Raw genomic sequence first — 112,815 nt, 5'->3', positions numbered from 1 at the left:
CGGCGAATCCGTCTGCGGCACGGCGCTGGCCGCGCTGCCCTGCGGGAGGCCCTGCCCCGCGAGCTTCAAGCGGACACCCGCGACGTCGGCCGCGGGCACGAAGATGGAACTGCCGTCGGTGCTCAGGGTGTACGGGGTATTGCCCGCCTGGAGCGCCTGCGTGACGGCGGCGGCGTCCTTCTGCTCGAGGCCGCCGTAGAGAAGACCGTAGTTCGGAGCGCGGGACCACATCACCGCGGCGATGCCGATCGCGACGGCGCCGGCGATGCCGGCCAGCATGAAGAGCTGGCGGGCCGCCGGCGTCTGCGCCAGCGACTTCAGCGAATCCATGCGTGACGCCGTGTTGCTATCCGTGGTGGCTACGCCGTTGTCTGCCATGGTTCGGGTCGAATCCTGTCGGTGGGATCAACGTCGATCAGATCGACATGTTCATGATTTCTTTGTACGCATCGACCATCTTGTTGCGCACCTCGGTGAGGGCGCGGAACGAGAGGTCGGCTTTCTGGCCCTGGATCATCACCTGCGCGAGATCGATGCCGGGATCGCCGCGCTCGAACGCCATCGCCATGTCCTTCGCCTTGCCCTGCTGTTGCGAGACGCCTTCGATCGACTGCTTCAGGAGGTCGCCGAAGGCACCCTTCTCGGCCGCCACCGTTTCGCCGACGCCCCGGATCGCGGGCATCTCGGTCTGCGCGCTGATGCGACGCATCTGGAGCAGGAGGCTGTTGACGTCGATCGTGGTCATGACGGTTTTCCAACGCTTGCATCGGGTTTACGACACACGATGCACGACCTGTGCCAACCGACGCGCCATTAGCCCGCCTGGACGGTCTCGGACAGGCCGTACTTGCGCAGCTTCTCGACCAGCGTCGTGCGCTGGACGCGCAGCAGCTTCGCCGCGTGGGCCACGACGCCATTGGCGGAGTTGAGCGCCTGACGAATGAGACCGATCTCGATGCCGGCGAGGTGATCCTTCAGATCGAGACCGCCCTGGGGAAGGACCGAGGGATCGCCCTCGCCGATGAAGGCGAAGGACTCCGTGACTTCCGGCTCGGCCTCCATCATGGCGATCAGTGCGGCGCCGGAGACCTCTTCCACCGGCAGCGCGCCGCGGTATTTTTCCGGCAGGTCGGCGGCACGCACTTCGCCGTGCGGCATAAGGATCGCCATGCGCTCCACGAGGTTGGACAGCTCGCGGACGTTGCCCGGCCACGAATAACGGCACAGCGCGCCCACGGCGCTCGGCGAGAAGCGCACCGAGGACAGGCCGCGCTGGACGAGGCGGTGGTTGAATTCGGACACGAGGGCGGGAAGGTCTTCAAGGCGCTGGCGCAGCGGCGGCATCTCGAGCGGGAAGACGCTCAGGCGGTAGAAGAGATCCTCGCGGAAGCTGCCGCGCTCGATGGCGCCTTCGAGATCGCGGTGCGTGGCGGCGATGATGCGCACGTCGCAGCGCTGCGGACGGTTGCCACCCACGCGCTCGAAGACACGTTCCTGCAGCACACGCAGCAGCTTCACCTGCATCGGCAGGCTCATGTCGCCGATCTCGTCGAGGAACAGCGTGCCGCCCTCGGCCATCTCGAAGCGTCCCTTGCGGGTGCTGATGGCGCCGGTGAACGCACCCTTCTCATGGCCGAACAGTTCGCTCTCGAGCAGTTCGGCCGGAATCGCGCCGCAGTTGATCGCGACGAACGGCTTGTCGCGACGCGGCGAGCAATCGTGGATGGTGCGCGCGACGAGTTCCTTGCCGCTACCCGATTCGCCCAGCACGAGCACACTGGAATCGAACGGCGCGACCTGGCGGATCAGCGCGTTCACGCGCTGCATCGGACCCGACTGGCCAACGAAGCGGCGGCTGGACGCCGGCGGCTCGATCCGCGACTGCAGGCTGCGCAGCGCTTCCGACAGGCGCTCGTAGCGCAGCGGCATGTCGATCAGTTCGACGTTGCTGCTGCGGGTGTCGTCCGCGATCAGCGAGGTGGCCAGCGGTGAATCCGCCGCGACCAGCATGGGAACGTTGCGGCCGCCGCGACCGAGCGACGCGAGGTGCGCTTCCAGCTCGTTCTCGTCTTCGACCGTGCCGACATAGACCCCCCGCCAGCTCTCGGCGACTTCACCGACCGGCATGCGGCCGGCGACGACGGGACGGTAGCCCAGGAAGGCCAGCGCCGAGACGATGGTTTCGGCGCGCGTGGCGTCGGATTCGACGACAAGAAAGTGGGAAGACTTCACCTGGGATACCTCGCTTCATGCGTGTGATCGAAGTGCCTGGCGGGTTCCGCGATGGAATCCCGTCGGCTTCGTTGCAAGGTATCAATCAAGGAGCGTGCCAACGGCGGAATTCCGCCGCGCGAAGGCGGAAATTTACGTCGCGGCGCGGCGGAAAGGCGTCGCGGCCGGTCCCTACCGGCCGTGAGTGGAGCCCGCCGTGAAGGTACGAAGCGTCAAGCGTGACGACAGGCGTCACGAATGTGACGCGGGGCGCCACGCGACGTTTCTACGTCACGTGACGTAAAAGGTCACATGCCTTCGGAAGAGCTTTCGACTGGCCGGGAATGTGCACGCGCTTCGGCCACCTGGCGCCGGTGCTGGCGGAAAACCAGGCGCTCGATGCCGTCGCGGACGGCCTCCGTCAGCCCTTCGAAGACGATGAACCCCTTCCCGTCCGTGGGGCCGGGGGTGCGCACGCCCGGCAGTTCGAGCGGCAGCGCCCGGCAGACGTCGAAATGGATCTTGAGCAATACCGGCTGACCGACTGGCGGAAGGCCGGCCCAGGGCAGGACCGCGCCGATGGCGTTGAAGCGCAGGTTCAGACGCGAAGGCAGGCCCGCCTGCGGGAGCAGCAGCCGGTTCACGATCTCCATCAGAACGTTGAGCTTGGCGTCGAGCCGGGCCACTTCCTGGGTCAGCGGGCTGTCGTCCTCGGCGGTGTCGCTGCGCCGGTCCATCAGCGCCGACACCGCGACCAGCACGCTGGCGTTCCGGTCGTTGATCAGGGCGAGGACCGCTCCGTCGGGTCTCGCGACGCTTTCGACGGTCGCGTGGAAGGCGGCATCCCAAGCCACCCGATCAGAAAATGCCTTCCAGCCGTCGTCACTCATGCGCCCTGCCCCCTGCCGAGAGATTGCGGTCAGAACGAACTATACGCGGCCACGGCGCGACGGACGCGACGCGACGCTTCCCAGGCGATCGCCGCTTCGTCGCGGGCCACGGCGACGAGGTCCTTGATCAGGCCGTCGAGGAGCATGATCGACTTGAGCGACTCCAGCGTTTCGGGCGCCGGCCGCATGGTTCCGGTGCGGAGCACGGGGTCGCGCTCGGCCTCGAGCTCGACCAGGTCGTCCCAGCGCGAATCGCTGGCCGCGGCGTGCATCGACTCGGTCAGAGCCAGGGCCCGCGGCAGGTCGCACCAGACGTCGGTCATGCGCCGGCTCCGGCCACCTGGCGCGCATCGACGGGAATCGCGACCCAGCTGTCACGTACCTGCCCAAGCAGGCGGGTGACCTCGTCGAGGGCCTCGGTGTCGTTGTGCAGGTTGGCGTGCAGGAGACGGCGGCTCAGGTAGTCGTACAGGCCATCCAGCTGACCGACCAGCGGCGTCTCCACCTCGTGGTTCAGGCCCGCCTGGAGTGCGCCGACGATCTCGATCGCCTTGGATATCGCCTCGCCCTTGGAGGCGACGTTGCCCGTGGCGATGCACGCCTGCGCGAGGCGAATGCGCTCGAGCGCACCGTCCATGAGCATGGTGACGAGACCGTGCGGATCGGCGGTTTCGAGGCCGCCCTGGGTGCGGATCTGCTGGTAGGCGCCTGCGCCCTGGGAATATCCGAGTGCCATGTCTGCGTGTCCTGGAGTCGTGCGTTACTTGCTGGCCGTCAGCGCGTCGAACTGCTGCTGGAGGTAGCTGCTGGTCCCGGCCAGCTTGGTCATCATCGCGTCGAGCGCGCTGTACTGTTTGGTCAGGCGCTTCGAGTAGTCGTCCATCTGCACGTCGAAGGCCTCCATCGCCTCCTTGATGTCCTTGGCCTTGTTCTGCAGATTGGCCGTGCGCTGGGTGAGGATGCCGTTCGAAGCCGTCCATCCCGCGATCAGCTTGTCCAGCTTCGGTGCGATGCCGTTGTCGCCGCTCAGAAGGTTCTGCGCCTCCTTGGGGTTGTTCGCCATCACCTTCGTGAGCTTGTTGGTGTCGAGTTTGAGCGTGCCGTCGGTCTGGAAAGCCACGCCCAGGTCGCTCAGCGAACGCGGCCCCGACGAATTGCCCGCGAACTGCGAGCCCAGCAGCGTCGCGACCTGGCTCTTGATCGAGTTGACCGTGGCGTCGCCGATCAGGGCGCCGACCTGCTGGTTGGTCTGGTCGTACTTCGTGAGCTGCTTGTAGGTCGCGATGAACGAGTTATAGGCTGTGACGAGCGAATTCAGACCAGTCGTCACGGCGCCGGGATCATTGGTAATGACGAGCGTGGTCGGGGCATCCGCGGTGGTCGTGCCCGTCAGCGTCAATGTGACGCCGTCGATCGCGGACGTCGCCGTGTTGGATGCACTCGTGGCCTTGACGTCGTCGACGTAGAAAACGGCATCCTGGGCGGCCGTTTGCGGCGTTCCCGTGGCGGGGTCGAAATCCAGCTGCGCCAGATTGCCGTCACCCCCGCTGGTGGTGACCGTAAAGGCGTTGGCGGCACCCGTCGAGACGGACGTCAGCACCAGATGGGCGCCATCCGCACCAGTGACGATGCTCGCGGTGACGCCAGGATTATCCTTCGCCTTGTTGATGGCGTCGCGCACGTTCTCGAGGGTGTTGGCGCCGGAAGCGACATCGAGACTCATCGACTTGTCGCCGATCGCGATCGTGATGTTGCCCGTGCCGATCGCGGCCTTGCTGCCCCCGAACGCCGGCGACATGATCTTCTGCGAGGTCGCCAGCTGGTCGACCTTGATCTTGTAGGTATTGGGCTGCGCGGTCGAGTCGACCGTAGCGGTGAGCGCCTTGCTGTCGCCCACGCTGACTTTCTGCGTCTTGAACGCCGTGCCGTCGGTCAGCGCCTTGATGGCGCTCTGCAGGCTCGTCAGCGACGAGGAGAAATTCCCGACGGCCGAAATCTGGGTGGTGTTCGCCTGCGAGTCCGCGGCGTATTTCGCGTCCTGCGCCTTGCGCTTGTTCGCGACGAGGTTCGTGACGATCGACGCGACGTCGATCGAGCTGGAACCGATGTTGACGGGACTGGTGGCCATGAAGCTCTCCTGGAAGACGCCTCACTGCCCTGGGCGCCAATTTGTCGACGGCTGGCCCCCTTTCGAGAGCCAGCCGTGACAACTAAGCAATTACCCTGCCAAACCTCGGGAAATCTCCTCGGGGTCCGGTGAGCCCTTCCCTGTTACTGGAGGAGCTTCTGGACGATCTGCTGGCTCTGGTTCGCCTGGGCGAGGACCGAGACGCCGGCCTGCTGCAGGATCTGAGCCGAGGACATGTTCGCCGTTTCCTGGGCGAAGTCGGCGTCGGTGATGGCCGACTTCGAAGCCGTCAGGTTCTGCGAGATGTTCTGCAGGTTCGAGATCGTGGACTCGAAGCGGTTCTGCACCGCGCCGAGGTCCGAGCGGAGGCTCGAGATCGACTGGAGGGCGGCATCGATGCGGTTGATCGTGTCGTTGGCGCCGTCGACCGTCTTGATGCTGGAGTCGGCAAGGGTCTTCGTGGTGCCAACCGCGCTGGTGGCGGCGAAGCCCAGGTTGGCTTGCTCGGTGCCCGAAACGGCGATCGACTTGGCCGAGGCGACGTTCAGCTTGCCGTCCGTGCCCACGTATGCCGTTACGCCCTCGCTGGAGTGGCTATTGATGGCGTCGGCTACGTCCTGCGCGTTCTTGAACGTACCGGTGATGTCGAACGACGTACCGCCACCGATCGAGAAGGTCAGGTCGCCCGCGTCGAGCGTCTTGCCCACGGAGTTATCCGTAACGTCGATCGACGTCGCCGTCGTGGCGTTGGCGGCGACGGTGAAGTCGCTGCCCAGCTGACTCTTCAAGAAGGTGATGGCGTCGGCCTGCGTCGCGCCCGTGTAGTCACCCCAGTCGACCGACTTGCTGCCGTACGTGACGACGCCCTTGGTGCTTGCGTTCGCGGTGGTCCAGTCGGTGGTCTGGGCGGTCGTCACGGTCGTGCCGAGCTTGCCACTCAGGTCGATGGAATCGGTGGCCAGCTGGCCGACCTGGTTCGCCTTCATGCCCTTGTCGAGGCCGACGGTGATGACTTCACCGACGTTGGCACCGACCTGGAAGCTGAGTTCCTTGGCGGAACCGTCCAGCACCTTCATGCCGTTGAAGTTCGTCTGCGTGGCGATACGCGTCACTTCCGACAGACGCTGCTGCACTTCGGCGTCCAGCGCTTCGCGGTCGCTCGGCGAGTTGGAGGCGTTGGTCGACTGCACGGCCAGCTCGCGGATGCGCTGCAGGTTGTTCGTGACTTCGTCGAGGGCCGACTCGGTCGTCTGCGACAGCGAGATACCGTCGTTGGCGTTCTGGACGGCGCGGTTCAGACCGTTGATCTGCGTGGTGAAGCGGGTCGAGATCGCGAGGCCGGCGGCGTCGTCCTTCGCGCTGTTGATGCGGTTGCCCGACGACAGGCGCGCGATCGCGGAGGACAGCTTCGTCTGCGAGGTGCTCAGGTTACGCTGAGCATTCAGCGACATGATGTTGGTGTTGATGGTCAGAGCCATGGGATTGATCCTTGGTAAGCGGAACCGAAATGCCGGATTGATGTGCGGCGTAGTCCGGCGGGGTTCCGTTAGGAAAGCCTTCCGCCTCAGAGAGGTTTACGGCACGCCGGGGAGAAACTTGAGGACTTTTTCTACCTGTCAACCACTTTTCGATCAGCGCCCGCCCCGAGAGCCCGTGCCGGCCGCTGTCAGGGTTATTTATCGGCACACCCGGCGAGGGGTTTAGGCCTTTTTTCAAGGAATGCAATGCCGCAATACGGCAAGGTCGAGGCCTGTCCGGCGCCCATAAAAAAAGGCGGCCCCAAGGCCGCCTCAAGCACGTCGCCGCGCGTCTCGACGTTCTTATTTGAGGTAATTGAACAGCGTGAGGCCCTGCATCTTCACGAAGGCCTGCTGCGCGGCGTTGAGTGCCGTCTGCTGCTGCGCGAACTTGCTCGACGCACTGGCGTAATCGAGCTCGGTGAGGTTCGACAGCGTGCTGGCGTACTGCAGGCCGACGTCCGCGCCGATCTGCGTCTGCTGATCGAGCGTGTTCATGCGCGCGCCGATCTTCGTGCGCGTGTCGAGAAAACTCGTCGCGGCCTGATCCAGGTTCTGCAGCTGCGCGTTGATCTGGTTGTTCATCGGGGCGCCACCACCCGGCGTCTCGAACGCGGCGATGATGCCGGCCACCGTCGAAAAGACGTCCTGCGACGACGACGGCGCGACGGCGAACGTATCGCCCGTCGCGGGCGTGCCCGTGAGGTTGAGCTGCGTACCCTTGAAGTTGATGGTGCCGGTTTCACCGGTATAAGTGCCGGTGGAGACGGGCGGCAGCGTCGGATCGGTCGCATCGCGCACTTCGTACGTGGTCGGCGACGTGAACGTGATCGAATACTTGCCGCCATCCCATGCGGAAGCGTCAGTCACCGATGTCGCGCCCACCACCGCGGTACCGGTATTGGCCGCGCCCGCCGACGTGATGAAGGTGCCGTTGCCGCCACGGATCTGCATGAAGACGTCCGAACCGCTGTCGCCCGTCGCCACCTGCATGCCGGCCGCTGCGGCGACCATGCGCTGGTTCTGGTCGCCGCCATAGCTGACGCTGAGGTCGTCGATCGTGAAGGGCTGCGTGCTGGTCCGGCTGCCGGCGAAAATGTACTCGCCCTGCCCGTCGCGGGTGTTGGCGAGGGCCACGAGTTGCTTGAGCGTCTGGCGCAGCTCGGTGGCGATGGACTGACGCGACTCGTTGGTCTGCGTGCCGTTCATGCCCTCGAGCGTGATGGAGCGGATGCGATCGAGGATGTCGCCCGCGGAGTTCAGTGCCTGCTCCTCGGTCGACAGGCGCGACGTCGCGGACTGGATGTTGCGCGTGTACTGGTCGTTCTGCGCGGCGGCGGAACTGGTATCCACCGCGCGCGCGGCGGCGGCGGGGTTGTCGGAGGGCGACTGGATGGCCTTGCCGTTGCCGAGGGCCAGCTGCGTCTGCGACAGCTGGTACTGGCGATCGAGCATCGTGTTGACCGCCTGCTGCTGGCCCCAGGACGTGGAAATGCGCATCGTCAGCCTCGTACCGCGCTCAGGAGGGAATCGAAAATGGTGTTGGCCGCGTTGATCACCTGCGCCGACGCCGCGTACGCCTGCTGGAAACGAAGCAGGTTGGAGGCCTCTTCGTCCAGGTTGACGCCGGAAAGGCTCTGCTGCGATGCCATGGCCTGGTCGAGGATGCTCTGTTGCGCGTCGAGCGCGGTGTTGGCCTGCGCGCCTGCCGTGCCCACCTGGGCGATCAGCTGGCTGTAGGACTTGCCCACCGTCGTGACGCCGTTGTCCAGCACGCCCTTGTTGGCGACGTCCGCCAGCGCGAGCGCGTTCCCGTTGTCGCCGCTGGCCGAACCCGCCGGCTTCACGGAGAACGTGTCGTTAGCGGCAGGAACACCCGACAGCTTTAGCGTCCAGCCGTTTCCGGTGATCGTGTCGCCGTCCGTGTAGTTCTGTAGCGGTCCGCCGTTGACCCGATAGGTGGTGGGCGATTCGAAGACGATATCGACGGGCGTCCTGAAGTTCGGATCCGCGACGTCCGTCACCGTCAGCTTGCCTGGGACGCCCTTGCCCGTATTGGTCGATGCCTTGGTGGCCGCCAGGGGACCGGAGGCCGCGATCTTGTTGGTATCGGACACGACCACGCTGATCGTGGAGGCCGCGTTGCGCGTGGGCTGGATCTGCACGCTGTCGCCGGCCTGCGGGGTACCGGAGGGCACGGTGATCGCGAGGCCGTCGATGAGGATCGGGTCGCCGGCCGCGCCGGTACCCGTGGAAGGCACCGTGACGCCCGCGGTGGTCGACACCACCCACTTGGCACCGTCGTAGCGCACGATGTAATCGGAGGCGCCGAGCTTGCCCACGTCGGTGACGGTGGCCGTGACCTGCGCATTGCCCTTGTTGTTGCTGTTGTTGAGCACCGCCGGATCGGCGATGTCGAAGAACTTGCCGCCGGCGTCGCCATTGAGGTCGATGCCCTGCGCGTGCTGCTTGTTGAACGCGTCCGTCATCGCGATCGCCGCGCGTCCGAGCTGGTTCCGTGCCGGATCGAGCACGTTCGTGCGGAAATCGAACGTTGCGCCCAGCGAGCCCGAACCGAGCTGGCTGCTGATGATCGAACCGCTCGGGCCGACCACTTCGAGGCGGGACGAATCGTACGGATTATTGGCGGTGGAGAGCTGGGTGGACGCCGTGCCGTTCACGAGCGGCAGGCCGTTTCCTACCGAGACGGTGACCATGTTGTTGCCGGCATCGCTGACGTTGACGCCGACGATCTGCGAGAGCTGCGAAATCGCCTGATCGCGCGCGTCGAGAAGGTCGTTCGGCGCCGCACCGCCGACGGACGCGCGCTGGATCTGGCCGTTGAGGTCCGCGATGCTCTTGGCGAGGCTGTTGATGGAGTCGACGGACGTGCTGATCTGCTGGTTGGTCTGCTTGTCGATCTGCTGGAACTGCGACGACAGCGAGCGGAACGTGGCCACCAGCGTGTTCGCCTTGCCGATCAGGGCCTGGCGGCTCGCCGTGTCGATGGGCGCATTCGCGACGTCGCTGACCGCGCCGAAGAAGCCATCGAGCGCCGTCTGCAGGTTGGCCGAACCGCTGACGGCATTGTTCGCCGCGGCCGTGAAACCGGCGTACTGGACCGCCCTGCTCTGCCCGGAACTGGCCGACCAGACGGCTTGCGTCAGGAACTGGCTGTAAGCGCGCTGGACGCTGGTCGCGTCGGCGCCTTGTCCGATGTAGTAGCCGCCGCTGAACTGCGGCGCCCGGGCGTTGAAGGTCGTCGTCTGCCGCGTGTATCCCGCGGTGTTGACGTTGCTGATGTTGTGCCCGACGGTCGACAGGCCGACTTGCGAGGCAAGCAGGCCCGAAATTCCGGTGGAGAGCAGATCGGCCATCGTCGTTATCCTTTACCTTGCGTTCCGTCAGAGGTCTTCGGCGAAGCGTTCCAGCGCCGCGAGCGCCTGCTTCATGACGGGACCGTTGGCGATATCGGTGAGCTTCTTGGCGTAGCTGGGATCGGTCGCGTAGCCGCCCTTGACGAGCGCGTGCGCGAAACCGGCCACATCGTCGCCGCGCCCCACGGCCGCCGCGTAGCGGGGACTGCTCGAAACCATGTCGGCGTAATCCTGGAAGGATTCGGACGGCGAGTCGTACGCGCGGAAGCTGTCCTTCCTGCGCACCGCCACGCCGTCTTCGTACTCCAGCGTCGGCACGTTGACGCGCTTGCCGTCCCAGCTGCTGCCCGCCTTGATGCCGAACATGTTGAAGCTGGTGGTGCCGCCCTGGGCGGGCATGTGCTTACCCCAGCCGGTCTCGAGCGCCGCCTGCGCGAGGAGCGCGCGCACGGAGACGCCGAGCTTCTTCGCCGCCTCGATCGCGTGCGGCGCGAGCTTCTGGACGAAATCGTCGGGGCTGGTCATCTTGCCCACCGCGTTGGCGACCGCGTTGGCGCCCTCGCCGACGGCGCGCCCGGCGCGACCGATCATGCGCTCGAGCGAGTTCATCAGGCCGCTTTCCTGGTCCGACGGCGACGACACCGCGGCCGCCGTGCTGGCGTCGCCGGTGACGCCGGCAAAGAGGTCGGCGGACCCGCCGGTCGACGGCGCGGCGCCGCCGAGCTGGCGGATGAGCATGTCGGCGATACCGATGCCCTTGCCCTGCGACAACGTCAGCGAGAGCTGGTGGTCGAACATGTCGCGGTAGGCCGTGCCGGCCTGCGAGCCCATGATGTCGTCGCCCATGGCCGCGCTCGCGTCGCGCATGGACTTCAGCATCATCTGGGTGAAGATCGATTCGAATTGCTTCGCGACGACCGGGAGGGCCGTCTTCGAATCCGTCTGCGCGGCCGAGCGCAGGCCGGCGAACGCGGACATGTCCGTGTAGGTACCGAGCCTCTGGTTGTCGACCGTGATCGCCATGTCAGATCACCACGAGTTCGGCGTGCAGGGCACCGGATTCCTTGAGCGCCTGCAGGATGGAGATGAGGTCGCTCGGCGACGCCCCGACCTGGTTGACCGCGCGCACGATGGCGTCGAGGCTGGTGCCCGGGCCGAACTTGAACATGTGGCCGCCCTCTTCGCTCACGGCGACCTGGCTGCTCGGGACCACCGCCGTCTGGCCGCGACTGAACGGCGCCGGCTGGCTGACCTGCGGCTGCTCGCTGATCGTGACCTGGATCGCGCCGTGGGCGACCGCGGCCGCGCCGACCTTGACGTCGGAACCGATGACCACCGTGCCCGTGCGCGAGTTGACGATGATGCGCGCCGGCGCGTCGCCGGGCGTGACCTCCAGGGCCTGGATGGTCGACAGCCAGGACACGCGCTGCGACGGGTCCATCGGTGCGCGCACAGCGACCGAGCCGGAGTCCAGGGCGTTCGCCGTTCCGGCGCCGAAGTTCTGGTTCACGGCCTGCGCGATGCGCGCCGCGGTGGTGAAATCGGCCGTGTTGAGGTTCAGCATCAGGTCGCCGCCCTTGTCGAAGGACGTGGCGACGCTGCGCTCGATGCTCGCGCCACCGGGAATGCGGCCGCTGGCGGAGATGTTCACCTGGACGCTGGAGCCGCTCTTGCCCTGCGCGCTGACGCCGCCGACGACGACGCTGCCCTGGGCGATGGCGTAGACCTGTCCATCGGCGCCCTTGAGGGGCGACATGAGCAGTTCGCCACCGCGGATGCTCTTGGCGTTGCCGATCGAGGCCACGGTGACGTCGATGCGCTGACCGGGCTTGGCGAACGGCGGAAGCTCGGCCGTGATGGTCACGGCCGCGGCGTTCTTCAGCTGCGGGCGGACGTTGGCCGGCACGTTGACGCCGAACTGCTGGAGCATGTTCTCCAGGCTCTGCGTCGTGAAGGGTGCCTGGCTGGTCTGGTCGCCGCTGCCGTCGAGGCCGACCACGAGGCCGTAGCCGATCAGCTGGTTGCTGCGGACGCCGCCAACCTGCACGAGATCGCGGATGCGGTCGGCGTGCGCCGGTACGATGGCGCCGAGCGCGAGCACGGCCGCGGCGGTGCGCACGATGGCGCGGAAGCGATGCATGGCGCTCATCAGAACGGCATCCACTTGGAGTCGAAGAAGCGCGACAGCCAGCCGCGCGTGTTCGAATCGGCGAGCGTGCCCTTGCCCACGTATTCGATGCGGGCGTCGGCGACGCGGCTCGACGCGACGATGTTGTCGTTGCCGATGTCCTGCGGACGGACGATGCCCGAGATGCGCACGAGCTCCTCGCCCTGGTTGATCGTGAGCCACTTCTCGCCGCGCACCACGAGCGCGCCGTTGGACAGGCGCTGCGCCACCGTCACGGTGATCTCGCCGGTCAGCTGGTTGCTCTGGCTCGACGCGCCGTCGCCGTCGAACGCGTTGTTGCTGGACAGCGCGCTGTCGGCGCTCTTGCCGCCGATGCGCAGACCCTGCCCGAGAATCGTGGGCGATGCGATGTTGTTGCCGTTCTTCTTGCTGGTGCTGGTCGCGGCCTTCTTGCTGGCCTGCGTCGATTCGACCAGCGCGATCGTCAGGATGTCGCCGATGCGGTGCGCGCGCGGGTCGGCGAACAGCTCCATCGACTGCTGGTCGGCATAGATGGACCCGGTGGCACGCGGCTGCGCGGCGGGTTCCTCGGGAAGCGTCGCCGTGTACATCGGCTTCGGCGTGGGCGGCACGATCGCACAGCCCGCGAGCGTGGCGAGCGGCAGCGCGGCGGCGAGAAGGCGGACGAAGAAGCGGTTCATGACGTGTCTCAGGTCTTGTTGGAGATGAACTGGAGCATCTGGTCCGCAGCGGAGATCGCTTTCGAATTCATCTCGTAGGCGCGCTGCGTCTCGATCATGTTCACCATCTCCTCGACCACGTTGACGTTCGACGTTTCGAGGGAGTTCTGCTGGATCGTGCCCAGGCCATTGAGCCCGGCCGTACCCGTCTGCGGGGCGCCGCTGGCGGCGGTTTCGAGATAGAGGTTGTCGCCGCGCGGCTCGAGACCCGCGGGGTTGACGAAGTCGGCCAGCTGGATGGTGCCGATCTGCTGCGAGGCCGCGCTGCCGGCCGTCGTCACGCTGACGGTGCCATCCTTGCCGATGCTGATCGTCGACGCGTTGGCGGGAATCGTGATCGCCGGCTCGATCGGATAGCCGTCGTTGGTCACGATCTGGCCGTCCTGGTCGCGCTTGAGGCCGCCGTCGCGCGTGTAGCCGACGGTACCGTCCGGCATCGTCACCTGCAAGAAGCCACGGCCGTCGATGCGGACGTCGAGGGGGTTGTCCGACTGCTGCACGCCGCCCTGCTCGAACATCTTCTGCGTGCCGACCACGCGCACGCCGGTGCCGATCATGAGGCCCGTCGGCGATTGCGTCTGTTCCGTCGTCTGCGCGCCAGCCTGGCCGCGGTTCTGGTAGGCGAGGTCTTCGAACTCCGCGCGCGAGCGCTTGAACGCGGTGGTGTTCGTGTTGGCCAGGTTGTTCGACACGACGTCCATGCGCGTCTGCTGCGCATCGAGGCCGGTCTTGGCGATCCAGAGGGACGTGAACATCGTTGACTCCTGCGCGTGCGCGCTTGACGTGCCGGCGACGGGTTTCCGTCGCGGCGGCGGTGGTTACCCCACCTGTAGCAATTTCGATGCCGACTGGGCGTTTTCGTCGGCCGTCTTGATCGAGCGAACCTGCATTTCGAATTCGCGGGAGAGCGAAATCATCTTCACGAGCACGTCGGAAGGGTTCACGTTGCTGGCTTCGATGGCGCCGGAGACCACTTTCACGTCGGCGTCGGCCTGGGCCTGGCTGCCGTCCTTCATGTGCATCAGCCCGTCCGATCCGAGGCTCAGCTGATCGTTGCCCGGGTTGACGAGCTTGATCCGGTCGGTCGTGGCGACCGTCGCGGGCGATTCGCCCAGCGGCACGATAGAGATCGTTCCATCCGAGCCGATCTTCACGCTGGAGGCCTGCGGGATGGTGATGGGACCGCCGCCGCCGAGCACCGCGTTGCCGCGCGCGTCGGTCAGGAGTCCCTGGTCGTCGATCCGCAGGTTGCCGGCGCGCGTGTAGCCTTCGGTGCCGTTCGCCGTCTGCACGGCGATCCAGCCGTTGCCCTGCACGGATACGTCGAGGTCGTTGCCGGTCTGCGTCTGAGTACCCTGCGTGGTGTCCCAGCCCGTGCCCTGCGCCACGCCGTTGATGCGCGTCTGCAGGCCATCGCCCTGCACCGGCACGCTCTGGAACGCGGACAGCTCCGCCTTGAATCCGGTGGTGTTGGCGTTGGCGAGATTGTGCGCCACTTCGGCCTGCGCCCGCATGATCTGCGTGGCGCCGGTCATCGCGACATATACGGAGCGGTCCATGGCGGGATCCCTGTCTGATGGGCGGTACGCGGCCTGTGCCGCGTACCGCCGTCACGCTTAGTTGCGGATGTTGATGATCGTCTGGGTCAGCTTGTCGTCGGTCGAGATCACCTGCGCGTTCGCCTGGTAGTTGCGCTGCGCCTTGATCATGTTGACCAGCTGGGCCGTGAGGTCCGCCGTGTTGGACGACTCCAGCGAGCCTGCGACCACCGTGCCGACGTCGCCCGAGTTCGCCACGCCACGGATCGGCTGGCCCGACTCCGAGGACGGCACCCAGTTGGTGTCGTTGAGCTGGCGCAGGCCCTGGTTGTTGGCGAACGTCGCGATGGCGACCTGGCCCAGCGGCGTGGTCACGCCGTTCGAATAGATGGCCGAGACGGTGCCGTCCTTCGCCACGTCGATCTTCGAGAACTTGCCGGCGGCGTAACCGTCGGTCGGGGCGGCGGTCGTGGCGAAGGTGTCGCCGAACTGCGTGACCTTGTTCACGTCGATCGTCAGGTCGATCGGGGCCGCGCCCGGATTCGGGGACGCCGCGCCGAAGTTGAGCTTGCCGCCGACCGGCGTGGTGATCGCGCCGCCGCTGGTGAACGCGATGGGCTGCGCGCCGCCGACCTGCGTGCCGTCGACGGTCATGTACGCGTTCCACGTGTTCGGGTTGGTCGCGTCCTTCACGTAGTACACGTTGGTGGTGTGCGACGCGCCCAGCGAATCGTAGGCCTGGAACGTGGATAGGTAGTTGTAGGTCTTGTCGTTCGTCGGATCGAACGCGCCGCCGGTCGGCGCCGTGGCGCTCGACGACAGGTTCGCGATCAGCGAGACGGTCGAGCTGGCCTTCGCGGGGCTCGTGCCGGTGGTGATCTTCAGGTCGGTGAGCGAGCTCATGTCGAAGCCGCCGGATGCGGTCGGCGGATACGCCTGCACGTACTGGCCCGTGGCCGTGACGATGTTGCCCTTGTCGTCCGGATGGAAGTTGCCCGCTCGCGTGTACGAGTAGCCGGAACCGTCGCGGATCGTGAAGAAGCCCGCGCCGCTGAGCGCGAAATCGTACGAGTTGCCGGTCTGGGTGTTGTTGCCGTCGCTGAACTGCTGGGCGATGTTCGTCAGGCGGACACCGCTACCGGCCGCGTTGGCCGACAGGTTCTGTCCCGCCACCGAGTAGACCTGCGAGAACTCGGCGCGCGAGCCCTTGAAGCCGACGGTGTTGACGTTGGCGATGTTGTTCGCGGTGACCTCGAGGTCGGCGGACGCCGCGTTGATGCCGCTGAGGGCGATATCGAAAGGCATGGTGGATTCCTCGCTGTACTTACAGGATTTGCGCGATCTGACTGAGCAGGGCGCCGCCGTAGCCGGCCACCTGCAGGTACGTGCCGTCGGTGCCCGAAGCACCGACGCCTTCCACCTTGCCGCGAACGAACGTGTCGATCGCGGTTCCGCCGGAAGTCGCGGAAAGCTGGTAGACGCCGTCGGCGAGCTGCGTGCCGTCGTCGGACTTGCCGTCCCAGGTGAACTTGACCAGGCCGGCGTCCGGCTGGCCGAGCGACATCGTGCGGACGACGTTGCCCGCCTGGTCCTTGATCTGCACGTTGACGTACGTGCCGGAGTTGCCGACGTTCACGGCGCCGCCGAGCGTGCCGTCCGTCAGCTTCGCCGCCTTCGACGGCACCAGCACCTCGGTGCCGACGAGCGACGCCGCGCGCACGAACTGGTCGCCGCTGAGGTTGCTCGCCAGCGAGTCGAACGACTGCTGGAGCTGCTGCGTCGCGGCCACCTGCGAGAACTGCGCCAGCTGGGCGACCGTCTGGGTGGCGTCCATCGGCTTGGTGGGATCCTGGTTGGTCATCTGAGTGACGATGAGCTTGAGGAAATCCGACTGGCTTAGGGTCTGCTGCTGGAGCTGGCTGGACGACGAGGCCGCCGCGCTGCCACTGCCGATGGAATCGACTGCCATGGGTTGGTCCTTACTTGCCGAGGTCGAGCGTCTTCTGCATGAGCTGCTTGGCGCTGTTCATGACTTCGACGTTGTTCTGGTAGGAGCGCGACGCGGAGATCATGTTGACCAGCTCGTCGACCGGGTTGACGTTGCTTGAATAGACGTAGCCGCTTTCGTCCGCGAGCGGATTGGAGGGCTCGAAGCGCGACTGGATGGGCGCCTGGCTTTCCGTCACCCCCATCGTGCGCACGCCCGCGTTCTCCATCTGGCCGTTGACCTGCTGCTGCACCGCGGAGAACAGCGGCTGCTTCGCGTGGTAGGCGGCCGCCTCGCTGCTGGCGACGCTGTCGGCGTTGGCCATGTTGCTGGCGGTGGTGTTCAGGCGCGCGGACTGCGCGGCCATGCCGGAGCCGGCGACGTCGAAGATCTTGATCAGGCTCATGAGCTGCTCCCCGTGATCGCAAGACGCATGGTGTGGATCTGGCCGTTGATGAAGCCGAGCGAGGCCTGGTAGTGGATCGCGTTGGCCGCGAACTGCGCCTGCTCGACCTGCGTGTCGACGGTGTTGCCGTCCATGGTGGGCTGGGTCTCGACCCGGTAGGCCATGCGGTCGGCGTCGGCGAGGGCCACCGCGGGATTGCCGCCGATGTGCCCCGACGAGGTCGCGGTCATGGGCAAGGCATTGCCTTCCACGGCGCCGGTCGCGGCGGCCATCACCTTGCGGAAGTCGAGGTCGCGGGCCAGGAAGCCCGGCGTATCGGCGTTGGCGAGGTTCGAGGAGATCACCTCGGCACGGCGCTGCCACAGGCCCAGGGCCTGCGCGTGGACGCCGAACAGCGAATCGGGTTTGTCGAGCATGGGTCCTGCCCCCTCGTGACCTTGGCGAAGAGGCAGGAGCAAGTCGCGTGCCATGCATGCGACGGCCACGAAAAACGGCGCCGTGGCGCCGTTCTCGGGGATCAGGGAGCGGGGTCGAACCGTCTGGCGCCGGAATTCCGACGCGCCGTACGCGCTGTGACGACGGTGATCCGTCGCCCGGCGATCAGGCCGGGAGCAGTTCGAGGACGGTCGTCGCCAGGATGTCCGGCTGGAACTTGGCGATGAAGCGGTCGGCGCCGACGCGGTCGACCATCGCCTCGTTGAACACCCCGCTCAGAGAGCTGTGCAGCAGGACCTTCAGATGACGCAGCTGCGCGTCGTCGCGGATGGCGCGCGTGAGGGCGTAGCCGTCCATCAGGGGCATTTCGATGTCGGACACGACCAGCGCCACGCGCTCGTCGACCGGACCCATGGCCAGGGTGCCGAGCACGTCCAGGCCTTCACGGCCGTCCTTCGCCACCACGCACTCGAGGTCCATCTTGCGGAACAGGTCGACCAGCTGCGTGCGTGCCACGAGGGAATCGTCGACCACCAGCACCCGACGATTGCGCGCGTGTTGGACCACGGCGGCCTGCTGGATGCGGTCCGAGAGCTCGACCGCCTGGGGATCGACGCTCGCCAGCACCTGCTCCACGTCGACCACGGCGAGGAGGTCGCCATCGAGTCGCGTGACGGCATTGACGCGGGCGCCGTAACCCAGCGCGGCGGGCGGCGCCGTCATGTTGGCGCCGTCGACGTGCACGATGCGGTCCACGTCGGACACCAAAAAGCCCTGCACCGAGCGATTGAACTCGGTCACGATCAGGTGCGCCGTGTCCACCGCGGCGAGCGGGGGGTAGCCCATGGCGGCCGCGAGGTCGATCACGGGAATGGTGTTGCCGCGGTAGTCGAAGCTGCCCGCGACCAGCGCGTGCATGCTCGGCATGCGCTCCAGCCGCGGCCGGCGCAGCACTTCGCGCACCTTGAAGACGTTGATGCCGAAGGCCTGGCCGTCGCCCAGGCGGAACAGCAGCATCGCCACGCGGTTGTGCCCGGCCAGGCGGGTGAAGGTTTCGACGGTGTCGAGGAGCGGTCGGGCCATGGCTGCGCGGCGTCTGCGGATGGTGTCGCGAACCGTATCGGCCAGCCGGCGCGTTTCTGTAGCCGGGCCGTGGCATGTGGATTGCATGGCTCAAGATGTCACGCCCCCTGACGATCTATTGGGGCGACCACTAAAACAAGCGAAAGCGAAGCCATGACCCTCCTCTGGAGCCAGCACGTCCGTCTCATCGCCCACGCGGCCGCCAGCGGCGACGCCGCGCGCGTTCGTGCGCTGTCCGCCCAGTACCCGGCGGCCGCCAGCGCGCTCGGCGCGCTGCTCAAGCCCGCGGAACCGCGCACCGTCGCCGCGACCACCATCCAGGCGATCGAGCAGCAGGGGATGGTCCTGACGAACGCGCAGGCGCTCGGCGCGACGCTGCAGGAACTCGGCACGGCCGTCGAGGGCGCCCGCGATACCGCCGGTCGTTTGACGGAAGCCGGCGCCAGGATTTCGACGGCCATCGACCAGGCCCACGCGGGCGTGGCCGGCATGGCCGACGCCGGCGGCCAGGGTCAGGCGACCTCGGCCGAACTCGACGGCCAGCTGCGTCTTCTGCGGAGCGCCCTGTCGGGCATGAGCCGCAACCACGCGCAGTTCTCCGAATACTTCACGGCCATCCGCAAGCTGACGGCCACGGTGCAGGACATCGCGCACCAGACCAACCTCGTCGCGCTGAACGCCGCGATCGAGGCGGCCCGCGCCGGCGAGGCCGGCCGTGGGTTCGCGGTCGTGGCCGACGAGGTCAAGCAGCTGGCCGAGAAGACCACGCAGGCCACCGCGGAGATCGACCAGGTCACGCAGGCGGTCGGCGAATTCGCCGGTCACCTGGACGACGCGGTCCAGACCAGCCTTCGCCGCCTCGACCAGTCCCAGGCGGGCATCGCGGGCATGCAGGCCTCACTGGGGCGCGTCGACGACGCGGTCCGCGGCGCCCGTGGCAGCCTCGACGCCGCCCGCGAAGGCATGTCCGCCCTCACGGGCCGTGTCGCCACCATCCAGTCGACGCAGGCCTCGCTGGGCCGTGTCACCAACGAGGCACGCCGTCAGGCCGACGCCGCCGCGCGCGCCGCGGTGCTCGCGCACCGGCTCGGCCTCGCCCGCCTGGAAACGGAAGGCAATCTCGACGCCGCAAGCCTCAGCCAGATGATCCGCGAAGCGAGCCAGGGCCTGCGCTACGCGCTCGAGCTCGCCTCGCGCGATCCGTCGGGCCTCGATCGTCGCTGGCTCGATACCACGCCGCTGATGCGCTGCATCGACCAGCTGCGCGCGTTGCGCCCGGACGGCACGGCCGATGGCGTCCGGGCCGCCGGCGAGCGCTTCTCGGTACTTGCCTCGCAGTACGCGATCACGCTCGGCGAAGGGCGTCACGTCGACGCCAGCCACATGCTCCCGGGCCTGACGCGCGAACTCGACGCCATCGCCCAGGGCCTCTCCGCCTCGCTCGCGGAGCGCGCGGCGTGATCCACCGTCTCCTCGCCGCCGGCGTCGTGCTTCCCGCGCTGCTCGCCTGCCCGCTTCCCGCGGCGGCCACGCAGTCGCTGGACGCCGTGCGCGCGCTGGCGGTGGACTGGCTGCAGGCGAACCGCAATCTTCCCGGTGCCCGCATGACCGCGGAAGCCGGTCCGCTCGACAGCCGCCTGCGCCTGACGGATTGCGCCGCCCCCTTGCAGGCGTCGCTGCCGGGCAACCGCCCGCTGGGCGCGCGTGCCAGTGTCGTCGTGCGCTGCCCGGTGCCCGGCGGCTGGACCGTCCGCGTGCCGGTCAAGGTGCAGATGTTCGCGAGCGTGCTGGTCACCAGCCGCCCGCTGGCGCGGGGCGACGGTCCGGGCGCGGCCGACGTGCATAGCGAGGAGCGCGACGTCGCCAGCCTCGCCTATGGCTACATCGCCAGCCTCGACCAGGTCGGCGGCCGCGCACTTGCCCGGCCGCTGAACGCGGGCACCGTCCTGACCCCCGGCATGCTGGCCGGACGCCAGGCCGTGCGTATCGGCGACGCGGTGAGCATGGAAGCCACCGTCGACGGCGTCACCATCCGTGCCGAGGGCGTCGCGATGGGCGCCGGCGACGCGGGCGCACGACTCAAGGTCCGCAACGCGTCGTCGGGCAAGGTGCTCGACGCCGTGGTCAGCGGACCCGGGGTGGTCGCGGTACTGCCCTGAACGAAACAGCGACACGGTCACATTCCCCGGCCCCGGGCCGGTTAAAGTTCGCCGACAGGCTGCCGTTAAAGGGTCTGACGGAACACAAGCTCCGAGGGAAACACCCATGACGACGACGATCAAACCCGGCATCCAGGCTCCCCAGCCGCAGGTGCAGCTGCGCACCCAGAATCCCGCGACCGGTTCCGCCGGTTCGGCGCAGGGCGCCGCCACGGTTCGTCCGACCGACGACAGCGTCAGCATCACCGATTCGGCCAAGGCGCTAGACGCCGCCAGCCGCGGCGAAGGCATCGACACGAAGCGCGTGGACGAAATCCGCGCCCGCCTCGCCGACGGCACGTACAAGCCCGACGCCCAGGCCATCGCCAGCAAGTTTCTCGCGCTGGAAGGCCAGATGGGTAGCGGCAAGGCATGAGCGCAGCGCACGGCGCCGATTTCGATGCCGCGCTGGTCGCCGTGATGGGCGACCTGGCGCGTGACATCGACGCCCTGCACGCCTGCCTCATCGAAGAACGCCTCGCGCTCGACGCCACGGATCCGCAGGCGCTCGACGCCGCGACCCGCGCGAAGGGCGAGCTGCTCGACCGCATCGAATCGCTCGACGTCGAGCGCCGCCAGCTCAGCGAGGCGGCCAGTCTCGACAGCCTCGCCGACGCGCGCTGGGTCGTCGTGTTCGAGCGCCTTCGCGAATGCAGGCAGCTCAACGAAACCAACGGCCGCATCGTCGGCCAGCGAATCGGTCACGTGCGCCAGGCACTGGCCCTGATATCGGGCGATTCGCCCGGTGGATCGACTTACGGCCGCAACGGAGAGGCGAAGATAAACCTCCGTTCCGCGACGCTTGCACAGGTCTGATCCCGACAGAACAGCGACAATCAAGCTCACCCAAGACGGCGCAAGAAGGAAGCAATGGCAGCAACTCCCCAGCCGACAGCGGTGAACGACGACGGCATCCTTCCGATCGTCCGCATTCCCATCCTCGACAAGAAGCAGTCGCTGTTCGCCTACGAACTGCTCTTTCCGCGCCCGGTCGGCAGCGACATCGACGCCGCCTCGCTCGCGCATACCCAGGCCACGCTGAGCGCCATCGCCGACGGCAGCCTCAAGCGCCTGGTCCGAGACAACCGCGCGTTCCTGCACATGTCCCGCGACCTGCTCATGGAGCACGCGGACATCCTCCGCCACAACGCGCGTCTCGGCGCCAGCATCAGCGCCGACGTCGGTCTCGACGAACAGCTGCTGGCGAAGCTGCGCGAGCTGAAGGGGCACGGCTGCCTGTTCATGCTCGAGGACTTCAACCTCCCCGCCGATCCCGAACACCGCGCCGGCGTCGACGCGCTGCTGCGCATCGTCCAGTTCGCCAAGATCGCGGTGGATCACCGCCATCCCGTCGCGGCCCGCGCGCACATGGATTACGTCCACGCGTTCGGCGTGAAGGTGATCGTGACCGGCATCGACACGCACGAGACCTTCGTCGACTACGCCGACCAGGACGTCGACGGATTCCAGGGCAAGTACCTGCTGCGTCCGGAACGCGTGGACATGCCGCGCCTCACGCCGAGCAAGCTGGGCGTGCTGCGTCTCATGGGTGCGCTGCAGGATCCCGACAACGGTCCCGTCGAGCTGGGCAAGATCATCCGCGACGACGCGATCCTCAGCTACAAGCTGCTCGGCTGCGTCAACTCCGCGTATTTCGCCCTGCCCCGCCAGCTCAAGTCCGTGGAACAGGCGGCCGTGTTCTTCGGCGTCAACCGCATGCGCAACTGGATCTTCACCATGGCCGTCTCGGGCATGGACGAACGTCCGCCCGAACTGCTCCGCCTCGCCCTCATCCGCGCGCACATGTGCGAGAAACTCGCGCGTGCGATCAAGCCCGAGCTCCAGGAAATGGCGTTCACCGCCGGCCTGTTCTCGCTGCTCGACACGCTGATGAACGCCTCGATGTCCTACGTGCTCGAACACCTGCCGCTGGCGATCGAGATCCGCGAAGCGCTCCTGGACGGCACCGGGCCCTTCGCCGCGATCCTCGACCAGATCCGCCATTGGGAGCAGGGCGAACTGGAGAACGGCTCCACGCTCGACGAGGAACACGTGGCCAAGATGGCCACCGTGTACGTCGAGGCGGCCAGCTGGGCCGACCACGTCTACGCGTTCGCGGACGGCACGCAGACGGCGGAAGCCTGAGCGGTCAGACCCCGGACGCGGTGATCACGTGGATCACCAGGTATTGCCAGACGAGCAGCAATGCCATCGCCACCATGGTCAACAGGGTCAGTGCCGCGCCGATGGCGCGGCCCGCCGAGATCCCGGGTAAGCGCGACAGACCGAACGCGTGCAGCAGTCGCGCGACGATGAGCGCGATACCGAAGACATGCAGCAGCAGCGGCACGGTCTGGTTGAGTTCGAGGATCAGCAGCAGGATCAGCGCCAGCGGGATGTACTCGATGGCATTGCCATGACTGCGGACCGCGCATGCCACCGTCCGGTCGCCGCCGTCGCCAAGGCCGATGCTGGTTCGTTTGCGCAGGAGCATGACGCGAACCGCCAGGCCCAGCGTGATGAGCACCAGCAATGCCGCATACAATCCGGTGATACGCATGGACGACTCCCTCAGTGAACCTGCGCGGTGCGTTGTTGCACCCGCCAGATGGCGAGGCCTGCGCCGAGTACCGCGAAAAGAAGCCAGACACTGGCGGCCATGGCGTCGCCGGCGAGCCACATCACGCCTGCGACCGCCGACACGACGACCGCGCCGATACCCAGGGCGAACAACGGGTCGCGTCGCATCCGGCCGGTGAGCGCGAGCAGCAGCGCGCCTGCGCTCGAAAGCACGAAGGCGATGATGCGCAGCGGAAGCACGGCCTGCGGCGGCTCGGGAAGCGCCGGCACCACCTCCAGGAGGCTGCGTTCGCCGACCTGCACGTCGAATCCGGCGTCGCCCTCCTTCGCGGGCGCGGGGATCAGCGTGTCGCCGTCGATCCGGGCAAGCACGGTCATCGACTGCAGGGGAACAGCCTCCCAGCTGACGCGCAGGTCGCCCAGTCGCGGATGCGTGGGTTTGGCGCTGGTGACCAGCGCATCGTCCACGCGCTGGAACGTCGCGGCCAGATTGGCCGGCAACTTCTTTTCGTCGGGCGCCACGGTGGTACGGCCAGGGAATGCGCGGAGAATCTTCTCCGACAGTCTGAAATTGCCGAGCTTCACTTCGCCTGCCTCGAACTGCCTGCCCTGGATGGGGAAAGCGCCCGGGTTCACGTGGCCGGCCGGCCGGGCGAACGTCGAGGCATCGATCGGACGATCGACCCAGTCCAGCTCGTAATGCGTGGCACCGCCGACGGTGATCTCGCGCCACTGGAACATTTCGACGTGGCGGATCAGGATCGGGGAATCCGCGCGCACGTTGAATTCCGGATCCCGCGGCGCATCGACGATCTGCGGCATGCCGCTGACGCGCGTCTGCGAGCCGTACTGTCCGGCGGCCGGTCGGCCGGCGGCACCGAGATCGAGCACCGGCGCACCATGCCGCTGGATCGCGGCGGCGTAATCCATCACCCGGCGCTCGTTCCACGCGATGAGGCCCAGCCCCGCGAGCAACAGCACGGCGCCCGCGAGGCGCGTGCCCCAGGCCATGCCGCCATGCTTCACCTTGTACGTCGACGTCATCCTGCCCCCGTCATGCGCCGGTGCGGGCCTCTAGCCCGTCCAGCCTATCCAGCGTATCGACCGCCGAGTAGCGGCCTTTAGCATCCTTTTCCACCGCCGCGAGCGCGCAGCCATGATCGTGCGTGAAAAACAGCCTCACGCCCCGGGCCATCTTGTCGTCAAGGAATGTCTTTTTCTCGTCGATGAGTTTTTCCGGCCAGCGGTCGTACCCCATCGTCACCGGCAGGTGCACCCACGCACGCCCCGGAATGAGGTCGGCGCAGAAGACCACGCCACCCACCTCGGCGAGCATCAGTCCGGGCGTATGCCCTTCCGAGAATTCGAAGCGCACGGCATCGCCCAGCGACGACGGGACGCCGGCCTCGACCCGTTCCAGCCGGCCGCTCTCCTCGAGCAGGCGGATGATGTCCGGGATGAACGAGGCCCGGTCGCGCGGGTGCGGATCGCGCGCTCGCGCCCAGTGTTCCGCGCCCACCAGGAAGCGCGCATTGGGAAACAGCAGCCGCGGTGCCTCGCCCTCCGCCCATGGCGCGAGCAGTCCGCCGGCGTGATCGAAGTGCAGGTGCGAGAGCACCACGGCGTCGATGTCCTCGTGCGACAGGCCTGCCCCGGCGAGCGAATCGAGCAACACATGCCGATCCTCCACCACGCCGTAGCGCTCGCGCATCGCGGGTTCGAAGAAGGCGCCGATGCCGGTTTCGAACAGCACGTTGCGCCCGTCGAGACCGGTCACCAGCAGACAGCGGCAGGCCAGCGGGATGCGATTGTGTTCGTCCGGCGCGATCCAGCGGGACCACATCGCGCGCGGCGCGTTGCCGAACATCGCGCCGCCGTCCAGCTGCTGGGAATTGCCGATCAAGGACCAGAGTTTCATCGCGACGACCTTATTGCACCTTGCCCAGACCGGACGGACGGCGCGGATCGCTCGCGGCGTCCAGCGTGTTCGTCCGGTGATCCCAGGTGACTACGTTCATGAAGCCCCAGGGCGAGCGGTTGCGCAGCACGTGCCCCATGTCGAGCAGCGTCTTCGTCGTCGCGGCGTCGAACACGCCGTCTTCCACATCGACGCGGTCCGGGAGGTACTGGTGGTGGTAGCGCTTCTGCGCCGTGATCTCGGAGGCGCTCTTGCCGTCCACGAAAGCGAGGATGCCTTCGAGCACCTGCGTGATGATCGTCGAACCGCCGGGCGAGCCGATGACGGCGGTGCGGTTCGCGCCCAGCACGAAACTCGGGGACATCGACGACAGCATCCGCTTGCCCGGCTCGGGCGCGTTCGCGAGCGCGCCACGCAGACCGAACGCGTTCGGCTGGCCCGGCACGAGCGCGAAGTCGTCCATCTCGTCGTTCAGCACCACGCCCGTGCCCTTCGCGACGAACGCCGAACCGAACTCGAGGTTCACGGTCAGCGTCGACGCGACCATGTTGCCGTCGGCATCGATCACCGAGAAGTGGGTCGTGTGCATGCCCGGCTCCGGCGCCATGGACGTCGGCAGCAGGTCGGACGGCGTGGCCTTGTCCGGCGAGATGGTGGCGCGCAGCCCGTCGGCGTAATGACGCGACAGCAGCATGTCGAGCGGCATCTTCACGAAGTCCGGGTCGCCCAGGTATTCGTTGTGATCGCGGAACGCGCGCCGCATCGCTTCGATGGTGAGGTGCGTCGAATGCGCGAGGTCCATCTTCGTGAGGTCGAAACCCGAGAGGATGTTGAGGATTTCCGCGATGGCGACGCCACCCGACGACGGCGGCGGCGCGGTGACGATGCGGTAGCCCTTGTAGTCGACCGTGAGCGGCTCGCGCTCCTTCACCTTGTAGGCTTCCAGGTCCGCGGCCGTCCAGTTGCCACCGGCCTCGCGCGAGGCGGAGACCAGCAGCTTCGCGGTCTCGCCCTTGTAGAAGCCGTCCGCGCCCTTCGCGGCGATGCGCTCGAGCGTCTTCGCCAGATCCGGCTGACGCAGCGTCCAGCCCTGCGCCGGCACCTTGCCATCCGGCAGATAAAGGGCGGCAGAGGCGGGATAACGCGCCAGCGTCTCCTTGCGGTCGTCGATCGCACCGAGGAAACGCTTGTCGGGCTGAAAGCCCTCCTTCGCGATGCGGATCGCGGGCGCGAGCGACACCGACAGCGGCAGCTTGCCGTAGTGCTCCGCCATCCACGCGAGGCCGGCGGGTTCGCCAGGAATGCCGGCCGACAGCGGCCCGTTGGTCGACACGTCGCGGTTCGGCTTGCCGTCCTTGCCGACGTACACCTTCATGTCGACGGCTTTCGGCGCCGTCTCCCGCGCGTCGATGAAGACGTCGCGCTTGTCGGACGCCCGGTGCAGCAGCGCCATGAAGCCACCGCCGATGCCGGAACTCTGCTGTTCGACGACCGCGAGGGTCGACGAGACCGCGATCGCGGCATCGAACGCGTTGCCGCCCTTGGCCAGCACTTCGAATCCGGCGTTGGTCGCGAGGAAATTCGCGCTGGCGATGGCGGCATGGCCGGGACCGCGCGCCGCGGAAGGCGCATCCTGGGCGGCGGCATGTCCGGCGCCGGCGACGAGGAACAGGCTCGCGGCGACGACGCGCCACGACGGGGCATGAACCATGGGGATGGATCTCCGGGAAATATCTTCAACCCCCGAGATTAACCCATGCCGCCTCAGGACGCCGCGCGGGCCATCAGGTGCTCGTACTTGAGCATGAGCTGCTCGTTCGTCTCGACGTGATCGGGATCGTGCGGAATGCACTCGACCGGGCAGACTTCCACGCACTGAGGGTTGTCGAAGTGGCCGACGCACTCGGTGCAGAGGTTCGGATCGATCACGTAATACTGCTCGCCCAGCGAGATGGCCTTGTTCGGGCACACGGGCTCGCAGACGTCGCAGTTGACGCAGGTGTCGAGGATCATCAGGGACATGGCCGGCATTTTAGCGCGGTACGGCCTTCCCTGCTGGCAGGCATGAAAAAGGGCGCCGCGAGCGGCGCCCTCCTTCGCGGCCGTGAATCCGGCCCGATTACATCGCGACGAAACGGAACGTCGCGCCGCTCGGTGCCAGCGCATCGGCCACGCGCTGCTGGTCGGCCTGGTCGCCGATGAACAGCACGATCACGTTCTTGAACGAGCCGGCGTTGGCGCCCTTGAACGCCTCGACGATCAGATCGGCCGTCTTGGCCGACTCCGGGCCACCGAACACGAGCATGTTGCCCGGGGTGACGCCGCGGGCGACGGTGCCCTGCACGTTCTCGAGCTGACGGGCGCGGCCGTCCTGACCGGCCTGGTCGTCGCCGGCCGGCACGAAGTACGGGAACGGACGGTCGGCCGTCATGCCCTGCATGTTCTTGCGCACGATCTGGCCGAAGTACTGGCTCCAGGCCTTCGTATCGGTCGGGTTGGTCGGCTTCGCGACGGCGGCTTCCTGCTGCGTGGCAGCCTGATCGGCGTCTTCCGACTTGTTGCAGGCCGTGAGGGCCAGGGCGGCGGTCAGGGCCACGGACGCGGCGAGGACGAACTTACGCATGATGATCACCTTTGTTTTCAAGAGTTGCGCCAACGCTGACGCATGGCCTGCTGCACCGCCGGATGCACGAAGCCGGAGATATCGCCACCCAGGCGACCGATTTCACGCACGAGCGAGGAGGAGATGAAGCTGTATTGCTCGGCCGGGGTCAGGAACAGCGTCTCGGCCTGGGGAATCAGGTGACGGTTCATGCTGGCGAGCTGGAATTCGTATTCGAAATCCGACACGGCGCGCAGGCCGCGAAGGATCACGCCCGCGCCGATCTCCGTGACGAAGTCGGCGAGCAGGCAGTCGAAACCGCGCACTTCCACGTTCGGCAGGTCGGCCAGCGCCAGCCTCGCCAGCGCGATGCGCTCGCCGAGGCTGAAGCCCGGACCCTTGCTGCGGCTCTCGGCCACGGCGACCACGATCCGGTCGAACAGCGGCGCCGCGCGCGACACGAGGTCGGCGTGCCCGTTCGTGATGGGATCGAACGTGCCGGGATAGACGGCAAGTCGCGGATTGGCCGGCGAGAGGGTCATGAAGGGACGGGTCAGGGAAAACGCGGGCTAGCTTAACGGATCGGCCGGTGTGCGGCGATAGAGGGTGTAGGCCACCTCCCCTGCCGTTCCCTGCCGGTGTGGCAGCCAGGTATCGGGCAGGGCGAAGGACGTGCCGCGCGGGGCTTCGACGTAGATCCACGCACGCGGCGACAGCCAGCCGCCGTCCTCCAGCGCCCGGGCCGCATCGGCCCACAGATCGAGCGCGAACGGGGGATCGAGGAAGACGAGATCGAACGGCCGCGCGGCGCCGCGTAGCCAGCGGGCCGCATCGTCGCCGGCGACCTCGCCGCCCGTCGCCTTCAGGCGGACGAGGTTGGCCTTCAGCGCCGCCACGAGGCGCGGCTCGCGCTCCACGAACGTGACGCCGGCCGCGCCGCGCGACAGCGCCTCGATGCCGAGCGCACCCGTCCCCGCGAAGAGATCGAGGCAACGTGCTCCTTCCACCACGGGCAGCAGCCAGTTGAACAGGGTCTCGCGGACGCGATCCGTCGTGGGCCGCAGACCCGGCAGGTCGGGCACCTCGATGCGCGAGTTGCGAAGGGATCCGCCGATGACGCGGATGCGGCCGGGAGCGCTCATCGCTCAGCGGCCAGTGAGGGCGGGGGTGATAGCATTCGCCCATTGTCTTTGAATCCCTCGCGCAATGCTCAAGTTCTGGAAGAAGAAGCCCGCGGAACCCACGCCGACCGAATCGCCGGCGCCCGAGGCGCTCGTCGATCGATCCGCCGACCCCGCCTCGGCCGAACCCGGCGCGGCAACCTCCGAATCGCTGATCGAGACCGCCGCGCCGGAGCCGCAGGCGCCCGAGGTCGAGGCCGAGGCCGAGGAATCCGCCGTCGTGGACGCGGCCCGCGAGGCCGTCGCCGCACCGGAACAGCCGGTCAAGCGCAGCTGGCGCGAGCGTCTCTCCGGCAGCGGGTTCGCGAAGAGCCTCACGTCGCTGTTCGTCCGTCATCCGAAGCTCGACGACGACCTGCTCGACGAACTGGAAACCGCGCTGATCACGGCCGACGTCGGCGTCGATGCCAGCACGCGCCTCGTCGAGGACCTGCGCAAGCGCATGCACAAGCGCGAGTTCGCCGATGCGGGCGCGCTGCTGAAGGCCCTGCGCGAGGCCCTGGTGGCCTTGCTCAAGCCCGTCGAGCGCCCGCTCGACGTCAGTTCGCCCTCGCCTTTCGTGATCCTCACGGTGGGCATCAACGGCGTCGGCAAGACCACGACCATCGGCAAGCTCGCGCGGCGCTACTCCGACGAGGGGCGCAGCGTGATGCTCGCCGCCGGCGACACGTTCCGCGCCGCCGCCGTCGAGCAGCTGAAGACCTGGGGCGAGCGCAACAAGGTGCCCGTGGTTTCGCAGGGCCAGGACGCCGACTCGGCGAGCGTGATCTTCGACGCCCTGCAGGCGGCGCGCTCGCGCGGCGCGCAGGTGCTGATCGCGGACACCGCCGGCCGCCTGCACACGCAGGGCGGCCTCATGGACGAGCTGGGCAAGATCGGCCGGGTGATGAAAAAACTCGACGCCAGCGCGCCGCACGAGGTGCTGATGGTCATCGACGGCACCACGGGCCAGAACGCGATCAGCCAGCTGCGTCAGTTCCGCGACACGGCGGGCGTGACCGGCCTCGTCGTCACCAAGCTCGACGGCACCGCGAAGGGCGGCGTCATGTTCGCGCTGGCGCGCGAGTTCGGCCTGCCCATCCGCTACGTCGGCCTTGGCGAAACCGCCACCGACCTGCGCGTCTTCGACGCGGAAGCCTTCGTCGACGGCCTGCTCCCGGCCACGCTTGGCGGCTGACCCGGCGTGCCGATGAACAGGCGGCTGCGGATCGGCCTGATCGCCGCGGGCGGCCTCGTGCTCGCGCTGGTGCTCGCCGCCTTCATCGCCACCTATGTCGTGCTGCAGCCGGACCGCTTCACGGCGATGCTGCAGTCGCGGGCGCGTGCCGCCGGCCTCGAGCTGACGCTGGCCAGCCCGGCCAGCCCCACGCTGTGGCCGAAGCCCGCGCTGGAACTCGACGGCATGATCGTGCGCGCGAATGGCGCCGGCGCGCCGCTCATCGTCGCGTCGCGCGGCAAGCTGGTCCTGCCGTGGCATACGCTGCTCGGCGGCGACGCCCGCATTTCCCGTCTGGAGATCGAGGGCGCCCGCATCGATGTCGACGCCATTTCGGATTACCTGGACACCCTGCCCCCGCGCCCGTCGACCTCCGGCGCCATCCTGCCGACGATCGACGCCGGCTTCCGCGTATCGCGCGGTACGCTCACGCGCGGTAACCAGCTGCTGCTGTCCGATGTCGACATCGACGCCGGGCGCCTCGCGAACGGCCGGCCATTCACCCTCGCCTTCGCCGCCCATACGGCCGATACCACGCCGTACTCGCTGGACCTCGAAACCACGCCGACGCTGAGCCGCGGCGTGCTGACGCTCGGCGATGCCAAGATCAACGTCGCCAGCGCATCGCGCTTCGACGCGACGCTGCACGGAGAAGCCACCTGGCGCGGAGCGGCCGATGTCGGCGCATCGCTCGCCGGACGTGTCACGCGCGAAGCGGGTGCGCCCTACGACATCGTGCTCAACGTGACACCGGCCAACCAGCGCGACCCCCTCTACATCGCGCTGAAGCTCGACGGTGAAAACGACCACACCGACCTGCGCATTCCTCCGCTCGCGCTCGGCGAATGGTGGGGCGGCATCCGTGCCGGTGGCCGGCCGACGCTCCCGCCGTTGCTCGGCACCGTCGAAGCGAAGACGCTCGACGTTGGCGGCGTGCAGGCGACGGGCCTGCGCATCCGCGCTACCCCGAACGTGCCCGTGCCGGCCGCCACCGCGCCGGCGCCGGCCAGCACCGCCGCCACGCCATGAAGCCCTTCGCGCGCGAACTCCTGCGCTGGTACGACCACCACGGGCGCAAGGATCTTCCGTGGCAGCATCCGCGCGACGCCTATCGCGTGTGGCTGTCGGAGATCATGCTGCAGCAGACGCAGGTGGTCACCGTGATCGGCTACTTCCAGCGCTTCGTCGATCGGCTGCCGACGCTGGCCTCGCTCGCGAACGCCGACGAAGACACCGTGCTCGCGCTGTGGTCGGGCCTCGGCTATTACCGCCGCGCACGCTTCCTGCATCGGGCGGCGCAGTTGTGCGTCGAACGCCACGGCGGCGAACTGCCGCGCGACCTCGACGCCCTGATGGCGCTGCCGGGGATCGGCCGCTCGACCGCCGGCGCGATCCTCGCGCAGGCATACGGACTGCGTTTCCCGATCCTCGACGGCAACGTCAAGCGCGTGCTCGCGCGCTACCACGGCATCGTCGGCTTTCCCGGCGAAAGCGCCATCGAGAAGCAGCTCTGGAAGCACGCGGACGAACACACGCCGTCCGAGCGCACCGCCGACTACACGCAGGCGATCATGGACCTCGGTGCCACCGTCTGCGTGCGCAGCAAGCCGCTCTGCCCGCTCTGTCCGCAGGCGGCGACGTGCGTGGCGCATCGCGACGGCCTGACCGCCGTGCTGCCTACCGCGAAGCCGGGCAAGAAGGTGCCGACGCGCGCGCTCGCGATGCTCCTGCTGCGCGATCGCAGCGGACGCGTCCTGCTCGAAAAGCGCGGCCCCCAGGGCGTCTGGTCCGGCCTGTGGAGCCTGCCCGAAGCCGCGGACGCGGAAGCCGCTTCGCACGTGGCGGCGGGCTTGGCCACGGTCGGCGCCGCGAATCCCCTCCCCGCCTTCACCCACGTGTTCAGCCACTACCGGCTGGACGTATCGCCCATCCTGTTCGACCATGCGGCCCCGCTCGCCGCTGTGGCCGGACGCGACGACCGCCGCTGGTGCGACCGCGACGACATCGCCTCGCTCGGCCTCCCGGCGCCCGTCCGCACCTTGCTCGACCATCTTCCGGAGATCACCCCATGACGCGCATGGTCCATTGCGTGAAACTCGGCCGCGACGCCGAAGGCCTCGATTTCGCCCCCTGGCCCGGCGACCTCGGCAAGCGCATCTACGAGAACGTCTCGAAGGAAGCCTGGGCCCAATGGCTCAGCCACCAGACCATGCTCATCAACGAGATGCGCCTCTCCCCGCTCGACCCGAAGACCCGCACGTTCCTGAGTGGCGAAATGGAGAAGTACTTCTTCGGCGGCGACGTCGTCCAGCCCGCCGGTTACGTCCCACCCGAACGAGACGCTTGACGCCGACGCCCACACCCGATTTAATACGCGGCTCCACAGGCCGCAACGCTCGTTGCAGGCACTCGTGGCTCGGTAGCTCAGTTGGTAGAGCAGGGGATTGAAAATCCCCGTGTCGGCGGTTCGATTCCGTCCCGAGCCACCATCCTTCCAAAGACTCGCAGCGATGCGGGTCTTTTTTTGGCCTCGCCGGGCGACCTCAGGGTGTGGGCGAAGTCCGACGAAGTTCGCTTTGTACGAGGCGCCCAAAGAGGTAGTCGTGGAATTGCCTCAACTGATAGTCTCGACGAAGATCATCCTCCCGACACGGCCAAAGGATCCGGCGAATGCGTACGCTCGAAGTGAAGTCGTTCTCCTGCATCGACAAAGCGCTCCTGGAACTCAACGACATCACCGTAATCATCGGACCGCAGGCGAGCGGTAAGAGCGTAATATGCAAGCTCTTTTACTTCTTTAACGGCATCTTTTCCTCGCTTCCGCTCTGGGTTCAGGAGTCGAATACATCCGAGGAGATCAGAGACCGCTGTCTCGATGAGTTTTCTGCTTGGTTTCCCCCGCAGGCATGGGGATCCAAACAGTTTGAAGTGACGTATCGAAACGGCCCTTATGAGCTCTCCATTCGACGAGTTAAGACCCGGAACGGCCAGCCAAAGGCGAAACTGATCTGCTCGCCCGACACCGAGCGTCTGTTCGAAAGTGCGGTTGCAGTTCACCTTAAGGCTGCGCAGAAGAAGCGAGACCCGGATTTTCTGTACGGCTCCTTTTCAATAGTTCGGCGCACCATAGAGGGTGCGATGGGCCGACACATGCCCGACATGCAGCTTTATATTCCTGCCGGGCGGTCCTTCTTCACGAGCATTGGGAAGCTTGTTACTGCGTTTGAAGAACGCACGCTACTTGATCCGGTTGTGCATGAGTTCGGGAGACTCGTTACGAACTTGCGTGAGTCTTCGTTTTACGAGCGAGAAGAGCCGAGTCCAGTCCTTCAGCGAATTGAGGCACTCATTGGTGGTCGAGTCAGTCAGGAGCGAGGCAAACAGTTTCTCGTAACTCCTGACGGCCGCAGTATTCCCTTCAACGCCCTTTCGTCAGGCCAACAAGAGCTCCTTCCTTTGCTCTACGCGCTACGCTTCTCTCTATGGCGCGAGCGGGGATCTTTGACTTTCGTTGAAGAACCGGAAGCCCACCTTTTTCCAAGTGCGCAGACGTCGCTCTTGGAGATGTTTGCCGAAATTGTAAACCGACAGCCTCGAAGGACCGGCAACAAGAACGTCGCTGGCCGCACGCTGGTACTGACTACCCACAGCCCCTACGTGCTCGCCAAGATGAATACGCTCATCAAAGCCGGCCAAGTTGCAAGGCGACTCTCGGTCGATGGTCGCAAAGAACTCGACAAGCTCATCCCATCCGGCTCGTGGATCTCGCCTGAGAAGGCTTCAGCTTACGCAATTCACGGTCGAGAACTTGTACCTATTCTCGACGAGTACGGGCTTATCGACGCCGGATACATTGACTCCGTTTCAGAAGAGACCGGATTGGAGTTTGACGGACTTTTGGACCTGGAGGCGTCACTGTGACGAGCAGTAAGGATACTTGCGAACCATTTCGAGAAAAGCGGAACGATTCGAAAGTGAGAGTTAGGGAGTACGGTAAGAGTGCCGTATTTCTAAATCCTGGGCGCAAAGATGTCTTCGTGACGAAAGTTGATGGCGGCTTAGTAAACCATCAGTTGGCTGCAGACTACGTCGTTTCCTTTCCAGACACGGGCAACATCATTGTCGAACTGAAGGGCAAGGAGATACGGCACGCATGCGAACAGATTCTCGCTACAGCGAAGCTTCTTGAGCGTTGCGGTGCGCCCCGACGTGCAGTAGGGGCGCTAATCGTCTGCACCCGCGTCCCCAGCACCGACTCGACAACATCGAGATTGAAGAATGAATTCTTGAAGAAGCACGGCACGCGGCTACATATCAAGAGCGGAAATCTCGAACATGATGCGCTGAAGCTGATCGGAAAGTGACGCTCTACGTCGCCGACGCTATTGACCTGGATTTTGCCACAACGTCGCCGCGTACGGGGTGTCCCTTGTGACAACCGCTTCGTGCGCGGCGACGCGCATGCGAGTGCGGCGCGTTAACCGAATGAACGACAAGACCCTCTCGACTTATGGTTTCTCGGCGACCCGATCGTTGGCGAGCGTGTCGTTGCAGGCGAGCAAACTGCTTCCCCGAACGCAAGTTCGCTCGCTAATCGCAGGCGAGAGCGCTCAAGGACCTTGGCTGGATCGTCGCGATCGACCATCCGCCTGTTACACCCACGAGCGTATCGGCGATCAGGCAATGGCACCGCCATCGGCGGTGATCGTGGCGCCGGTGATGATGTCGGCCGCGGGGCTTGCCAGGAACGCCACCACGTTGGCGATGTCGTTCGGCTCCGCGAAGCGTCCCAGCGAGGTGAGGCTGCGCTGGAAGTCGGCTCCCTCGCCATTAGCCGGATTTGCATCGGTGTCGGTCGCGCCGGGCTGGACCAGATTGACGGTGACGCCGCTCGGTCCGAGTTCTCTTGAGAGGCCACGGGTGAATGAGTTCAGCGCGGCCTTTGACATCGCGTAGCCCGTGATACCGGGGAACGGCACGCGCTCGCCGAGTGCGGAACCGATCGTGATGATTCGGCCGCCTTGCCCGAGGTGCGGGATCGCTGCTTTGGCGTACAACACGGGGGCCCGAACGTTGATGTCCATGAGTGACTGGAATGCGTCGATGTCTAGATCCGCAATCGTTCCCGTGTGACCGATGGCGGCGCTATTGACAAGGATGTCGAGACCGCTCAGCGTGGAAACCGTTTCGTCGACCGCACGCGCGATGTCGGCGGGATTGGCGCTGTCGGCACGGATGGCGACGCCACGGCGCCCCGACTGTTCGACAGCGCCCACGACGTCTTGCGCCTTCCCGGACGCCTGCTGGTAAGTAAAAGCGACGTCAGCGCCCATCGACGCCAGCGTCTTCGTGATGGCCGCGCCGATGCCGCGGGAGCCTCCCGTGATCAGGGCCCGCTTTCCGGTCAGATCTATCATTCCGTCGTCCTCGCTCTCAGATGTTGGTACGGAAGGCTGTGTGTCGCCGTTCGATGCGACGTGCAGCCTTTCGACGGCATTCGGTGCCGCGTTTTCAACATCGGGGGCCTGTCCCTGGTCCGGTAGCCTCATCTCAGGGGCCACCTTGTCGCAGTTTGGGGAACGCCGGACGGCGTCATTCGCACGTTGCCCGCTGGCGCGGGATCGCCGATGCGATCGGCTCCCACCCGACGAGAGTGGGCCGCCTGTTCAGTTCGACGGGGCAGGCCGGGGGTCGTGCGGGGCCGAAGTGGTCAGTGGCGGCGACGGAGGTGGGCGCGCACGTCCTCGGCGATCGGACCGACCCGCTTCACGGCTTCGGTCAGCTGCTCGCGGGAAATGCCGAGTTCCTTGGTCCAGTACTGGACTTCGTAGTCTTCGTTGACGTTGATGCGCTTGGCGTCGGCCGGGCCGCGCTTGGTCTTGTCGTCGGACATGTGTCTGCTCCCGTGTTCGTTGCTGGAAGCGTGGTACCGCGGGTGTTGAGAGGTTGCGAAGGAATCGTGGGGTTTTTCGGCTTTCGGAAGGCTCGCGGCGCGGTGGCCGCGAGCCAGGCTTTTGCCGAACGCCTTGTCTGGAGGATCAGGCCGCTTCGCTGTGCAACTGCTTCACCGTCGACGTGGATGCGCCGGCGCTGTCGATCGCGATGCGTCGCGGCTTCATCGCCTCGGGCACCTCGCGCTTGAGCTCGATAGAAAGCAGTCCATTGGCGAGTCGCGCACCGGTCACGTAGATGTGCTCGGCGAGTTCGAACCGGCGACTGAACGCGCGGTTCGCGATGCCGCGATGCAGGAACTCGCCCTCGGGCTCGGCCTTGTGCTCGCCGCTCACCAGCAGCAGGTTGCCCTGCGCGGAGATGCTGAGCTCATCTTCCGTGAAGCCGGCGACCGCCATGGTGATGCGATAGGCGTCGTCGCTCAGCTTGACCGAATCGAAGGGAGGGTAATTGTCGCCCTGCTGCGTGCGGGCGGCCGATTCCAGCAGGTCGAACACGCGATCGAAGCCGATGCTCGAGCGGTGAAGCGGGGTGAAATCGAGAAGAGTACGCATGGCCATATTCTCCTTGAAGCAACATGGAATGGGTTCTCAGCGCCGCCGTCGCCCGGCGGCCAGGCCAGTCCCGAAGCGGCTGGCGGGAAAAATGATAGGGCGGCGTCGCGGCGTTTCAAGCCCCTGCTTTCAGCCATCGTTTAGGCGAAATCGGCGCATAAAAAACGCCGCCTGTAGGAGCAGGCGGCGATCTGGGGATGCATGCCCCGTCCCTGGGGCTTTGTTCTTGTCGTAAGGGGTGAGGCGCCTATCAGAAGTCGTACGTGGCGGTGAGGCGCGCGTAGCGAGGCGTCTGGTAGAACTGGCCCAGGTCGTAGTTGTTGTTGACCGTGACCGGGCCCGCTTCGTACGTCGAGAAGCTGTTCAGCGGCTTGCGCTCGTTGGTCACGTTGAACACGCTGAGACCGAAGGCGAGCTTGCCGTCGAAGTAGTTCGGACGGTAGGTCACGGCGAGGTCGAGCTGGCGGTACCACGGGTTGCGCTTGTCGCCCGGATGCGACGGCATGCCGTTGCAGTTGTGGTACGACGAGCCGTAGCCCAGCGGATCCGGATCGGCCTCGGCGTCCTCGAAGCCCAGGCACGACTTCGGCGCGCCGGAAGCGAGGCGGAGGTTGCCCGAGACCATCCATTCCGGCGTGAACTGGTACGCGCCGTAAGCCTTGATCTGGTGGGTGCGGTCGTTCGACAGCAGGCCGTTGGCGTAGCGCATCAATTCGGCCGAATCCCAGTCCTGCGTCTTGGAGATGTCGGTCTGGCCGATGTCGGACTTCGTCTGGCCTTCGGTGTTGCCGTAGCTACGCGAGAACGTGTAGTCGACACGACCCTGCCACTTGCCGTCGAACGGATGGTCGAGGTACAGGTCGAGCGCGTAGTAGTTGCGCTTGGCCTTCTGCGTGAAGCCCCAGTCCTGCTGGTTCATCTTCACTTCGGTGCGGCCGCCGTCGACGTTGGCGAGGCTGAACGTGTTGGTGGCGCCCGGGTTGAAGATCACGCAACCGGGGATGATCACGTTGTCCGGGTTGCCGCCATCCGCGGCGATCTTCTCGCCCAGCAGGCCCGTGTCGCACACGTCGTCGATCGCGCTCTTGAGCTTGCGGACCGTCACCTTCGCACCGGTGACCCAGCCATCGCCCAGCGTCTTGTCGAAGCCGAGGATGCCTTCGTCCTGGTACTGCGACTTCAGGTCACGCGCGCTGACCGCGATCGGATCGACCGGCTGGCCGTACTCGCCATCGGGCGACACCGCGCCCGGGCTGATCTCGGTCAGGCCCGTCGGACGACCGAGCGAATCGATGCCGGTATAGGTGTAGAACACGTCCGTGTACGTCGACGGCGATGCGCCGCGCACGGCCACGTTGTTCGGCAGCGCGAGGTAGTAGCGACCGAGGTTGCCGTAGATCTTCAGCGACGAGTCGCCGAACACGTCCCAGCTCGCGCCGATACGCGGTGCCCACTGCGGGCCGCTGTTCACGTACGGACGGTTCTTGTCGTTGAAGTTCTTGAAGCTGTCGTTACGCACGCCGACGCTCAGCAGGAAGCGGTCGGTGATCTGCCAGCGGTCTTCCAGGTACTGGGCCTTCTGGTCGAGCGACATGCTCGTGACGGTGGAGAAGATGCGCTCCGTCACGTAGTAGCCGTCGCCACCCGGCGCCCCGACGCCCTGCGACGGGCGGATCGGCACGTTCTCGTTACCCTCGGACGCGCGGCGGTAACGCAGGTAGTAACCCGGGCCGCTGGTGTCCTGGCCTTCGTTGCTGGCCGAGTAATGCATGTTGTCGATACCACCGGCGAGGTGGTGATCGCCCAGCTGCCACTCGAGGTCGAGGCGCAGGCCGTGCGTCCGGCTGCCGGCGTTGGGGGCCTGCGTCGTGGACGACGTATTGAGGTTGGTGATCGGCGTGCCGCCGTTCAGTGCGGGGTTCTGCAGGAACGGGCTGTCGATGTACGGCTGCTGGTCGAGGCCGGGCGTCGGGTTGTGCAGGTAATCGGTCGTCCAGCCCTTGCCGTACGTGGCGGTGAAGGTCAGGTCGTCCGTGATGTAGCTGGTGTACTTGGCGATCGCGTACTTCGAGGTGAGCTTCGACGTATCGGCGTTGGAGCCCAGCGGGCCGCCGACGGTACGCGTGTCGTAGTCGTAGTTGTAGTACGTGCCGCGCTGCTCGTCGGTGGAGTGGATGCCCGTGAGCTCGAGGATGTTCGAGTCGGTGATGTTCCAGTCGACCTTCGCGTAGTACTTCGGCAGGTTGTACGTGTAGTGGTTGTTGGCGACCGGGTTGGCTTCCACCGACGCCGTGCTGACGCCCTCGCTCTTTTCCGCTTCCGTGGCGACGAAGAAGAACAGCTTGTCCTTGATCAGCGGACCGCCCACGTACGCGCTGTACGTCGTGGTCCACTTGGTGTTGTCTTCGCGATTGCGATAGATCGAACCGACGAGGCTCGGATCGGCGTAGCCGTAGCCCGGAGGCAGGGCCTTGTTGCCGTAATAGATGCTGCCGGCGGTGGAGGAGGCGAACTTCGGCTCCCACAGCACCTGCGCGCCGAAGTGCCAGTCGTTCGTGCCGCGCTTGCCGACCTGGCTGATCACGCCGCCATCCGAACGGCCGTACATGGCGCTGTAGCCGCCGGTGTACACCTCTTGCTGGTCGATCGCGCCGTACGGCAGGCCGACGCCGCCGAGGTTACGGTACGGATCGGACGTGTTGTAACCGTTGATGTAGTACGCGTTCTCGGACGCGCCCGAACCACCGAACGACACCGTGCGGTAGCGGCCGTTGCCGAGGTTGCTCGAACCCGGCACCGCGCCCGGCGCCAGTAGCGCGATCGCTTCGGCGTTACGGCCGAGCGGCAGGCGGGCGAGGGTCTGGGCCGTGACGATCGTGCGCGAGTCGACGGCGGTGGTGTCGATCGGCGGCAGCGTGTTCGCGGTCACCGTGACCTGATCGAGCGACTGGGCGCTGGCGGACGTGGTGGCGGCGGCGAACGAAACGTCCGTGGCGCCACCGACCTTGAGCTGCACGCCCTTGCGCGAGTCGACGACGGCGCCGTTGCGAAGCAGGTTGACGTCGTACGAGCCCACGGGAAGGTTACCGATGCGGTAACGGCCCTGCTCGTCGACGGCGACGGAACGGGTCAGACCCGTGCTGCTCGTGACCTGGACGGTTTCGCCGGCGGCCGCGGGCACCTGGCCGAAGATGTCGGCGGTGGTGGACTGCGCGAAGACCGGAGCGCTGGCGCCGAAACCGACGGCCAGGGCGACTGCCAGCAGGGACGGCCGAAGCCCTCCGCGGTGGCGGATGGAATGAAGCTGCATGGATATCTCCCCAGAACGACCCAGTGCATGGGCCACCGAAATGGCCATGACCGCCGGCGCGTCGACGCGTGCTGCGAGGAAGTCCTGCCGATGCGGCACCCACTCCCCCGAGCGGTCGTGCCGTTCCCCCGTAGCACAGCGAAGAAGCCGTGCAGTCACGGTGCCGCGAGCCCCGATCAAATGATGGGGTATCACTCGCGACAGACGAAACTTAGGGGGCTTTGATGCACCGTGTCAACGAAAATTTGAGCATTTACTCAAAAAAGTTTCCCTGACACGTTTTCGCAAGAAATCGCGCTGAAATGAACGACCTGGCTCGTCTTACCGAATGCAAGCGCTCGCGGCCGCATACCGGTTACGGGCTCAGATGTCCACGTCCCTTCCACGCTGGGCCTCGCATTGCCGCAACGTCGTCGCCAGGACGCCGGCCTCGTCGGGGTTCCTGTCCGACCCGCCTTCGCGAAGGATGAGCACGCGGACCTCCATCGCCTTGCGCAGGTTGTCGCGCGCTTCCTGGCCGCAGGGCGTGCGCGGCTTCCACGACGACAGTGCCTCACCGCGCTCGACGAGCCGCCCGAGCACCGTGGCGCGATCCCCGGCGGCGGCCCTGCCCGCCTCGTCGACCTGTGCCTGCCACTCGCTCAGCACGCCACGCAGGTCCGCCGTGTCGGCCGCGAGGCCTTTCGCGTCGGCTTCCCGGGCGCTGTGCGAGGCCGTGAAGGCGAGCATGGCCGTGGTCGCCGATGCCAGGAAAGCGACCACGACGACGCCGATCACGGCCTTGCGTCCGCTGGTACCACTGGAGCTTTCGTCGTTTCCGGCCGTCATGGACACCTCGATGCGTGATCGCCCTATTCTGCCCCAGCGACGCGCCCGGGGCGGGACGATGCGACAAAGGCGCATGGTCTCAGGACGCCTGTCACGACAACGATGTCGTTACGTCGATATAGTCGGGTGCTCACCCAAACGAAGCCGGAGCCCATGACTCGTCTCTCGCGCATTGCGTTCACGCTGATCGCCGCCGCCATCGCCCTCCCCGCCACCGCCGGTGACCTGAAGGTCATGTCGTTCAACGTCCGCACCATGACGGGCAACGACGGAGCGAACGGTTGGGAGCACCGGCGCGACCTCTTCGCCGACACCATCCGCCAGCTGCACCCGGACGTGATCGGCACGCAGGAGCTCTACAAGCAGCAGGGCGACGACACGGTGGAGCGCCTCCCCGAATACGTCTGGTTCGGCCGCGATCGTTACGGCAAGCACACCGACGAGCACATGGGCATCTTCTACCGGAAGGACTCCCTCAAGGTCATCGAGTCGGGGGACTTCTGGCTTTCCGACACGCCCGACAAGGTAGCGAGCATCACCTGGGGCAACGTGTTCCCGCGCATGGTGAACTGGGCCCTTTTCGAAAGCCTCTCGGACCACAAGCGTTTCTATTTGCTCGACACGCATTACCCCTATCGCGACCAGGACGAAGACGCGCGTTCGCGCAGCGCCCGCGAGATGGCGGCATGGGTCGCGAAGCTACCGAAGGGTGTGCCGGTGATCATCACGGGCGACTTCAACACGGGCCCGGACAGCGAGGCGCACAAGGCCCTGACCGCGACGTTCAAGGACGCATGGGACACAGCGCCGAAACGCGAAGGCCCCGCGGAAACCTTCCACAACTTCACCGGCCAGGCGAACAAGCGGATCGACTGGATCCTCTATCGCGACATCAAGGCGATCTCGGTTCAGACCGTCACCACATCGAAGGACGGCCGCTACCCGTCGGACCACTTCCCGGTGCAGGCCGATTTCGCGCTCTGAGGCGGCGGCGCCGGTCTGCGTGCCATAAGGGACCGGCGCTTGTCTTCCCCCTGTCCATACCGACCGGACCGGGCCACACTGCGCACCTGACCGACAGACCCAGGGGTCGACCCATGCGCCGCTTGCTCACCTGCCTCCTCTTCGCCGTGACGGCGATCCCCGCCCTGTGCCTCGCTCAGGCCGGCACGCCGCCCGCGCCTGCCAAGAGCAGCTATTTCGACAACACCGGCCGCGACGACGTGCTTTCCGGCGGGCAGAAGACGATCGTCATCGACACGCCCAAGGGCAAGTTCAAGGTGTGGACCAAGCGGGTCGGCAACAATCCGACGATCAAGGTTCTGCTGCTGCACGGCGGGCCGGGCGCCACGCACGAGTATTTCGAGGCGTTCGACAGCTATTTCCCCGGCGCGGGCATCGAGTATTACTACTACGACCAGCTCGGCTCGGGGTTCAGCGACAAGCCCACCGATCCGTCGCTGTGGGATATCCCCCGTTTCGTCGACGAGGTGGAGCAGGTGCGCCAGGCGTTGCACCTGGACAAGGACAACTTCTTCGTCCTGGGCCATTCGTGGGGCGGCGTGCTGGCGATCGAGTACGCGCTGAAGTACCCGCAGCACCTCAAGGGCGTGATCATCTCCAACATGATGGACAGCATCCCCGCGTACAACGCGTACGCGAACAAGGTGCTGATGCCGGCGATGGACCAGAAGACGCTCGCGGAGGTGAAGAAACTCGAAGCGGAGAAGAAGACCTCCGATCCGCGGTACATGGAGCTCCTCATGCCCATGCACTACGAACAACACGTGCTGCGCATGCCGGCGGCACAGTGGCCCGAGCCCGTCGAGCGCTCGTTCGCGCACCTCAACGAGCAGGTGTACGTGATGATGCAGGGCCCGAGCGAACTGGGCGCCAGCGGCAAGCTGCTTCACTGGGATCGCAGCAAGGACCTGAAGAACATCACCGTGCCCACGCTGGTGATCGGGGCGAAGTACGACACCATGGACCCCGCGTACATGGAAGCCATGGCGAAGAAGCTGCCCAACGGGCGGTTCCTGCTCTGCCCGAAGGGCGCCCATATGGCGATGTACGACGATCAGGCGACGTATTTCACGGGGCTTATCGGGTTCCTCAAGGATGTGGATGCGGGCAAGCCGATGAAGTGAGGGTCCTTGCTGTCGTGGGAGCGGCCCTGGCCGCGATGGGGGCTTGCGGCTAGCACCCATCGCGGCCAAGGCCGCTCCCACAGGGTTCGCCGCTGTCATATGTGCTGGCAGTCTTCGCTCCTGAGACGGCTTTCTGGCAACATCGCCCGGTTAACGACGCGCCGTGGCGCGCCTGCCGGATGCCGAAACCCATGAATCTGCAAGCCAATTACGAACAGATCCCGCTCAAGGACTACGCCGAGCGGGCCTATCTCGACTATTCGATGTACGTGGTGCTGGATCGCGCCCTGCCCTTCGTGGGCGACGGCCTGAAGCCGGTCCAGCGCCGTATCGTGTACGCCATGAGCGAGCTGGCGCTGGGCGCCACCGCCAAGCCGAAGAAGTCCGCCCGCACCATCGGCGACGTGATCGGCAAGTTCCATCCCCATGGCGATTCGGCCTGCTACGAGGCGATGGTCCTCATGGCGCAGCCGTTCTCGTACCGCTATCCGCTGGTGGACGGCCACGGCAACTTCGGCTCGCCGGACGATCCGAAGAGCTTCGCGGCCATGCGATACACGGAGTCGCGCCTGACGCCCATCGCCGAGGTACTGCTGTCCGAGCTGGGTCACGGCACCGTGGACTGGGTGCCGAACTTCGACGGCACGATGGACGAGCCGTCGTGGCTGCCGGCCCGCGTGCCGCACGTGCTGCTGAACGGCTCGATGGGCATCGCGGTCGGCATGGCCACGGACATCCCGCCGCACAACCTGCGCGAGGTCGCCAGCGCCTGCATCCGCCTGCTCGACGATCCGGACGCCACCATCGCGGACCTCTGCGAGCACGTGCACGGCCCGGACTACCCGACCTCGGCCGAGATCATCACCCCGCGGCGCGAACTCGCGGCGATGTACCAGAACGGCACGGGCTCCGTCCGCGCCCGCGCCATCTACGAGCGCGACGACGGCAACATCGTCATCACGGCGCTGCCCCACCAGGTCTCTCCGTCGAAGATCCTCGAGCAGATCGCCGCGCAGATGCGCGCGAAGAAGCTGCCGATGATCGAGGACCTGCGCGACGAATCCGACCACGAGAACCCGATCCGCCTCGTCCTCGTCCCCCGCTCTAACCGGGTGGATGTCGAGGAGATGATGCAGCACCTCTTCGCAACCACCGATCTGGAAAAGAGCTTCCGCGTCAACCTGAACATGATCGGCCTCGACGGCCGGCCGCAGGTGAAGGACCTCAAGACGATCCTCGGCGAATGGCTGCGCTTCCGCACCGATACGGTCACGCGCCGCCTGAACCACCGTCTCGGACGCGTGGAACGCCGTCTGCACCTGCTCGAGGCGCTGCGCATCGCCTACCTCAACATCGACGAGGTGATCCGCATCGTCCGCACCGAGGAAGAACCGAAGCCGGTGCTCATCGCCCGCTTCCGCCTCGACGACGAGCAGGCCGATTACATCCTCGAGACGAAGCTGCGCCAGCTGGCCCGCCTCGAGGAAATGAAGATCAACGAAGAGCGCGACAAGCTCGAGGAAGAGCGCGCGCGCATCAACGTGCTGCTGAAGTCGCCGGCGAAGCTGAAGGGCCTGATCAAGGAAGAACTGCGCAGCGACGCCGAGAAATACGGCGACGAGCGCCGTTCGCCGCTGGTCGAGCGCAGCGCCGCGCAGGCGCTGGATGAAAGCGCGCTGGTCGCGTCCGAACCGGTGACGGTGGTGCTCTCGCAGAAGGGCTGGGTGCGCGCTGGCAAGGGCCACGACGTCGACGGCGAGGCGCTGTCCTACCGCGAGGGCGACAGCCTGCTGGCGGTCTCGCGCGCGCGCACGACGCAGCAGGTCGCGTTCATCGACTCGACCGGCCGCGCGTACACCACGCCGGCGCACACGCTGCCGTCGGCACGCGGCAACGGCGAGCCGCTGACGGGTCGATTCAGCCCGCCGGCCGGCGCGCGCTTCGACGCGGTCGTGACCGCCGACAACGACACCCGCGTGATCCTCGCCACCGACTTCGGCTACGGCTTCGTCACGCGTTTCGAAGCCCTCACGGGCCGCCAGAAGGCGGGCAAGCAGATCATCTCGCTGAGCGACGGCGCGCGCGTGCTGGCGCCCGTCATCACCGCCGACCCTTCGCGCGACCGCCTGGTCGTGGTCACGGGCGAGGGGCACCTGCTCATGTTCTCGGTCGCCGAGCTGCCGGAACTCGACAAGGGCAAGGGCAACAAGCTGATCGAGATTCCGAAGGCGAAGCTCGCCTCGGGCGAGGAACGCGTGGTCGGCGTCGCCGTCGTGGCCGAGGGCAAGGGCGAAGTCACCCTGTATGCCGGGCAGCGCAAGCTCACGCTGAAGTGGGCCGATCTCGTGGAATACGGCGGCAACCGCGCCACGCGCGGCGGCGTGCTGCCACGCGGCCTGCGGCGCGTGGAGCGGATCGAGACCACGGGCTGAGGCGAGCACCCATCGCCGATACGATCGGCTCCCACTCCTTCGGTAGCAGACCGCTACCGAAGGACGAAGGCCCGTCCGTCAGAGCCGGGTGTAGTTCCAGGACACCATCCGGCCGTCCTTGTACGGCATCACGCCGTGGAAGGGCCGGGGGTCGGCGTCGAACACCAGTGGGAGGAAGTGGCGGTCGCCCTCCCACATCGGCAGCGTGTCCAGGGCGTCGACGGGAACCCATTCGAGCGCGCCTTCGGGATTCGACTCCAGCGGCGTGCCCTCGTAGCGCGTCACCACGAAGATGAAGCCCAGCCAGTCCTCGCCGTGCTTGCCGAAGCCGGGCCAGTTCAGCGTGCCGCGCAGGCGCATCTCCAGGCACTCGATGCCGGCTTCCTCGCGGATTTCCCGGCGCATGCACGCCGCGATGTCTTCCTCCGGCTCCATCTTTCCGCCCAGGCCGTTGTACTTGCCCAGGTGATGATCGTCCTTGCGGGCGTTGCGGTGGATCATGAGCACGCGCTTGCCGTCCGGGGACAGCACGTAGCCGAGCGTGGCGACGATGGGCGTATAGGGCATGGCGGTGGAGGGAATCGGTTAAAAACGTCGAAGTTTACGCCCTCCACGCGAAGAGCGCGTCGCCGCCCCCTTGCGCCGCCCGCCTGCCCCGGCGAACATCCGGGACATGCTGTTCCCTCGCCTCCCCCGTTTCATCCGTCGGACCCTTCCCCGCCTCACCATCGCCGCGGCACTGGTCGCGGCGGCCGGCGCGTGCGCCGACGCCGCCGACGCGCTGGAAGGCCACGACATCGTGTTCGACAGCCAGTCGTATTTCACGGTCAGCGTGGATCTGACGCGCGAAGACATCGAGCTGCACTGGCGCAATCCCGACAACGGCCAGCCCTTCGCCACCATCGAGACGCTGCGGACGTGGACGGCCGGCAAGGGTCGCCCGTTGGTCTTCGCGACCAACGCGGGCATCTACGATCGGGATTTCAAGCCGCTCGGGCTCTACGTGGAGGATGGCAAGACCGTCGTGCCGCTGAACCTCGCGCACGGCAATCCCCGTTCGGGCAATTTTTCGCTGCTGCCCAACGGCGTCTTCGCGATCTACGACGACGGCACGGCCGACGTGCACACCAGCGACGCCTTCCGCGCCGCGGCCCGCAAGCCGCGCTGGGCCACGCAGTCGGGGCCGATGCTCGTCATCGACGGACAGATCAACACGCAATTCGAGAACGGCTCGGACAGCATGAAGTGGCGCAGCGGCGTCTGCGCGCGCACGCCTCGCGAGGTGGTCTTCGTCGTCAGCCGGACGCCCGTCAACTTCCACAGCTTCGCGCGACTGTTCCGCGACGAGATCGGCTGCAAGGACGCCCTGTTCCTCGACGGCACGATCTCGCAGTTCTACACCCCCGACGACGGCTACGTCGGCGCTCCGGCGTTCATGACCAAACCCTACGCCGGCATGGTCGCGGTGTACCCGAAACGCCGGTGATCGTAGCGACTCAGGCGCCCGCCGTCCGCGCGCAGCGGAGCGCGTCCAGCACGACACGGGCCGTGGCCTCGTTCGTCGCGCAGACGACGTTGGCGAGATCGCTCAGGCGCAGCAACGCCGACACGTCGGCTTGGTGCGGGTGAGCGGCGAGCGGATCGCGCAGGAAGATCAGTGCGTCGATCAGGCCGCCGGCGATTCGGGCGGCGATCTGGATGTCGCCACCTCGCGGCCCGGAATGAAGGCATTCCACGTCGAGGGCCAGGCGCTCGCTGAGCAGCTTGCCGGTCGTGCGCGTGGCGCACACCCGGCAGGTACGCAGCACGTCCATGTATTCGCTGGCCAACGACAGCATCGTGGCCTTCGCGGCGTCGTGCGCGACCAGCGCCATTCTCACGTCCATGCGAGACCTCGCCATCCGATGTCCGGACACCGCATCCTACGCCGCGGCGAAGCATCGTCAACGGCGCGCGAGCCGGTGTATCAGTCGAGCATGCGCTCGCAGATCGCCCCGTAGAGATCCGGCAGACGTTCCAGGTCGGCGATGCTGACGCATTCGTCGACCTTGTGGATCGTGGCGTTCACGGGCCCCAGCTCGATCACCTCGGCGCCCATCGGCGCGATGAAGCGTCCGTCGGACGTGCCGCCGCCCGTGCTCTGTTCCGGATCGATGCCGCAGAGATCGCGGCAGACGCCGGCCACGACCTTGCGCAGCCGGCCGCCCGGCGGCGCCAGGAACGGATGGCCCGACAGGTGCCAGTCGATGACGAAATCGACGTCGTGCGCGCGCAGGATCGCCTCGGCGCGCTCGCGCAGCGCATCGGCCGTGCTCGCCGTCGAGAAACGGAAGTTAATCAGCGCCACGAGCTCGCCGGGGATGACGTTGTTGGCGCCCGTGCCGGCGTTGAGGTTGGACACCTGGAACGAGGTCGGCGGGAAATCGGCATTGCCCTCGTCCCAACGCTCCGCGGACAGCGCGGCGAGCGCCGGTGCGAATGCGTGGATCGGGTTCTTCGCTTTTTCCGGATAGGCGACGTGGCCCTGCACACCGCGAACGGTGAGGGTGCCCGAGAGCGAGCCCCGCCGCCCGACGCGGATCAGGTCGCCGAGGCGCTCCTTCGCCGAAGGCTCTCCCACGACGCACGCGTCGATGCGCTGGCCCGTCGCGGCGAAGTGTTCCACCACCTCGCGCACACCGTGCAGCGCCACGCCCTCCTCGTCGCTGGTGAGCAGCAGGCCGACGGTACCGGCGTGCGACGGGTGCGCGCCGACGAAGCGCTCCAGCGCCACGACCATCGCGGCCACCGATCCCTTCATGTCCGCCGCGCCGCGCCCGTAAAGCATGCCCTCGTGCTCCGTCGGCTCGAAGGGCGGAAAGCGCCAGCGATCCTCGGGGCCGGTGGGCACGACATCGGTATGGCCGAGGAAGGCCAGCACGGGGCCCTCCGTCCCGTGGGTGGCCCAGAGGTTGTCGACGTCACCGAAGCGCAGGTGCTCGATGCGGAAGCCGAGCTTTTCGAGGCGCGCCGCGATGAGCGGCAGGCAGCCGGCGTCCTCGGGCGTGACCGAACGGCGGGCGATGAGGTCTTTGGTGAGGGCGAGCACGGGGGTCATGGCTGGATCGTTACCTGGGAAGCGTGGTCGCGAGAACCGCGCGTTCCGCCGTGGGCACCGGCGTGCGCCGGTGCGACGGGTGTGGCTGGCCGGATCACTTTCCGAACCGCTTCTTGAACGCGTTATCGGAAAAACCGACCGACACGTCGTCGCCATCGACGACGACGGGCCGCTTGATCAGCGCCGGGTATTCCTTGAGCAGCAGGGTCCACTCGGGATCGGTGCGCGGATCCTTGCGCTGCGGGAGCAGCGTCCGCCACGTGGTCGACGCCTTGTTGATCAGCTTTTCCCATCCGCCGAGTTTCTCCGCCCACGCCTTAAGCGTGGCCGCGGGCACCGGGTTCGCGCGATAGTCGACGAACGTGTACCCGACGCCGAAGCGGTCGAGCCAGTTCCTCGCCTTCTTGCAGGTGTCGCAGGTCGGCAGGCCATAGAGCGTGATCGTCATGGATCAGTCGCCGCTGCGCAGGAGTTCGTTGATGCCGGTCTTCGAACGCGTCTTCTCGTCCACCTGCTTGACGATCACCGCGGCGTAGAGGCTGTGGCTGCCGTCCTTCGAGGGCAGGCTGCCGGAAACGACGACGCTGCCGGCCGGGACGCGGCCATAGGTCACCTCGCCCGTCGCGCGGTTGTAGATGCGGGTGGACTGGCCGAGGAACACGCCCATGCCGATCACGGAACCCTTCTCCACCACGACGCCCTCGACGACTTCGGAGCGCGCGCCGATGAAGCAGTTGTCCTCGATGATCGTCGGGTTGGCCTGCAGCGGCTCCAGCACGCCACCGATGCCGACGCCGCCGGAAAGATGCACGTTCGCGCCGATCTGCGCGCAGGAACCGACCGTGGCCCAGGTATCGACCATGGTGCCGGCGCCCACGTAGGCACCGATGTTGGTGTAGCTCGGCATCAGCACCGCGTCCTTCGCGATGTGCGCGCCGCGACGGACGAGCGCCCCAGGAACCACGCGCGCGCCGAGGCTCGCGTATTCGGTGGCGTCGCCGTCGGTGAAGCGCAGCGGCACCTTGTCGAACGCGCTGGACGGTCCGCCGTCCATCACGCGGTTGCCGTTCATGCGGAAATACAGCAGCACCGCCTTCTTCAGCCACGCGTTGACGATCCAGCCGCCCTTGCCGTCGGGTTCGGCGACGCGGCGTTCGCCGGATTCGAGCAGGTTGAGCACCTGGTCGACGGCTTCGCGCAGGTTGCCCTCGATCTCGTTCTGCGTGAGGTCGGCGCGGCGCTCGAAGGCGTCGTCGATCAGGGATTCAAGGGTTTGCATCTGCATGTACGGGAGTCCTGGGGCTTTCGGAACCGATGTGACGCAGCAGGCACGCGCGCAGGATCTCCCGGCGCTCGGGAGACAACGGCGCGTCGCTGCGATCGGTCAGTTGGAAGAAATCTTCGACGCGTTCGCCGAACGTGGCGATACGCGCATCATGCACGCGCACTTCCGCTTCGGCCAGCGCCTGCGCGACCGCGGCGAGCAGGCCCGGCCGGTCGGTGCAGACCAGCGCCAGCTGCGTGCGCTCGCCCGCGTCCACGAACTCGATGCGCGGCGCCATCTGGAAATGGCGCAGGTGACGGGAAATGCCGCGCTTGGTCGGAGCATGCCCGGCCGCCTGCTCCAGCGCGTGCAGCATGCGCGCGCGCAGCTCCTCCGCGCGCTGCAACGAGGCCGGTGCCTGCGAATCCGATTCGAGCAGCAGGAAGGTGTCCAGCGCCTTGCCCGTGCTCGAGACCAGGATGCGCGCCTCGACCACGGAGAAACGCAGGCGATCCAGCACGGCGGTCACCGTGGCGAACAGGCCGTCGCGGTCGGGCGTGTAGATGAAAAGCTCGGTGCTTCCGCGCACGGAGAACGGATGCACCTCGACCAGCGGCGTGGCGCCATGGGCGCGCAGGATCGCCGCCGTCTGCCACGCGATCTGCTCGGGGCGATGACGCAAAAAGCTCGTGTCCGGAAATTCCGCCCAGACCGATGCGATGTCGTCCGCGGGAACGCGCTCGGCGGCGAGCATCACGAGCGCGCGCTCGCGGCACTCGCGCACGCGCACGCCGGAGTGGCCGGGCGGCTTGAGGTCGCTGCGCAGCGCGAAGCGCGTGGACGTATAGAGGTCCGCGAGCAGCCGGTCCTTCCACGCGTTCCACAGCTTCGGGCTGGTGCCGATGATGTCGGCGATCGTGAGCAGGTAGAGGTGGTCGAGGTGTTCCCAGTCGCCGACTTCGGCCCCGAACCGGTGCACGACGTCGGGATCGGTGATGTCCTGGCGCTGGGCGGTCGTGCTCATCGAGAGGTGGTGACGCACCAGCCAGGCGACGAGATCGATCTGCTCTTCCGGCAGGCCGAGCCGGCCGCAGAACGCGCGGGCGTCTTCTTCGCCCAGCACGGAGTGGTCGCCACCCCGACCCTTCGCGATGTCGTGGAACAGTGCGGCCAGCAGGAGCAGCTCCGGCCGCTCCAGGTGCGGCCAGATCTCGCAGGCGATGGGGAACTCGCGGCGCGCGGCGGGATCGGCGAAGCGCGCCACGTTGCGCAGCACGCGCAGCGTGTGTTCGTCGACGGTGTACACGTGGAAGAGGTCGTACTGCATGCGGCCGACCACCTTGCCGAACGCGGGCAGGATCGCGGCGAGCAGCCCATGCCTGTTCATGCGCCAGAGCGCCTCCACGGCCGGCGCGCCGCGACGCAGCAGCGCGAGGAACGCCGCGAGCACCTGCGGATCGTCGGCCAGGGATTCGCCGTGCTGCGACACGGCGTGCTGGATGCGGCGCATGGTCTCCGCGGTGAAGCCGGTGATGCCGGGCTCGTCCAGGCGCGCGATGAAGATTTCCACGAGCGCGGAAGGCCGGCGCACGAAAAGGTGCGGATTGCGCGGCGCGATGCGCGATCCGTAGCGCACGTAGTCGCTTCCCACCGGCTGTGGCTCGACATCGGGATCGAGCATTTCCTCGAAGCGCTCCACCAGCTGCGTGCCGGACCGCTCGATCTGGGTCGCCGCGCGGTAGTAGCCCTGCATGAACTGCTCGACGCCCAGGTTCTTCGCGTGTTCGTCCTCGAAGCCCAGGCGCGTCGCGAGCGCGCGCTGGTAGTCGAACAGCAGCCGCTCTTCCGCGCGGCCCGCCTCCAGGTGCAGGGCGTAGCGATAGCGGCGCAGCGTTTCCTCCGCGCGCGTCAGGCGCGTCGCCTCCACGGGCTCCAGCAGTCCCTCGGCGACCATGGCGTCGAAATCGGGCGCGTCGGCGAGGCGGCGACCGAGCCAGCGCAGCGCGTCGAGCGTGCGCAGCCCGCCGGGGCCGTCCTTGAGGTTCGGCTCGAGGTTCTGCGCGGTGTCGTCGTAGCGCGCGTGGCGCGCGTCGCGTTCGGCCAATCGCGCGGCGAGGTATTCGCGGGGCGGCCAGATCGCGGGATCGTCGAGGATGCCGCGCAGTTCGCTGGCCAGGATGGGCCAGCCCGCGAGGCGCCGGGCGTCGAGCAGGCTGGTGAACACGCTGATGTCGCGAGCGGCGAGCTCGCGGCATTGCTGGATCGTGCGCACCGCGTGCCCCGGCTTCAGGCCGATGTCCCAGAGGCAGGCGAAGAAATTCTCCAGCGCGCGGTTCAGCGCCGGCGACGTCTCGCCGACCAGGGCGAGCAGGTCGACGTCCGACCGCGGGAACAGCATGCCGCGCCCGAAACCGCCGACCGCGAAGAGCGCGCCGGCGGCGATGTCGCCGAGGCAGGCCCCCCAGACATGCACCACGATGCGATCGACGATCTCCGCGCGACGCCGCGCGAGGGCCGAGGCGTCCTCGCCGTCGCGAAACGCGACCGTGAGCGCGCGGTCGATGTCGCCGAGCAACTGGCGCAGCGAGCGTCGCGCCTCGGGCGATACGCCCGAGCGGGGGACCACCGCGGGCAGGCGTGGTAGCGGTGGCAGCGTCACGTCAGGAGCCCCTCGTCGGTGTGTCGTCGGTCCCCGTGGGACGGTCGCCCCGGATGTCGGTCCGGACCCTTCAGGCCGCGTCCGGCCAGGGGGTGAGGATCTCGAACCCGTCGTCGGTCACCGCGATCGTGTGCTCCCATTGCGCGGAAAGCGAATGATCCTTGGTCACCACGGTCCAGCCGTCCGGCAGCGACTTCGTCTGCGGCTTGCCGGCGTTGATCATCGGTTCGATCGTGAAGGTCATGCCGGGCTTCAGCTCCAGGCCCGTGCCGGCGCGCCCGTAGTGCAGCACCTGCGGCTCGTCGTGGTAGACCTTGCCGATGCCGTGGCCGCAGTACTCGCGGACCACCGAGAACCCCGCCGCCTCGGCGTGCTTCTGGATCGCGGCGCCGACGTCGCCCAGGGTGGCCCCCGGCTTCACGGCCTCGATGCCCTTCATCATGGCCTCGTAGGTCGTCTCGACGAGGCGCTTCGCCAGCACGCTCGGCGTGCCCACGAAGTACATGCGGCTCGTGTCGCCGTGCCAGCCGTCCTTGATGACGGTGACGTCGATGTTGACGATGTCGCCGTCCTTGAGGACCTTGGTCGGGCTCGGGATGCCGTGGCAGATCACGTGGTTGACCGAGGTGCAGGTCGTCGCCGGATAACCGCGGTAACCCACGTTCGCCGGGATCGCCTTCTGCACGTTGACGATGTGGTCGTAGGCCAGCTTGTCGAGGTACTCGGTGGTGACGCCGGGCTTCACGTGCGGCACCAGCATCGCCAGCACCTCGGCGGCCAGACGGCCGGCCTCGCGCATCGCCTGGATCTCTTCGGGGGTCTTCGGTTGCACTGCCATGGCGGGTCTCTTTGAATTTTCCTTTGCCGTCAGGGGATTGGGCCTGCCAGCGGAGATGGCGGCGCCCCCGCCGGAATTCCACCCCGACTTGCGGCCAAGGGGAGCCGGAGGCTACAATTAGCGAGTTTTGCTGTCCGGCGAAGCCACTGTCACGTGGCCACGGCGGCGAATCGAAGCGCGATTGTAACCGCACGGCGCCATTCTTGGCCCGGCGCGAGGCCATCGCTTTTAACGCCACACACGCATCGGCACCGCCTTCGGGGTGCCTGCCCCACCGTCGTCGCGAAAGGCGCCGCGGCCGGGTCGGGTCGAAGCCGGGGATGCGTGGAGGTCCCAACCCCCATAGAACCGCACGAGCGGTTCGCCCAGGAGTAATTCCATGGCACAAGTCACCATGCGCGAGATGCTGGAAGCCGGCGTCCACTTCGGTCACCAGACCCGTTACTGGAACCCCAAGATGGCTCCGTACATCTTCGGCGCCCGCGGCAAGATCCACATCATCAACCTCGAGAAGACCCTTCCGCTCTTCACCGACGCGATGAACTTCCTCTCGGGCCTGGCCCAGAAGGGCGGCACCATCCTGTTCGTCGGCACCAAGCGTTCGGCCCGCGAGGCCCTCGCCGAGGAAGCCGGCCGCGCCGGTCAGCCGTTCGTCACCGCCCGCTGGCTCGGCGGCATGCTGACCAACTTCCGCACGGTCAAGCAGTCGGTCGCCCGCCTGAAGGAACTCGAAGCCGCCGAAACCGACGGTTCGTTCGACCGCCTGGTCAAGCACGAAGTGCTGGCCCGTCGCCGCGAGCGCGAGAAGCTGCAGAACTCGCTGGGCGGCATCAAGGACATGAACCGCCTGCCGGACGCCCTCTTCATCGTGGACATCGGCCACGAAGACATCGCCGTCCAGGAAGCCCGCAAGCTCGGCATCCCGGTCGTCGCCGTCGTCGACACCAACTACGACCCGGCCCTCGTCGACTACGCCATCCCGGGTAACGACGACGCCATCCGCGCCATCCAGCTGTACGCCCGTGCCGCCGCCGACTCCATCCTGGAAGGCAAGGCCGCCGCTCCGAACGCCGCCCGCGGCGACGCGAACGAGTTCGTCGAGCTGGACGAGGAAGGCAACCCGGTCGCCAAGGACGAAGCCCCGCGCGGCGAGCGTCGTGGCGCCCCGGCCAAGAAGGGTGCCCCGCGTCGCGAAGGCGGCCGTGACGGTGGTCGTGGCCGCGCGTAAGCGCCCCGCCCCGTAACACGCTCTTCCGTTTCACCGGCGCCGCGGCACCTCGCCGCGGCGCCCATCAAACTTTGAGGAATTACCATGGCTGAGATCTCTGCAAGCCTCGTCAAGGATCTGCGCGAGCGTTCCGGCGTTGGCATGATGGAGTGCAAGAAGGCGCTCGTCGAAAACAACGGCGACATCGAAGCGGCGATGGAATGGCTGCGCAAGAACGGTCTGGCCAAGGCCGACAAGAAGGCCGACCGCGTCGCCGCCGAGGGCCTGATCGCCGTCGCGCAGGACGCCGGCAAGGCCGTCCTCGTCGAGGTCAACAGCGAGACCGACTTCTCGTCGCGCAACGAGCAGTTCATCCAGTTCACCAAGGACGTCGCCAAGGTCGCGCTCGAGTCCGGCGCCTCCGACATCGAGGCCCTCAAGGCCGCGAAGCTCGGCGACGCCACGGTCGAGGAAGGCGCCAAGGCCCTCACCCTCACCATCGGCGAGAAGTTCGAAGTCCGCCGCATGGCCAAGGTCGAGAACGACGGCCCGATCGGCGCGTACTCGCACAGCGGCCGCATCGGCGTGCTGGTGGCCCTGAAGGGCGGCTCGGAAGAGCTGGCCAAGGGCATCGCGATGCACGTCGCCGCGATGAACCCGAAGTTCGTCAGCGAGAAGGACGTTCCGGCCGACTTCCTCGAGAAGGAAAAGGAAATCGAGCTCTCGAAGATGTCCGACAAGGAAAAGGCCAAGCCGGCCGAGATCCTCGAGAAGATCGTTTCGGGCAAGGTCAACAAGATCCTCGCCGAAGTGACCCTCGTCGGCCAGCCGTACGTGCTCGACGGCGACGTCACCGTCGCCGAGGCCCTCAAGAAGGCCGGTGCCGAGATCGTCTCGGTCCAGCGCCTGGCCGTGGGCGAAGGCATCGAGAAGGTGGTGGACGACTTCGCCGCCGAAGTGATGAAGCAGGCGGGCCTGGCGTAAAGCCACATCGCTCCGCTGAACGAAAAGGCCCCGGAGACGGGGCCTTTTTTATGTCGCCATGCTCGTTACCCAAGGCGCTTTCCGTGGGAGCGCACCTGGGCGCGACAGCTTCTCGCCAAGACCCCGGAGCTGGCGCGCGAGGCCGGGTATCGGGCCGAAGAGCGGTCGCGCCCAGGTGCGCTCCCACGATGGCATCCGGCATTCGTGACATGGATCGGCATTTCATCTGCCCGTAACAAACGACGCGCGGTAAACTACGCCCGTTTTGCCCCACACAATTCGGAGACCCCCATGAGCAACCCGCTGAACCACCGCCGCATCCTGCTCAAGCTCTCCGGTGAAGCCCTTATGGGTAGCGAGGACTACGGCATCGATCCCAAGGTGATCGGCCGTCTCGCCAAGGAAATCCTGGAAGTCCGCGATGCCGGCGTCGAAGTCGGCGTGGTGATCGGCGGCGGGAACATCTTCCGTGGCGCCGGCCTGGCCGCGTCCGGCATGGACCGCGTCACCGGCGACCACATGGGCATGCTCGCCACCGTCATGAACGCGCTGGCCATGCAGGACGCCATCGAGAAGCTCGGCGGCGAGGCGCGCACCATGAGCGCGATCAAGATCAACGAGGTCTGCGAGGACTTCATCCGCCGCCGCGCCATCCGCCACCTCGAGAAGGGCCGCGTCACCCTGTTCGCGGCCGGCATCGGCAACCCCTTCTTCACGACCGACTCCGCCGCCGCGTTGCGCGCCGTCGAAGTGGGCGCCGACCTGCTGCTCAAGGCCACCAAGGTCGACGGCGTGTACTCGGCCGATCCGAAGCGCGACCCGACCGCGGAGCGCTACGAGCACCTCACCTACAACCAGGTCATCGAGCGCCGCCTCGAGGTCATGGACACGGCGGCCATCGCGCTGTGCCGCGAGAACAAGCTGCCGCTGCGCATCTACGACATGACCCAGCCCGGCAACCTCATGAAGATCATGCGCGGCGAGCCCGTCGGCACCCTCGTCGACGCCGGCTGACGCCCCGCCCGCCGGGCGCCTTGGCGCGGTGCGGCACGGCCGCGCCGCGAGCCCCTGCTATACTCGTTTGCTGACCCGTTCCACCGGAAACAAGCCCATGATCAACGACATCAAGAAAGATGCTGAGACCCGCATGGGCAAGAGCATCGACTCGCTCAAGCACGACCTGAAGACGATCCGCACCGGTCGCGCCAACCCGTCGATCCTCGAGAACATCGTGGTGCCCTACTACGGGACGCCCACGCCGCTCGCCCAGGTCGCCAACGTGACCACGCCGGACGCCCGCTCGCTCTCCGTGAAGCCGTTCGATAAGAGCATGGTCGGTCCGATCGAGAAGGCCATCATGGCCTCCGACCTCGGCATCACGCCGACGACGATGGGCATGGACATCCGCCTGAACTTCCCGCCGCCGACGGAGGAGCGCCGCAAGGAGCTCGCCAAGAGCGTGTCGAAGGAAGGCGAGTCCGCCAAGATCGCCATCCGCAACGTGCGTCGCGACGCCATCCAGCACGTCGACAAGCTGCTGAAGGACAAGACGATCACCGAGGACGACAAGAAGCGCGCGGATGACGACATCCAGAAGCTGACCGACAAGTACGTCAAGGAAGTCGACAGCGTCGTCGCCGAGAAGGAAAAGGAGCTGATGGCGCTCTGACGCGCCATCGGACGCCACCCATGACAGCGAGGACCGACGCACGGGTTCCCCGTCACCTCGCCATCGTGATGGATGGCAACGGTCGCTGGGCGAAGCAGCGCCTTCGCCCGCGCACGTTCGGCCACCACGCCGGCCAGAAGGCCGTGCGCGAAGCCGTCGAGTTCTGCCTGCGCCGCGGCATCGCCTCGCTCACCCTCTTCGCCTTCTCCAGCGAGAACTGGCAGCGCCCGCCCACCGAGGTGTCGGCGCTGATGGAACTGTTCCTCAAGGCGATCGACCGCGAGGTCGACGAGCTGCACGGCAACGGCGTACGCATCCGTTTCGTCGGCGACCTCGACGCGTTCGCGCCCGAACTGCACGCGCGCATGCGCGGCGCGATGGAACGCACGTCCGGCAACACGGCGCTGAACCTCAACGTCGCGGTGAACTACGGCGGTCGCTGGGACATCGCGCGCGCCGCGCGCCTCGCCGCCGAGGCCGCGTCCCGGGGCGAGTTCGGCTTCGACGAGATCGACGAGCAACGCCTGCACGGCTACACCTGCCTGGCCGACCAGCCACCACTCGACCTGTTCATCCGCACGGGAGGCGAAACCCGTGTCAGCAACTTCCTGCTCTGGCAGATCGCCTACGCCGAGCTCTATTTCACCGACACCCTGTGGCCCGACGTCGACCAGGACCGCCTCGCCGAGGCGCTGGACGACTACGCCCGTCGCGAGCGCCGTTACGGACGCACCGGCGAGCAGGTCGCGGGCTGACGCCGGACACCCATGCTCAGACAACGCATCACCACCGCCGCGATCCTCATTCCGCTGGTCCTGGCCCTGATCCTGCTGCCGCCGACCGGCTTCTTCGCCTCGGTCGTCGCCCTCGTCTTCGTTGCCGCCGCGTGGGAATGGAGCCTCCTCGCCGGCTGCCGGACCATGGTCGGTCGCGGCATCGTGGCCGCCGCGGCCGCCGCGATCTTCGTCGCGCTGCTGCTCGTGCGCACGCCCGGACTGCTCACGGCGCTGACGATCGCCGGTGTGGCCTGGTGGATCGGCTGCTGCTTCTGGCTGCGCCATTTCACGTTCGCTGCGGCGCCGAATGCCGAGAACCGCATGGTCAAGCTCGGCGCCGGCGCGCTGGTGATCGTGCCGACCCTCGCGGCCGCCGCGCTGCTGCACGATGGCGAGCGCGGCCCCTGGTGGGTGCTGCTCGCCCTCGTGATCGTCTGGGCCGCGGATACCGGCGCCTATTTCAGCGGGCGCCGCTTCGGCGGCCGCAAGCTCGCGCCGCGCATCAGCCCGGGAAAGACCTGGGCCGGCGTGTACGGCGCCGTCGCGGCGGGCGGCCTGGTCGCCCTGCTCGGCGGCTTCCTGCTCGGCGTGCGTGACGGCGGGCAGCTCGTCGGCCTGCTCGTCCTCGGCGTCGTGACCGTGGCCGTGGCGGTCGTGGGCGATCTCTTCGAGAGCCTGATGAAGCGGCATGCCTCGGTGAAGGACTCGGGCAACATCTTTCCCGGTCACGGCGGCCTGCTCGACCGCCTGGACAGCGTGTTCGCCGCCATCCCGGTGTTCGTCGCCGGCAAGCTCCTGCTGGGGCTCTGAGGATGTCGCCGCGTAACGTCGCCGTCCTGGGCGCCACCGGCTCCATCGGCGGCAGCACCCTCGACGTCATCGCCCGGCACCCCGGGCGCTTCCGTGCCAGCGTGCTCGTCGCCCACCGCGACACCGCGGGACTCGCGGCCCTGTGCGAACGCTTCCGCCCCGATCTGGCGATCGTCGCGGATCCCGCGATGGAAGCCGATCTCGCGCGCCGGCTCGCCGCCGCGGGCGTCCCGTGCGACGTCGCCTCCGGTGCCGACGCGGTGACCGCGGCGGCCGCCGGGCCGCTGTGCGACACGGTGGTCGCGGCGATCGTGGGCGCGGCCGGGCTGGAGTCGACGCTCGCGGCCGCGCGCGCGGGCAAGCGGCTGCTGCTGGCCAACAAGGAATCGATCGTCATGGCCGGGGCCCTCCTGCTCGAGGCCCTGCGCCAGGGCGGCGGCGACCTGATCCCGATCGACTCCGAGCACAACGCGATCTTCCAGTGCCTGCCGGGCGGCCGGCCCGACCTCGACAAGGTCGGCGTCCGCCGGCTGATCCTCACAGCCTCGGGCGGTCCGTTCCGCGGCCGCACGCGCGCCGATCTGGCCGGCGTCACGCCCGACCAGGCCTGCGCCCATCCGAAATGGTCCATGGGCCGGAAGATCTCGGTCGATTCCGCCACGCTGATGAACAAGGGCCTCGAGGTCATCGAGGCCCACCACCTGTTCGCCGCGCCAGTCGACGCGATCGAGGTCGTGGTCCACCCGCAGAGCCTCGTGCACTCCATGGTCGACTACGTCGATGGCTCGGTGCTGGCCCAGCTCGGCAACCCGGACATGCGGACGGCCATCGCCTGCGCCCTGGCCTGGCCGGAACGCATCGAGGCCGGCGTCGCCCCGCTGGACCTCGCGGCCCACGCCCGCCTCGACTTCGAGCGGCCGGACACCGACACGTTCCGCTGCCTCGCCCTCGCCTTCGCGGCCCTGCGCGCGGGCGGTGACGCCACGGCGATCCTGAACGCCGCCAACGAAGTCGCGGTGGACGCCTTCCTGGCCGGTTCCCTCCCCTTCCTCGGCATCGCCGAGCTCGTCGAACGCGTTCTTGAGGAACTGCCGGCCGAACCCGTGGTCGATGTCCAGACCCTCGTGGGGCGGGATGCGCAGGCAAGGCGGACGGCACGGGACGTGCTGCACCGCGCTTACTGCTAAACTCGTTCCACCCAACGTTTTTCGACCGAGACCCACCCTCCCCGATGAGCCCCGTCCTAGGTTCCGTGTTCTGGCTGCTGGTAACGCTCGGCGTGCTGGTGACCTTCCACGAATTCGGCCACTACTGGGTCGCGCGCCGCTGTGGCGTGCGCGTGCTGCGCTTCTCCGTCGGTTTCGGCCGCCCGCTGTGGCGCCGCGTGGCGAAGGACGGCACCGAATACCAGATCGCCGCGATTCCGCTGGGCGGCTACGTGAAGATGCTCGACGCCCGCGAAGGCGACGTTCCCGCGGCGGAGCGCGACGAGGAATTCACCGGCAAGTCCGTGTGGAAGCGTATCGCCATCGTCGCCGCGGGTCCGGCATTCAATCTCATTTTCACCATCGCGGCCTTCTGGGCGATGTACATGATCGGCAAGCCCGATGTCGCGCCGGTGGTCACCGCCGATGCCGGCAGCGTGGCCGCCGTGGCGGGCATCCGTCCGGGCGACCGCATCGTCGCGATGAACGGCGATCCGGTCAACAACTGGAGCGAGGCCACCGAGGTCCTGGCCAACGGCCTGCTCGGCAGCGATCCCCTGCCGGTGCGCGTCACGGGCGTCGACGGCGCGCAGCGCGACGTCGTCCTGCCGCTGCAGAACCTCACCGCGGGCGGCGACATCGGCAAGAAGTTCGACCAGCTCGGCCTCGGCCTCCAGCTGCCCGCGATCGTGGGCCAGGTGGTGGCGGGCGACCCGGCTTCGCTGGCCGGCATCCGTCCGGGCGATCGCATCCTCAGCGTCAACGGCAAGCCGGTCTCCGATTTCGGCGACTTCACCAGGCTCGTGCCGGCGCAGGCCGCCATCTCACCGAAGATCGCCGTGGCGGTCCAGCGCGACGGCCGCACGCAGACGTTCGATGTCACGGCCCGCATGAAGTCCGAGCAGGGGCAGCCGACGCGCTGGCTCATCGGCGTGGCGCCGCGGCCGATGGAAGAGGCCACGCTCCGCTACGGCCCCGTGCGCGCCTTCAGCGAATCGTTGCGCGCCACGTGGACCGGCACCGCCTCCACCTTCAACCTGATCGGCAAGATGCTCTCCGGCCAGGCCTCGACCAAGAACCTCTCCGGAGTCATCGGCATCGCCCAGGTGGCGAACGATTCCGCCAACCGCGGCCTCGGCTGGTTCCTGAACTTCCTCGCCCTGGTCTCCCTGAGCCTGGCGATCTTGAACCTCCTGCCGATCCCGGTCTTGGACGGTGGACACCTGCTGTATTACCTTATCGAGTTGATCAAGGGCAGCCCGGTCAGCGAACGCACCATGATCGCCGGCCAGTACGTAGGCATCGTCCTCTTGTTCACGCTGATGGGGCTGGCGTTCTTCAACGACATCCAGCGAATGCTCGTCTCGTGAGTCAGGCCACCGCCTCGGGCGGCCCCTGCCACGCGCGTTCCTTCGCGCAGCGGTTTTCGCTTCACCCAGGTTACGGGCGCTTCCGCGTCCCGCGCCGAACGACGCCGGGCATGAGCCCAGCGCGTGCTCCTCTTCGGTCGCCGGCCTCGTCCGCCGTCGGCTGGAATTAACCCAACGGAATCGACGATGAAGCGTATCGCCGCCCTGATCCTGCTTGCCTCCCTGTCCGCCAATGCGCTTGCCTTCGAGCCGTTCGTCGTTTCCGACATCCGCATCGACGGCCTGACGCGCATCGCGCAGGGCACGGTGCTGAGCTACCTGCCGATCGAGAAGGGCGAGACCCTGAGCGACGACAAGGCACAGGCCGCCATCCGCGCCCTGTACCAGACCAAGTTCTTCAGCGACATCGAACTCGACCGCCAGGGCGACATCCTGGTGATCAAGGTCGTCGAGCGCCCGGCCATCGCCAAGCTCACGCTGCGCGGCAACAAGGACATCAAGGAAGACGACCTGCGCAAGGGCCTCAAGGAGATCGGCCTGGCCGAAGGCGAGACCTTCGACCGCCTCTCGCTCGACCGCGTGCAGCAGGAGCTGATCCGCCAGTACTACAACCGCGGCAAGTACAACGTCTCGGTCGAACCGCACGTCACGCGCCTGGATCGCAACCGCGTCGCGATCGACATCGAGATCCGCGAAGGCAAGGCGGCGAAGATTAAGGAGATCAACGTCATCGGCAACAAGGCGTTCTCGGACAAGGCGATCCGCGACGGCTTCGAGTCGAACACCTCCAACTGGCTGTCCTGGTACTCGAAGGACGACCAGTACTCGCGCGAAAAGCTCTCGGGCGATCTCGAGAAGCTCAGCAACTACTACATGAACCGCGGCTACGCCGACTTCGGCATCGACTCCACGCAGGTGGCGATCAGCCCGGACAAGCGCGCGATGTACGTCGACGCCAGCGTGAAGGAAGGCGAGGTCTATACCGTCTCCGACGTGAAGCTGCTCGGCGAACTGATCCTGCCGGAAGAGACCCTGCGCAAGCTGGTCTACATCCACAAGGGCGACACCTTCAACCGCGCGGCGATCGAAGCCAGCACCGACGCGATCAAGGCGATCCTCGCGAACATCGGTTACGCGTTCGCGAAGGTCACGCCGATCCCGAAGCTCGACAAGGACAAGCGCACCGCCGACCTCACGCTCTTCATCGAGCCGGGCAAGCGCGTGTACGTCCGCCGCGTCGTCTTCCAGGGCAACACGCGCACCGAGGACACCGTGCTCCGCCGCGAAATGCGCCAGCTCGAGGGCTCGTGGTATTCGCAGGGCGCGATCGACCGTTCGAAGACCCGCCTGCAGCGCCTCGGCTACTTCAAGACCGTGGACATCGACAAGGCGCTGGTGCCCGGCACCGTCGACCAGGTCGACCTCACCGCCAAGGTCGAGGAACAGTCGGCAGGCTCGCTGATGTTCGGCGTGGGCTACTCGCAGTACTCCGGCATCATCCTGTCGGCGTCGGTGTCGCAGAACAACTTCCTGGGTACCGGCGACCGCTTCTCGATCGGCGCGGAAACCAGCACCTACTACAAGCGCATCAACGCCAGCTACACGAACCCGTACCTCACGGATTCGGGCATCGCGATCGGCTACAACCTGGGCTACAGCAAGCTCGACTACGGCGACACCGATCTGGCGAACTACCAGTACAGCACCAAGTCGTTCGAGACCACGCTGTCGATTCCCATCACGGACTTCGACTCGATCTCGACCAGCCTCGGCATCAGCTCGAACAAGATCAACACGTCGTTCTACACGCCGGCGCCGCTGATCGCCTACCAGGACGCGCTGGGCAACAAGACCATCCATTCGTGGACGTCGAGCCTCGGCTACACCCACGACACGCGCAACAGCTACTGGGCGCCGACGCGCGGCGGCCAGCTGACCGCGTCGGTCTCCGGCGCGCTGCCGGGCTCCACGGTCCAGTACTACAAGCTGTTCGGTGAAGCGAACCACTACTGGCCGATCGGCAAGGGCTTCGTGCTCTACCTCGACGGCCAGGTCGGTTACGGCAAGACCTACGGCCAGACGTACGATCACGACGGTTACGCCCCGGATCCGGCGAACCCGAGCGGTCCGCCGACCAAGATCTACAGCAAGGGCGACCGCGTCGAGTTCCCGTTCTGGGAGAACTACTACGCGGGTGGCGTGCGCGACGTGCGCGGCTTCCAGGACAACACCCTGGGTCCTCGCCTCTGCGATGGCGGCAGCGCGAGCTCGGTGCCCGACAGCAAGGGTCGCTGCAGCGGCGGCTACTACAGCTACGGCCAGCCGGTCGGTGGCGCGTTCAAGGTGCTCGGTACCGCGCAGGTGTTCCTGCCGCTGCCGTTCCTGAAGGACGTCAACACCGCCCGCGTGTCGTGGTTCGTCGACGTCGGTAACGTCTACAAGGACTACGGTTCGTTCGACGCCAGCGACCTGCGCGCCTCGACCGGTCTGTCGCTCCAGTGGCAGGCGCCGATCGGTCCGCTGATCATCAACTTCGCCGTGCCGTTCCGTAAGAAGGACGCCGACAACCGCTTCGTCGAGCGCATCCAGTTCACGTTCGGCAACACGTTCTAAGCAGGCATCGGCGACAACGCCTGTAGAATCCGGGGGTGGCCGGGCACGAGCCCCGCCACCCCTTTCTTTTGGGAGCTTTCCGTGAGCGGGAACCCGCAATTCACCCTGGCCGAACTGGCCGAGCGCTTCGGTCTCGAAGCCCATGGCGATCCCGCGACCGTCGTCGACGGGGTGGGCACGCTCTCGGGCGCCACGCCGTCCCAGTTCACCTTCCTGTCCAACCCGAAATACACGTCCCAGCTGGCGGAGTCGCAGGCCGGCATCGTCGTGCTGAACGCCGACGCGCTGCCCCTGCGCACCGGCGCCGCGCTCGTCGCGAAGGACCCTTACGTCGCCTACGCGAAGATAGCGGCCCTCTTCGAGAAGCATGCCGCCGCGCCGCGAGGGATCCATGCCAGCGCCGTGGTCTCGCCGTCCGCGCGCGTGCATCCGACGGCGAGCATCGGTCCCTGCTGCGTCGTGGAAGACGGCGCCGTGATCGACGAAGGCGCGATCCTCGGCCCGCATTGCACGATCGGCCCCGGCTGCGTCGTCGGTGCCGGCAGCCGCCTCGTGGCGCGCGTCACGCTCGTGATCCGGGTCACGCTGGGCAAGCGCGTTTTGGTGCATCCCGGCGCCGTGATCGGCTCGGACGGCTTCGGCATCGCCTTCGATCGCGACCACTGGGTGAAGCTGCCCCAGCTCGGCGGCGTGCGGATCGGCGACGATTGCGAGATCGGCGCCAACACCACGATCGACCGCGGGGCGCTGGAAGACACGGTGCTCGAGGAGGACGTCCGCCTCGACAACCAGATCCAGATCGCCCACAACGTCCATATCGGCGCGCACACCGCCATGGCCGGCTGTTCCGCCGTCGCCGGCAGCGCGAAGATCGGCCGCTACTGCCTGATCGGCGGCAACGCGGGCATCCTCGGCCACCTCGAACTGGCCGACCGGGTTACCATCACGGCCAAAAGCCTCGTGACGGCATCGATCAGGGAGCCGGGCGAATACTCGTCCGGTTCCCCGCTGCAGGAAAACCGCCAGTGGCGGCGCAACGCGGCGCGCATGAAACACCTCGACGAGTACGCGCGCCGCCTGGCGGCGCTGGAAAAGGACAAAGGGCAATGACCGAACCGAAAGCCGCCGTGACGCTTCCCGTGGACGTGGAGCAGATCCAGCGACTCCTGCCTCACCGTTATCCGTTCCTGCTGGTGGATCGCGTGACCGCGATCGATCCGGGCAAGACGATCACGGCGATCAAGAACGTCACGATCAACGAGCCGTTCTTCCAGGGCCATTTCCCCGGCCACCCGGTGATGCCGGGCGTGCTGATCGTCGAGGCCATGGCGCAGACGGCCGGCCTGCTCACGCAGATCACCAGCCAGGTCGACGGCCAGTCGGGCAGCCCGCTCTTCTACCTCGTGAAGGTGGACAACGCGCGCTTCTCCGCCGTCGTGGCGCCGGGCGACCAGCTCGTGATGCACGTGTCGCTGAAGCGACTGATCCGCGGCATGGGCCTGTTCGAGGCGCAGGCCACGGTCGACGGCAAGGTGGTCGCCTGCTGCGAGCTGATGTGCGCGGCGAGGAGCGACAAATGATCCACGCCACGGCGCAGATCGATCCGTCCGCGCGCATCGCGGACAACGTCAGCATCGGTGCGTACAGCATCATCGGTGCCGACGTGGTCATCGGCGAGGGCACCACCGTCGGTCCGCACGTGGTGATCGAAGGTCCCACGATCATCGGCCGCGACAACCGCATCTCGCAGTTCGCGTCCATCGGCGGCGCTCCGCAGGACAAGAAATTCCAGGGCGAGCGCACGGAAGTCATCATCGGCGACCGCAACCTCATCCGCGAATTCGTCACGATCAACCGCGGCACCGGCGACGGTGGCGGCATCACGCGCATCGGCAACGACAACTGGCTGCTCGCCTACGTGCACATCGCGCACGACTGCCAGGTGGGCAATCACGTGGTGTTCTCGAATTACTCGGCGCTCGCGGGCCACGCGGAGATCGGTGACTGGACCATCATGTCGGGCTATTCCGGCGTGCACCAGTTCTGCAAGGTCGGCGCGCACGCGTTCATCGGCATGGGCTGCCTCGTCGGTTCCGACGTGCCGCCGTTCGTGATGATGGCCAACGAGACCCGTGGCCGTCCGCGCGGCATCAACAGCGAAGGCCTGAAGCGTCGCGGCTTCGACACCAACCGCATCGCCGCCATCAAGCGCGCCTATCGCACGCTGTACATGGCCGGCCTGCCACTGGCCGAAGCGCGCGAGCAGCTGCTTGCGCAGGCGGAAACCAGCGACGACGTCCGCCAGATGCTCGAGTTCATCGATCGCAGCGAGCGCTCGCTCGCCCGGTAACAACCGCCGGCGCCACGCGGCGCCGGCGTTTCGCAAGGCCGGGACGCCGGCTGCGGGAGACCCATCACCATGCAGCAGACCATCCCCGACGCGACATCGCCGCTGATCGTCCTGATCGCGGGCGAGGATTCCGGCGACCAGCTGGGCGCCGACCTCATCGACGCCCTGCGCGCGCGCTATCCGGACGCCCGTTTCACCGGCATCGGCGGCCCGCGCATGCTCGCGCGCGGCTTCGAGTCCTGGTACGACATCCGCGAGCTCTCCGTCATGGGCTTCGCGGAAGTGGTCAGCCACCTTCCGCGCCTGCTGAAGCTGCGCAAGGCCTTGCTCGCGCGCATCCTCGCTGCCCGTCCGACGATCGTGATCGGCATCGACGCCCCCGACTTCAACCTGGGCGTCGAGCGGAAGCTCAAGGACGCCGGCCTCGCCACCGTCCATTACGTGAGCCCCTCCGTCTGGGCATGGCGGGAGAAGCGCGCGGAAAAGATCGGACGCTCGGCGGACCGTGTCCTGTGCCTCTTCCCGATGGAGCCGCCGATCTACGCGAAGCACGGCATCGATGCCCGCTTCGTCGGGCATCCACTCGCCGATCGCTTCCCCATGGTCTCGGATCGCGACGCCGCCCGCGACGCGCTGGGCCTGCCCCACGACCAGCCCGTCCTCGCGGTGCTCCCGGGAAGCCGCCCGAGCGAGATCGAGCGCATCGGCGCGACCTTCATCGAGGCGGCGAAGCGCGTCGCCGCCGCCATGCCGCAGCTGCGGATCGTCGTGCCCGCCGCCAACGAGCGCGTGCGGGCCCGGCTGACCACCCTGCTCGCGGATTTTCCCGGCACGCCGCCCCTGCTCACGGACGGCCATTCGCACGAGGCGATGGTCGCGGCCGATACCGTGCTGCTGGCCTCGGGCACCGCGACGCTGGAGGCCATGCTCGCCAAGCGGCCGATGGTCGTGGGCTATCGCGTCTCGCCCACCAGCTACCGCATCGCGAAGCTGCTGAAGATGCTCAAGACCGACGTCTACAGCCTGCCGAACATCCTCGCCCGCGCCTGTGGCCTCGGCGAGGAGCGTCTCGTTCCGGAATACATGCAGGACGAATGCACGCCGGAAAACCTCGCGCGGGCCACGCTCGACCTGCTGGCCGACAGCGAGCGGCGCGGCCAGGTCGTGGCGGCCTTCGAAGTCCTGCATCGGGCGCTGCACGGCGGCCTCGACGGGCGCGCCGCGGACCACGCGGCCGCCGCGGTGGCCGAACTGATCGACCGGCGCTTGCCCACCGGCCGCGTCGGCGACTAGGCTTTCCGCCCATGCCACGCAAGCGCAACGTCACCTCCCAGCTCGGTCGCGACCTCGTCGTCGCGGGCGTCGACGAGGCCGGCCGCGGACCCCTGGCGGGTCCGGTGGTGGTGGCCGCGGTGATCCTCGACCCGGCACGCTCGATCCGCGGCCTCGACGACTCGAAACAGCTGGCCGAGGACGTGCGGGAAAAGCTCTACGCGCGCATCGTCGAACGAGCGCTCGCGCACTGCGTGATCTTCGTCGAGCGCGAGGAGATCGACCGCATCAACATCTTCCAGGCGACGATGGTCGGCATGACGCGCTCGCTGATGGGTCTGTCGCTCGCGCCGCAGATCGCCCTGGTGGACGGCAATCGCCTGCCGCGCACCCTGCCCTGCGAAGGCCGCGCGGTGATCGGCGGCGACGCCACGGAACCGGCGATCAGCGCGGCGTCCATCCTCGCCAAGGTCAGTCGCGACCGGCACATGCATGCCCTCGACGCGCTGCACCCCGGCTACGGCTTCGCCCGGCACAAGGGCTACGCCGTGCCCGAACACCTCGAAGCCCTGGGACGGCTCGGCCCCTGCGACGCGCACCGGCGCAGCTTCGCCCCCGTGAAGCGCTGGTTCGAGCCCGAGATCGAACCGATGGCGGACCTCTTCGCCGTCGCGGTCTGACGCGTCGCAGAAACCCCTCAAGTCCTCCCGGACCTTGCCGATAGGTAGGTGGAACGCCCTTCGTGCGTTATCCAATCCCCTATCGACAGGTCACACCCATGAAGAAGATCGCCATCGCCGCCGCGCTGTTCCTCGCCGCCCCGCTGTCCGCCCACGCCGCCTGCGCCGCCAAGGATTTCGCCATCGACGACTTCGCCGTGAAGCTGCAGCAGGGTTCGGGCCAGCCGCGCTTCAGCATGAAGGGCAACCTGGTCAACAAGTGCGCCGAAGCCGCGGCCGCGCAGATCCGCATCGATGCGAAGGACGCCTCGGGCAAGGTCATCGCGAGCAAGCAGGGCTGGCCGGCCGGCACGTCGAACATCGAGCCGGGCAAGGCCGTGGACTTCGATCTCGGCCGCCTGTTCCGCTACTCGCCGGAAATGCAGGACTACACGGTCGTCGTGACCGATGTGAAGGCCTGGTAAGACCCACGCCCGGACCCGCGGTCCGGGCGAATCGTGCGCTGTCAGATCGCCAGCCAGCGCACCTTCTCGCCCGCCGCGAACGGCGCGCGTCGCGCCGGCAGCCAGACCAGGGCATGCGCCGAGGCCAGGTTGCTGAGCATGTGCGAGTCCTGCCGCGGCAGCAGGCCCAATGAGGCGGTGCCGTCCGAGAGATCGAGCCGCATGCGGACCAGGCGATCGCGCTCCTCGTCGGCATCCACCTCGCCCGAGAGCACGCCGCGACGCCACGCGGGCTGGGGCTCCGCCTCGCCCTCCAGGCGCGCGAGCACCGCGCGCGCATGCACCGCGAGGCACACGAGCACCGCGGCGGGATTTCCGGGCATGCCGAGCATCGCGCGGCCGTCGCGCATGCCGAACCAGAGCGGCTTGCCCGGCTTCTGCGAAACCTTCCAGAACACCTTGCGCACGCCCAGCCGGTCGGCCACCACCGGAATGAAATCCCGGTCGCCCACCGATACGCCGCCGCTGGTCACGATGAGGTCGGCGCTATCCAGCGCCGCGCTCATGGCTTCTTCCAGCGCCGTCTCGTCATCGCGCACGTACGCGACGACGGGCTCGCCATAGCCGTTTTCCACGAACCACGCGCGCAGCAGCGGACCGTTGGCGTCGTAGACCTGCCCGGGTTCGAGCGGCTCCCCGGCGCGCACCACTTCGTCGCCGGTGACCAGCACAGCGATGCGAGGCCTCCGATACACCTCGACGGTGTCGATGCCCGCCATGGCCATCGCGGCGAGCAGGCCGGCGCCGATGCGGCGCCCCGGCTCCGCCAGCGCGGCACCCGCCGCGAGCTCCTCGCCTTCGTAACGGATCGCCTCGCCCTTGCGCACGGCCTCGCGAAGGACGATGCCCTCGCCCGTGCGCTCGACGATCTCCTGACGTGCCACGGCATCCGCGCCCTCGGGCAGGACGCCGCCGGTGAGGATGCGCACGGCGTCACCGGGACCGATGGCGACGGCCGCGGGCTGTCCGGCGGCCGCGGTGCCGACCAGACGGCGCTGCGCCGTGCCGTCGTCGGCCCGGACCGCATAGCCGTCGACCGAACTCTGCGTGAAGCGCGGCAGCGCGATGCGCGCGCGCGGCGTTTCGGCCAGCACCGCGCCGAGCGCCAGCTCGAGCGGCACGCGATGCGTCGGCAGCGAGCGGACGGCGGTGGCGTACGCTTCCAGCGCCTCGGCGATCGGCAGCAGCGCCATGTCAGTGCGCCTCGCCGTAGCCGCCGGGATGGCGGCCACCCGTGCGGCCGGTCTCCAGCAGATGCACGAGGCCCGGCAACACGGCGGCCAGCGATTCGCCCGCACCGCCCCGGCTGCCCGGGAACGTGACCACGAGCGTGTCGCGCACGTACCCCGCGACACCGCGCGACAGCATCGCGAAGGGCATGCGTTTCTGTCCGAAGGCGCGGGCGGTCTCCATGATGCCGGGAATCTCGACGTCGAGCAGCGGCCGCACCGTGTCCACCGTGATGTCGCGCGGCCCGAGGCCGGTGCCGCCGACGGTGATCACGAGGTTCACGCCGCCGTCGACCAACGAGCGCAACAGGTCGCCGAGGACCTCGGCGTCATCCGCGATCACGGCGTATTCCACCGGATCGAATCCGGCCTCGATCAGGGCATCGCGCACGTACGCCCCGGCGGTGTCCGGCTTGGCGCCGCTGGCGACGGTGTCCGACAGCACCACGACGGCCGCGCTGCGCGGCGCGGCGAGCGTGCGCCGGTAATGCGACTTGCCGCCCGTCTTGCGTTCGAGGCGGCAATCCTCGATGTGCAGCTCATCGGGCTCGGCATACGGCTTGAGCATGTCGTAGATCGTGAGCGCCGCGAGGCTCGCCGCGGTCAGCGCTTCCATCTCGACGCCCGTCGGGCCGATCGTCTGCACTTCCGCGATCACGCGCACCGAGGTCTCGGCGAGCTCGTACGCGACATCCGCGCGATGGATCGGCAGCGGATGGCAGAGCGGGATCAGCTCGTCGGTGCGCTTCGCGGCGAGGATGCCGGCGACGCGCGCGGTCTTCAGGGGATCGCCCTTCTCGGTATCGCCACTGCGCAGCAGCGCGATGCAGTGGGCGGGAGCATGCAACGTGGCGGTGGCGCGTGCGACGCGAAGGGAATCCGGCTTCTGGCTGACGTCTTTCATCCGTGGCTCGTGTGCGTGTGGTGGCGGTGCGCCGCCGGGGCCGGCTCGTCGAGGTCGTCGCGGATGCAGCAGCCTTCCACGAACGCGCTGCTGCCGTCGGTGTAGAACTCTTCCTTCCAGATCGGCGCGCCATGCTTCACCGCGTCGACGGCGTAGCGGCAGGCGTCGAACGCTTCCGCACGGTGCGGCGCGCGCACGACGCAGACGATGGCGATGTCGCCGATCGCGAGGTCGCCCAGGCGATGCACGATGCGTACGTACGGTACCCCGTAGCGTTCGCGCGTGGCGTGCTCGACGTCGCGAATCACCTTCGCCGCGAGCGGCTCGTGCGCCGTGTACTTGAGGTGGCGCACCGAGCGCCCCTCGTGGTGGTCGCGCACCGTGCCGACGAACAGCGCGAGGCCGCCGCACTCCGGATGGGCGTCGAGCTCGAGGAGCGGTTCGACGGCGACGGGGTCGTGAGAGAGAACGTGGGTCATGGTCAGCCTCCCGCCACGGGCGGCAGCAGTGCGATGCGGCGGTCGGCGGGCAGCGCGTCCGCACGGCGGATGATGGTGTCGCCCGACACGCAGGCGCAGCGCTCCAGCGAGCCGGCCAGTTCGGGCCGTTCGCGCGCCAGCAGCGTCAGCGCGTCGCCGACCGTGGCGACGTCGGCGTCGGTTTCGACGCGGCATTCGCTGCCGCCGGCCAGCCGTTCGAGGTTGGCATAGAGTTCGAAGACGATCGGTGTCATGGACATTCCGGTACGAGGTGAGTCATCCGCCCATCGCGTGCATGGTCAGCGGCCGGTCGACCGGGCCGGGCCGCGAGGCATAGCCGGCGTCCTTCAGCCAGACGGCGCGGGCGACGTGCGCGGCCAGGGCCTCGTCGTCGATGCCTTCGCGCATGCGCGCGCCCAGCGGTGTTCCCACGGGGGAGAACAGGCAGGTGAACAGCTCGCCGGTGGCGGTGATGCGCAGGCGATCGCACGTGGCGCAGAACGGATGGGAGACGGTGGAGATGATGCCGAGGGGATAGTGCCCGTCGACCAGGTAAGGCGTGGCCGGATCGTGGCTCCGTGGCACGACGTCGACCCGGTGCGTCACGCGGATCGCGTCGAGGATCTCGGCCTCGGACACGACGGCGTCGCGCTTCCAGTGACCCGGCGCGTCCAACGGCATGTACTCGATGAAGCGCAGGGGCAGGCCGCGCGCCATGGCCCAGTCCAGCAGCGGCACCACGTCCTTTTCGTTGTCGCCGCGGATCACCACGGCGTTGAGCTTCACGTTCGCGCCGGCGTCCGCGAGCGCGTCGATGCCGTCGAGCACGGGCGCGATCTCGCGACGGGTCAGGTGGCGGAAGGTCTCCGGATCGAGGGCATCCAGGCTCACGTTGAAGTCGTCGATGCCGGCCGCGATGAGCTCGCGAGCCTTCGGCGCGATGCGCGACGCGTTCGTCGTCATCGACAGCCGCGCCAGGCCACGCGCGCGCAGGCCGTCGATCGCGCGCACGCATTCCAGCAGGTCGCGGCGCAGGAGCGGCTCGCCGCCCGTGAGGCGGATCTGGTCGATGCCGTGGTCCACGAACAGGCCGGCGAGGCGCACGATCTCGTCGCGCTCCAGCAGGCTCGCGCGGGGCAGCCAGTCCGGATGCTCGGGCATGCAGTACGTGCAGCGGAAATTGCAGCGATCGGTCAGCGATATCCGCAGTTTGCGCTTGGTACGTCCGTGGCGGTCGATGAGGGGTGACATGGTCGCCTTAGCAGAACACGGGTGGCGTGAGACGGGTGTTTCGGCCCGGTCACGTCCTATGGGTGCAATCGTGCCAGACTTCCACCATGAGTGCCTTGGACCAGACCATCATGCCCGCGTGGCCCGCGTGGCCCGAATACGCCCTCGTGGAGGATCTCCTGCCCTCGCTGCGCGAGTTCGCGCATGCCGGCCGGGTGGCCCTGGCCACCCTGGTGACCGCCGAGGGCCCCTCCCCACGCCCGCTCGGCAGCGAAATGGCGATCGCGGCGGACGGCCGCGTCGCCGGCTACGTCTCGGGCGGATGCGTCGAGGCGGCCGTCGCGAGCGAGGCCGCCATGGTGCTGGCGGAGGGGCGACCCCGCCTGCTCGACTACGGGGTGGGCAGCGAGGTGGTCGACATCCAGCTGACCTGCGGCGGCCGCATCGGCATCTTCGTTCGTGAACTGCGCGAGCCGTCGCGGTACATGAACGAGCTCGCCGTCGCCCGGCGCGAACGGCGCACCGTCACGGTGCGCGTCGCCGGGACGGACGGCGAATGGCGTGTCGAGGAAGGCGAGCACGCCGCCGAGCCGGGGTCGTATGCCGTCGTCCACCGGCCACCGCTGCGACTCGTCGTCGTCGGCGGCGACCCGGTCAGCCTCGCCGTCGCCACGATCGCCCCGATGGTGGGCGTGGAGGTCGCCCTGCTGCGGCCGCATGGCCCGATGCAGCCACCCCCCGGTATCGCGCCGGTGCTCTACGACCCGCGCGCCCTGCCCGTCTCCCTCGCGGCCCTGGCGATCGACGATCGCACCGCCGTTTACTCGCTCAGCCACGACGCCGAAATCGATCACGCCGTGGCGGCGCATGCCCTGAATTCACCGGCGTTCGCGGTCGGCGTGCTCGGTAGCCGGAACAAGATCGGCTCGCGCATCCAGCGCCTGCGCGACGACGGCCTCGGCGACGACGAACTCGATCGCCTGCACCTGCCCGCCGGGCTGCCCATCGGCGCGCAGACGCCTCACGGCATCGCGCTGTCCATCCTCGCCCAGGTCTGCCAGCGCGATCGCGCACGGCAACCGTGACGCCCGCGCACGACGCCGTGATCCTCGCGGCGGGCGGCAGCCGGCGCCTCGGACGTCCGAAGCAGTTGCTCCGTCGGGACGGCGAAACGCTGATCGCGCGCGTCGCGCGACTGGTGCTGGCCACCGCGCCGGCGCGCACGATCGTCGTGACCGGCGCCCATCGCGAAGAGGTCGCCGCGGCGACGTCGGGCCTCGACATCGAGATCGTCACGAACGACGCGTGGACCGAAGGCATGGCCTCGTCGCTGCGCGCGGCGGCGCGCTCGCTCGCGGGACGCGACCGGCCGGTCCTGGTGACCGTGGTCGACCAGCCGGCACTCGACGATTCGCACCTTCGCGCGCTGCTCGACGCCCACCGCGACGACCGCGACACGGTGAGTGCGTACGGCGACGCGCAGGGCGTGCCGGCCGTCCTGCGCGCTTCGACGTTCGCGCGCGCCGCGACCCTGCGGGCCGATACCGGATTCCGGCGGCTCTGGACGGATGCGGATCCCCGCACCGTGCGCGCCGACACGCTCGCGCACGACCTGGACGACCTCGACGATCTCCGTGTCGCCGTCGCGGCGGGCTGGGTGGACACGTCCGGCTGAGAGCGCATACTCGACGCGTCCCCACGGAGTGCCGTCGTGACCGACACGCGTCTCGTCTACCGCCATCGCTGGCCCGTCCGCGTGATGCACTGGATCAACGTGGTCTGCCTTTGCGTCCTCCTCGGCAGCGGCCTGCAGATATTCAACGCCCACCCGGCGCTGTACTGGGGCGAGCGTTCCCATTTCGACACGCCGCTGCTCGCGCTCGAAGGCGGACAGGACCCGGCCGGCCGGCCCGTCGGCACGACACGCATCGGAAGCCACTCGTTCGATACGACGGGCGTGCTCGGGGCGTCCCGTGTCGATGGCGAGTGGACGGCGCGGGGCTTTCCCGCCTGGGCGACGATTCCCGGCCCCGGCTGGCTCGCCATGGGACGACGCTGGCACTTCTTCTTCGGCTGGATTTTCGTCGCCAACGGCATCGCCTACGTGGGCTGGTCGCTGGCGAGCCGCCACTTCGCACGCGACCTCGTGCCGACCCGCCGCGACTGGCGCGGCATCGGCCGCTCGATCGTCGACCACCTGCGATTCCGTCATCCCGAAGGCGATGACGCCCTGCGTTACAACGTGCTGCAGCGCCTGGCCTACCTCTTCGCGATCGTCGTGCTCGGTGGCGGCATCGTCCTGATGGGGCTCGCCATGTCGCCGCGCATGGACGCCGTCCTGCACTGGCTGGTCGATCTCGTCGGCGGCCGCCAGTCCGCGCGGACGATTCACTTCGTCATCGCGATGGCGTTCGTCGCGTTCGTTCTCGTCCACGTGTTCGAAGTACTGGTCAGCGGGCCGCTCAACCAGCTCCGTGGCATGATCACCGGCTGGTACCGCGTGCGCGCGGATCGCAAGGAGGTGCCCCATGACTGACCGCCGCCGTTTCCTGCGCAACGCGGTGCTCGCGATGGGAGGCGCGGCCCTCGCCGGCTGCGACGCGATCTCGCAGAGCGATACCGGTGCGAAGGTGCTCGATTCGGCCGAAGGCGTGACGCGTCGCGTCCAGCGCCTGCTCTCGCCCTCCACCGCGCTCGCGAAGGAATTCACGGAGGCCGACATCTCCCCGGTGTTCAAGGCGAACGGAAGCACCCTCCCCGACACGCCCGAGTACCAGGCGCTCATGCGCGACCATTTCGCCGGATACCGTCTCGACGTGGGTGGCCTCGTCGCCAGGCCCGCGCAGTTCTCGCTCGATGCGCTCAGGGCCCTGGGAACGCGTACGCAGATCACGCGTCACGATTGCGTCGAGGGCTGGAGCGTGATCGGCAAATGGACCGGCACCCCGCTGGGCGCCGTGCTCGACCACGTGCAACCCCGGCCGGATGCACGCTATGTGGTGTTCCATTGCTTCGACCACATCGAAGAGGACACGCCGTACTACGAGAGCATCGACCTGACGGAAGCGCGGCATCCGCAGACGCTGCTCGCCTACGCCCTCAACGACGCGACGCTGCCCGTCGCCAACGGCGCGCCCCTGCGGCTTCGCGTCGAGCGCCAGCTCGGCTACAAGCACGCCAAGTACCTTCGCCGGATCGAGCTCGTCGACAGCTTCGCGCGCATCGGCGAAGGCAGGGGCGGTTACTGGGAAGACAACGGTTACGAGTGGTACGCGGGTATCTGACCGGCGTTTTTCCGCAGCGCGTCACGAGGAGTCTGAAAAAAAGACTCCAAAAGGCCAATATTTTTTCGCGGACCCTATTTTCAGCGGACGAAAGCAACGCTAGAGTGAGTCGCCCGCTGGGCACCGGCCGGAAAGGCCGCCTCTTTCGAACAAAGTGACAAGGATAACCATGGCCAAGACCACCAAAACGGCGGCGAAGAAGGCCGCTGCCAAGGCTCCCGCCAAGGCTGCGAAGGCGCCGGCCGCCCTCAAGCCCATCAAGGATCCGCTTTCGAAGTCCTCGCTCGTCTCGCACATCGTCGAGCAGAGCGGCGTCGACAGCAAGAGCGTGAAGGCCGTCCTGGCCTCGCTCGAAGGCGCGATCTCCGCGTCCGTGCACAAGAAGGGCGCTGGCACGTTCACGCTGCCGGGCCTGCTGAAGATCACCTCGGTCGCCGTCGCCGCGAAGCCGAAGCGCAAGGGCAAGGACCCGTTCACGGGTGAAGAGCGCTGGTTCGCCGCCAAGCCGGCGTCCGTCAAGGTCAAGGTGCGTCCGCTCAAGAAGCTGAAGGACGCGGCCGCCTGATCCTTCGCGGTGGTTCGCCACCGCGACCGACGAGGCAACCGAAAGCCCCCGCTCCGGCGGGGGCTTTTTTTATGGGACTTCGCCGCGACAACCGAGCGCCTCGCCGTGGGCACCGGCATGCGCCGGTGCGACGTGAGGGGGCCGCCACGCCCCGACATCCACAACCGTCACCCCGGCGCACGCCGGCGTCCACGGGCCCGGTCCACGAGGATGCGTCAAGCGCTCCGCTGTCGCCCGGTTGACATCGTTTTCCCCATGCCACAGCATGGCCCGACGATCTGGCCATCCAGACGTCTCACCGGGCCACCCACACGAGGCATCCGTGAACCCGAACCCGCAGCACATCGTCAACACGCCTTCCCTGCCGACCACCCTGCTGGTCGCGGCGTGTTGTCGCTGTTGTCGGGCGTAAACGCCTCGCGCTGACGCCTCCGGCGTAGCGCTCCCCCGTCGCGAACGAACGGCCGCCCGATCGCGGTCCGTCGCCGCAATCCCCGTTTTTCCAAGCCTTCGCCCTCGCGGCGAGCTAGCGTCGTTCGCGTGCGTGTCGCGAATGGCGTCGTTCATCCATCGCTACCCCATAGGATCGCCCCCATGCTTCACCTCCCCTTCCGCCGCCTCGCTCTTCCCGCCCTGATCGCCGCCGCCCTCGCGCCGGCCGCGCATGCGCAGGAGGCGCCATCCGAGGCGCAGGCCAAGCCTCCCACGAACCTGGAATCGGTGGTCGTGACGGGCACGCGCTCGGTCAACCGCAGCCAGGAAAGCTCGCTCTCACCGATCGACATCGTGACGGCGAAGGACCTCCAGTCGGTGGGCGACACGCAGCTGGGCGCCGTGTTGTCGCGACTCGTGCCGTCGCTGAACTTCCCGCGCGCTCCCGGTAACGACGGCTCGGGCATCGTGCGTCCGGCGGCGCTGCGCGGGCTGTCGCCGGACGAGACGCTCGTGCTCGTCAATGGCAAGCGCTGGCACACCACGGCCCTGCTCAACCTGCAGGGCGCGCTGGGACGCGGCTCGGCGCCCGCCGACCTGAACTCGATCCCGATTTCCGCCGTGGATCACATCGAGGTGCTGCGCGACGGCGCCTCGGCGCAATACGGTTCCGATGCCATCGCGGGCGTGATCAACATCGTCCTCAAGGGCGCCGCGAAGGAAGGCAGCAATTCGGCGAGCATCACCGCGGGCCGGTACAGCGCGGGCGACGGCAAGCAATGGCAGGGCGAGGCGAGCATCGGCGTGCCACTCGGCGGCGACAAGGGCTGGGCCCGCCTGAGCGTCGTGCAGGGGCATGCCGATGCGACGAATCGCGGCGGTCGCGACTTCCGCGATCCGTCCTCGCCGGTCTACGGCCAGCGCACGCAGCGCATCGGCGAGCCCGACATCAGCAACCACCAGGCCCTGCTGAACGTGCAGTACGCCGTGACCTCGAACGCCGACTTCTACGCGTTTGCGAGCACGAGCAGCCGCGAAGGCACGTCGCCCGCGCTCTTCCGTACCTACAACAGCGCGCGCAACATACGCTCGATCTATCCGAACGGTTTCCTGCCCCTCAACGACGTGCGCTCGATCGACAGCGCCCTCGTCGCGGGCGTGCGCGGCACGACCGCGAGCGGATGGCGCTGGGACGTCAGCGGCAACTACGGACGCGACCACGTAAGCATCGACCCGATCCACACGCTCAACGTGGATCTCGGCGCGGCGAGTCCGACGCGCTTCAACGCGGGCCGGCTCATCGCCACGCAGAAGGCGTTCGACGTCGACATCGCGAAGGACCTCGCGGTGGGCTGGCTGCAGAACCCGGTCACCCTCGCGTTCGGCGTCGAATACCTCTACCAGCGCTATGGCATCGAAGCGGGCGATCCGTCGTCGTACTTCGGGACGGGATCGCAGGGATTCCCGGGCTTCACACCCGGCGACTCCGGCTACCACGCGCGACACGACGTCGCGGAGTACATCAGCCTCGAGAACCAGATCACGGACAAGCTGAGCGGCTCGCTCGCCGTCCGCCACGAGGATTACACCGACTTCGGCAACACGACCTCCGGCACGCTTTCGGCACGTTACGACTTCACCGACACGTTCGCCCTGCGTGGCACGGCCGGCACCGGATTCCGGGCGCCCTCGCTCGCGCAGCAGTTCTACACCACGACGTCGACCAACGTGATCGGCGGCGTGCCGACACAGATCCGGAACTTCGCGGTGAGCGATCCCGTCGCTCGCGCACTGGGCGCGGAACCGCTCAAAGCCGAGAAGTCGCACAACTACACGCTGGGCGCGACGTACCTGCCGGGCAACTGGACGTTCTCGCTCGACGTCTACCAGATCACGATCGGCAATCGCATCGTGGCCTCCGAGAACCTCGTCGGCGACGACGTTCGCGCCTACCTGACGAGCCAGGGCTACACGAACATCCAGGGCGGCAGTTACTTCACCAACGCCCTGAAGACGCGCACCCGCGGCGTCGATTTCAGCAGCGGTTACCGGCTCGACCTCGGCAACGCCGGGCTGCTTCAGCTGACCGCGGCGTACAACCGCAACCACACGTCGATCCTGTCGGTGGCGCCGAATCCGCCGCAGCTCGCACAGAACGGGCTCGAACTGGTGCGCGTGGGCCATATCGCGCAGGGCTACATCACCGAGGGCGCGCCACGCGACAAGATCGCGCTCGGCGGCGACTACACGCTCGGTGCGTGGAACTTCCACAGCGCGCTCACGCGTTACGGGCAGTTCCGCCAGAACCAGGATCCGATCAGCAACCCGGGATACGACCAGGTCTTCCCCGCCCGCTGGCTGCTCGACCTGTCGGCCAGCTTCGCCACGGCCGGATGGACGTTCACGGCGGGCGTGGACAACCTCACCAACGTGTATCCGCAGAAGTACAAGGCAGGCAGCGACGGTGCCGTCGGCGGCACCTGGCCGTACCCTGATTACTCGCCGTTCGGCTACAGCGGCCGCTATCTCTACACGCGGGTCGCGTACCGCTGGTAAGAAACCGCCTGTAGGAGCGGCCCTGGCCGCGACAGCCGTCCGCGACACGCCGCAGGACCTGTCGCTCTCCGCGAGAAGCTGTCACGGCCAGGGCCGCTCCCACACCGGCGCCCCTCCCGGAAGTCATGCTTGACTACAGCTGTCGTCAGGCGCACCCTGCCTACAGCTGTAGTCAGGAGCGGGCGGCATGAGCAAGAAGACGATCGGCGACCAGGAACTGGCGCTGCTGCAGTACATCGAGGATGCCCCGAAGAGTTCGGTGGCGGAGGTTGTCGCGGGGTATGGCGAGTCGCGCGGCCTCGCCCGCTCGACGGTGCTGACGATGATGGAGCGCCTCCGCGCGAAGGGTTACCTCACCCGCCGCCGGATCGACGGCAGTTTCCGCTACAGCGCGATCAACGGCACCGGCGAGGTGATGACGGGCGCGGTCGCGCGCTTCGTCCAGAACACGTTGCAGGGATCGGTCTCGCCATTCGTCGCGTGGATGTCCGAACGCGGCCAGGTCAGCGACAGCGAGCTGGCCGAACTCGAGGCACTGGTCGATACCCTGCAGTCGCGTCGCGAGAAGCGCTGACATGGATGCCTTCCTCGATACGCTGTCCACCCGGCTCGCCTTCGCCTCCGCGCAGGCCCTGCTGCTCGGTGCGCTCGTCTACGCCGTCTGCCGGTCGTTCCCGTCACTATCCGCGTCGACGCGCAGCCTCTTGTGGTGGCTCCTCGGCGCACAGCTGATCGTGGGCATCGTCGCCCCCACGCCGTTCGGACTGCCGTGGCTTCCCGCGCCTGCGCCCGCGACGGCGCAAGCGGCCGTCATGGATGTCCCGCAGGTAACCGACGCCGGCGCGGCGCAGACCACCACCGCCAACGCAGGCGCGATCTCCTGGATCGCCATCGTGCTCTGCCTGTGGGCCGTCGGAATCCTCGGGCAGCTCGTCGTCGCCGCCGTGCGCGGCGCGCGGCTCGCCGGCGTGCTGCGCCGCTCGCTGGCGCACGACGACGTCCGCGTGGACACGCTCTGCGCGAAGCGCGCCCGCGAACTCGGCCTGCGTCGCTCGCCCCGGCTGGCGGTCTCGCGCGAAGTGGATTCGCCGCAGGTGGTCGGCTTCCTGCGCCCGACGATCCTGCTGCCGCTGGACGAGCGTCTCGACGACGACGAACTCGACATGGCACTCATGCACGAGCTCGCGCACGTGCGCCGCGGCGACCTCGTCCTCGGCTGGGTTCCCCTGCTCGCACGCACGCTGTTCTTCTTCCACCCCCTCGTCCACCTGGCGACGCGCGAGTACGCGATCTGCCGCGAGGCGGCCTGCGACGCCCTGGTCGTCTCGCGCGGCCGTCAGGCGGCGCGGACCTATGGACGCATGCTCCTGCGCCTCGGCGTCACGCCGCACCCGCATCACGCCCTGGCAGGCGCCTCACCCACGTTCCGCACTCTGAAAAGGAGACTCGACATGCTCGGTCAGGCCACCCAGGCATCGCGCCCCGTATTCGCCTTCTGCCTCGTCGCCGCCATCGCGGTCGTCGGTGTCACGCCCTGGCGCGTGGTCGCCGCGGACAGCGCCACGACCCGGCCGGTCGCCTTCATGGACGCCGCGCCGGCGCCCCCGCCGGCACCCGCCGCGCCTGCCGCTCCGATGGCGGATGCGGTAGCGATGCCCGTGCCGCCGCCCGCGCCCGTCGCGCCCATGGCGCCGCCCACACCCGCGACGGCCTACCATCCCGGCCCAGGCCACCTGCCTGACCATGCGTTCATCTACTTCGGCGACGACATCCATGTGATGAACGGCAGCAACGTCGACTTCCAGCGCGCGGAAGCGGCGCGCGCCGGCGCGGGCGAGTTCGTCTGGTACCGCGACGGTGCGCAGGCGTGGGTGCTGAAGGATCCCGCCTACCTCAAGCGGATCGAAAAAGCCTTCGCACGCAGCGCCGTTCCCGCCGAGTCGGGCCGGATGAGCGCGGAGAAGATGGCGGACATCGATCGCCAGCAGGCCATCCTCAACGAGCAGATGTCGAAGCTCGCCCACCGCCAGGCGGAGCTGGCCGTGAAGGAGACGATGCCGATGCGCCCCGACGACCGGGCCGCTTACGCGGCGGGCCACGCGGCGATCGGCAAGGAGCAGGCGGAGCTCGCGAAGAAGATGGCCGAACTGGGTCAGCTCCGCGCGATGAACGGAAAGAGCCAGGCCGAATGGGGCCGCCAGCAGGCCGCCGCCTCGCGCAAGGCCGCCGACGAGGTGAACGCGATCGTCGCGGAGGCGATTCGCGACCGCGCGGCCACCGCGGTGCGCTGACGCGACGACGATGCTCCGGTATGGTGGAGGGCTTTCCACCTTCCGGAGGCATCATGCGACTTCAATCGGGCACGGTCATCGAGGCACAGGCCCTGCTGTTCGACATGGACGGCACGCTGATCGATTCGCGCGTCGTCGTCGAGAAGATCTGGAAGCGCTGGTGCGACGAGAACGGCATCGACTGGCACACCGTCCTGCCGCGACTGCATGGCGTGCGCATGCGCGATTCGGTCGAGATGTTCGCGAAGCCCGGCATGGACGTGGAGGCGGTGTACCAGCGCCTGTACCGCGAGGAGGTCGAGGACGTCGACGGCATCGTGCCGATTCCGGGCGCCGTGGAACTCCTCGCCTCGCTTCCACCCGAGGCGTGGACCATCGTCACCTCGGCCGACACGGTACTGGCGAAGGCACGTCTCGGCGCCGCGGGCCTCGTGCCGCCGCCGCGCATGGTGACGGGCGAGATCGTGACGCTGGGCAAGCCCGATCCCGAGGGCTACCTGCTCGGTGCGCGGCGCATGGGTGCCGATCCGAAGGACTGCCTGGTGTTCGAAGACGCGAAGGCGGGCATCGACGCCGGCCTCGCCGCGGGTGCGCGGGTCGTCGCCATCGCGGGCGATCATCCGGAAGAGGTGCCCCCGAACGTCGAGTGGGTGACGGACCTGACGTCGCTGCGGTTCGATGGCATGCGGGACGGAAAGGTGCTGCTTCGGGTGGTCTGAGGACCTATCCAGCGATCCCACTACACCGGCACTCGGCCCGCTGCCGCGGGATCGCCGATACGATCGGCTCCCACCGGCTCGGTGGCAGGTCACCTACCGAAGGGTGGGAGCCGATCGTATCGGCGATGGTTGCTCGCGAGAGCGTCAGTAGACGTCGCGTCGATAGCGCCCCGTCGAAGCGAGTTCATCGACCGTGACGTCACCCAGGGTGGCGCGCAACACGGCATCCACCCCCGGCGCCATGCCGGCGAGGCTGCCGCAGACGTGGATGCTCGCGCCGTCCGCGACGAACCCGCGCAGCGCTTCCGCGCTGCCACGCAGGCGATCCTGCACGTAGCGCTCCGTCGACGATTCGCGCGACCAGACGAGGTCCAGACGCTCGATCCCGCCCTCCGCATGCCACTGGACCAGCTCGTCGACATGCAGCCGATCGACCGCGCTGTGCCGCTCGCCGAAGATCATCCAGTTGCGATGACGACCTTGCGCGATGCGCGCCTTGAGCAAGGCGCGAAGTCCCGCGATACCGGTGCCGTTGCCGACGAGCAGCAGCGGCCGGTCGTCGAAAGGCGCGTGGAACCCCGCGTTGCGACGTACGCGGAGATCGATCGCGTCGCCGATGGCCGCATGCTCGGTCAGCCAGCCCGATCCGATGCCGAGGCCGCCATCCTCGCCACGCATCTGGCGCACGACGAGGTGGATCGCACCATCCGTCGGCAGCGACGCGATGGAGTATTCGCGATGGGGATGCGTGCCTTCATCCGCACGGTGCCGCCGCGGCCCGACCTCGGCGATGTCGCCGGCGTCCCATGCGAGGTGTGTCTCGTCGCTCGGCGCGAGCGCGACATGGAAGCACGGTCCGCCGGCACTGCCGGGATTGAGCAGGCGCCGCTCGACGAGACGCCATGGTTGATATGCGGGCCTGCGCCAGTCGGCGAGTCCGGTCGTGCCGGCCACGTGCGCGACCTGGTGCTGCCAGTGACGGAGGCTGCCCTCGTCGCCGTTGTCGACATCGACGCGATCGAACAGCGGCGTCGCGCCACTGGCGCGCAACCAGGCATCGAGCTCGCGGCCGAAGGCGCAGAAGTCGTCGTAATCGCGGTCGCCGAGGGCGAGCACGCCGTAGGCGAGTCCACCGAGTGCCGCGGGCGCGCGCATCGCACGCTGCCGGAACGCGGTCGCCGCATCCGGCGCGTCGCCCTCCCCCGTGGTGCTCGCGACGAACAGCGCGCGCGTCGCCTGCGCGAGCATGGCGGGCGTGACGTCGTCGATGCCGCGGATGTCGACGGGCTTGCCGCCAGCGCGCAGCTCGTCGGCGGTCTTCATCGCCAGTTCGGTCGCGAAACCCGTCTGCGACGCGTGGACGACGAGGATGCCGCCCGCGTCATGGGGTTCGTCGGGTGTTCGTCGCGCCACCATCCGGACGGTGAAGCCGATCCACGCGAGCGCGATGGCGCCGGCGGCGGTGACGTTCCACGGCGAGCCGACGCCGATGCTCGCCGGTGCCTGCAGGCGCCAGCAGGACAGAGCGACGACGAGCAGCGCCAGTCCGATGACCAGCTGACCGAGGAGCGCCCTCACGACGCGCTCACGACTTCGTCGCCGCCAGGAACGCCGGTGACGCGCGTTCCTCGAAACGACCGTCCTCGCCGTACAGGATGAACAGCACGGCGATGCCGTGCTTCGTCGCGTACGCCATGCCGGCCTCCGGACCGAGCACGGTCATCGTCGTGCCGAGCGAATCGGCGTGCATGCAGTCGTCCGCGAGGATGCTCACCGAGGCGACCCGGTGCGCGACCGGCAGACCCGTGCGCGGATCGATGTGATGCGAGAAGAACCGGCCGCCGCTTTCGAAGAAGTGCCGGTAATCACCCGACGTGGCTATCGCCTTGTCCTTCAGCGACACGATGCGCCCGACCTGGTCGGGATCGTCCACCGCACCGGTGGCCGCACCGGGCCGTTCGATGCCGACATGCCACGGCGTGCCGTCCGGCTTCCGTCCGTGCGCACGCAATTCGCCGCCCACCTCCACGAGGTAAGCCCGCACGCCCGACCGGTCGAGGAAGCGCGCCACCTGATCGACACCGAACCCCTTGGCGACGGACGACAGGTCCACGTACACGCCGCCGGGCTGGAACGCGCGGTGCCCCGGCTCGTCGACGCGGATCTTCGACCAGCCGACGCGTGCGCGCGCGGCGGCGATGGCCGCGGCGTCCGGTGGTTCGTGCGGGCGGTGGTCGGGTCCGAAGCCCCAGAGGTTCACCAGCGGGCCGACGGTGGGATCGTAGGCGCCGCCGGAATCCTTCGCGAGACCGAGGGCGTAGCGAAGCACCGCGAAGAACTCCGGCGGCAGCGTCTGCCACGTGCCGGCGGGAGCACGGTTGAAGCGACTCAGGTCGGAGTCGGGTTCGTAGGTGCTCATCTGCGCGACGACGCGATCCACCTCGGCCTGGATGCCCCGCTCGATGGCGCGGTCGTCCGCGCCATCGGGCAACACCGCGTTCACCGACCACGTCGTGCCCATGGTCTCGCCTTCGAAACGACGGACATCCGTGGCGGAGGCGATGGACGCGAACGACAGCAACGCCATGAACACGGCGAGCGCGCCGCGTCTTGCCACGCCACGAGCCACGGAGCCCAAGCTTCCTCGCGAAGTGCTGTCGCGGCCGGGGCCGTTCCTGTCGTCGTGCGTCATCGTGCTTTTACTGCGGGAGCACTTCGAGCGTCGCCGTATAGGCGAGGCGACGCTGCTTCGCATCCTTGACCGAAGTCCTGTCGTCTTCCGTGGAGGCGTTCACCCAGTACATGCCCGCTTCCGGCCACGTGAAGCTGAACCTGCCATCCTTGTCGGTCGTGGTGTCGAGCTCGTCCTGCTTGTTCCGGTAACGCGTGCCGCCGTCGATCGCGACGACCTTGAGGTTCGAGGCCGGCTTCCCGTCGATGAGCAGCTGGAACGTCGCCTTCTCGCCGGCCATCAGGTCGTTCGGCGGCGTGACCGGCACGAGTTCCAGGCCCTTGTTCGTCGGCTTCAGCGCACCGGCGCTGGGCGAGCCCTGAGTGACGAACGTCTCGACGCGCGAGGCCATCTCGGCGACCTGCACGTTCTTCGCATTCGCGGGGATCGCGCCCTTCAGCTCGTCGGCGGTGCCGCGCCAGCGCTGCTTCTTGCCGTCGACCTCGTAGTTCGCGAACACACCCTGGTTGACCAGCGCGAGCCGGTAGGTGCCCTTCTGCGGCACGGCCAGGTCGAACGTGCTGCGGTACTTGCCGGTCGACGCGTTCTCGGGCTTCACCGTCGAGCCGTCCGGCGCGGTGATGACGAGCTGATCGAGCTTCGCCGGGAAATGATCCGGATAGTAGAGATCGTTGGACACCGCCGCGTCGACGGTCACCCAGGCGTCGTCGCTGGAAATCACGGTGGCCGACGGCACCATCCACATCTTGTGGGCGTGCGCGGCGAGCGGCAGGACGAGGGCGGCGCAGAGCGCGGTGCGAACAATGGCGTGCTTCATCGATAAGCTCCGGTTCTCAGGGATTGATGTCGAGGGTGATCTGGCCGAGCTCTTCCGCGCCCTTCGCCGACAGGTGCTGCGTGGACTTCGCCGGCCAGTCGAATGCGATGCGCTGGGTTTCGTGCCCACCGACTTCGCGCGCGGCCTCGACGACGAGTTCGTAATGGCCCGGCGCCAGCGTGCCAAGCGGCGCTTTGCCTTCCGTGAAGCGCAACTGGTGCTGGCCCGCCGGACGCGTGGCGCCGGAGACGCCGTCGATCGGCATCGTCTGGTCGCGGCCGCCGCGGCGCCACCACTGGCGCATGTCCTTCAGCCACTTGGTGCCTTCGCCGTCGCCCTTCTTCATCTCGTACCAGACGGCGAGGTTGGCGACCGTCGCGTTGTCGCGCTCGATCCACACCGCGACATACGGCCGGTGGTATTCGCTGACCTTCAGCGTGGGGATCTCCACGGTGATGTTCAGGTCCGCCGCGCCGACCGGCGCGGCGAAGGCAAGGCAGAGGGCGAGCGGCAGGCGTCGACGCATGGGGGTTCCCGTCAGTGGATGAAGATCAGGGCGATGACCGCCGGCAGCACGAAGCCGAGCGCGACCATCGGCCACGTCATGCCGCGCTGGCCGGCGTGCATCTTGAGCAGCAGCAGTCCCGTGATCGCGAACACCAGGCAGGCCAGCGCGAACACGTCGATGAAACAGCTCCAGACGGGGCCGGTGTTGCGGCCTTTGTGGAGGTCGTTGAGGTACGCGAGCCAGCCGCGGTCCGTCACCTCCGACTCCACCTCGCCGGTCTCCCGGTCGACGCTGACCCAGCCATCGCCACCGGGACGCGGCAGCGAGACGTAGACCTCGTCCTCGCTCCACTCGCCGGAATGGCCGGCGGGATCCACGCCGGTGCGATCGGCGACGAAGGCGGCGACATCGTCGGGTAGAGGGCCAGACTTGCCGTGCGATCCGGCCAGCGTGCGGACCATCGGCGCCGGAAGGGTCGCGGCATGCCGCTCGACACGTGGCGACGCTTCGATCCGCGCGGCGTGATTGAGCGTGAAGCCGGTCACCGAGAAAAGCAGCAGGACGACCAGCGAGACCGCCGAGCTGATCCAGTGCCAGCGATGCAGGTGCTTCAGCCAGAACGCGCGGCGTTGCCGGTCGACGGTATCGCGCATGTGCTGGAACGCCCCTGTGAAACGCTGATTCGACAGGCTGCCATGGTAAACCACAATGCGAATCGTTCGCAATTAAGCGACAACGGTTGCCCGGTGCAAGCCGCCGCAGTGGCAGGAAAGACGCCGGAAAGCCTCCCGCGGCAGCATGCGCCGCACCCACTCCGGAGCGTATCCTCCCGCCATGCGCATCCTTCTCGCCGAAGACGACGCCGCGATCGCCGCGGCCGTGAAGAGCTCCCTCCAGCAGGGCGGCCATGCCGTGGATCACGTCGCCGACGGCGCCAGCGCCGACCACGCCCTGCGCGATCACGACTACGACCTCCTGGTACTCGACCTGGGCCTGCCCATGGTGGACGGCAGCGACGTGCTCGCCCGCGCGCGCAAGCGCGGCTCGGGCGTGCCGGTGCTGGTGGTCACGGCGCGCGAAGGCCTCAAGGAACGTGTGCGGGTGCTCGACCTCGGCGCCGACGATTACCTCGTGAAGCCCTTCGCCCTGGCGGAATTCGAGGCGCGCGTGCGCGCCCTCCTCCGTCGCCGCACCACCAACGGCACGCCGGAGTTCCGCATCGGCAGGCTGCGCCTGGACATTCCCGGCCACCGCGCCTGGATCGGCGACGCGGCCCTCGACCTCACCGCGCGCGAATTCGGCCTGATGGAAGCGCTGGCCGCGCGCGCGGACAAGGTGACCAGCCGCGCGCAGCTGGTCGAAGCCCTGTGCAACTGGGACGAGGACCTCACCGACAACGGCCTGGACATCGCGCTGCACCGGCTGCGCAAGAAGCTGCAAGGGTCCGGCACGAGCGTGCGGACGATACGCGGCCTCGGCTACATGCTCGAAGAATCGGCGGATGCCTGAACGCCGCCACGCGGCCCCGCGCCGGCCGGCACGTCCCAGCCTGCGCCGGCGCCTGCTCACGTTCCTCCTCGTTCCCGTGCTCGGCGTGCTGCTGCTCGACGCCGTCATCGCGTACTACGCGGCGCTGGCGTACTCCAACCGGGTGCACGACGCGGATCTCTCGGACTCCGCGCTGACCCTCTCCGAAATGATCGGCAACGACACGTTGCGCGGCGAGCTCACCGCGCAGGCGCGCTTCCTGCTCGAGTACGATCCGGACGGCCGCAACTATTACGAAGTGATCAGCGACCGCCATGGACGCATGATCGGCAACGCGGAACTGAAGGGGCCGGGGCGCCCGGTCGCCGTCGACGCATCGCCTCTCCTGTACGACACGATGCTCGGCCATCGGCCGCTGCGCGCGGCCGTGATGCGCGTGCCCAGCCACCAGAATCCCGGCGACACGCTCACGATCACCGTGGCCGAGAACCTGCGCGACCGCCACATCCGCGCGCGCGAGATCCTCTTCCTCAGCCTGCCCATGCAGGCGTTGCTCATCGTCGCGGTGCTCTCGCTCGTGTGGTTCGGCGTGAGCCACGGTCTCGGCGTGCTGGAGCCGCTGATGTCCCGCCTGCGGCGGCGCGAGCACGACCTCGGCCCGATCGGCGAGGAAGATGTGCCGGTGGAGATACTCCCGCTGACCCGCACGATCGACGATCTCTTCGCCCGCATGCGCAACATGCTCGGGCTGCAGGAACGCTTCATCGCCGACGCGGCCCACCAGTTGCGCACGCCCCTTGCCGGGATCCAGCTGCATGTCGAGCGGTTGGAAGCCTCCGACGACCCGGCATCGCGGGCGGACGCGCTGGCGCACGTGCACCGCCTCGCCGCGCGTGCCGCGCGCACGTCGGCGCAGCTGCTGGCCCTCACCCGCACCCAGTCGCCCGACCTGCCCGACCACGACGGCATGGCGATCATCGACCTGGCGGGCGTCGTGCCCGAGGCCGTGGGCATGCGCGTCCACCAGGCCTTGAACCTCGGCGTGGACCTTGGCTACGAGGGCGTCGACGGGCCCGTGCCGATCCGCGGCGACGCGCTGCAGATCCAGGAGGTGATCGACAACCTCGTGGACAACGCCTTCCACTACGCCGGCCGCGGACACACGGTGACCGTCTCGCTCGGACGCTCGGACGACGAGGCCCTGCTGGCTGTCGAGGACGATGGCCCCGGCGTCGACGATGCGTTCCTCGACCAGCTGGGCGAACGCTTCTTCCGCGTGCCCGGCGTCGACGAGGACGGCACGGGCCTCGGCCTCGCCATCGTCGAGAGCATCGCCGAACGTCACGCCGCACGGGTGGCTTTCCGCCATGCCGCGTCCGGCGGCCTGCGCGTCGAACTGCACTTCCCGGCCGTGACGACCGCCTAGCCCGTGGGAGCGCATCTGGGCGCGATGGGAACGTGCCGCGAGCCCCCATCGCGCCCAGGTGCGCTCCCACGGTAACAGGGCCGGAAAGGCGCCTGAAACTCCCTGCTGGGACCATGGGCGCATCGAAGCGAAGGCGCGAGGCGTCGGTGTGAGCAATTCGGCGGCATTCCAGTTCGAAGGCGGTCGTGACGGTGTCCTCCTCATCCACGGACTCACCGGCACGCCCACGGAGATGCGTCTGGTCGGCAAGGGCCTGAACCGCGCGGGTTACACCGTCGTGGGCGTGCAGCTGGCCGGTCACTGCGGCAGCGAGGACGACCTGCTCGCCACCACCTGGCAGGACTGGTACGCGAGCGTCGAAGCCGCCGCCGAGGAACTCCGCGGACGCGTCGACCGCCTGTTCGTCGCCGGCCTGTCCATGGGCGCCCTGCTCGCGCTGCGGCTGGCCGCCATGCGGCCGGACTGGATCGACGGTGTCGGTGTCTTCGGCGCCACCTTCCGTTACGACGGCTGGTCCATCGGCTGGACGGGCAGGCTCTCGTTCCTGCTCCCGCTGTTCAAGCGCCTGGGCATCGGCCGGCGCCGGAGCTTCATCGAACAGCCGCCCTACGGCATTCGCGACGAGCGGCTGCGCGCGCAGGTCAGCGCGGCGATGTTCTCGGGCGACAGCGAGGCCGCCGGCCTGCCCGGCAATCCATGGCCCGCGCTCGCCGAGATGGTGAAGCTCTCGCGCGACGTGCGCCGCCGGCTGCCGCAGGTGGTCGCGCCGTGCTTCATCGCGCACGCGGCGGACGACGACGTCGCCAGCATCGCGAACGCGGATCTCGTGGCGCGACGCGTGCGCGGTCCGATCGAAATGCTGCTGCTCGCCGACAGTTACCACATGATCACGATCGACCGGGAACGCCGCATGCTGATCGAGCGCACCGCCGACTTCTTCAACCGCGTCGCGCGCGACACGCGTTCGCCGCGCATGGCGGCGTGACGATGCACGGCCTGGTGCTCGTCCTCTGGATCGCGAACGTGCTGCTCGACACGGCGGGCCAGCTGGCGTTCAAGGCGGCGGCGGGCGACGAACGCGCCGGTGACGGCCTCGCGCGCTGGCGTTACATGTTCGCGCGCCCCTGGATCTGGACGGGCATCGCCTGCTACGTCGCCGAGTTCGTCGTGTGGATCGCGTTCCTCTCGCTGGTGCCGCTGTCCGAAGGCGTGCTGCTGGGCTCCATCAACATCGTCGCCATCATGATCGCCGGCCGCATCCTGTTCCGCGAAAAACTCAGCCCGCTGCGCGTGACCGGCATCCTGCTCGTCGCCGCGGGCGTGGCCATCGTCGGAGCGGGGTCGTGAAACGGTTCTACCTCGTCGGCTTCGCGTTGCTGCTCGCGTTCGACTCGCTCAACCTCGTCTGTTTCAAGATGGCGGGCGCGCACGCGCTGCCCGTCGAGGTGAGCACGGCGTGGCTCGCGCGCGTCTTCGCGCACCCCTGGATCTACGGCGCGGTGCTCGGTTACATCGGCGCGTTCGTCACCTGGATGAGCCTGCTCAAGCACGCGCCGATCGGGCCCGCGTTCGCCGCGTCGCATCTCGAGGTGGTGAGCGTGATGGCGCTGTCGTGGTGGCTCTTCGCCGAACCCGTCACGCCGACGCAGATCGCCGGAGCGATCGCGATCGTCGCGGGCATCGTCTGCCTCGCGATCGCGGAAGGCGACGAAGGGGCCGATGCCCATGCCGCTCCGGCCTGAGCGTGAAGCGCCGCCGACGGCCGGCCTGCCGTTGCGGCTGGCCGACCTGCGCGGCGACGTGCCCGCGCCCCTGACGGCCCTCGCCGCGCACTGGCTCGGCACGGATGGCGCGCAGATCGAATGCTCGGGGACGGCCGCTTTGACGGTCGCGCTGCGCACGCTGTCGGAGCACGCGCGATCCCGCACCGAGGTGGCGATTCCCGCGTTCACGTGCCCGCTCGTGCCGCTGGCGGTGCGCCGGGCCGGGCTCGTGCCGCGGCTCGTCGACCTGTCGCCCGGTCACTTCGACATGGACCCGGACCGGCTCGCCGCCGCGTGCGGGGAGCGCACGCTGGCGGTCGTGCCGACGCACCTCGGTGGCCGCCTCGCGGACGTGACGACGGCGAACGCCATCGCGCACGCCGTGGGCGCCCTCACCGTCGAGGACGCCGCGCAGGCCCTCGGCGCGCGCAGCGGCGAACGCTTCGCCGGCACCCTTGGCGACGTCGGTTTCTTCAGCCTCGCCACGGGCAAGGGTTTGTCGATCTTCGAAGGCGGACTCCTCGTCTCCCGCGACGCGGCATGGCGCGAGCGCTTCGCCCGGACCTCGCGGCGCATCGCGCGCTGGCACCCGGTATGGGAGGCCCGACGAATGATCGAGCTGATGGGATACGCGGCGCTGTATCGTCCGCGCGGGCTCGGCCTGGCCTACGGACGTCCGATGCGGCGCGCGTTGCGGCGCAACGATCTGCTCGGCGCCGCGGGCGAACACTTCGATCCGGACTTCCCGTTGCACCGCGTGGGCCGCTGGCGTCAGTCGGTCGGCGCCAGGGCGTTCGCGCGGCTGCCTCCGTTCATCGCCGCGACGACCGCGCAGGCGCAGTCGCGCCTTCCGGCGCTCGCCACGCTGCCGGGCGTCACCGTGTTCCGCGACGACGGCGGCACCTGGCCGTATTTCATGCTGCTGCTCCCCGACCGCACGACGCGCGACGCCGTGCTGGCGAGGCTGTGGTCGTCGCGGCACGGGGTGGCGCGGATGTTCATCCACGCGCTGCCCGGTTACGACTATCTCGGCGGCATGGCCGGCGGCGACGACGTGCCGAACGCGCACGACTTCGCGGCGCGCACGCTGACCATCACCAACAGCCCCTGGCTCGACGACCCCGCGTTCGAGCACGTGTGCTCCGTGATCGAAGCGGTGCTGGTGTCCCGCTGAGAGCTTTCGATGCCCGGCAGCAGGACCTGCCGCTCTTCGCGAAGAGCCGTCGCGGCCAGGTCCGCTCCCACGGTCAGAGGGACACGGCCTTTGGTGGGAGCGGACCTGGCCGCGACAGCTTTTCGACGCTCGGCAACAGGACCTGCAGCTCCTGGCGAAAGGCAGCGGGTCCCGCTCAGGCCTTGCCCTGCTCCACCAACGTCAGTGCCACCTTGTCGCGCAGGTACACCGGCAGCGCGAGTTCGGGCGCCACGGCCTGCCCGTCGCGGAAGCGGCGCGCGGCGACCTCCGCCACGTGCCGCGCCTGGGGGAAACGCGCGCCGTCCGCCGAGCGGATCGGCGCGGCGATGCGTTCGCGCAGCGCGGCTTCGTAGGTCGCCCAGCCGGTACCCACCACGTGCCAGCCGGACGCCTCGGGCAGCACGAGCGCGGCCGCGGTATCCACGCGTTCGCGATCCATCAGCGTGACGCTGCCGTCGCCTTCGCGACGCCAGGCTGCGACGTAGATCTCGCCCATGCGCGCATCGATCACCGAGAGGATCGCCGCATCGTCCTCCGGCGCTTCCAGCGCCAGCGCCTCCAGCGACGAGACCGTGACCACGGGCACGTCGAGCGCCATGGCCATGCCCTGCGCGAGGGAGACGCCGAGACGCACGCCCGTGAACGCACCTGGGCCGCGACCCACCGCGATGCCGTTCAGGGCCTCGCGCTTCAGGCCGGCCTCGGCGAGCAGTTCGTCCGCCATGGGCAGCACCAGCTCGGCGTGTCGGCGTGGCGCGATCTCGCTGCGCTCGATCACTTCGTCGCCGTGGACGAGCGCGACCGAGCAGGCTTCCGTGGAGGTTTCGATGGCGAGGAAGTTCATGGCGATTCCGTCGAAGGCAGGGGCGGCGTGCCGTAGGCGTACCAGTCGATACGGCGGGTGAGGTACATGAGCAGCGCGATCACCGTCACCAGAACCACCGAACCGATCAGCAACGCGTACTGTTCCGCGCCGATCAGGCCGTAGAGTATGACGTAAACGAGCGCCAGGACGCCGCCGAGGCAGAGCCCCGCGCCACGCGCCCGCAGGGCCGCCGTCGCGTAACCGCCGACGATCAGCACCACGGTCGAGGCCGCCACGGCGTACGCGGCCCCGAACCCGATCTGCTCGGAGAGCGCGAGCAGCAGCACGTAGAAGCTCGTCATGGCCGCGCCCACGAGCAGGTATTGCACGGGATGCAGGCGCAGTCCCTTGAGTATCTCGAAGAGGAAGAACGCGACGAACGTCAGCGCGATGAACAGCAGGCCGTATTTCCCCGCGCGGTCGTTCTGCTGATAGACACCGCCCGGCTGGTGCAGCGTCACGCCGAAGGCCGACGACGCGAGCCGGCCCGCCACCTCGGTATTCGCCGCGTCCCAGTGCTGACCGTAGTCGCGATTGAGGTCGAGCACCTGCCATGCGGCGTCGAAGCCCTCCTTCGTCACGCTGCGCTTGCCCGGTAGCAGCGCGCCGGTGAACCCGGGGTCGGGCCACGCCGAGCGGATGCGCACGCTATTCGTGCGTGCCAGCGGCAGCGCCGAGAACGATTCCGTGCCGGCGATGCGCAGGGTGGCCGCGAAGTCGATGGGCGTCGTCCGCCCGGCGTCGATCGGAAGCGGCGCGGAGAGCACGGTGTAGGGCCCCATGCGCGCCGCGGACGACGCGAACCGCACGGGCCGCCCGTCGACCGTCACGGACGTGATGTCCTGCACGCCGCGCGTGTCGGCGACGAGCAGGCGCAGTTCGGCCTTGCCCATCGCCCAGGTCGAGCCCGTATCGGCGGCGAAACGGCGGAGGTCGTCGGGCAGGATGCGGCCGCGCAGCGTCACGTCGCCCGTGTACACCGGCACCTCGTACATGCCGACGTGCCGGCGCTCGACGGTGAGGTCCGCGACGGTCGACTGCTGATCGGCGAGCACGATTTCCGTGCCGTCGCGCACGCTGGCGATTCGCCCGTCGCTGCCCGCGATCTCGTGCCGCGTCGGCACGGCGACGACGAGCCCGCCGATCGTCTGCGGCCCTCCCCAGCCCTCGGCGACGCGCACCGACGCGGCTTCGCGCATCGCCTGGCGCTCGCGCACCAGTCCATCGGCCTGCGTGAGCGGAATGAGCATGATCAGTGCGAGGGCGCCGATGCCCAGCACCTTCGCGGTGATCGATTGCGTCCAGCGGAACATGGCGGAACTCCTTGGCATGGGAACCTGGATCGTCACGCGACGGCGGGCCACGGAGCGGCTGGCTTTCTGGCGGGAAGCGGGCGTTCGCTGGCCGAACGCTGAATAAGTCATGCGAATGAGAGTGTTCTCATGACAGCGCACACGCGGGCAAGGACGATGCCCGCACCCCACGTCGCAAGGATCGCCGCCATGCCGCCCGTCCAGCTAGCGCTACCCGCCGCCCTCATGATCGGCGCGGCCATCGCCGCCACGACGACACCGCCACGCACCGACGTTCGCGAACTCGCCAGCACCCTTCGCCTTTCCGGCGAGGGGAACGCGGGCATGTCCGGGCTCATCGACGGCCGGCCGGCGTTGCGCATGCTGCAGGTGTCGATCAGACCGGGCGCGTCGTTGCCATGGCGGCATGGTGACGCCGGGTATGTCGTATCGGGCGAGCTCCGCGTCCAGGCGCCGACGGGCGACCTGCAGGTGATCCGTCCCGGCGACAGCATCCAGCCTGCGGCCGGTTCGCCGCATCACGGCGTGGCGGGTCCGGCCGGCGCGACGGTGATGATCGTCCAGGACGAAGGCGCTTCATGAGATCGCCGCGTCGATCGCGGCGCCACCTTGCTACCGAAGGGTGAGAGCCGATCGTATCGGCGATCAACCCGGCTCGTCGTCCTTCGCGAAGAACGAGACCACGTCGGCGAGCTCACGCGTCCGCGGCATCGGTGGCAGGCTGGCCAGGAAGAGGCGCCCGTAGCCTTTCGTGCTCAGGCGCGGATCGCACAGCACCAGCACGCCGCGATCGTGCACGTCGCGGATCAGCCGGCCGGCGCCCTGCTTCAGCGCGATCACGGCGGTCGGCACCTGCCAGCCCATGAACGGATTGATGCCGGCCTCCTCCAGGGCTTCCAGGCGCGCCTGCAGCACGGGATCGTCGGGCATCGCGAACGGCAGCTTGTCGATCACCACGACGCTGAGTGCTTCGCCGGCGACATCCACGCCTTCCCAGAAGCTCGCCGCGCCCAGCAGCACGCCCCGGCCGCTCGCGCGGAATTCCTCCAGAAGACGGTGGCGCGGCGCGGTGCCCTGCACGAACAGCGGCCATGGCACGCGCCCTTCCAGCAACTCCGCGGCACGGCGCAGGGCACGGTGGGACGTGAACAGCAGGAACGCCCGGCCGTCCGATGCCTCGAGCACGGGACGGATGGCCGCGATCACGCGATCGGTGTAATCGCGCGCGGCCGGGTCCGGAAGATCCCTGGGCAGGTACGCGAGCGCCTGCCGCCGGTAGTCGAACGGGCTCTCCACGTGCAACGTGCGCGGGTCTTCGAGGCCGAGCTGACGCGCGAAGTGGCCGAAGTCGCCCGCGATCGACAGCGTCGCCGACGTGTGGATCCACGCCGCGTCGGTCGACATCCGCATCGCCCGCAGCGGCGAGGCGAGGTCCAGCGGCGTCGCATGCAGCGCGAAGCCGCGCGGCCAGGTCTCGTACCAGCGCACGTCGCTGGCCGAATGCTCCTCGGCGATGCGATCCAGCCGCAGGCTCAGCATCTGCGCGCGTTCGTAAGCGTTCGCCAGTCCCCGCGAGCGCTCGCCGAGGGCCGCCAGCAGGTCGGACAGCGCCGCCATCACGTCGCGCAGCTCGACGAGCGTCTCGCGCACCGTCGGGTCGCGATCGAGGGCGCCGAGCGGGCCCCGGTTCGGCAACGGGTCCATGGCGAGGCGCAGCCGCTTCACGAGATCGCCGATGACCTCGACGGGCTCCAGCAGCTGGCTCGTCGCACCGGTGACACCTTGCGCCTCCGCCAGGGCATCCTGGCCGAGCTCGACGATCTGCCGCGAACTCACGCTCTGCGAGAAGAACTGCCCCGCCAGCTCGGGAATCTGATGCGCCTCGTCGAGGATGAACGCGTCGGCGCCCGGCAGGATCTCGCCGAACCCCTCCTGCTTCAGCGCCAGGTCGGCCATGAGCAGGTGATGGTTGACCACCACGATGTCGGCCTCCATCGCTTCGCGCCGCGCCTTCACGACGTGGCACTCCTCGAAGAACCGGCATTCCGAACCGAGGCAGTTCTCGGGCGTGGAGGTCACGCGCGGCCAGACCGGCGAATCCTCCGGGATGTCCACCATTTCCATGCGGTCGCCCCGCCGGGTCCGCGCCGACCATGCCCGGATCGCGGAGAGCTGGGAGACCAGCTGGCGGTCCGGATTGCCCTCGCGCACCGCCTGGTCCAGGCGGTACAGGCAGAGGTAGTTGGCGCGCCCCTTGAGCAGGCTCGTCCGGGCCCGGCTGCCCAGCACCGAGTGGACGCGCGGCAGGTCGCGGAAGAACAGCTGGTCCTGCAGCGCCTTGGTGCCGGTGGAAACGATGACCTTGCGCCCCGACATCAGGGCGGGAACCAGGTACGCGAAGGTCTTGCCGGTACCCGTGCCCGCCTCGGCGATGAGCATGTCGCGCTCGCCGATGGCCGTGGCCACGGCGGCCGCCATGCGCTGCTGGGCCTCGCGGGGCGCGAATCCCGGTACTTCACGGGCGAAAGGGCCCTCCGCGCCGAGGATCGCGGCCACTTCGAGTTCAGTCATCCGGCAAGTATCGCCTACAATGGCGGTCTTTACGTCTTCCAAAGCGCGCCGCCGCGGCGCGCGCCGAGAGCCCACGCATGGACAAGAGTTTCGAGCCCAGCCAGATCGAGTCGAAGTGGTACGCCCAGTGGGAGGCCAACGGCTATTTCAAGCCGTCCGGCAAGGGCACGCCCTACACGATCATGCTGCCGCCGCCCAATGTCACGGGCACCCTGCACATGGGCCACGCGTTCCAGCACACGATCATGGACACGCTCGTGCGCTACCACCGCATGCGCGGCTACGACACGCTCTGGCAGCTCGGCACCGACCACGCCGGCATCGCCACCGAGATGGTGGTGACGCGCCAGCTGAACGCCGAAGGCAAGCAGCGCGCCGACTTCGACCGCGAGGCGTTCATCCAGCGCGTCTGGCAATGGAAGGAAGAATCCGGCGGCACGATCGGCCGCCAGATGCGTCGCATGGGCGTGTCCGGCGACTGGAGCCGTGAAGTCTTCACGATGGACCCGGGCCCGTCCAAGGCCGTGGTGGAAACCTTCGTGCGCCTGTACGACGAGGGCCTGATCTACCGCGGCCAGAAGCTCGTGAACTGGGACCCGGTGCTGAAGACCGCCATCTCGGATCTCGAAGTGGTCAGCGAGGAAGAAGACGGGTCGCTCTGGTCGATCCGCTATCCGCTGGCCGATGGCAGCGGCGAACTCGTCGTCGCCACGACGCGCCCGGAAACGATGCTGGGCGACGTCGCCGTGGCCGTGCATCCGGAAGACGAGCGCTATGCGCACCTGATCGGCCGCATGCTCGCGCTGCCGCTCTCCGACCGGCAGATCCCGATCATCGCCGACACGTACGTCGAGAAGGATTTCGGCACCGGCTGCGTGAAGATCACCCCCGCGCACGACTTCAACGACTACGCCATCGGCCAGCGGCACAACCTGCCGATGATCAACATCCTCACCGACGACGCGAAGATCAACGACGCGGCGCCGGAGAAGTATCGCGGCATGGACCGCTACGTCGCGCGCAAGGCGGTGCTCGCCGACCTGGAGGCGCAGGACCTCCTCGTCGAGACGAAGAAGCACAAGCTGCAGGTGCCGCGCGGCGACCGCACGGGCCAGGTCATCGAGCCGTACCTCACGTGGCAGTGGTTCATCCGCATGGACACGCTCGCCGCGCGCGGCCTCGAGCTGGTCGAGCAGGGCCACGTGAAGTTCGTGCCCGAGAACTGGATCAACACGTATCGCCATTGGCTCGGCAACATCCAGGACTGGTGCATCAGCCGCCAGCTCACGTGGGGCCACCAGATCCCCGCGTGGTACACCGACGGCGGCGCGATCGTCGTGGCGCACGACGAGACCGAGGCGCGGGCGAAGGCCGACGCGCTCGGCCACGCCGGCCCGCTGCGTCGCGACGACGACGTGCTCGAAACCTGGTTCTCGTCGTCGCTGTGGAGCCATTCGACGCTTGGCTGGCCGGACCCGCAGGCGCAGGCCGAGCGCGGTTTCGATCGCTACCTGCCGACGAACGTGCTGGTCACCGGTTTCGACATCATCTTCTTCTGGGTCGCCCGGATGATCATGATGACCGACCACTTCACTGGCGAAGTTCCGTTCAAGGACGTCTACGTCACGGGCCTGATCCGCGACAAGGACGGCCAGAAGATGTCGAAGTCGAAGGGCAACGTCCTCGACCCGCTCGACCTCATCGACGGCATCACCCTCGACGAGCTGCTCGCCAAGCGCACGCGCGGGCTGATGCAGCCGAAGATGGCCGAGAAGATCGAGAAGGCCACGCGCAAGGAGTTCGCCGACGGCATCCCCGCCTTCGGCGCCGACGCCCTGCGCTTCACCTTCGCCTCGCTCGCCACGCACGGTCGCGACATCAAGTTCGACCTCGAACGCTGCGGCGGCTACAAGGCCTTCGTCAACAAGCTCTGGAACGCGTCGCGCTTCGTGCTGATGAACCTCGGCGACGGCCCGGTCGCGGTCGCGAAGCCGACGACGGAAGCCGAGCGCTGGATCCTCACGCGCCTGCGCGACACGCTGGCGACGGTGAAAGAGCAGTTCGCGCTGTACCGCTTCGACCAGGCCGCGCAGGCCCTGTACGAGTTCACCTGGAACGAGTTCTGCGACTGGTTCCTCGAACTGTCGAAGCCGGCGCTCAACGGCGGCGACGCCGCGCAGATCGCGTCCACGCGCTACACGCTCGTGCACGTGCTGGAAACGCTGCTGCGCGCGCTGCATCCGCTGATCCCCTTCGTCACCGAGGAAATCTGGCAGCACGTGCGGCCGGTGCTCGGCATCGAGGGTGAAACGGTGATGCTGCGTCCGTACCCCGAAGCGACCGACGTCGAAGGCGACGCGACGGCCACCGCCGAGATCGAATGGGTCAAGGACGTCCTGACCGGCGTGCGCCGCATCCGCGCCGAGATGAACATCGCGCCGGGCAAGGTCATCCCCCTGCTGTTCGCCGACGGCGACGCCGCCGATCGCGAACGCGCCACGAAGTTCGCCGCGCAGGTGGCGTTCCTGGGTCGCGTGGAATCCCCGACCTGGGTGTCGGGCGAGGAGCCCGCGGCCGCGGTCGCCGTCGTCGGCGGCATGCGTGTCCTGATCCCGCTCGCCGGTCTCATCGACGTCGACGCCGAGAAGGCGCGCCTCGCGAAGGAAATCGCCCGCGTGGAAGGCGAGGTGCGCAAGTGCGAAGCGAAGCTGGGCAACGCGAACTTCGTCGCCAACGCGCCGGCGGAAGTCGTGGAGCAGGAGCGCCAGCGCATCGCGGACTGGACGCGCCAGGCGGAAGCGATGCGCGAGCAGGCCCGCAAGCTGGGGTAAGCAACCGACGCGGTGTAGGAGCGGACCAGGCCGCGACGGCTCTTCGCCCCGGTCCCCAAGTTCGCGCGCCAGCTCCCAGCCACGGCCTCAAAACATGTCGCGCCCAGGTGCGCTCCCACAGGTGCAATTGTGGGAGCGGACCTGTCCGCGACGGCTTTTCGCCCCGGTCCCCAAGTTCGCGCGCCAGCTCCCAGCCACGGCCTCAAAACATGTCGCGCCCAGGTGCGCTCCCACAGGTGCAATTGTGGGAGCGGACCAGGCCGCGACGGCTTTTCGCGAAAAGCAACAGGCCCTGCTGCTGCTGGCGAAGAGCCATCGCGGCCAGATCCGCTCCCACAGAGCTTTCGCGCCAAGGCCGCTCCCACAGCGACCCGCTACATATCGTGCTTGTTCACCTCGAACCCGCCCTTCTTGTACTGCGTCCAGCGCGAACGCGAGCCTTCGCGTTCGGCCGGATCGGCGGCCACGACTTCGAGCACGCGCTCGAAGCTGCCCGGGGCGCAGACGTCGCGCAGGTTGATCACCATGGGGCGATCGGCCGTTTCCACCCCCGGCGGGACGATGAGAACGGCGGTGTCGGCGTCGTCATCGTCGCCGGCGAGCTGGTGGGGGATGAAGCTGTCCTCGTCGAACGACCAGAGGTACTCGTCGATCGCCTCGGCCTGCTCGAAATCGCGCGTCAGGATCAACGTCGGCTGCTGGGCGGCGAACGCGCGCTTGGCGAGTTCGCAGACCAGCAGCAGGGGATCCTCGCGGAACCGCGGCTTGTCGATCAGGTAGAAATCGGCGCGGGGCATCGGGCGGGGATCAGCCGGCAGCGACGCGATCGAGCAGCCACTGCGTCAGCAGCGGCACCGGGCGGCCGGTGGCGAGGCCCTTGCGGCCCTCGTCCCAGGCGGTGCCGGCGATGTCCAGGTGCGCCCAGCGGCGGCCTTCCGTGAAGCGGGCCAGGAAGCAGCCGGCCGTGATGGCGCCGGCGTACTTGCCGCCGATGTTCGCGACATCGGCGAAGCCCGATTCCAGCTGGCTCTGGTAGTCGTCCCACAGCGGCAGGCGCCAGGCGCGGTCGAGCGTCGCCTCGCCGGCGGCGAGGAGCTCGGCCGAGAGCGATTCGTCCTTCGTCATCAGGCCGCTGGCGTGCTTGCCCAGCGCCACGACGCACGCGCCGGTGAGCGTGGCGGCGTCGATGATGGTGTGCGGATCGAAGCGCTTGCCCGTGTAGGTCAGGGCGTCGCAGAGGATCAGGCGACCTTCGGCATCGGTGTTGAGCACCTCGATGGTGATGCCCGACAGGCTGGTGAGGACGTCGCCCGGACGGTAGGCCGAGCCGTCCGGCATGTTCTCGACCGCCGGCACCACGCAGACCAGGTTGACCGGAAGCTTCAGCCTCACCGCCGCGACGAACGCGCCCAGCACGCCGGCCGCGCCGCACATGTCGAACTTCATTTCCTCCATGCCCGGGCCGGGCTTGAGGCTGATGCCACCGGTATCGAAGGTGATGCCCTTGCCCACGAATGCGTAGGGACGATCGCCCTCGGCGCCGCCGTTCCACTGCAGGATGACGAGGCGGGGCGCGTTGGCCGATCCGCGTGCCACGGCGAGCAGGGAGCCGAAGCCCTCGCGTTCCATGTCGGCGCGGTCGAGGGCCTCGAACGTCACGCCCTCGTTGGCCTCGGCGAACGCGCGGGCCTGGTCGGCGATGTAGTCCGGGTTGCAGATGTTCGGCGGCAGGTTGCCGAGCTCGCGGGCGTAACGGACGCCCTCGGCGATGGCGCGGGCCTCGGCGAGGCCGGACTCGCCCTCGGCCGGGGCGACGAGCGTGACGCTGGCCAGCTCCGGGGCGGCCTTGTCGCGCGGCTTGACCGTCGCCGTGTAGCGGTAGGCGGCGTGATCGGTGGCGAGGGCGGCGACGCGGACGCGCCAGGCGGCGTCGCGGCCCGGGACGTCGATCTCGGGCAGCCAGCTCACGGCGTCGGTCACCGGCAGGCGGCCGATGGCGCGGGCGGCCTCCAGCGTCACCCGCTGGTAGCGCGCGGCGTCGAACGTCTTCTGGGCGCCGAGGCCCAGGATCAGCACACGGGCGGCGGCCACGCCGGCCGGCTGCAGCAGGGTCACGATGTTGCCGACCTTGCCCGTCACGTCACCGGCCTCGACCAGCCGCTTGATAGCGCCGTTGGCCGCGGTGTCGATCCGCGCCGCGGCGCTGGTCAGGACACCGTTCTCGTAGACGCCGACCACGGCCACCGGGGTGGCGGTCGATTCGGGAGCATTGGAACCGAGGCTGAACTGAACCGTCATAGCTAACTGTCCTGCGTAAGCCCGTCCGGGGTCCGGACAGGCTAGACTTGTGGTTTGCCGGCCGGGACTGACGCGGCACGAACCGCCAATTCTATCAAATGCTCAGCATCCTCGACCGTTATTTCCTGCGCGAACTTGCCTATGGTGTGCTCGCGACGGCCATCGTGCTACTGGTGATCTTCGCCGGCGGCGCGTTCGCGTCCGTGCTGCAGAAGGTCGCCAACGGCAGCATCCAGCCGAGCGTGATGTTCGAGGTCCTCGGCCTGCAGATGGTGGACCTGCTTTCCACCCTGCTCCCCATGTCGGCCTTCCTTGGCACCCTGATCGCCCTGGGGCGCATGTACCGCGAAAGCGAGATGCACGTCCTGGCCTCGTCGGGCATGGGCCCGCGCGGCATGCTGCGCCCGGTCACACTGCTGGCCGTGGTCGCGACGGTCGTCGTCGGCGTGGTCTCGCTCTGGCTCGGCCCGCTCTCCGCCCGCACCGCCGATCAGGTGATCGCCGCGGCCAACAAGTCCGTGATCGCCGCCGGTCTCGATGCCGGCCGCTTCACCGAGCTGCCCGGCAAGGGCGGCATCATCTTCGTGGACACGCTGAGCCGGGACGGCACCGTGCTGGGCAAGACGTTCATCGCCACCGACCGCGTCGACGGCGACGGCAACCCGCAGGTGCGCGTGGTCAACGCCGACAACGGCCGCATGTACCAGGAGAGCGACGGCCAGAACCGCTTCCTCGCCCTTTTCAACGGCTGGCAGTTCGAAATCCCGCTCGCGGGCGACAACTGGCGCCGCATGAAGTACGAGCGCAACGACATCTCACTGTCCAGCATCGCGGACGAGGACGAGGATTCGGATCCCGCCCACGAGTCCACCACCACCGACCTCTTCAAGGCCGGCACGGCCGACGCCCTCGGCGAGATCGTCTCGCGCTTCGCCGCGCCGGTCAGCACGCTGGTGCTGATGATGATGGTCCTGCCGATGTCGCGGCAGGCGCCGCGCGACGCGCGCTACGGCCGCCTGCTCATCGCCGTGCTCGCCTATTTCCTGTACGTGGTCTGGCAGCTGATCGCGCGGGCCCAGATCATCAAGGGCCACCTGCACACGTCGGCGCCGATCTGGGTGCTGCATGCGATCGTCTTCGGCATCGCCGCCTGGTACTTCTGGCGCCAGTACGCGCCGCGCCGCATGAAGGGAGCCCGCTGATGGCCACGCTGACCGTCAAGCGTGCCGACCGCCTCATCGGCGCGAGCGTCCTCGGCACGTTGCTGCTGGTGTGGCTGGTGCTGACCGGATTCGACGCCCTGACGCAGTTCGTTCGCCAGCTCGGCAACATCGGCAAGAACGGCTTCACGCTGTACGACGCCATCGCGTACATCATGCTCACGGTGCCGCGTCGGCTCTACCAGATGTTCAGCAACGCGGCGCTGATCGGCGGCCTGCTCGGCCTCGGCGGCCTCGCCGCCACCGGCGAGCTCACCGCGCTGCGCGCCGCGGGCATGTCCAAGCTGCGCATCGCCGCGTCGGCGGCGGGCGTGATCGCGCTGCTCACGATCGGCGTGGTCGTCATGGGCGAAACCGCCGCGCCCTACGGCGACCAGCACGCGCAGGCGATCCAGGTGCGCATGCGCTCGAGCAACCTCGGATCCACCAGCAGCGGCCTGTGGGCGCGCGACGGTGGCAAGATCATCAACGCGAAGTCGGCCATCGCCACGCAGGACGGCGACCGCACCACGGTCAAGCTGGTCGACGTGCGCGTGTACACCATGACGCCCGACGGCCAGGTCAGCACCTTCGCGCATGGCGACAGCGCCATCCACGACGGCAACCGCTGGGTGATGACCAACGTCCGCACGACCACGCTGGACAAGGACGGCACGCACTCCGCGCGCGAGGCCACGCAGGCCTGGCAGTCGCGCCTCAACCCGCACGTGCTCGAACAGTCGGTGATCCACCCCGAATACCTCTCGATGGGCGACCTGCGTCGCAACATGCGCTACCTCGAGGCCAACGGCCAGAACCCCGGCGCCTACGCCGTCGCGTTCTGGGGTCGCGCCCTGTTCGCCGTCAACACGCTCGTCCTCGTGCTCTGCGCCATGCCGTTCGCCTTCGGCTCGCTGCGCTCCGGTGGCCTGGGCAAGCGCCTCTTCATCGGCATCATCCTCGCGATCGGCTGGTACTTCCTGCAGGGCGCGATGGTGAACTTCGGTACCGTCTACGGCCTTCCGCCCCTCCTGGCGAACCTGCTGCCGACGATCCTGCTGATAGGCGGCGCGCTCGCCTACTTCCGGCGCTACGGCTAGACGTCCGTAGCGCAGACCGATTCGAGGACGGCATCGAGGTCGTCGCCGGTCATCGGCTTGCGCAACAGGGCGTCCATGCCCGCTTCGCGTATCGCGACCGCCTCGTCGCCCGCCGAACGCGCGGTCACGGCGACGATCGGCATCGTGGCGTGACTTGCCATGCGCCTGACCATGCGAGCCACCTGGAAGCCGTCCATCACGGGCAGGTCGAGGTCCAGCAGCATCGCGTCGAACGTGTCGCGCGCGAGCGACGTCATCGCCGACAGGCCGTCCGTTTCGAGCACCACCGAGTGCCCGCGCTGACGCAGAAGACCCACGAGCACATCGCCCACCACCGGATCGTCTTCGACGAGCAGCAGTTTCCGGCCCGCAACGGAGCCCGTGGACTCCGCCGCGACGCCCGCACAGGCGCCGCAGTCACAGGACACCAGCGGCAGACGGACGATGAAATCGCTGCCACGTCCCGGTTCGCTCGCCACCGTGATCGTGCCGCCCATCAGCACGCAGAGCTCATGGCAGATCGCCAGACCGAGACCGGTGCCCTCGCCGCGCTGGGGCGATCCGCCCTGCTCGAAGCGCGAGAAGACGCGTGCACTGAGCTCGGGTGACATACCCGGGCCCGTGTCGCTCACCGTGATCACGATGCCGTCGACGTCCTGCGCGACATGCAGCGACACGCGGCCACGGTCGGTGAACTTCACCGCGTTGTTCACGAGGTTCTGCAGGATCTGTTGCAGGCGTATCGCGTCGCCGCGCACCGAGGCGGGCACGGCGGCATGCACCGACGACGTCAGTTCGAGCTGCTTCTCGCGCGCGCGGGCCGCGGCGAGCGCCACCACTTCCTCCGCGATCGCACGAAGCGACACGCATTCGGATTCGAGCACCAGTCGCCGCGCTTCGATGCGGGTGATGTCGAGGGCATCGTTGACAAGGCGGGGCAACGTGTTGCCCGAACGACGGACGGCTTCGACGTACGCGCGCTGCGTTTCGTCGAGCGGCGTGCGCGCGATGAGCTCCGCCATGCCGAGCACGCCCGTCATCGGCGTGCGGATCTCGTGACCCAGCGTCGCCATGAACTCGGTCTTCGCCGCGTTGGCCTCCTCGGCGAGCCGCTTCTGCTGCTCCGCGAGCTGCAGCCGCATGGTGTGGCGAACCCGGCGGCGCGCGCCGGAGACGACCGCGACGAGACTCGCCACGACCGCGATCGCGTAGGCGAGCCATGCCCAACCGCTCAACCAGGGTGGCGGGTCGACGACGATCGACAGCGGACGGGCGAGTTCGCCGGTGACCTCGTCGCGCCCGGCCCCCGAGATCACGAGGCGGTACGTACCGGCGCGGAGCTGCCCGAAGTTCTGCATGCCGTCCTTGCCGGCCCGGGTCCGGGTGGTCTCGCCGCGGTACTCGAGCGCGAACGACAGGTGATTGCGGTCGGGGTTGACGTAGGACAGCGCCCGCGCGGCGACGACGAGCTCACGATCGTTCCAGGCCAGGTGCAGTCGGCCACCGTCGATCGGCAACGGCTGGCGGATGCCATCGCGGGACACCGACGCGCCGAGCAACGCGATGGCGGGCTTGAGCGAGTGATCGTGCTGCCGGTCCGGCCGGAATCCGACGAGCCCGCCGAGCGTGGCGCCGTACATCGTGCCGTCGTCGAGCTGCACCGTGGTGGCGTTCGTGAACTCGCCGCTGGCCAGGCCGTCGGCGAGGCCGAACGGGCGGAACGCGCCGGTGCCGGGATCGTAGCGCCACACGCCGGTATGCCCGAACAGCCAGAGGCGGCCCGCGACGTCGCGCCGGATGTTCAGGATGTCGGCCGATGGGAAGCCTTCGTCGCGACCGATCGTCCGATCCAGCACCGCGTGACGTCCGTCCCACAGGTAATGTTCCATCGAGCCCGGACGCACGATCCAGAGGCCGCCATCGTCGGGTTCGAAGGCATGGATGCGTCCCGGAGCGACACCGTCGACCGGCGTCATCGCTCCCGTCGCCGCGTCTAGGCGCGCGAGGCCCGCCAGGCTCGCCTGCCAGAGTTCGTCACCGAGCAGTTCGATCTGACGCGTGTCGGCGTCGCCGCGGCGGCTGGTGGCGAACGGAATCGGTCTGGCCGTACGCAGCGACGGATCGATCGCGAACAGGCCTTCCCCGAAGACAGCGGCGTACACGGCTCCGCGCGGGCCCTCCACCAGGGTGGTGACCGGCCGGTCGATGACGCCCCGCAGCCATGGCCGCGCCGCGCCCTTACGCGCGAGATGGAGGCCTTCGGCGGTGCCCACCAGCAGGCCGCGCGGCACCTCGAGCAACGACTGCACGCGCAGGTCGCCCACGTCGAAGCCGGACTCCGTGCGCCCGGTCGCCGGATCGAACGCGCGGATCCATCCGCGCAGCCCACCCACCCAGAGCTGCGTCCCGCCATGGAACGCCACGGCCGTCACCGTGCGACCCGGGAAACTGTGCGGATCGGTCGCGACGTGGGCGAACCGCGTGAAGTCTTCCCAGGCGGGTCCGAGGTAGGCGAGGCCGCCGTCGCTCAGGGCGAACCACAGTCCATGCTCGCGATCCTCGAGGATGTCGCGCACGACGCGCCCCGGCAGGCCGCCCGATGTCGTCCACGACCCGGGCACGGCGTGCAGGCGACCGTAGCGGTCGAAGGCAAGCAGCCCCTCTGGTCCGGCGAGCCAGAGGCTGCCGTGGCTGTCCGCGAGCGACGCCCCGAACGCCAGCGCGGGAAGCCGCCGGTCGCGACGGAGTTGGCCACCTTCCGAAAGCCGGTAGAGACCGCGGTCCGTCGCGACGCGCAGTTCGGCGGCGTGACCGTCGATCCGCACGACCCGCGGGCGCGTTCCATCCTCGAACGCCACGGGCGTGATCCGCCCCGCGACGTCGATCATGTCCACGCCGGCGTCGGAGCCGATCCACACCCGGCCGTCGTCGGACGCATGGAGGGCGCGGATCGACGATCCCGAGGGTCCGTCCGGTCCCGCGGGATGCCTGGCGATACCACTGCCATCGGGACGAAGGTGCATGAGGCCTCCGCCCGTGCCCACCCAGACGGTTCCGTCGCGCGCCTGCGCGATGGCGCGCACGTCGTCGCAGACCAGTTCGTCCTGCCAGTGACGGAACTCGCCGGTCTCCGGGTCGTAGCGCCCGAGACCGAAATCCGGACCGCCCATCCAGAGACGATCGTCCGCGTCGACCATGAGCGTGCCGATCTCGCCGGTCGGAAAGGGAGCCGCCTTTCCGGGCCCCACGCCCGGCGACACGAACTCCACGCCGTCGAAGCGCGACACGCCGACCGACGTGCCGATCCAGATGAACCCGCGCGCATCCTGCACGACCGCGTGCGCCTTGCTGCTGGGAAGGCCTTCGAGCAGCCCGTAGCGGCGGAACTGCGGCGTGGGGACGGGCGGCATGGTGGCCGCCGACGCGGCGGCGGGCGCGATCGCGATCAGGACGATCGCGATCACGAGAGTCCATCTCGTGGTGAGCGTGTGGCGCATACGCTGGCTTCCTGGTGCAGGCCCGATCATGCCATGCGGTTCGGTGGCGGATAAGCGCCCCATGCCGGGAGCCATGTAGGAATGCACCCACAATGTCCCTCTAGAATGGCGCATGTCCCGTCGACTCCGCCTACTCGTCGCGATCACCGGGTTCGTCGCCCTGGTCTGGCTCACGCTGGCCGCGATCGACCGCGCCATCGCGCTCGGCCAGCGTTTGATGGGGCTTCCCGAAGGCCTGCGCTGGCTCGTGGCCGGCATCGGTGTGCTCGGCGTCGCGCTCGTCGTCGCTGCGGCGGCCTGGTGGCTGCGCCCGCGGCGCCCTCGTCCGCCCGTCGCCGCTCCCGATCGCGCATCGCTCGAAACACGCATCGAAAAACTGCGCGACGCGCACGCCGACGTTGAGGAACTTCGTAGCGAACTGGGCGAACTGGACCGCCGTCGCGCGAGCGAGCAGCTCTACGTCGCCGTGTTCGGCGAGATCTCCACTGGCAAGTCGACGCTGATCTCCGCGCTCGCGCCGGGGCACGCCCCGGCGCGCGACGTGCGTGGCGGAACGACGCGCGAGGTCGCGCATTACGCGACCGACACGTGGGGCGCCTCGTGGACCGTCGCCGACGTGCCCGGCTCCGCCGAGGCCGATGGCGATGCCCGCGAGCGCATGGCACGCGAAGAGGCGCTCCGCGCCCATGCGGTCGTCTACGTCTGCGCCGGCGATCTCACGCGGACGCAGGCGGAGGAGCTGCGCTGGCTCGGCGATTTCGGCAAGCCGCTGGTGCTCGCGGTGAACAAGGCCGATCAATGGACGGCCACGGAGCGCGCCGACATCGTCGCGCACGTGCGGAAGCAGTCGGAAGGCCTGCCCGATGCCGTCGTCGCGATCAGCGCCGGCGGCGAGGAACGTTTCACGCGCCGTCTGGCGGACGGCGGCAGCGAAGAGGTCGTCCGGCGGCGAGCGGCGGACATCGGGCCCCTGGTCGACGCGCTGCGACGCATGCTCGCGCCGGGCGCGGCCGCGCTGGAGGGCCTGCGCGAGAACGCCGTGCTCGCCGGCCTGCACGAGCGCACCGGCGAACGCGAAGCCGAGTGGCGCGCCAGCGAAGCGGAGCGCATCGTCGCCCGCTACGCCCGCCGCGCGATCGTCGGCGCGATGGCGGCCGTGGCGCCGGGCAGCGACCTCGTGATCCAGGGTGCGCTCGCCACCGGCATGGTCCGCGCGCTGGCATCGCTGCACGACGTGCGGGTGACCGACGTGGAGATCGACCAGCTCCTGCGCCAGGTCCGCATGACCTTGCGGACGGGCACGTCGCTGGTGCTCGCGATTTCGGGGAACGCGCTGAAGGCCTTCCCTGGCCTCGGCACGCTCGGCGGCGGCATCCTGCATGCGTTCGCCTATGCGCTGATCTTCGACAGCTTCGGCAGGGCGCTGGCGGCCACGCTCGCCGAACGCCACACGCTCGACCAGGCGGACGCCGGCGAGCGGATGCGCGAACTCCTGGGCGACGCGGGCGAGTCCCGCCTGCGCCGTCTCGCGGAACTCACGGGCGACGCCCTGCGCGACCGGCAGGGACGCGCGCAGTGAACGATGCGTTCGCGCGGAACGGGCTGACAAGGCCCCGTCGCTCGGCCACACTCTCGCCTACCGGTCGCCTCGCGACCCCGGCGCGGCAGGCCATCACGCATGGGTAACGTCCGTAACGTCCTCATCCTGCTCTTCGCGAGCATGCCCTTCGTGGCGCACGCGGAAGCGATCACCTACCGCATGGACCCGGTGCACAGCCAGGTCGTCTTCAACGTCGATCACAACGGGTTCTCGCGCGCGTTCGGCCGCCTGCGCATCCAGGACGGCACGGTCACGTTCGACAAGGACGACTGGAGCCGTTCCTCCGTCCAGGCCACCGTCGACCTCGCGTCGGTCGAGATGGGCGACGCCGATTGGGACAAGGCCGTCCGCGGCGCGAGCCTGCTCGACAGCGACCGCGCACGGACCGCCCGCTTCGTCAGCGAGTCGGTCGAGAAACGCGGCGACGACGAAGGCGTCGCGCACGGCAAGCTCACCCTGCGCGGCGTGACGCTCCCGCTCGACATCCCGTTCCGGGTGAACCGGATCGGCAAGACGATCTACGGCCTGCACACCGTGGCCGGTTTTTCCGCCTACCTCACGCTCGACCGCACCGCCTACGGCATGACCTCGAACCGCAACTCGATCGGCACCGACGTGTCGATCTGGCTGGAGATCGAGGCCATCCGCGGTGAAGGAGCACCACGCGACACCTCCAAGGAGACACCCGATGCCCCTGCGCAGTGACCACACCCGCTGGAGCACGCCGGCGAAGACCTTCCACTGGGTCATGGCCCTGCTGATCCTCGGCAACGGCGCGTTCGCGCTGTGGATGGACGGCCTCAAGCCGTCGTTGCAGAAGATCAACATGTTCGCCCTGCACAAGTCGATCGGCCTGACCGTGCTGGCGCTGTTCCTGCTGCGCGTGCTCTGGCGCGCGATCGACCGCCGTCCGCCGCATGCTCCGGCGCCGCGCTGGCAGGCGCTCGCCGCCAGCGCGGTGCACGGTTTCCTTTACCTGCTGATCGTCGCGCTGCCGTTGACGGGCTGGGCGTTCAATTCCGCGCACGGCTATCCCCTGCAGTACTTCAAGCAGTTCAACCTGCCGGCGCTCGTCGAGAAGAACGACACGCTTTCGCAAGTCCTCGGCAACGTGCACGAGTATCTTTTCTGGTTCCTGCTGCTCGTGCTCGTACCGCACATCGCGGGTGCGCTGAAGCATCACGTCGTCGATCGCGACGATACGTTGCGCCGCATGCTGCCGTTCGGCCGCGCGAAACAAGGCTCCCCCACCCCACCCGGAGACACTCCATGAACCCGACGATCCGCCGCCTCTCCGCCCTCGGCCTCGCGCTCGCCCTGCCCTTCGCCGCCACCGCGGCGGATTACAAGGTCGGCCCCGGCAGCACACTCGGTTTCAGCGGCAAGTTCCAGGGCCAGCAGTTCGACGGCAGCTTCGGCAAGTTCGACGCTGCGATCAGCTACGACCCGGCCAACCTCGCCACGGCGAAATTCGACGTCACCGTCGATGTCGCGACGGCGAAGACCGGCGACACCGACCGCGACAACGCGCTGCCCACGGCCGATTTCTTCGACGCGTCGAAGTTTCCCAAGGCGCACTACGTCACCACCGGATTCACGAAGGACGCCAAGGGCGACGTCGTGGCGAACGGCAACCTCACGCTGCACGGCGTGACGAAGCCGGTGCAGCTGAAGGTCGTCTTCAATCCCGCCGCCGGCGGCGCGCGCCTCTCGGTGACGGGTTCGCTCAAGCGCCTCGCGTTCGGCGTCGGCAGCGGCGAGTACAAGGACACGAGCACCATCGCCGACGACGTGCTCGTCAACGGCACGCTGAACCTCCTGCCGAAGTAAGCCCGGCATGGCGGCCTGGCGCGAACGCCTGCGTGGTTTCGCCGGCCGCTTCCGCCGCGGCGAGGCCTCCGTGCGGCCGAACGACGCGCGCGGCGGCGCGGTGGCGGCGAGCCTGCGCGGCCTGCTCGAGGATCCGTCGATCCCGGCCGACGTGCGCGAGGCGATGGGTGCCGACTTCCGTCGCGTCGAGCAGATGCTCGATCGCCTGGAAAACGAGGAGCTCCACGTCGCCGTCTTCGGCAGGGTGTCCGCCGGCAAATCCGCGCTGGGAAACGCGCTGCTCGGGCGGCAGGCCTTCACGGTCGGCGTGCTCCACGGCACCACGACGGAGGCCGACGCGGCGCGACTCGACGAGGCCGCGGCCGCCGGCCTCGTCCTGATCGACACGCCCGGAATCAACGAACTCGGCGGCGAGGCGCGCGAAAAGCTGGCCTTCGAAGTCGCCGAGGTCAGCGACCTCATCGTCTTCGTGGCCGATGGCGACCTGACGCGCGAGGAGCGCGACGCGCTGCGTGCCCTCGCCTCGACGCGACGCCCGCTCCTGCTCGTGCTCAACAAGGCCGACCGTTACAGCGACGACGAACGCGAGGGCCTCCTCGAACGCCTGCGCCAGCACACGGCGAGCCTCGTGCGACGCGAAGACGTGGTCGCCGTCGCCGCGCTCCCCTCGCCACGCCAGGTCGTCGACATCGACGCCGACGGCAACGAGCGGCGACGCAGCGAAGCGCGCCCCGCCGATGTCGCCGCGCTGAAGTCGCGTCTGCTCGCGATCGCGGAGCGCGAGGGCAAGGCGCTATCGGCGATCAACGCGGGTCTGTTCGCGGGACGCCTGACGGACCAGGTCAGCCAGCGCATCGCGGCCGCCCGGCGCGAGGTGGGCAGCGGCGTCATTCGCCAGTACTGCATCGCCAAGGCCGTCGCCGTCGCACTGAACCCGGTGCCCGTGGCCGACCTGCTGCTGGCGGGCGGCCTCGACGCGGCCATGGTCGTGCAGCTCGGCCGCGTCTACGGCCTGCCGCTGACACGCAGCGAATCCGGTCGCCTCGTCGCCGTGATCAGCACGCAACTCGCCGCGCTGATGGGCGCGGTCTGGGGCGTGCAGCTGGTCGCATCCGCGTTGAAGGGCATCAGCGGCGGCCTCTCCGTGGTCGTCACCGCCGCGGCGCAGGGCGCGCTCGGCTGGTACGCCACAGTGCTGATCGGCCGCGCCGCCGAGCATTACCTCGTCGCCGGCAAATCGTGGGGAGAGCATGGTGCCAAGCGCGCCGTCGCCGATGTCGTCGCCAGCCTCGACCGCGATTCGATCCTGCGCGAGGCCCGCGAGGAAATCCTCAAGCGCCTGCGCAGGTAGGCTGGAGCCGAAGCCGCTGTGGGAGCGGACCTGGCCGCGACAGCTCTTCGCCGCAGTCCCCAAGCTGGCGCGCCAGCTCCAGGTCACGGCCTCAAACCATGTCGATGGATGCGAAGGCCTTGTGGGA

General features: G+C 68.1%; 110 protein-coding genes and 1 tRNA gene (1 of these 111 only partly in view). 55 read left to right on the top strand and 56 right to left on the bottom strand.

The window, feature by feature from the left end:
- From fliF to BMW54_RS00540, 20 genes are all read right to left on the bottom strand, one after another.
- Positions 1 to 378 carry the 5' end (the start) of a flagellar basal-body MS-ring/collar protein FliF gene (gene fliF, locus BMW54_RS00635; protein ID WP_090052095.1) on the bottom strand. It extends 1,332 nt beyond the left edge of the window, so only the first 378 of its 1,710 coding nucleotides appear in the window; the start codon lies at positions 376 to 378; its stop codon lies beyond the left edge, outside the window.
- A 37-nt stretch (positions 379 to 415) separates the two neighbouring features.
- On the bottom strand, positions 416 to 745 hold the full coding sequence (fliE, locus tag BMW54_RS00630) for a flagellar hook-basal body complex protein FliE (RefSeq protein WP_090052094.1): 330 nt from the start codon (positions 743 to 745) through the stop codon (positions 416 to 418).
- A 68-nt stretch (positions 746 to 813) separates the two neighbouring features.
- Positions 814 to 2,232 (bottom strand): sigma-54 dependent transcriptional regulator, encoded by a 1,419-nt coding sequence (locus BMW54_RS00625; RefSeq protein WP_090052092.1) that lies wholly within the window; start codon positions 2,230 to 2,232, stop codon positions 814 to 816.
- Positions 2,233 to 2,519: 287 nt separating this feature from the next.
- The gene (locus tag BMW54_RS00620) at positions 2,520 to 3,101 is read right to left on the bottom strand and encodes a PilZ domain-containing protein (protein ID WP_090052090.1); all 582 of its coding nucleotides are present in this window, start codon (positions 3,099 to 3,101) and stop codon (positions 2,520 to 2,522) included.
- A 29-nt stretch (positions 3,102 to 3,130) separates the two neighbouring features.
- Complete coding sequence (locus tag BMW54_RS00615; RefSeq protein ID WP_090052088.1) at positions 3,131 to 3,424, bottom strand: flagellar protein FliT; 294 nt, start codon at positions 3,422 to 3,424, stop codon at positions 3,131 to 3,133.
- On the bottom strand, positions 3,421 to 3,837 hold the full coding sequence (fliS, locus tag BMW54_RS00610) for a flagellar export chaperone FliS (protein WP_090052086.1): 417 nt from the start codon (positions 3,835 to 3,837) through the stop codon (positions 3,421 to 3,423). Before fliS ends, BMW54_RS00615 begins: the two co-directional genes overlap by 4 nt.
- A gap of 24 nt (positions 3,838 to 3,861) precedes the next feature.
- Positions 3,862 to 5,229 (bottom strand): flagellar filament capping protein FliD, encoded by a 1,368-nt coding sequence (gene fliD / locus BMW54_RS00605; RefSeq protein WP_090052084.1) that lies wholly within the window; start codon positions 5,227 to 5,229, stop codon positions 3,862 to 3,864.
- A 143-nt stretch (positions 5,230 to 5,372) separates the two neighbouring features.
- Positions 5,373 to 6,707 (bottom strand): flagellin, encoded by a 1,335-nt coding sequence (locus BMW54_RS00600; RefSeq protein ID WP_090052083.1) that lies wholly within the window; start codon positions 6,705 to 6,707, stop codon positions 5,373 to 5,375.
- A gap of 342 nt (positions 6,708 to 7,049) precedes the next feature.
- Positions 7,050 to 8,246 carry a flagellar hook-associated protein FlgL gene (gene flgL, locus BMW54_RS00595; RefSeq protein ID WP_090052081.1) on the bottom strand — a complete coding sequence of 399 codons (1,197 nt, stop codon included), beginning with the start codon at positions 8,244 to 8,246 and terminating at the stop codon, positions 7,050 to 7,052.
- Between the two features lie 2 nt (positions 8,247 to 8,248).
- Complete coding sequence (gene flgK / locus BMW54_RS00590; RefSeq protein WP_090052080.1) at positions 8,249 to 10,123, bottom strand: flagellar hook-associated protein FlgK; 1,875 nt, start codon at positions 10,121 to 10,123, stop codon at positions 8,249 to 8,251.
- Between the two features lie 27 nt (positions 10,124 to 10,150).
- The gene (flgJ, locus tag BMW54_RS00585) at positions 10,151 to 11,146 is read right to left on the bottom strand and encodes a flagellar assembly peptidoglycan hydrolase FlgJ (RefSeq protein WP_090052078.1); all 996 of its coding nucleotides are present in this window, start codon (positions 11,144 to 11,146) and stop codon (positions 10,151 to 10,153) included.
- 1 nt (position 11,147) lies between these two features.
- The gene (locus tag BMW54_RS00580; protein ID WP_090055540.1) at positions 11,148 to 12,263 is read right to left on the bottom strand and encodes a flagellar basal body P-ring protein FlgI; all 1,116 of its coding nucleotides are present in this window, start codon (positions 12,261 to 12,263) and stop codon (positions 11,148 to 11,150) included.
- An 8-nt stretch (positions 12,264 to 12,271) separates the two neighbouring features.
- Positions 12,272 to 12,952 carry a flagellar basal body L-ring protein FlgH gene (gene flgH / locus BMW54_RS00575; RefSeq protein WP_090052077.1) on the bottom strand — a complete coding sequence of 227 codons (681 nt, stop codon included), beginning with the start codon at positions 12,950 to 12,952 and terminating at the stop codon, positions 12,272 to 12,274.
- Between the two features lie 8 nt (positions 12,953 to 12,960).
- Positions 12,961 to 13,746, bottom strand: coding sequence for a flagellar basal-body rod protein FlgG (flgG, locus tag BMW54_RS00570; RefSeq protein WP_090052075.1), 786 nt, complete (start codon positions 13,744 to 13,746; stop codon positions 12,961 to 12,963).
- Positions 13,747 to 13,809: 63 nt separating this feature from the next.
- Positions 13,810 to 14,550 (bottom strand): flagellar basal-body rod protein FlgF, encoded by a 741-nt coding sequence (gene flgF / locus BMW54_RS00565; RefSeq protein WP_090052074.1) that lies wholly within the window; start codon positions 14,548 to 14,550, stop codon positions 13,810 to 13,812.
- Positions 14,551 to 14,607: 57 nt separating this feature from the next.
- Positions 14,608 to 15,834, bottom strand: coding sequence for a flagellar hook protein FlgE (gene flgE, locus BMW54_RS00560; protein WP_090052070.1), 1,227 nt, complete (start codon positions 15,832 to 15,834; stop codon positions 14,608 to 14,610).
- A gap of 19 nt (positions 15,835 to 15,853) precedes the next feature.
- Positions 15,854 to 16,498 carry a flagellar hook assembly protein FlgD gene (locus BMW54_RS00555; RefSeq protein ID WP_090052069.1) on the bottom strand — a complete coding sequence of 215 codons (645 nt, stop codon included), beginning with the start codon at positions 16,496 to 16,498 and terminating at the stop codon, positions 15,854 to 15,856.
- Positions 16,499 to 16,508: 10 nt separating this feature from the next.
- The gene (gene flgC / locus BMW54_RS00550; RefSeq protein WP_090052067.1) at positions 16,509 to 16,922 is read right to left on the bottom strand and encodes a flagellar basal body rod protein FlgC; all 414 of its coding nucleotides are present in this window, start codon (positions 16,920 to 16,922) and stop codon (positions 16,509 to 16,511) included.
- The gene (flgB, locus tag BMW54_RS00545; protein ID WP_090052066.1) at positions 16,919 to 17,338 is read right to left on the bottom strand and encodes a flagellar basal body rod protein FlgB; all 420 of its coding nucleotides are present in this window, start codon (positions 17,336 to 17,338) and stop codon (positions 16,919 to 16,921) included. Before flgB ends, flgC begins: the two co-directional genes overlap by 4 nt.
- A 184-nt stretch (positions 17,339 to 17,522) precedes the next feature.
- Positions 17,523 to 18,440, bottom strand: a complete 918-nt coding sequence (locus BMW54_RS00540; protein ID WP_090052064.1) for a chemotaxis protein — start codon at positions 18,438 to 18,440, stop codon at positions 17,523 to 17,525.
- Between the two features lie 153 nt (positions 18,441 to 18,593).
- Between BMW54_RS00540 and BMW54_RS18890 the strand changes: the two genes are divergently transcribed.
- From BMW54_RS18890 to BMW54_RS00515, 5 genes are all read left to right on the top strand, one after another.
- Positions 18,594 to 19,901 (top strand): methyl-accepting chemotaxis protein, encoded by a 1,308-nt coding sequence (locus BMW54_RS18890; protein ID WP_090052063.1) that lies wholly within the window; start codon positions 18,594 to 18,596, stop codon positions 19,899 to 19,901.
- A complete protein-coding gene (flgA, locus tag BMW54_RS00530) occupies positions 19,898 to 20,599 on the top strand; it encodes a flagellar basal body P-ring formation chaperone FlgA (RefSeq protein ID WP_217642579.1) in 702 nt (233 codons plus the stop codon). Before BMW54_RS18890 ends, flgA begins: the two co-directional genes overlap by 4 nt.
- A gap of 106 nt (positions 20,600 to 20,705) precedes the next feature.
- On the top strand, positions 20,706 to 21,014 hold the full coding sequence (gene flgM, locus BMW54_RS00525) for a flagellar biosynthesis anti-sigma factor FlgM (RefSeq protein WP_090052061.1): 309 nt from the start codon (positions 20,706 to 20,708) through the stop codon (positions 21,012 to 21,014).
- Positions 21,011 to 21,454, top strand: coding sequence for a flagella synthesis protein FlgN (locus BMW54_RS00520; protein ID WP_090052059.1), 444 nt, complete (start codon positions 21,011 to 21,013; stop codon positions 21,452 to 21,454). Before flgM ends, BMW54_RS00520 begins: the two co-directional genes overlap by 4 nt.
- 54 nt (positions 21,455 to 21,508) lie before the next feature.
- Entirely contained in the window at positions 21,509 to 22,783 is a 1,275-nt protein-coding gene (locus BMW54_RS00515; protein ID WP_090052058.1) for an EAL and HDOD domain-containing protein, read from the top strand.
- 4 nt (positions 22,784 to 22,787) lie between these two features.
- On the opposite strand, the gene BMW54_RS00510 is transcribed toward BMW54_RS00515, so the two are convergent.
- The 8 genes from BMW54_RS00510 to rsmD form a co-directional block, all read right to left on the bottom strand.
- Positions 22,788 to 23,198 carry an MAPEG family protein gene (locus BMW54_RS00510; protein WP_090052057.1) on the bottom strand — a complete coding sequence of 137 codons (411 nt, stop codon included), beginning with the start codon at positions 23,196 to 23,198 and terminating at the stop codon, positions 22,788 to 22,790.
- An 11-nt stretch (positions 23,199 to 23,209) separates the two neighbouring features.
- Positions 23,210 to 24,262, bottom strand: coding sequence for a TMEM43 family protein (locus BMW54_RS00505; RefSeq protein WP_254778965.1), 1,053 nt, complete (start codon positions 24,260 to 24,262; stop codon positions 23,210 to 23,212).
- Between the two features lie 10 nt (positions 24,263 to 24,272).
- Positions 24,273 to 25,136, bottom strand: coding sequence for an MBL fold metallo-hydrolase (locus BMW54_RS00500; RefSeq protein WP_090052055.1), 864 nt, complete (start codon positions 25,134 to 25,136; stop codon positions 24,273 to 24,275).
- Positions 25,137 to 25,146: 10 nt separating this feature from the next.
- Positions 25,147 to 26,847 carry a gamma-glutamyltransferase gene (gene ggt / locus BMW54_RS00495; protein WP_090052053.1) on the bottom strand — a complete coding sequence of 567 codons (1,701 nt, stop codon included), beginning with the start codon at positions 26,845 to 26,847 and terminating at the stop codon, positions 25,147 to 25,149.
- A 53-nt stretch (positions 26,848 to 26,900) separates the two neighbouring features.
- Positions 26,901 to 27,158 (bottom strand): YfhL family 4Fe-4S dicluster ferredoxin, encoded by a 258-nt coding sequence (locus tag BMW54_RS00490; protein WP_090055532.1) that lies wholly within the window; start codon positions 27,156 to 27,158, stop codon positions 26,901 to 26,903.
- Between the two features lie 97 nt (positions 27,159 to 27,255).
- Positions 27,256 to 27,759, bottom strand: a complete 504-nt coding sequence (locus BMW54_RS00485) for a hypothetical protein (RefSeq protein ID WP_090052052.1) — start codon at positions 27,757 to 27,759, stop codon at positions 27,256 to 27,258.
- A 17-nt stretch (positions 27,760 to 27,776) separates the two neighbouring features.
- The gene (coaD, locus tag BMW54_RS00480) at positions 27,777 to 28,280 is read right to left on the bottom strand and encodes a pantetheine-phosphate adenylyltransferase (protein ID WP_090052050.1); all 504 of its coding nucleotides are present in this window, start codon (positions 28,278 to 28,280) and stop codon (positions 27,777 to 27,779) included.
- A gap of 27 nt (positions 28,281 to 28,307) precedes the next feature.
- Entirely contained in the window at positions 28,308 to 28,880 is a 573-nt protein-coding gene (gene rsmD / locus BMW54_RS00475; RefSeq protein WP_090052049.1) for a 16S rRNA (guanine(966)-N(2))-methyltransferase RsmD, read from the bottom strand.
- 64 nt (positions 28,881 to 28,944) lie between these two features.
- On the opposite strand from rsmD, the gene ftsY reads away from it, so the two are divergent.
- The 7 genes from ftsY to BMW54_RS18345 all read left to right on the top strand — a co-directional run bounded on the left by ftsY (position 28,945) and on the right by BMW54_RS18345 (position 34,499).
- A complete protein-coding gene (gene ftsY / locus BMW54_RS00470) occupies positions 28,945 to 30,096 on the top strand; it encodes a signal recognition particle-docking protein FtsY (protein WP_090052047.1) in 1,152 nt (383 codons plus the stop codon).
- A gap of 12 nt (positions 30,097 to 30,108) precedes the next feature.
- A complete protein-coding gene (locus tag BMW54_RS00465; protein ID WP_090052046.1) occupies positions 30,109 to 31,164 on the top strand; it encodes an AsmA family protein in 1,056 nt (351 codons plus the stop codon).
- Entirely contained in the window at positions 31,161 to 32,207 is a 1,047-nt protein-coding gene (gene mutY / locus BMW54_RS00460) for an A/G-specific adenine glycosylase (protein ID WP_090052044.1), read from the top strand. The genes BMW54_RS00465 and mutY overlap by 4 nt, the downstream gene beginning before the upstream one ends.
- Entirely contained in the window at positions 32,204 to 32,482 is a 279-nt protein-coding gene (locus BMW54_RS00455) for an oxidative damage protection protein (RefSeq protein ID WP_090052042.1), read from the top strand. Before mutY ends, BMW54_RS00455 begins: the two co-directional genes overlap by 4 nt.
- 66 nt (positions 32,483 to 32,548) lie before the next feature.
- Positions 32,549 to 32,624, top strand: a tRNA-Phe gene (locus BMW54_RS00450).
- A 181-nt stretch (positions 32,625 to 32,805) separates the two neighbouring features.
- Positions 32,806 to 34,056, top strand: a complete 1,251-nt coding sequence (locus BMW54_RS00445) for an AAA family ATPase (RefSeq protein WP_090052041.1) — start codon at positions 32,806 to 32,808, stop codon at positions 34,054 to 34,056.
- A 116-nt stretch (positions 34,057 to 34,172) separates the two neighbouring features.
- Positions 34,173 to 34,499 (top strand): hypothetical protein, encoded by a 327-nt coding sequence (locus BMW54_RS18345; protein WP_139205995.1) that lies wholly within the window; start codon positions 34,173 to 34,175, stop codon positions 34,497 to 34,499.
- 312 nt (positions 34,500 to 34,811) lie between these two features.
- Here BMW54_RS18345 and BMW54_RS00440 read toward each other — a convergent pair whose 3' ends face one another.
- From BMW54_RS00440 to BMW54_RS00420, 5 genes are all read right to left on the bottom strand, one after another.
- Positions 34,812 to 35,552 (bottom strand): SDR family NAD(P)-dependent oxidoreductase, encoded by a 741-nt coding sequence (locus BMW54_RS00440; RefSeq protein WP_090052039.1) that lies wholly within the window; start codon positions 35,550 to 35,552, stop codon positions 34,812 to 34,814.
- Positions 35,553 to 35,845: 293 nt separating this feature from the next.
- Positions 35,846 to 36,028, bottom strand: coding sequence for a DUF3606 domain-containing protein (locus BMW54_RS00435; protein WP_090052037.1), 183 nt, complete (start codon positions 36,026 to 36,028; stop codon positions 35,846 to 35,848).
- 145 nt (positions 36,029 to 36,173) lie between these two features.
- Entirely contained in the window at positions 36,174 to 36,641 is a 468-nt protein-coding gene (locus tag BMW54_RS00430) for an Hsp20 family protein (RefSeq protein ID WP_090052035.1), read from the bottom strand.
- A 250-nt stretch (positions 36,642 to 36,891) separates the two neighbouring features.
- Positions 36,892 to 39,951: a TonB-dependent receptor gene (locus BMW54_RS00425; RefSeq protein ID WP_090052033.1), complete on the bottom strand. Its 3,060-nt coding sequence runs from the start codon at positions 39,949 to 39,951 to the stop codon at positions 36,892 to 36,894.
- Between the two features lie 363 nt (positions 39,952 to 40,314).
- On the bottom strand, positions 40,315 to 40,779 hold the full coding sequence (locus BMW54_RS00420; protein ID WP_090052032.1) for a hypothetical protein: 465 nt from the start codon (positions 40,777 to 40,779) through the stop codon (positions 40,315 to 40,317).
- Between the two features lie 153 nt (positions 40,780 to 40,932).
- Here BMW54_RS00420 and BMW54_RS00415 point away from each other — a divergent pair, with 153 nt between their 5' ends.
- The 3 genes from BMW54_RS00415 to parC all read left to right on the top strand — a co-directional run bounded on the left by BMW54_RS00415 (position 40,933) and on the right by parC (position 45,358).
- The gene (locus BMW54_RS00415) at positions 40,933 to 41,763 is read left to right on the top strand and encodes an endonuclease/exonuclease/phosphatase family protein (RefSeq protein WP_090052030.1); all 831 of its coding nucleotides are present in this window, start codon (positions 40,933 to 40,935) and stop codon (positions 41,761 to 41,763) included.
- A 113-nt stretch (positions 41,764 to 41,876) separates the two neighbouring features.
- Positions 41,877 to 42,926 (top strand): proline iminopeptidase-family hydrolase, encoded by a 1,050-nt coding sequence (locus tag BMW54_RS00410; RefSeq protein ID WP_090052028.1) that lies wholly within the window; start codon positions 41,877 to 41,879, stop codon positions 42,924 to 42,926.
- A gap of 191 nt (positions 42,927 to 43,117) precedes the next feature.
- Positions 43,118 to 45,358 carry a DNA topoisomerase IV subunit A gene (gene parC / locus BMW54_RS00405; RefSeq protein WP_090052027.1) on the top strand — a complete coding sequence of 747 codons (2,241 nt, stop codon included), beginning with the start codon at positions 43,118 to 43,120 and terminating at the stop codon, positions 45,356 to 45,358.
- Positions 45,359 to 45,436: 78 nt separating this feature from the next.
- Here the strand turns inward: parC and BMW54_RS00400 are convergent, their stop codons facing one another.
- A complete protein-coding gene (locus BMW54_RS00400) occupies positions 45,437 to 45,925 on the bottom strand; it encodes an NUDIX hydrolase (protein ID WP_090052025.1) in 489 nt (162 codons plus the stop codon).
- Between the two features lie 106 nt (positions 45,926 to 46,031).
- Between BMW54_RS00400 and BMW54_RS00395 the strand changes: the two genes are divergently transcribed.
- Complete coding sequence (locus BMW54_RS00395; protein ID WP_090052024.1) at positions 46,032 to 46,844, top strand: phosphodiester glycosidase family protein; 813 nt, start codon at positions 46,032 to 46,034, stop codon at positions 46,842 to 46,844.
- Positions 46,845 to 46,854: 10 nt separating this feature from the next.
- Here BMW54_RS00395 and BMW54_RS00390 read toward each other — a convergent pair whose 3' ends face one another.
- From BMW54_RS00390 to map, 6 genes are all read right to left on the bottom strand, one after another.
- Positions 46,855 to 47,244 (bottom strand): methylglyoxal synthase, encoded by a 390-nt coding sequence (locus tag BMW54_RS00390; protein WP_090052022.1) that lies wholly within the window; start codon positions 47,242 to 47,244, stop codon positions 46,855 to 46,857.
- A gap of 80 nt (positions 47,245 to 47,324) precedes the next feature.
- A complete protein-coding gene (gene dapE, locus BMW54_RS00385) occupies positions 47,325 to 48,455 on the bottom strand; it encodes a succinyl-diaminopimelate desuccinylase (protein ID WP_090052021.1) in 1,131 nt (376 codons plus the stop codon).
- 94 nt (positions 48,456 to 48,549) lie between these two features.
- Complete coding sequence (locus BMW54_RS00380; RefSeq protein WP_090052019.1) at positions 48,550 to 48,903, bottom strand: Spx/MgsR family RNA polymerase-binding regulatory protein; 354 nt, start codon at positions 48,901 to 48,903, stop codon at positions 48,550 to 48,552.
- A gap of 3 nt (positions 48,904 to 48,906) precedes the next feature.
- Positions 48,907 to 49,734, bottom strand: a complete 828-nt coding sequence (dapD, locus tag BMW54_RS00375) for a 2,3,4,5-tetrahydropyridine-2,6-dicarboxylate N-succinyltransferase (RefSeq protein ID WP_090055529.1) — start codon at positions 49,732 to 49,734, stop codon at positions 48,907 to 48,909.
- Positions 49,721 to 52,378, bottom strand: a complete 2,658-nt coding sequence (gene glnD, locus BMW54_RS00370; protein ID WP_254778963.1) for a [protein-PII] uridylyltransferase — start codon at positions 52,376 to 52,378, stop codon at positions 49,721 to 49,723. Before glnD ends, dapD begins: the two co-directional genes overlap by 14 nt.
- Positions 52,379 to 52,448: 70 nt before the next feature.
- Positions 52,449 to 53,216 (bottom strand): type I methionyl aminopeptidase, encoded by a 768-nt coding sequence (gene map / locus BMW54_RS00365; RefSeq protein WP_090052017.1) that lies wholly within the window; start codon positions 53,214 to 53,216, stop codon positions 52,449 to 52,451.
- Between the two features lie 379 nt (positions 53,217 to 53,595).
- Between map and rpsB the strand changes: the two genes are divergently transcribed.
- From rpsB to BMW54_RS00290, 15 genes are all read left to right on the top strand, one after another.
- Positions 53,596 to 54,444 carry a 30S ribosomal protein S2 gene (gene rpsB, locus BMW54_RS00360; protein ID WP_090052016.1) on the top strand — a complete coding sequence of 283 codons (849 nt, stop codon included), beginning with the start codon at positions 53,596 to 53,598 and terminating at the stop codon, positions 54,442 to 54,444.
- Positions 54,445 to 54,528: 84 nt separating this feature from the next.
- The gene (gene tsf / locus BMW54_RS00355; RefSeq protein WP_090052014.1) at positions 54,529 to 55,407 is read left to right on the top strand and encodes a translation elongation factor Ts; all 879 of its coding nucleotides are present in this window, start codon (positions 54,529 to 54,531) and stop codon (positions 55,405 to 55,407) included.
- A gap of 291 nt (positions 55,408 to 55,698) precedes the next feature.
- The gene (gene pyrH, locus BMW54_RS00350) at positions 55,699 to 56,421 is read left to right on the top strand and encodes a UMP kinase (protein ID WP_090052012.1); all 723 of its coding nucleotides are present in this window, start codon (positions 55,699 to 55,701) and stop codon (positions 56,419 to 56,421) included.
- Positions 56,422 to 56,518: 97 nt separating this feature from the next.
- Positions 56,519 to 57,076, top strand: coding sequence for a ribosome recycling factor (gene frr, locus BMW54_RS00345; protein WP_090052010.1), 558 nt, complete (start codon positions 56,519 to 56,521; stop codon positions 57,074 to 57,076).
- A 20-nt stretch (positions 57,077 to 57,096) separates the two neighbouring features.
- Entirely contained in the window at positions 57,097 to 57,831 is a 735-nt protein-coding gene (gene uppS / locus BMW54_RS00340; protein WP_090052008.1) for a polyprenyl diphosphate synthase, read from the top strand.
- 12 nt (positions 57,832 to 57,843) lie between these two features.
- A complete protein-coding gene (locus BMW54_RS00335; protein WP_090052006.1) occupies positions 57,844 to 58,662 on the top strand; it encodes a phosphatidate cytidylyltransferase in 819 nt (272 codons plus the stop codon).
- 2 nt (positions 58,663 to 58,664) lie between these two features.
- On the top strand, positions 58,665 to 59,849 hold the full coding sequence (locus BMW54_RS00330; protein ID WP_090052004.1) for a 1-deoxy-D-xylulose-5-phosphate reductoisomerase: 1,185 nt from the start codon (positions 58,665 to 58,667) through the stop codon (positions 59,847 to 59,849).
- Positions 59,850 to 59,893: 44 nt separating this feature from the next.
- Positions 59,894 to 61,237 (top strand): RIP metalloprotease RseP, encoded by a 1,344-nt coding sequence (rseP, locus tag BMW54_RS00325; protein ID WP_090052002.1) that lies wholly within the window; start codon positions 59,894 to 59,896, stop codon positions 61,235 to 61,237.
- 186 nt (positions 61,238 to 61,423) lie between these two features.
- Positions 61,424 to 63,850 (top strand): outer membrane protein assembly factor BamA, encoded by a 2,427-nt coding sequence (bamA, locus tag BMW54_RS00320; RefSeq protein ID WP_090052000.1) that lies wholly within the window; start codon positions 61,424 to 61,426, stop codon positions 63,848 to 63,850.
- An 81-nt stretch (positions 63,851 to 63,931) separates the two neighbouring features.
- Positions 63,932 to 64,960, top strand: coding sequence for a UDP-3-O-(3-hydroxymyristoyl)glucosamine N-acyltransferase (gene lpxD, locus BMW54_RS00315; protein ID WP_090051998.1), 1,029 nt, complete (start codon positions 63,932 to 63,934; stop codon positions 64,958 to 64,960).
- The gene (fabZ, locus tag BMW54_RS00310) at positions 64,957 to 65,430 is read left to right on the top strand and encodes a 3-hydroxyacyl-ACP dehydratase FabZ (protein WP_090051997.1); all 474 of its coding nucleotides are present in this window, start codon (positions 64,957 to 64,959) and stop codon (positions 65,428 to 65,430) included. Before lpxD ends, fabZ begins: the two co-directional genes overlap by 4 nt.
- A complete protein-coding gene (gene lpxA, locus BMW54_RS00305) occupies positions 65,427 to 66,200 on the top strand; it encodes an acyl-ACP--UDP-N-acetylglucosamine O-acyltransferase (protein WP_090051996.1) in 774 nt (257 codons plus the stop codon). The genes fabZ and lpxA overlap by 4 nt, the downstream gene beginning before the upstream one ends.
- 69 nt (positions 66,201 to 66,269) lie before the next feature.
- Positions 66,270 to 67,493: a lipid-A-disaccharide synthase gene (lpxB, locus tag BMW54_RS00300; RefSeq protein WP_090051994.1), complete on the top strand. Its 1,224-nt coding sequence runs from the start codon at positions 66,270 to 66,272 to the stop codon at positions 67,491 to 67,493.
- An 11-nt stretch (positions 67,494 to 67,504) separates the two neighbouring features.
- Positions 67,505 to 68,152 (top strand): ribonuclease HII, encoded by a 648-nt coding sequence (rnhB, locus tag BMW54_RS00295; protein WP_090051993.1) that lies wholly within the window; start codon positions 67,505 to 67,507, stop codon positions 68,150 to 68,152.
- Between the two features lie 98 nt (positions 68,153 to 68,250).
- Complete coding sequence (locus BMW54_RS00290) at positions 68,251 to 68,616, top strand: hypothetical protein (RefSeq protein WP_090051991.1); 366 nt, start codon at positions 68,251 to 68,253, stop codon at positions 68,614 to 68,616.
- A gap of 41 nt (positions 68,617 to 68,657) precedes the next feature.
- Here BMW54_RS00290 and BMW54_RS00285 read toward each other — a convergent pair whose 3' ends face one another.
- The 5 genes from BMW54_RS00285 to moaA are packed head-to-tail and all read right to left on the bottom strand — an operon-like array spanning position 68,658 to position 72,518.
- Positions 68,658 to 69,848: a molybdopterin molybdotransferase MoeA gene (locus BMW54_RS00285; protein ID WP_090051989.1), complete on the bottom strand. Its 1,191-nt coding sequence runs from the start codon at positions 69,846 to 69,848 to the stop codon at positions 68,658 to 68,660.
- Between the two features lies 1 nt (position 69,849).
- Positions 69,850 to 70,788 carry a bifunctional molybdenum cofactor biosynthesis protein MoaC/MoaB gene (gene moaCB, locus BMW54_RS00280; RefSeq protein ID WP_090051988.1) on the bottom strand — a complete coding sequence of 313 codons (939 nt, stop codon included), beginning with the start codon at positions 70,786 to 70,788 and terminating at the stop codon, positions 69,850 to 69,852.
- Positions 70,785 to 71,267 carry a molybdenum cofactor biosynthesis protein MoaE gene (locus BMW54_RS00275; RefSeq protein ID WP_090051986.1) on the bottom strand — a complete coding sequence of 161 codons (483 nt, stop codon included), beginning with the start codon at positions 71,265 to 71,267 and terminating at the stop codon, positions 70,785 to 70,787. Before BMW54_RS00275 ends, moaCB begins: the two co-directional genes overlap by 4 nt.
- Before the next feature lie 2 nt (positions 71,268 to 71,269).
- A complete protein-coding gene (locus BMW54_RS00270; protein ID WP_175472727.1) occupies positions 71,270 to 71,521 on the bottom strand; it encodes a MoaD/ThiS family protein in 252 nt (83 codons plus the stop codon).
- A 22-nt stretch (positions 71,522 to 71,543) separates the two neighbouring features.
- Positions 71,544 to 72,518: a GTP 3',8-cyclase MoaA gene (gene moaA, locus BMW54_RS00265; RefSeq protein WP_090051983.1), complete on the bottom strand. Its 975-nt coding sequence runs from the start codon at positions 72,516 to 72,518 to the stop codon at positions 71,544 to 71,546.
- Positions 72,519 to 72,604: 86 nt separating this feature from the next.
- Here moaA and BMW54_RS00260 point away from each other — a divergent pair, with 86 nt between their 5' ends.
- The 9 genes from BMW54_RS00260 (at position 72,605) to BMW54_RS00220 (ending at position 82,344) form a co-directional block, all read left to right on the top strand.
- A complete protein-coding gene (locus tag BMW54_RS00260; protein WP_090051981.1) occupies positions 72,605 to 73,582 on the top strand; it encodes an XdhC family protein in 978 nt (325 codons plus the stop codon).
- Entirely contained in the window at positions 73,579 to 74,172 is a 594-nt protein-coding gene (locus BMW54_RS00255; RefSeq protein ID WP_090051979.1) for a nucleotidyltransferase family protein, read from the top strand. The genes BMW54_RS00260 and BMW54_RS00255 overlap by 4 nt, the downstream gene beginning before the upstream one ends.
- Before the next feature lie 36 nt (positions 74,173 to 74,208).
- Positions 74,209 to 75,033: a cytochrome b/b6 domain-containing protein gene (locus BMW54_RS00250; RefSeq protein ID WP_254778961.1), complete on the top strand. Its 825-nt coding sequence runs from the start codon at positions 74,209 to 74,211 to the stop codon at positions 75,031 to 75,033.
- On the top strand, positions 75,026 to 75,781 hold the full coding sequence (locus tag BMW54_RS00245; RefSeq protein ID WP_090051978.1) for a molybdopterin-binding protein: 756 nt from the start codon (positions 75,026 to 75,028) through the stop codon (positions 75,779 to 75,781). The genes BMW54_RS00250 and BMW54_RS00245 overlap by 8 nt, the downstream gene beginning before the upstream one ends.
- Before the next feature lie 169 nt (positions 75,782 to 75,950).
- A complete protein-coding gene (locus BMW54_RS00240; protein ID WP_072321789.1) occupies positions 75,951 to 76,346 on the top strand; it encodes an HU family DNA-binding protein in 396 nt (131 codons plus the stop codon).
- A gap of 594 nt (positions 76,347 to 76,940) precedes the next feature.
- Positions 76,941 to 79,334 carry a TonB-dependent receptor plug domain-containing protein gene (locus BMW54_RS00235; protein ID WP_090051976.1) on the top strand — a complete coding sequence of 798 codons (2,394 nt, stop codon included), beginning with the start codon at positions 76,941 to 76,943 and terminating at the stop codon, positions 79,332 to 79,334.
- Between the two features lie 187 nt (positions 79,335 to 79,521).
- A complete protein-coding gene (locus tag BMW54_RS00230; protein WP_090051975.1) occupies positions 79,522 to 79,908 on the top strand; it encodes a BlaI/MecI/CopY family transcriptional regulator in 387 nt (128 codons plus the stop codon).
- A gap of 1 nt (position 79,909) precedes the next feature.
- Entirely contained in the window at positions 79,910 to 81,625 is a 1,716-nt protein-coding gene (locus tag BMW54_RS00225; RefSeq protein ID WP_090051973.1) for a M56 family metallopeptidase, read from the top strand.
- Positions 81,626 to 81,678: 53 nt separating this feature from the next.
- Positions 81,679 to 82,344 carry an HAD-IA family hydrolase gene (locus BMW54_RS00220; RefSeq protein WP_175472726.1) on the top strand — a complete coding sequence of 222 codons (666 nt, stop codon included), beginning with the start codon at positions 81,679 to 81,681 and terminating at the stop codon, positions 82,342 to 82,344.
- A gap of 144 nt (positions 82,345 to 82,488) precedes the next feature.
- Here BMW54_RS00220 and BMW54_RS00215 read toward each other — a convergent pair whose 3' ends face one another.
- The 5 genes from BMW54_RS00215 to BMW54_RS00195 form a co-directional block, all read right to left on the bottom strand.
- Complete coding sequence (locus BMW54_RS00215; protein ID WP_217642578.1) at positions 82,489 to 83,922, bottom strand: sulfite reductase subunit alpha; 1,434 nt, start codon at positions 83,920 to 83,922, stop codon at positions 82,489 to 82,491.
- 7 nt (positions 83,923 to 83,929) lie between these two features.
- A complete protein-coding gene (locus tag BMW54_RS00210) occupies positions 83,930 to 84,961 on the bottom strand; it encodes an FAD:protein FMN transferase (protein ID WP_343124106.1) in 1,032 nt (343 codons plus the stop codon).
- 82 nt (positions 84,962 to 85,043) lie between these two features.
- Positions 85,044 to 85,853 (bottom strand): DUF4198 domain-containing protein, encoded by an 810-nt coding sequence (locus BMW54_RS00205; RefSeq protein ID WP_090051970.1) that lies wholly within the window; start codon positions 85,851 to 85,853, stop codon positions 85,044 to 85,046.
- A gap of 16 nt (positions 85,854 to 85,869) precedes the next feature.
- Positions 85,870 to 86,379: a DUF2271 domain-containing protein gene (locus tag BMW54_RS00200; protein WP_090051969.1), complete on the bottom strand. Its 510-nt coding sequence runs from the start codon at positions 86,377 to 86,379 to the stop codon at positions 85,870 to 85,872.
- Positions 86,380 to 86,390: 11 nt separating this feature from the next.
- Positions 86,391 to 87,014, bottom strand: a complete 624-nt coding sequence (locus tag BMW54_RS00195; RefSeq protein WP_090055518.1) for a PepSY-associated TM helix domain-containing protein — start codon at positions 87,012 to 87,014, stop codon at positions 86,391 to 86,393.
- Positions 87,015 to 87,195: 181 nt separating this feature from the next.
- Here BMW54_RS00195 and BMW54_RS00190 point away from each other — a divergent pair, with 181 nt between their 5' ends.
- The 6 genes from BMW54_RS00190 (at position 87,196) to BMW54_RS00165 (ending at position 92,212) form a co-directional block, all read left to right on the top strand.
- Entirely contained in the window at positions 87,196 to 87,870 is a 675-nt protein-coding gene (locus BMW54_RS00190; protein WP_090055516.1) for a response regulator, read from the top strand.
- Entirely contained in the window at positions 87,863 to 89,275 is a 1,413-nt protein-coding gene (locus BMW54_RS00185) for a sensor histidine kinase (protein WP_090051967.1), read from the top strand. The genes BMW54_RS00190 and BMW54_RS00185 overlap by 8 nt, the downstream gene beginning before the upstream one ends.
- A 148-nt stretch (positions 89,276 to 89,423) precedes the next feature.
- The gene (locus tag BMW54_RS00180) at positions 89,424 to 90,260 is read left to right on the top strand and encodes an alpha/beta hydrolase (protein ID WP_090051966.1); all 837 of its coding nucleotides are present in this window, start codon (positions 89,424 to 89,426) and stop codon (positions 90,258 to 90,260) included.
- A gap of 2 nt (positions 90,261 to 90,262) precedes the next feature.
- Positions 90,263 to 90,622, top strand: a complete 360-nt coding sequence (locus BMW54_RS00175) for an EamA family transporter (RefSeq protein WP_090051964.1) — start codon at positions 90,263 to 90,265, stop codon at positions 90,620 to 90,622.
- Positions 90,619 to 91,017, top strand: a complete 399-nt coding sequence (locus BMW54_RS00170) for a DMT family transporter (RefSeq protein ID WP_090051962.1) — start codon at positions 90,619 to 90,621, stop codon at positions 91,015 to 91,017. Before BMW54_RS00175 ends, BMW54_RS00170 begins: the two co-directional genes overlap by 4 nt.
- Complete coding sequence (locus BMW54_RS00165; protein ID WP_090055515.1) at positions 91,001 to 92,212, top strand: DegT/DnrJ/EryC1/StrS family aminotransferase; 1,212 nt, start codon at positions 91,001 to 91,003, stop codon at positions 92,210 to 92,212. The genes BMW54_RS00170 and BMW54_RS00165 overlap by 17 nt, the downstream gene beginning before the upstream one ends.
- Positions 92,213 to 92,387: 175 nt before the next feature.
- Here BMW54_RS00165 and tsaB read toward each other — a convergent pair whose 3' ends face one another.
- Positions 92,388 to 93,077, bottom strand: coding sequence for a tRNA (adenosine(37)-N6)-threonylcarbamoyltransferase complex dimerization subunit type 1 TsaB (gene tsaB, locus BMW54_RS00160; RefSeq protein WP_090051961.1), 690 nt, complete (start codon positions 93,075 to 93,077; stop codon positions 92,388 to 92,390).
- Positions 93,074 to 94,411, bottom strand: a complete 1,338-nt coding sequence (creD, locus tag BMW54_RS00155) for a cell envelope integrity protein CreD (RefSeq protein ID WP_090051959.1) — start codon at positions 94,409 to 94,411, stop codon at positions 93,074 to 93,076. Before creD ends, tsaB begins: the two co-directional genes overlap by 4 nt.
- A gap of 189 nt (positions 94,412 to 94,600) precedes the next feature.
- Between creD and BMW54_RS00150 the strand changes: the two genes are divergently transcribed.
- Entirely contained in the window at positions 94,601 to 94,993 is a 393-nt protein-coding gene (locus BMW54_RS00150) for a cupin domain-containing protein (RefSeq protein ID WP_090051958.1), read from the top strand.
- A gap of 63 nt (positions 94,994 to 95,056) precedes the next feature.
- Here the strand turns inward: BMW54_RS00150 and BMW54_RS00145 are convergent, their stop codons facing one another.
- Complete coding sequence (locus BMW54_RS00145) at positions 95,057 to 96,982, bottom strand: ATP-dependent DNA helicase (protein ID WP_090051956.1); 1,926 nt, start codon at positions 96,980 to 96,982, stop codon at positions 95,057 to 95,059.
- Between the two features lie 77 nt (positions 96,983 to 97,059).
- Between BMW54_RS00145 and BMW54_RS00140 the strand changes: the two genes are divergently transcribed.
- Positions 97,060 to 99,813, top strand: a complete 2,754-nt coding sequence (locus BMW54_RS00140; RefSeq protein ID WP_090051955.1) for a valine--tRNA ligase — start codon at positions 97,060 to 97,062, stop codon at positions 99,811 to 99,813.
- 374 nt (positions 99,814 to 100,187) lie between these two features.
- On the opposite strand, the gene BMW54_RS00135 is transcribed toward BMW54_RS00140, so the two are convergent.
- Together BMW54_RS00135 and BMW54_RS00130 are read right to left on the bottom strand one after the other, a co-directional pair.
- Positions 100,188 to 100,610: a DNA polymerase III subunit chi gene (locus BMW54_RS00135; RefSeq protein WP_090051953.1), complete on the bottom strand. Its 423-nt coding sequence runs from the start codon at positions 100,608 to 100,610 to the stop codon at positions 100,188 to 100,190.
- Positions 100,611 to 100,620: 10 nt separating this feature from the next.
- On the bottom strand, positions 100,621 to 102,111 hold the full coding sequence (locus BMW54_RS00130; RefSeq protein WP_090051951.1) for a leucyl aminopeptidase: 1,491 nt from the start codon (positions 102,109 to 102,111) through the stop codon (positions 100,621 to 100,623).
- A 98-nt stretch (positions 102,112 to 102,209) separates the two neighbouring features.
- Here BMW54_RS00130 and lptF point away from each other — a divergent pair, with 98 nt between their 5' ends.
- Together lptF and lptG are read left to right on the top strand one after the other, a co-directional pair.
- Positions 102,210 to 103,313 (top strand): LPS export ABC transporter permease LptF, encoded by a 1,104-nt coding sequence (gene lptF, locus BMW54_RS00125; RefSeq protein ID WP_090051950.1) that lies wholly within the window; start codon positions 102,210 to 102,212, stop codon positions 103,311 to 103,313.
- Entirely contained in the window at positions 103,313 to 104,410 is a 1,098-nt protein-coding gene (gene lptG, locus BMW54_RS00120) for an LPS export ABC transporter permease LptG (RefSeq protein WP_090051948.1), read from the top strand. Before lptF ends, lptG begins: the two co-directional genes overlap by 1 nt.
- Here lptG and BMW54_RS00115 read toward each other — a convergent pair.
- Positions 104,407 to 107,907, bottom strand: coding sequence for a hybrid sensor histidine kinase/response regulator (locus tag BMW54_RS00115; RefSeq protein WP_175472725.1), 3,501 nt, complete (start codon positions 107,905 to 107,907; stop codon positions 104,407 to 104,409). The two genes, lptG and BMW54_RS00115, sit on opposite strands and share 4 nt — an antisense overlap.
- Before the next feature lie 112 nt (positions 107,908 to 108,019).
- Between BMW54_RS00115 and BMW54_RS00110 the strand changes: the two genes are divergently transcribed.
- The 5 genes from BMW54_RS00110 to BMW54_RS00090 all read left to right on the top strand — a co-directional run bounded on the left by BMW54_RS00110 (position 108,020) and on the right by BMW54_RS00090 (position 112,688).
- Positions 108,020 to 109,486 (top strand): GTPase, encoded by a 1,467-nt coding sequence (locus BMW54_RS00110; RefSeq protein WP_090055513.1) that lies wholly within the window; start codon positions 108,020 to 108,022, stop codon positions 109,484 to 109,486.
- 99 nt (positions 109,487 to 109,585) lie between these two features.
- Complete coding sequence (locus tag BMW54_RS00105; protein WP_254778959.1) at positions 109,586 to 110,212, top strand: YceI family protein; 627 nt, start codon at positions 109,586 to 109,588, stop codon at positions 110,210 to 110,212.
- Entirely contained in the window at positions 110,196 to 110,780 is a 585-nt protein-coding gene (locus BMW54_RS00100; protein WP_090051945.1) for a cytochrome b, read from the top strand. The genes BMW54_RS00105 and BMW54_RS00100 overlap by 17 nt, the downstream gene beginning before the upstream one ends.
- Positions 110,777 to 111,337 carry a YceI family protein gene (locus BMW54_RS00095; protein ID WP_254778957.1) on the top strand — a complete coding sequence of 187 codons (561 nt, stop codon included), beginning with the start codon at positions 110,777 to 110,779 and terminating at the stop codon, positions 111,335 to 111,337. The genes BMW54_RS00100 and BMW54_RS00095 overlap by 4 nt, the downstream gene beginning before the upstream one ends.
- Before the next feature lie 7 nt (positions 111,338 to 111,344).
- Positions 111,345 to 112,688, top strand: coding sequence for a GTP-binding protein (locus tag BMW54_RS00090; RefSeq protein WP_090051943.1), 1,344 nt, complete (start codon positions 111,345 to 111,347; stop codon positions 112,686 to 112,688).
- Positions 112,689 to 112,815 lie beyond the last annotated feature (127 nt).

Origin of the sequence: Luteibacter sp. 329MFSha, assembly GCF_900111665.1 — a bacterium.
Classification (GTDB): Bacteria; Pseudomonadota; Gammaproteobacteria; order Xanthomonadales; family Rhodanobacteraceae; genus Luteibacter.
The sequence above is the reverse complement of the archived record's forward strand: the minus strand, read 5'-3'. Positions and strand labels throughout refer to the sequence as shown.

Coding starts and splice junctions, on each gene's coding strand:
- BMW54_RS00435 (WP_090052037.1), bottom strand. CDS start 36,028: ATGTCCGACGACAAGACCAAGCGCGGCCCGGCCGACGCCAAGCGCATC.
- moaCB (WP_090051988.1), bottom strand. CDS start 70,788: ATGAAAGACGTCAGCCAGAAGCCGGATTCCCTTCGCGTCGCACGCGCC.
- BMW54_RS00240 (WP_072321789.1), top strand. CDS start 75,951: ATGGCCAAGACCACCAAAACGGCGGCGAAGAAGGCCGCTGCCAAGGCT.
- BMW54_RS00135 (WP_090051953.1), bottom strand. CDS start 100,610: ATGCCCCGCGCCGATTTCTACCTGATCGACAAGCCGCGGTTCCGCGAG.
- BMW54_RS00260 (WP_090051981.1), top strand. CDS start 72,605: ATGAGTGCCTTGGACCAGACCATCATGCCCGCGTGGCCCGCGTGGCCC.
- BMW54_RS00140 (WP_090051955.1), top strand. CDS start 97,060: ATGGACAAGAGTTTCGAGCCCAGCCAGATCGAGTCGAAGTGGTACGCC.
- BMW54_RS00175 (WP_090051964.1), top strand. CDS start 90,263: ATGCACGGCCTGGTGCTCGTCCTCTGGATCGCGAACGTGCTGCTCGAC.
- BMW54_RS00600 (WP_090052083.1), bottom strand. CDS start 6,707: ATGGCTCTGACCATCAACACCAACATCATGTCGCTGAATGCTCAGCGT.
- BMW54_RS00230 (WP_090051975.1), top strand. CDS start 79,522: ATGAGCAAGAAGACGATCGGCGACCAGGAACTGGCGCTGCTGCAGTAC.
- fliS (WP_090052086.1), bottom strand. CDS start 3,837: ATGGCACTCGGATATTCCCAGGGCGCAGGCGCCTACCAGCAGATCCGC.
- fliD (WP_090052084.1), bottom strand. CDS start 5,229: ATGGCCACCAGTCCCGTCAACATCGGTTCCAGCTCGATCGACGTCGCG.
- BMW54_RS00510 (WP_090052057.1), bottom strand. CDS start 23,198: ATGCGTATCACCGGATTGTATGCGGCATTGCTGGTGCTCATCACGCTG.
- BMW54_RS00485 (WP_090052052.1), bottom strand. CDS start 27,759: ATGCGTAAGTTCGTCCTCGCCGCGTCCGTGGCCCTGACCGCCGCCCTG.
- BMW54_RS00130 (WP_090051951.1), bottom strand. CDS start 102,111: ATGACGGTTCAGTTCAGCCTCGGTTCCAATGCTCCCGAATCGACCGCC.
- flgL (WP_090052081.1), bottom strand. CDS start 8,246: ATGCGCATTTCCACGTCCTGGGGCCAGCAGCAGGCGGTCAACACGATG.
- BMW54_RS00290 (WP_090051991.1), top strand. CDS start 68,251: ATGAAGAAGATCGCCATCGCCGCCGCGCTGTTCCTCGCCGCCCCGCTG.
- flgF (WP_090052074.1), bottom strand. CDS start 14,550: ATGGACCGCTCCGTATATGTCGCGATGACCGGCGCCACGCAGATCATG.
- rnhB (WP_090051993.1), top strand. CDS start 67,505: ATGCCACGCAAGCGCAACGTCACCTCCCAGCTCGGTCGCGACCTCGTC.
- BMW54_RS00100 (WP_090051945.1), top strand. CDS start 110,196: ATGCCCCTGCGCAGTGACCACACCCGCTGGAGCACGCCGGCGAAGACC.
- fabZ (WP_090051997.1), top strand. CDS start 64,957: ATGACCGAACCGAAAGCCGCCGTGACGCTTCCCGTGGACGTGGAGCAG.
- lptG (WP_090051948.1), top strand. CDS start 103,313: ATGGCCACGCTGACCGTCAAGCGTGCCGACCGCCTCATCGGCGCGAGC.
- uppS (WP_090052008.1), top strand. CDS start 57,097: ATGACAGCGAGGACCGACGCACGGGTTCCCCGTCACCTCGCCATCGTG.
- lpxA (WP_090051996.1), top strand. CDS start 65,427: ATGATCCACGCCACGGCGCAGATCGATCCGTCCGCGCGCATCGCGGAC.
- BMW54_RS00440 (WP_090052039.1), bottom strand. CDS start 35,552: ATGATAGATCTGACCGGAAAGCGGGCCCTGATCACGGGAGGCTCCCGC.
- BMW54_RS00425 (WP_090052033.1), bottom strand. CDS start 39,951: ATGCAGCTTCATTCCATCCGCCACCGCGGAGGGCTTCGGCCGTCCCTG.
- BMW54_RS00505 (WP_254778965.1), bottom strand. CDS start 24,262: ATGACGTCGACGTACAAGGTGAAGCATGGCGGCATGGCCTGGGGCACG.
- rpsB (WP_090052016.1), top strand. CDS start 53,596: ATGGCACAAGTCACCATGCGCGAGATGCTGGAAGCCGGCGTCCACTTC.
- BMW54_RS00285 (WP_090051989.1), bottom strand. CDS start 69,848: ATGGCGCTGCTGCCGATCGCCGAGGCGCTGGAAGCGTACGCCACCGCC.
- BMW54_RS00275 (WP_090051986.1), bottom strand. CDS start 71,267: ATGACCCACGTTCTCTCTCACGACCCCGTCGCCGTCGAACCGCTCCTC.
- BMW54_RS00615 (WP_090052088.1), bottom strand. CDS start 3,424: ATGACCGACGTCTGGTGCGACCTGCCGCGGGCCCTGGCTCTGACCGAG.
- tsf (WP_090052014.1), top strand. CDS start 54,529: ATGGCTGAGATCTCTGCAAGCCTCGTCAAGGATCTGCGCGAGCGTTCC.
- BMW54_RS00335 (WP_090052006.1), top strand. CDS start 57,844: ATGCTCAGACAACGCATCACCACCGCCGCGATCCTCATTCCGCTGGTC.
- BMW54_RS00270 (WP_175472727.1), bottom strand. CDS start 71,521: ATGACACCGATCGTCTTCGAACTCTATGCCAACCTCGAACGGCTGGCC.
- BMW54_RS00540 (WP_090052064.1), bottom strand. CDS start 18,440: ATGGCCCGACCGCTCCTCGACACCGTCGAAACCTTCACCCGCCTGGCC.
- dapE (WP_090052021.1), bottom strand. CDS start 48,455: ATGACCCCCGTGCTCGCCCTCACCAAAGACCTCATCGCCCGCCGTTCG.
- BMW54_RS00115 (WP_175472725.1), bottom strand. CDS start 107,907: ATGCGCCACACGCTCACCACGAGATGGACTCTCGTGATCGCGATCGTC.
- BMW54_RS00195 (WP_090055518.1), bottom strand. CDS start 87,014: ATGCGCGATACCGTCGACCGGCAACGCCGCGCGTTCTGGCTGAAGCAC.
- BMW54_RS00410 (WP_090052028.1), top strand. CDS start 41,877: ATGCGCCGCTTGCTCACCTGCCTCCTCTTCGCCGTGACGGCGATCCCC.
- BMW54_RS00110 (WP_090055513.1), top strand. CDS start 108,020: ATGTCCCGTCGACTCCGCCTACTCGTCGCGATCACCGGGTTCGTCGCC.
- BMW54_RS00445 (WP_090052041.1), top strand. CDS start 32,806: ATGCGTACGCTCGAAGTGAAGTCGTTCTCCTGCATCGACAAAGCGCTC.
- flgJ (WP_090052078.1), bottom strand. CDS start 11,146: ATGGCGATCACGGTCGACAACCAGAGGCTCGGTACCTACACGGACATG.
- BMW54_RS00490 (WP_090055532.1), bottom strand. CDS start 27,158: ATGTCCCTGATGATCCTCGACACCTGCGTCAACTGCGACGTCTGCGAG.
- BMW54_RS00430 (WP_090052035.1), bottom strand. CDS start 36,641: ATGCGTACTCTTCTCGATTTCACCCCGCTTCACCGCTCGAGCATCGGC.
- BMW54_RS00520 (WP_090052059.1), top strand. CDS start 21,011: ATGAGCGCAGCGCACGGCGCCGATTTCGATGCCGCGCTGGTCGCCGTG.
- BMW54_RS00105 (WP_254778959.1), top strand. CDS start 109,586: ATGGGTAACGTCCGTAACGTCCTCATCCTGCTCTTCGCGAGCATGCCC.
- flgB (WP_090052066.1), bottom strand. CDS start 17,338: ATGCTCGACAAACCCGATTCGCTGTTCGGCGTCCACGCGCAGGCCCTG.
- BMW54_RS00620 (WP_090052090.1), bottom strand. CDS start 3,101: ATGAGTGACGACGGCTGGAAGGCATTTTCTGATCGGGTGGCTTGGGAT.
- BMW54_RS00415 (WP_090052030.1), top strand. CDS start 40,933: ATGACTCGTCTCTCGCGCATTGCGTTCACGCTGATCGCCGCCGCCATC.
- coaD (WP_090052050.1), bottom strand. CDS start 28,280: ATGACCCTCTCGCCGGCCAATCCGCGACTTGCCGTCTATCCCGGCACG.
- BMW54_RS00190 (WP_090055516.1), top strand. CDS start 87,196: ATGCGCATCCTTCTCGCCGAAGACGACGCCGCGATCGCCGCGGCCGTG.
- ftsY (WP_090052047.1), top strand. CDS start 28,945: ATGCTCAAGTTCTGGAAGAAGAAGCCCGCGGAACCCACGCCGACCGAA.
- tsaB (WP_090051961.1), bottom strand. CDS start 93,077: ATGAACTTCCTCGCCATCGAAACCTCCACGGAAGCCTGCTCGGTCGCG.
- pyrH (WP_090052012.1), top strand. CDS start 55,699: ATGAGCAACCCGCTGAACCACCGCCGCATCCTGCTCAAGCTCTCCGGT.
- BMW54_RS00465 (WP_090052046.1), top strand. CDS start 30,109: ATGAACAGGCGGCTGCGGATCGGCCTGATCGCCGCGGGCGGCCTCGTG.
- creD (WP_090051959.1), bottom strand. CDS start 94,411: ATGTTCCGCTGGACGCAATCGATCACCGCGAAGGTGCTGGGCATCGGC.
- ggt (WP_090052053.1), bottom strand. CDS start 26,847: ATGGTTCATGCCCCGTCGTGGCGCGTCGTCGCCGCGAGCCTGTTCCTC.
- BMW54_RS00235 (WP_090051976.1), top strand. CDS start 76,941: ATGCTTCACCTCCCCTTCCGCCGCCTCGCTCTTCCCGCCCTGATCGCC.
- flgG (WP_090052075.1), bottom strand. CDS start 13,746: ATGTTCACGTCCCTCTGGATCGCCAAGACCGGCCTCGATGCGCAGCAG.
- flgK (WP_090052080.1), bottom strand. CDS start 10,123: ATGGCCGATCTGCTCTCCACCGGAATTTCGGGCCTGCTTGCCTCGCAA.
- rseP (WP_090052002.1), top strand. CDS start 59,894: ATGAGCCCCGTCCTAGGTTCCGTGTTCTGGCTGCTGGTAACGCTCGGC.
- BMW54_RS00095 (WP_254778957.1), top strand. CDS start 110,777: ATGAACCCGACGATCCGCCGCCTCTCCGCCCTCGGCCTCGCGCTCGCC.
- BMW54_RS00390 (WP_090052022.1), bottom strand. CDS start 47,244: ATGGACGTGAGAATGGCGCTGGTCGCGCACGACGCCGCGAAGGCCACG.
- BMW54_RS00515 (WP_090052058.1), top strand. CDS start 21,509: ATGGCAGCAACTCCCCAGCCGACAGCGGTGAACGACGACGGCATCCTT.
- BMW54_RS00165 (WP_090055515.1), top strand. CDS start 91,001: ATGCCGCTCCGGCCTGAGCGTGAAGCGCCGCCGACGGCCGGCCTGCCG.
- BMW54_RS00220 (WP_175472726.1), top strand. CDS start 81,679: ATGCGACTTCAATCGGGCACGGTCATCGAGGCACAGGCCCTGCTGTTC.
- flgM (WP_090052061.1), top strand. CDS start 20,706: ATGACGACGACGATCAAACCCGGCATCCAGGCTCCCCAGCCGCAGGTG.
- BMW54_RS00330 (WP_090052004.1), top strand. CDS start 58,665: ATGTCGCCGCGTAACGTCGCCGTCCTGGGCGCCACCGGCTCCATCGGC.
- mutY (WP_090052044.1), top strand. CDS start 31,161: ATGAAGCCCTTCGCGCGCGAACTCCTGCGCTGGTACGACCACCACGGG.
- lptF (WP_090051950.1), top strand. CDS start 102,210: ATGCTCAGCATCCTCGACCGTTATTTCCTGCGCGAACTTGCCTATGGT.
- rsmD (WP_090052049.1), bottom strand. CDS start 28,880: ATGAGCGCTCCCGGCCGCATCCGCGTCATCGGCGGATCCCTTCGCAAC.
- fliE (WP_090052094.1), bottom strand. CDS start 745: ATGACCACGATCGACGTCAACAGCCTCCTGCTCCAGATGCGTCGCATC.
- BMW54_RS00555 (WP_090052069.1), bottom strand. CDS start 16,498: ATGGCAGTCGATTCCATCGGCAGTGGCAGCGCGGCGGCCTCGTCGTCC.
- BMW54_RS00395 (WP_090052024.1), top strand. CDS start 46,032: ATGCTGTTCCCTCGCCTCCCCCGTTTCATCCGTCGGACCCTTCCCCGC.
- flgH (WP_090052077.1), bottom strand. CDS start 12,952: ATGAACCGCTTCTTCGTCCGCCTTCTCGCCGCCGCGCTGCCGCTCGCC.
- BMW54_RS00420 (WP_090052032.1), bottom strand. CDS start 40,779: ATGACGGCCGGAAACGACGAAAGCTCCAGTGGTACCAGCGGACGCAAG.
- map (WP_090052017.1), bottom strand. CDS start 53,216: ATGGCAGTGCAACCGAAGACCCCCGAAGAGATCCAGGCGATGCGCGAG.
- moaA (WP_090051983.1), bottom strand. CDS start 72,518: ATGTCACCCCTCATCGACCGCCACGGACGTACCAAGCGCAAACTGCGG.
- bamA (WP_090052000.1), top strand. CDS start 61,424: ATGAAGCGTATCGCCGCCCTGATCCTGCTTGCCTCCCTGTCCGCCAAT.
- parC (WP_090052027.1), top strand. CDS start 43,118: ATGAATCTGCAAGCCAATTACGAACAGATCCCGCTCAAGGACTACGCC.
- flgC (WP_090052067.1), bottom strand. CDS start 16,922: ATGAGCCTGATCAAGATCTTCGACGTCGCCGGCTCCGGCATGGCCGCG.
- flgE (WP_090052070.1), bottom strand. CDS start 15,834: ATGCCTTTCGATATCGCCCTCAGCGGCATCAACGCGGCGTCCGCCGAC.
- BMW54_RS00225 (WP_090051973.1), top strand. CDS start 79,910: ATGGATGCCTTCCTCGATACGCTGTCCACCCGGCTCGCCTTCGCCTCC.
- BMW54_RS00090 (WP_090051943.1), top strand. CDS start 111,345: ATGGCGGCCTGGCGCGAACGCCTGCGTGGTTTCGCCGGCCGCTTCCGC.
- BMW54_RS00145 (WP_090051956.1), bottom strand. CDS start 96,982: ATGACTGAACTCGAAGTGGCCGCGATCCTCGGCGCGGAGGGCCCTTTC.
- BMW54_RS00185 (WP_090051967.1), top strand. CDS start 87,863: ATGCCTGAACGCCGCCACGCGGCCCCGCGCCGGCCGGCACGTCCCAGC.
- BMW54_RS00380 (WP_090052019.1), bottom strand. CDS start 48,903: ATGACGATCACGCTCTATGGCCTGCCGACCTGCGACACCTGCAAGAAG.
- BMW54_RS00580 (WP_090055540.1), bottom strand. CDS start 12,263: ATGCATCGCTTCCGCGCCATCGTGCGCACCGCCGCGGCCGTGCTCGCG.
- BMW54_RS00200 (WP_090051969.1), bottom strand. CDS start 86,379: ATGCGTCGACGCCTGCCGCTCGCCCTCTGCCTTGCCTTCGCCGCGCCG.
- dapD (WP_090055529.1), bottom strand. CDS start 49,734: ATGCAAACCCTTGAATCCCTGATCGACGACGCCTTCGAGCGCCGCGCC.
- lpxB (WP_090051994.1), top strand. CDS start 66,270: ATGCAGCAGACCATCCCCGACGCGACATCGCCGCTGATCGTCCTGATC.
- BMW54_RS00150 (WP_090051958.1), top strand. CDS start 94,601: ATGCCGCCCGTCCAGCTAGCGCTACCCGCCGCCCTCATGATCGGCGCG.
- BMW54_RS00455 (WP_090052042.1), top strand. CDS start 32,204: ATGACGCGCATGGTCCATTGCGTGAAACTCGGCCGCGACGCCGAAGGC.
- BMW54_RS00400 (WP_090052025.1), bottom strand. CDS start 45,925: ATGCCCTATACGCCCATCGTCGCCACGCTCGGCTACGTGCTGTCCCCG.
- BMW54_RS00500 (WP_090052055.1), bottom strand. CDS start 25,136: ATGAAACTCTGGTCCTTGATCGGCAATTCCCAGCAGCTGGACGGCGGC.
- BMW54_RS00205 (WP_090051970.1), bottom strand. CDS start 85,853: ATGAAGCACGCCATTGTTCGCACCGCGCTCTGCGCCGCCCTCGTCCTG.
- frr (WP_090052010.1), top strand. CDS start 56,519: ATGATCAACGACATCAAGAAAGATGCTGAGACCCGCATGGGCAAGAGC.
- BMW54_RS18890 (WP_090052063.1), top strand. CDS start 18,594: ATGACCCTCCTCTGGAGCCAGCACGTCCGTCTCATCGCCCACGCGGCC.
- BMW54_RS00245 (WP_090051978.1), top strand. CDS start 75,026: ATGACTGACCGCCGCCGTTTCCTGCGCAACGCGGTGCTCGCGATGGGA.